This is a genomic window from Rhizobium sp. SL42, from assembly GCF_021729845.1.
GTDB lineage: Bacteria > Pseudomonadota > Alphaproteobacteria > Rhizobiales > Rhizobiaceae > Allorhizobium.
The window spans coordinates 256,741-369,285 of the sequence record NZ_CP063397.1 but is presented as its reverse complement, the minus strand read 5'-3'; the positions used below and the strand labels follow the sequence as shown (position 1 = coordinate 369,285).

Genomic DNA, 112,545 nt, shown 5'->3' with positions numbered 1-112,545 from the left:
TCGTCGACACCCCCGGCCACGCCGACTTCGGCGGCGAAGTCGAGCGTATCCTGTCGATGGTGGACGGCGCGATCGTTCTGGTCGACTCGTCTGAAGGCCCGATGCCACAGACCAAGTTCGTCGTTTCCAAGGCGCTCAAGGTAGGCCTGCGCCCGATCGTTGCGATCAACAAGATCGACCGTCCGGATGGCCGCCACGAAGAAGTCATCAACGAAGTCTTCGACCTGTTTGCCAATCTCGACGCCACCGACGAACAGCTCGACTTCCCGATCCTCTACGGTTCGGGTCGCGATGGCTGGATGAACGTCAACCCGGAAGGTCCGAAAGACCAGGGCCTGGCTCCGCTGCTCGACCTGGTTCTGGAACACGTTCCCGAGCCGAATGTCGGCGAAGGCCCGTTCCGCATGATCGGCACGCTGCTGGAAGCCAACCCGTTCCTCGGCCGTATCATCACCGGCCGTATTGCTTCCGGCTCGATCAAGCCGAACCAGTCCGTCAAGGTTCTCAGCCAGGACGGCAAGACGGTTGAAACCGGTCGTATCTCGAAGATCCTCGCGTTCCGCGGCATTGAGCGTCAGCCGATCGAAGAAGCGCATGCCGGCGACATCGTTGCCATCGCAGGTCTGTCCAAGGGCACGGTTGCCGACACATTCTGTGATCCGTCCGTCACCGAAGCGATGCAGGCCCAGCCGATCGATCCGCCGACCGTTACCATGTCCTTCATCGTCAACGACAGTCCGCTTGCCGGCACCGAAGGCGACAAGGTTACCTCGCGCGTCATTCGCGACCGTCTGTTCAAGGAAGCCGAAGGCAATGTTGCGCTGAAGATCGAAGAGTCTGACGGCAAGGATTCGTTCTTTGTATCGGGCCGCGGCGAATTGCAGCTGGCCGTTCTGATCGAAACCATGCGTCGCGAAGGCTTCGAGCTGGCCGTGTCGCGTCCGCGCGTCGTCATGCACAAGGACGAAGACGGCAACGTTCTGGAGCCGATCGAAGAAGTCGTCATCGACGTCGATGAAGAGCATTCGGGTATCGTTGTCCAGAAGATGTCAGAGCGCAAAGCCGAAATGGCCGAGCTTCGTCCGTCGGGCGGCAGCCGCGTTCGCCTCAAGTTCTTTGCACCGACCCGTGGTCTGATCGGTTATCAGTCGGAATTGCTGACCGACACCCGCGGCACCGCGATCATGAACCGTCTGTTCCATGATTATCAGCCGTTCAAGGGTGAAATCGGTGGCCGTACCAACGGCGTTCTGCTGTCGAACCAGTCCGGTGAAGCCGTGGCCTATGCCATGTTCAACCTGGAAGACCGTGGCCCGATGATCATCGAGCCAGGCGATAAGGTCTATATGGGCATGATCATCGGTATCCACAGCCGCGATAACGACCTCGAGGTCAACGTGTTGAAGGGCAAGCAGCTCACCAACATCCGTTCGGCCGGCAAGGACGAAGCCGTGCGCCTCACTCCGCCGATCCGCATGACGCTCGACCGCGCCCTGTCGTGGATCCAGGACGATGAACTGATGGAAGTCACGCCGAAGAACATTCGCCTTCGCAAGACTTATCTCGATGCCAACGACCGCAAGCGTTTCGGCAAGGCGAAGATCGCCTGATCGCCGAATTCCGGTCCTGACTGTTTTGAACCCCGGCAGAAATTGCCGGGGTTTTTGTTTGTGCATGGGATGTGTCAACGCTTGCGAGATGGGTTAAAAAAGCGTTAAATTTCGGTCTGTGTTCCGGATGTTGGGACCGGAAATCGACTGACGGATGAGCCGTTGCGTGATTTCCGCGAGGACGAGAGTAACGTTATGAAGACGTTGTCGATTGATATGCGCCTTGCCGGTCCGCAGGATGGTGCGGCGATTGCCGAAGCCCATCGCAGCTCCTGGCAGCATGCCTATTCCGGCATTATTCCTCATCGTGCCCTGACCCGGATGATCGAACGGCGGGGGGAAGCCTGGTGGCGCAAGGCGACGCGCGGTCCAGCCACGATCCTGGTTGTCGAAGTAGCCGGCGTTGTCGCCGGATATGCCTCGCTCGGCCTCAATCGGGCCCGCTCCCTGCCCCATGAAGGCGAAATCTACGAGATCTACCTGCGCCCTGAATACCAGGGCATCGGACTTGGCCATGCGCTTTTCAACGAGGCGCGGCGGCTGCTGAAGTCGCTCGGCTGCGATGGCATGGTCGTCTGGTGCCTGGAAGACAGCGAGATTGCCGCCGATTTCTTTCGCTCGAATGGCGGGATCGACACGGTCGAAGGGATGGAAGATTTCGACGACGTGCATCTGAAGAAGCTGGGTTTCGTCTGGAACTGAGACTGAACCGGTCGCCCTGACGGTGTGTCAGGTGGCCCGCCGGCAGGGCGTTGTCGTCTGGCTCTTATCTGGCCGTTCAGCCTTTCCTGCCGGCTGACAAAGCGGCGTTTCGACGGTCGCTGCCCTTTACCATTCCGAAGCTTCGCCCAAAGCCGTGTTGCAATGCGCCATTTTTCGCTTTAGGAAACGCGGGATTTCAACACTCCCACGGGGTCCAAAAAATGCGCATCGATGCAATTGCCATTGGCAAGAATCCGCCAGAAGACATCAACGTCATCGTTGAGGTTCCGGTTGGCGGTCAACCGATCAAGTATGAAATGGACAAGGATGCCGGCACGCTGGTGGTCGACCGCTTCCTCTACACCCCGATGACCTATCCGGGTAACTATGGTTTCGTGCCGCATACGCTCTGCCTCGACGGCGATCCGCTGGACGTGCTGATCTGTAACACGCGCCCGCTGGTGCCGGGTTGCGTCATCAATGTCCGCCCGATCGGCGTCATGCTGATGGAAGACGATGGCGGCATGGACGAAAAGATCCTTGCCGTTCCGGTTCCGAAGCTGACCCGCCGTTATGACAAGATCACCAACTATACCGATCTTCCGGAAATCACGCTGAAGCAGATCCAGCACTTCTTCGAGCACTACAAGGATCTCGAGCCGGGCAAGTGGGTCAAGATCGGTGGCTGGCGCGACGTGGATGTCGCCAAGCAGCTGATCGTTGAATCGATCCAGCGCGCAGCCGACGAAAAGAAGTAAGGCGTCAGCGCGCCAGGACCGAGTCCACCTTTTCTGCCAAGTCCTCCGGGTTGCCATCGATCCGGAGGATTTTTTGTCTGGACGTATCGCCTGAGATGACCGCGATCGAGGATTTTGGGCAACGCAGCGCCTTGGCGACAAGCGCGATCAGGGCCTTGTTCGCCTTTCCCTTTTCGGGAACGGCTGTGACCCTGGCTTTCAGGTATACCTGTCCGTCAGCCGAGATATCGGCGCCCTCCAGCACGTCGCGCCCGCGATTCGGCGTCAGCCGTATGGCAAGCAGCAGATGGTCGGCGCCAAGCCGGTAGGGTTTGCTCACGCCACCAGCGGGTAGATCGTGTTCCACAGCAGCGAGCGGACGAAAAAGATCAGGACGAGGACGACGATCGGCGAGATGTCGATGCCGCCAAGATCGGGCATGAAGCGACGGATCGGACGCAGGACGGGCTCGGTGACGTTGTAGAAGAACGAGCCGAGAGAGGCGACGAAGCGATTGCTCGAATTGATGACGTTGAAGGCATAGAGCCACGAGAAGATCGCGCTGCCGATCAGAATCCAGGTGAAGATGCTGAGGACGAGATCGATGGTTTGAAATAGCGCAAGCATTCAGGTCTCCATTTCTTGGTTGACAGAGATGTAGACATTGGCGACTTAACGGACAAGTGGATGGGGCGCCCGCATTCGAAATCATGTTTAACGGGCTTGTTTGTCCCGCTGTTTCTGAAAGTTTGTGACATGACCCCTTCTTCCGCCGGCGACCGCTTTGCTGCGTTCCGGCACAAGTCTTACACGCGCTTCTTCTTTGCCCGTTTTCTTGGTGCCTTTGCCACCCAGATTCTCAGTGTCTCGGTTGGCTGGCAGATGTATGACCAGACGGGAAGCGCCTTCTATCTCGGCCTGATCGGCCTGGTGCAATTTCTTCCCGCCCTGCTGCTGATCCTCGTCACCGGCTCTGTCGCCGACCGCTACAATCGTCGTGCGATCGTTGCGGCCTGCATGGTGCTGAGCTCGCTTTGTGCGGCGGCGATGCTGGGACTGACGCTGACCGATGCCTTCGAGCCGACGATCGTCTTTGCCATTCTCGTCGTCTTCGGTGTCGAGCGGGCGTTTGCGGCGCCGGCTGTGCAGTCCCTTGCCCCCAATCTCGTGCCGACTGCGGATCTTGCCAACGCCGTCGCCTGGAATTCGTCGTCGTGGCAGACGGCATCGATCATCGGCCCCGTTGCCGGCGGTCTGCTCTATGGCGCAAGTCCCGTTCTTGCCTATTCGACGTCGCTGGCATTTTTCCTGGCAGCTGCCGTTCTGGTCTTCCTGGTAGAGCGACCCGCCCAGCGCATGTCGAACAAGGCCGTCACCAAGGATACATTGCTGGCCGGCTTCCGTTTCATCTTCGGCGAGAAGATCGTGCTCGGAGCGATTTCGCTCGATCTGTTTGCAGTTCTGCTTGGCGGTGCCGTGGCGCTCATGCCGGTATTTGCGCGGGACATCCTGACGCTCGGGCCATGGGGTCTCGGGTTGCTGCGTGCTGCGCCCGGCATCGGCGCCATTCTCGTTGCCATCGCGTTGGCAAGTTATCCCGTCCGCCACAATGCCGGTGTCTTCATGTTCATCGGCGTTGCCCTGTTCGGTGTCGGCACGATCATGTTCGGCCTGTCGCAAACCGCCTGGGTATCGATCCTGGCTCTGATGCTGATGGGCGCAGCCGACATGGCTTCTGTCTATGTCCGCGAGACACTGATTGCGCTCTGGACGCCGGATGAAGTGCGCGGCCGTGTCAACGCCGTCAACATGGTGTTTGTCGGGGCGTCGAACGAGCTTGGCGAGTTTCGCGCCGGCACGATGGCGCATTTCATCGGCCCGGTCGCGGCCGTGGTCGTCGGTGGTGTCGGCACGCTGGCTGTCGCAGGGCTCTGGGCCTTCGGCTTCCCGCAGTTGCGCAAGATCGACAGCCTTGAGGCGCCAGAGACTCAGGCGGGCAAATGAGCTCTTTCGAAAATCAGGTCGAGAAAATTCGATAGCCAGGCGCGAAGCGGCGCATCGAAGATCATCCGTCCGTCCAGATGATCGCGACCTTGCTGGGCGTTCGGCAGGACGAAACGGTGCGCTCCATGCACGACCCAACGGTGCATCATGGCCCGGGTCAGTTCGGCGTGGAACTGGACGCCCCAGGCATTCTGGCCATAGCGGAAGGCCTGGTTCGGATAGATGTCGCCTTCCGCCAGCAGCTTGGCGCCATGCGGCAGGCTGAAGCCTTCACGATGAAAGTGGTAGACCATCTGCGGCCAATGCATCAGCAGGCGACCATGTTCCGTCGGGCGGATCGGGTACCAGCCGATCTCGGTGCGTTGCTCCCGGTCGGCCTCAACTTTTCCGCCGAGCTGGCGGACCAGCATCTGGGCGCCGAGGCATATGCCGAGATAGGGCTTGTTTTCCTTCAGCGGTATCTCGAGCCAGTCGATCTCACGCTTGACGAAGTCGTCGGGATCATTGGCACTCATCGGACCGCCGAAGACGACGGCGCCGGCGTAGCTTTGCAGGGTGGCGGGCAGCTTTTCTCCGAGCACCGGCCGCCGGATATCCAAAGGATAGCCTTTTTCTTCTAGCATCTGTCCGACGCGGCCGGCACTGGAGCGTTCCTGGTGCAGGACGATCAGAACCGGTTGTTTGCGCTTTGCGCGTGCCGGGTCATGGAGCATCGCCGCTTGCTCCCAGTCCCGCGCGGGCTTCGGCCTCCTGGCGCTGGATCACGCGACCGCGCGACGATACACCCAGCAGATCGGCAACCCGCCAGATGGCGTGATCCTCCATTTCGCTGCGATTGCCATCGGCATAGACGATGTCCCAGAGGATGCCGATCAACTGTTCCCGCGCAGGTTCATCAAGATGACGCTTGAGGTCGGTGGTGAAGCGGTAGTAATCGACGGCTTCGCTCTCGGCTTCCTGGCCGGCGGCAATCAGGGCTTCTAGCTTGACCTCGTCAAGGTCATATTGCTCCTGCAGGATCGAGCGCAGTTTCGTCCGCTCGGCATCACGAACCACGCCATCGGCTTCCATGACCTGAAAACATAGCGCGGCGACGGCGATACGTGGATCATCAGGCGCGAAAACCGCCGGTGGGCGGTCTTGCGTGATCGATTGAAAAAAGGATTGCAGACGCTCGAGCATAGAGATCCTATCAGAAGAGTTTGAGCCGGGTCTTTGCCTCGGGAGCGGAGCGGCCGGGATCCTTGACGCCCGGATCATCGGGCGGGCGACCAAAGAACGGTTCGGAAATGGTGTCTTGCTGCGTCAGGGCAGCCGCCTCCGAAACCGGAATGGGCGTCTTGATTTCGTTTTTCACTGCCGGTTTTACGGCTTCGTCGACGACGACAAGCGGCTCTGCATCCAGGATCTTTGCGTCGGCCCGTGTCGACGGCGCCGGCTCCTTCGGCGCGATCGGCGGCAATGTGCCCAGGGCTTTTTCGGCACCCGAAAGATTGCCTTCCTCGATCGGCCCCTCAATCTGGTCGAAGGGAACCTTCCATTCGAACGCATCGAGGCGGCCGGTCACCGGCGAGATCGGCATCCAGCGTTCGGAGACATGGCCGTCTGCGACCCAGGCGGGATCACGGGCTGCCTTGACCGCCTGTCCCATCCAGTGACGGATACGGCCCTGGTCGCCTGTCTGTGCCTCTTCGATATCGGCGAGGAGAAGATAGACGCGCTCGCGTGATTCGATCCGGGCTGCGGCTTCCGCCTTGGCGCGCGCCTTGCCGAATTCCTGGGCTTCCAGGGCAGCCTCGGCGACGGCCAGCAGGGATTCGATATTGTTCGGCTTGAGGGCTTCGAGCTTTTCGGCCTTTTTCAGCCGGTCCACGGCACTGTCACCGCTTCGCGAGCGCACATAGGCCTGAGCGATTTCCGGATGGGGTGAAAGCCTCCACACCTGTTCCAGCGTGCCTGCTGCCTTGCGGAGATTGTCTTCGCGTTGATAGGCCTTTGCGGCGACGATGGCAGCCGGCACAAGATCCTTGGCAAGCTTCAGCGCCTTCAGGGCATGATCGCGAGCGGCCAACGGCTCACCTTCAAGCTGATCCTGCGCCTTTGCGGTCAGCAGGACAGCCTTGAGACGATCGGCCTCGTGCCGGTCGAGCACATGGGCAACCCGCTGCTGGTCGAGAAGGCGGATCGCGTCGTCCCAGTGGCCGGCGCGGCAGCGATATTCAAGTGTCGCCTTGGCCGCCCATGGCAAGTAGGGGGCACTCTCGGCTGCGGTTTCGGCATATTGGCGCGCAGCCTCATGGGCACCCAGGCGGCTTGCCTCGACATAGAGGCCGCGCAGGCCAAGCTCCCGGGTCTCGGCATCCTCCGACATCTGCTGGAACAGTTGCCGTGCCTCGTCGTGACGGCCTTCGATCAGCGACGCCTGGGCGTCGAGCACGAGGATCAGCGGTTCCTGGTCGGCGCGAAGCAGGCCGCGGGCACGGGCGCTCATCTTGCGGGCGAGGATGGCATTGCCGGCGCCGGCTGCAATCAGACCGGTCGAAAGAGCCTGATAGCCCCGATCGCGCGTGCGGGCGCGGAAGTAGCGTCGGACGGAATGGGGTGATGTCCAGAGCGTGCGAAACAGCCACCAGAAGGCCATCACGACTGCCACGATGCCGATAATGATCGTGGCGGCCACCATCAGGCTCATTTCGATCAACTGGCCTTCCCAGATGATCGACAGGGATCCGGGCCGATCGGCCAGCCAGGAGAAGCCAAAGCCGAGAACGAGGATGGTGATGAAAAAGAACAGGATCTTCAAGACAGTCGTCATCGCCTCAGCCCCCTGTTCCGCCGGTTGTTGCGGCAGATGCCCCGCCAACGGTGCTGGCAAGCGCTTCACCGATCGTGGCCTCGACCGCGACCCGTTTGTCCAGCGTTTCGGCAAAGTTCGCAGAAGCGGCCTTGCCGGCTTCCGGCAGCGTTTGCCATTCCAGGGAGGCGCCCTTCAGGTCGCCGTTCTGAAGCTTGTTCTCGATGCGTGCGACGATCGCTTCCGTCGTTTCTCCCGCGATATTGCCGACGGGGCGAACCTTGATGACAGACAGCGCCCCCGACAGCAGGCGGTCGGCAATACCCTGGTCCGGATCAGGCTGATGGATGGCGGCAAGGATCGCATCGGCCGTTTGGCCAAAACCGTTGGCGAGATCAGCGCGCGAGGGAATGCCGGTTGCAGCCATGGGTGAGAGTGACTGTACGGCCGGATCCTCCGGCGCGACGCTTCTCAATGCATCCAGTTCGGACATGAAGGGGCCGCCGCGATCGATGGCAGTCTTCAGGCCGGCCAGCGCAATGGCGCGCGCCATTTCCACGTCGTTGCGCGGTTCTTCGATCTTCTTCTCCGCCTCGGTCAGACGCGCCTGGCTCTGATTCAATGCCTCGGCATTGCGGGCGACGTCGCTGCGCAAGGCGGCGATGGCATCCCTGGAGAGGGTGATCTGGGCATTGAGTTCGTTCAGCGCTGCCGCATCGATTGGCGGCATGGCCGAACTGGCGGCCTGGAGGGAGGTCTCCAATGCCGCAACGCGGTCGGCCAGTTCGCTGTTTGCCAGCGTGTTGTCGACGCCCGGGGCAGACTGTGCCGATGCGAGGCGCGCCACTTCGGCCTTCAGGGCCTGGAGTTCGGCGTTGTCGGCCGGTGCTTCAGCGCTTGGCTGTTCGGGGCCAATTCCCGGGACAATGCCGGCATATTGCATGCTGCCGGCGAGTGCCAGGGCAACGAGACCGCCAAAGATGCCGGAGGCAATCAGCGTCGATGTCGCCGGTGACTGCCGGAGCTGTTCACGGGATGAGGCGGCTGGTTGTGCAACCGTCTCCTCATAGGTCGGATATGGCGTCGGTTCAGGCTCTGGCTTTGGTAATGGCTCTGCTTCCGGCTCGGGGCCCGGTGCCTCGGCCTGGATGCCAATCGGTTCAGCATCATCGACAGGTGTTACGGGGATATCGACAGAGGTCGGCTCGCCCTCTGCAGCAATGTCAGAGGCGACGACTGTGTCTGCATCGGTGGTTGGCGCGCCGGTTTCCTCTGCGGACAGGTCAATCGTGACCGGATCGTCCGAGGACTTCGATCGGCGGGGTGGCTTTCCGGAAACCATGGCAACCTCTTCATTTCCCAGCATCGAGCTAAACGTAGTCAGTCAGTCCGTCGAAGGAAAGGGAGAAGATCGATTTTGAGCCTGCGACCTTCAGATGAGATCGAGAAGCAGGTCCTCATTGGGTTCGGATGGCCAGGCGGTGCTTGCGCGAAGATCGGGCGGCAGGGTTTTGGCAATCTTTTTGCTCAGGCAAAGGATGCGCAGGTTCTTGATCCGCCCCTTGTGATCGTTCAACGGCGGCAGCGATACGAAAAGCCTTGCGGTTTCAGCCGAATATAGCAGGGCCACGTCAGGCCAGGGATCGAAAGCTGCTTGCAGTCTTGTCAGGTCATTGTTGACCGGTAGCATGCGATAACATTCCGCAACGGCGAGTTTCAGGCCGGCTCCCATCAATCGGGTTTCCAATCCGGGTGTCCTGGGAGTCCCTGCCAGATACAGGAGACCGTTGTCTCTGCCGGTATCCCATTCGGCAAGGATGCGATCGGCCAGCGCCTCGCCGTCTCCGCCACCGACAATGACATTTGTGAAACCAAGGTTTTTCGCCGCCTCGGCTGTCCTTATGCCGACGGCAAATACGGGAAGTGGCAGGAGGGGCGAAAGGTCCTGCCCGAGACTGGTCAAAACACGGACGGCTTCGCCGCTTGTGATTACAAGGGCACCCGGCACCTCGGCCAAGGCTGGGCGCAGTGTGTCGAGTTGGCGCTGCGCCTGCATCAGCGGCAGCAGCACTGGCTGGTGGCCACGATGCCGAAGCTGGTCAGCGGTTTTCTCCGCCGACGGTTCGGGTCGCGTCACCAGAACGCGCATGGGTTCAGCTCCAGCTGGTGAAGAAGCCGCTGCCGGCCTTGGCGCGGATCGCTTCGCCGGCTTCCCTGCCAAGCTTTGCGGCCTCGGAAACATGGCCTTCGGCCGCGATGTCGAAGGATTGGCTTCCGTCAGGCGTCAAGATCGTTCCGGCAAAACGAAGGTGATCGCCCTCGATCGTGGCCAATCCGGCGATCGGCGTGCGACAGGAGCCATCGAGTGCGCCGAGAAAGGCACGCTCGCAGGTGACGGCGTCGAATGTCGGGCGATCGTTGATGTCCGCCAGAAGCGCATTGATGTTGTTATCGCCGATCCGGCTCTCGATGCAGATCGCGCCCTGGGCCGGTGCCGGCGGGAATTCGGACGGGTCGAGCAATTGCGTCGGCACATCGGGCTTGCCGAGGCGCTTCAGGCCAGCGAAGGCGAGCAGTGTCGCATCGACTTCGCCGTCTGCCAGCTTGCGCAGACGGGTGTCGACGAGCCCGCGGAACGTGATGACGTTGATGTCGGGCCGGAGGCGGCGGATCAAGGCCTGCCGGCGCAGCGACGAAGAGCCGACGGTTGCGCCATGCGGGAGTTCCTGGAGGGTGGGGGCCGTGCGACCGACAACGGCATCACGCACATCCTCGCGTGGCAGAAAGGCGGAAAGATACAGGCCCTCCGGCAACTTCGTCGGCATGTCCTTGGAGGAATGCACGGCAAGATCCAGTTCGCCCGAGCTCAACTGCTGCTCCAGTTCCTCGGTGAAAAGCCCCTTGCCGCCGATCTCCGAGAGCGAACGATCGGTGATCCGGTCCCCCTTTGTCGAAAGCACGACGATTTCGAACATCTCTGCCGGCAGATTGTGGGCCAGCATCAGGCGATCGCGTGTCTCGTGCGCCTGGGCAAGCGCCAGCGGACTTCCGCGTGTGCCGATGCGAAAAGGTTTTGTTTGCATCCGATCAGATCCGTTGTTACCGACAGTCCTCGTAGACCGGTTTCCCGGTGACCGCAATCAATGAACAGGGTCCATGACGTCGCAACTCCGTATTCTCGGTCTCGAAACCAGCTGTGACGAAACGGCTGCCGCAGTGGTCACACGTCTTCCGGACGGGACCGCCGTCACGGAGGCCGACGTGGTTCTCAGCCAGCTGGACGAACACAGCGCCTATGGTGGCGTCGTGCCGGAAATTGCGGCGCGTGCGCATGTCGAAGCGCTCGATACGCTGATCGAGGAGGCGCTGACCCGGGCCGGGATCACGCTTGCCGACATCGATGCGATCGCGGCGACCTCCGGGCCCGGACTGATCGGCGGGCTGCTTGTCGGACTGATGACCGGCAAGGCGATGGCGCGGGCCTCCGGCAAGCCGCTCTATGCGATCAACCATCTGGAAGGTCATGCGCTGACGGCGCGGCTGACGGATGGGGTCGCTTTTCCCTATTTGATGCTGCTGGTCTCCGGCGGTCACACGCAGTTGGTGCTGGTCAAGGGCGTCGGCGACTACGAGCGCTGGGGCACGACGATCGACGATGCCCTGGGCGAGGCCTTCGACAAGACCGCCAAACTGCTTGGCCTGCCGTATCCGGGTGGCCCGGCCGTGGAGCGCGCGGCTGCCACAGGCAATGCAAAACGTTTTGCCTTTCCCCGGCCACTGGTCGGCGAAGCCAGGCTCGATTTTTCGTTTTCCGGACTAAAGACTGCCGTGCGGCAGGCGGCCGAAGGCATTGCGCCGGTCACCGATCAGGATATCGCCGATATCTGTGCCTCGTTCCAGCGGGCAATTTCGCGCACGCTGATGGATCGTATCGGTCGTGGGCTGCAGCGTTTCCGCGAGACTTATCCCGATGTCGCAGAGCCGGCACTGATCGTTGCCGGTGGCGTGGCCGCCAATCAGGAAGTGCGCCGCACCCTTGATGAATTGTGTGTCCAGCACCGCTTCCGCTTCGTCGCTCCGCCGCATCACCTGTGCACGGACAATGCGGTGATGATTGCCTGGGCCGGCCTTGAGCGCATGGCACTCGGAGTTGCGCCGGATGACCTGAATGTCGCGCCTCGTTCGCGCTGGCCGCTGGATGCCGGTGCCCAGGCGCTGCTCGCCTATGGCAAACGCGGGGCCAAGGCATGAGCGGGCACGATCGGATTGCCGTCGTTGGTGCCGGCGCCTTCGGTACGGCGCTCGCGGCGGTCATGGCTCAAGAGGGTCGGGCGGATGTGGTGCTTGTCGGGCGCGATGCCTCGCAGATGGTCGATTTGGCCAAGTCCGGACGTCACGACACCGCATTGCCAGGCATCCAGTTGCCGGCAGCCTTGCGCTATTCGGCCGAGCCCGCAGATTTGGCAGGAGCCGATATCGTGCTTTTTGCCATGCCTTCCCAGGCACAGGTCGATGCCGCGCGTGTCTATGGTCCCCATCTCGGCAAGCATGTGCCGGTCGTCATCTGTGCCAAGGGCATAGAGAAGCAGACGGCCCGACTTCTGACCGATGTGCTGGAAGAGGCTCTTCCCGATCATCCGATCGCGGTTCTGTCCGGTCCAGGCTTCGCTGCCGATATCGCCAAGGGTCTGCCAACTGCGATGGCGCTCGCTGCCCGTGATCTTGCCACCGCCGAACGGCTGGCAAAGGCGATCTCCGGCAAGACGTTCCGGCTCTATGCTTCCGATGACCGCGTCGGCGTGCAGCTCGGCGGCGCGCTCAAGAACGTTTTGGCAATCGCCTGTGGCGTGGTCGAAGGCATGGGATTGGGCGATTCGGCCCGGGCTGCGCTGATCGCACGCGGTCTGGCGGAGATGTCGCGCCTGGTCGAGGCGATGGGCGGGCGCGGCGACACCGTGCGGGGTCTGTCGGGCCTTGGCGATCTAGTGCTGACGGCGACCAGTCATCAGTCACGCAACCTGCGCTTCGGGATCGGTCTCGGGCGTGGCGAGGACATGGCGGCCGGGAACGGTCCGCTGGTCGAGGGCGCCTTTGCCGCGACCGTTGCCGCTCGCCTCGCCGAAGGCTTCAATGTATCGATGCCGATCACCCAGGCGGTGGCGGCCATCATCGACGGACGTCTTGATATTCCAACCGTGATCACGCAGTTGATGTCACGTCCGATCACCACCGAATAAACCCATCCCGAAGGAGCGTTTCATGCTGTTTGCCGTCATCTGCGCCGACAAGCCCGGCCATCTCAATCTCAGAATGGAAACGCGCCCGCCGCATGTGGAGTGGTTGAACGGCCTGAATGCCGCCGGCACGCTGAAGATCGCCGGCCCGTTTCTCGACAGCGACGGCAAACCCTGCGGGTCGATGCTGCTGATTTCGGCTGACAGCCTCGAGGATGCCAAGGCGCTTGCCGCGCAGGATCCCTACGCCAAGGCCGGGCTGTTCGAGAGCGTCGAGATCAAGCCCTATAACTGGGTCTTCAACAACCCGGAGGCGTGAGCCATGGCATTCTGGCTCTACAAGTCCGAACCGTTCAAGTGGTCCTGGCAGATGCAGAAGGATGCGGGCGCCACGGGCACCGAATGGACCGGCGTGCGCAACTATCTGGCGCGCAACAACATGCGGTCGATGAAGATCGGCGACAAGGGCTTCTTCTATCATTCGAACGAGGGCCTCGAAATCGTCGGCATCGTCGAGGTCTGTGCCCTGTCGCATCCGGATTCCACGGCGGAAGGCGACGCTCGCTGGGACTGCGTCGATATCCGGGCCGTCTGCGACATGCCGAAACCGGTCAGGCTGAAAGACGTGAAGGCGAGTTCGGCTCTGGAGAAGATGGCGCTGGTCACCTCCATGCGGCTTTCCGTGCAGCCGGTGACGGATGAGGAATATTTCGAGGTCTGCCGCATGGGCGGGCTGGCAAACCCGCCGGTCTGAAACGCCTGTGAAAACCGATCCCGAGCGTTTCATCCTCGACAATACCAGCCTGCTTGCGCCGCCGCATGTGCCGGAAATCCGGCTCCATCTGGCAAGCGAGGTTCATGACCTCTGGCTGAAGACCGAGGCAGACCTCGAGGCGATCGGCCTTCCACCGCCGTTCTGGGCTTTCGCCTGGGCCGGCGGACAGGGGCTTGCGCGTTACATTCTCGACCACCCGGAGGTGGTCGCCGGTAAACGGGTTCTCGATTTCGCCAGCGGTTCCGGCCTGGTGGCCATTGCAGCGGCGATGGCCGGGGCTTCCGACGTGGTGGCCGCAGATATCGATCCGTGGGCGAAAAATGCCGTAAGATTGAATGCCGCTGCCAATGGCGTAACGCTCGATTTCACCAATGACGACCTCATCGGCATGTCGGTGGATGCGGATGTCGTTCTGGCCGGCGATGTGTTTTACGACGGGGATTTTGCCGCCGCGCTGAAGGGCTGGTTCGGGCGGCTGGCCGCCTCCGGCACGATGGTGCTCGTCGGGGATCCGGGCAGAAGCTACCGGCCGACCGAACATCTGGAGGCGCTTGCCACCTATCAGGTGCCGGTCACGCGGGTGCTGGAAGATAGCGAAGTGAAGAAGACAACCGTCTGGCGGTTTGTCTGAGATGATTTGATCGGGGCAGACAGGTTCCGGGCAGGTTCAGGGGCGAATCACGCAGACGCCGGCTTCAAACGAGCAGGCGGCGTCGGGGGCATCCTCCGAAATCTCGATGATCCTCGCCTTCGGTGCCTTGTAGGAAACGACGGTCGGGCTGGCTGTGCCATCGCGATAGAAATAGATGCCATTGCCCTTGATGCGGACAGCCGCGATATTGCCGGCGAAGGTGCCGACGCCCGGAACCACCGAGGGAAGGCCGTTTCCGCCGATCACGGCCTGCGACCGGTGATCCTGCGACCGGTGGTGGTGACGGTGGTGGCGATGGTCTCCGGCCATGGATGCCGTGGAGACTGCGATTGTGGCGATGGCTGCAAGGCTCGCCAGCGTGAACCGATAGACCGTCATGGGGGGCGCACTCCTCTGCAGCGTGGTTAACGTAACGTTAACGCACAATGCCGCATACAGTTGCTAAAGTCATCCGCCGACGTGGTTTTTTCGTAAGGGGGATATTGGGGGCGCTGACTAGGCTAAAGTTCTATCCACCCGAATCGATTAAATTGAAAACGTCAAGCGAATGTGCTTGTCGTCCGGGGTGTCGAGGATTAAAGCCGTGATGCAGTGCACCCGATCTGGGCTGCGAACACTGTAAATGGATCTCCGATAACTCGGACCGCATCGAAACGCCGCGAGGTTTAGATGGCGAATGTGACGAAAAGCCGGCCTCTGTCGCCGCATCTGCAAATTTACAAGCCAATCCCGACCATGATGGCGTCGATCATGCACCGCATTACCGGTGCTGCGCTGTATTTTGGTACCGTGCTTGTCGCCTGGTGGCTGATCGCCACGGCGTCGGGTGGCGTCTATTACGACTGGGTCCAGTGGGCGATGAGTTCGATCATCGGCAAGCTGATCCTGATAGGCTACACTTGGGCGCTGATGTATCACATGCTGAGTGGCCTTCGCCATTTTATGTGGGATCTCGGCTATGGCTTCGAGAAGCATTTTACCACCAAGCTGGTGAAGGTCTCCTTCGTCGTGTCGCTCTGTCTGACCGCGCTGATCTGGGTCATCGCCTTCATCGTGCGCTAAGGAGATAAATTCATGGATATGCGTACACCTCTCGGCAAGGTTCGCGGTCTTGGATCTGCCAAGGATGGCACCGAGCATTTCTGGCGCCAGCGCGTTACGGCCGTTGCCAACGTTCCGCTGCTGATCATTTTCGTGATCTTCCTCGTCATGTATGGCGGCGCGCCGTATGAAGACGTGACGGCTGCCCTGTCCAACCCGCTGGTGGCGGTGGTTATGGGCCTGGTGGTGATCTCCGGCATCATTCACATGAAGCTCGGCATGCAGGTCATCGTCGAAGACTACGTGCACGCGGAAATCCCGAAGCTCGTGCTCCTGATGCTCAACACATTCTTCGCAATCTTGATGGGCGCGCTCTGTCTTTTCGCCATCTTGAAGATCGCATTCGTAGGATAATTCAAAATGGCATCCATTCATAACACCGCCCCGAACGGCAAGGCCTATACCTACGTAGACCATTCCTACGACGTTGTTGTCGTCGGCGCCGGCGGCGCCGGTCTGCGCGCGACGCTCGGCATGGCCGAGCAGGGATTCAAGACCGCCTGCATCACCAAGGTTTTTCCGACCCGTTCGCATACGGTTGCGGCACAGGGCGGTATCGCCGCCTCGCTCAACAACATGACGCCGGACTCCTGGCAGTGGCATCTGTATGACACCGTCAAGGGTTCCGACTGGCTCGGCGACGTCGATGCCATGCAGTATCTCGCCATGGAAGCACCTAAAGCGGTCTATGAACTCGAGCATTACGGCGTGCCGTTCTCGCGTAACGAGGAAGGCAAGATCTATCAGCGCCCGTTCGGCGGTCACATGCAGAACTACGGCGAAGGCCCACCGGTGCAGCGCACATGTGCTGCGGCCGACCGTACCGGCCACGCCATCCTGCACACGCTGTACGGCCAGTCGCTGCGCAACAATGCCGAATTCTTCATCGAGTATTTTGCCCTCGACCTGATCATGTCGGATGACGGTAGCCGCTGTACCGGCGTTGTCGCCTGGAACCTGGACGACGGCACGATCCATCGCTTCTCCGCGAAGATGGTGGTGCTGGCGACCGGCGGTTATGGCCGCGCCTATTTCTCGGCGACGTCCGCCCATACCTGCACCGGCGACGGTGGCGGCATGGTGGCGCGCGCCGGCCTACCGCTGCAGGATATGGAATTCGTGCAGTTCCATCCGACCGGCATTTACGGCGCGGGTTGCCTGATCACGGAAGGCGCGCGCGGCGAAGGCGGCTATCTCGTCAATTCCGAAGGCGAGCGCTTCATGGAGCGTTACGCACCGTCGGCCAAGGACCTGGCCTCGCGTGACGTCGTCTCGCGCTGCATGACCATGGAAATCCGCGAGGGCCGTGGCGTCGGCAAGAACAAGGACCACATCTTCCTGCATCTCGACCATCTGGATCCGGCGGTGCTGAATGAGCGGCTGCCGGGCATTTCGGAATCGGCGAAGATCTTTGCCGGCGTCGATGTGACCCGCGAGCCGATCCCGGTCCTGCCGACCGTGCACTACAACATGGGTGGCATTCCGACCAATTACTGGGGTGAAGTGCTGAATGCCGACAGCAACAATCCGGAACGTGTGCTGCCCGGTCTGATGGCGGTCGGCGAAGCTGGCTGCGCTTCGGTGCATGGTGCAAACCGTCTCGGCTCGAACTCGCTGATCGACCTGGTCGTGTTCGGCCGTGCCGCTGCTATCCGCGCGGCGGAGGTCATCGATCGCACCACGCCGATCCCGGCTCTCAATATTGCCGCCTGTGACAAGATCATGGATCGCTTCGACAGCATCCGCAATGCCAACGGCTCGACCCCGACGGCCGTGCTGCGCGACAAGATGCAGCGCGCCATGCAGGAAGATGCCGCCGTGTTCCGGACCCAGGAAGCACTCGAAAGCGGTTGCCGCCGGATTTCGGCGATCTGGAAGGAAATGCCGGACATCAAGGTGACCGACCGTTCGATGATCTGGAACTCCGACCTCGTCGAAACGCTCGAGCTGCACAACCTGATGGCCAATGCGATCACCACGGTCTATGGCGCCGAGGCCCGCAAGGAAAGCCGCGGCAGTCACGCCCGCGAAGACTATGTCGACGGTCCTTTCGCCGGTCGTGACGACGTCAACTGGCGCAAGCATACGCTGGCCTGGGTCAACGAGGCCGGCGACGTGAAACTCGACTACCGCCCGGTTCACACTGAACTCATTGCCGAAGGCATCGATCCCTACAAGATCGCGCCCAAGGCACGTGTTTATTGATCTGCAGAGGAACTGGACATGGTTGAACTCGCTCTCCCGAAGAACTCGCAGATGACCGAAGGCAAGGTCTGGCCAAAGCCGACCGCTGCCAAGAATGTGCGGGAATACCGCGTCTATCGCTGGAACCCGGATGACGGCCAGAACCCGCGTATCGACACGTTCTATATCGATATCGACGATTGCGGCCCGATGGTTCTCGATGGTCTTCTTTACATCAAGAACAATATCGATCCGACGTTGACGCTGCGCCGTTCCTGTCGCGAAGGTATCTGCGGATCCTGCGCGATGAATATCGACGGCACGAACACGCTGGCCTGCACCAAGGGTATGGACGAGATCAACGGCACGGTGAAGGTCTATCCTCTGCCGCATATGCCGGTGGTCAAGGATCTGATCCCGGATCTGACCAACTTCTACGCGCAGCATCGGTCGATCGAACCCTGGCTGAAGACGGTTTCGCCGCCGCCGGCCAAGGAATGGAAGCAGAGCCATGAGGATCGCCTGAAGCTCGATGGCCTCTATGAGTGCATCCTGTGCGCGTGCTGCTCGACATCCTGTCCGAGCTACTGGTGGAATGGCGACCGCTATCTCGGTCCGGCCGTTCTGCTGCAGGCCTATCGCTGGCTGATCGACAGCCGCGACGAGGCGACCGGCGAACGCCTCGACAATCTCGAGGATCCCTTCCGTCTCTATCGCTGCCACACGATCATGAACTGCGCGCAGGCCTGCCCGAAGGGGCTGAACCCGGCCAAGGCGATTGCCGAGATCAAGAAGATGATGGTCGAGCGCCGCGTCTGATCGGTTGCATAGACGGTGAGGCAAATCAACACGGCCGCCCGGTTTCGACTTGGGCGGCCTTATTTTGTCCGCATATCAACGGCCTATCGTCAAATTGCCATATGGAACTTGATTAACCATATGCGCGTAACATATTTCTAACCCAGATATACGGCAGATTGCGGCGGATGTCGCTTGAGCGGGAGTGTGATGATGAAATTGAACCACGCGGTTACGGGAGTGGCCATCTTGTTGGCGCTCGCAGGTTGTCAGCGGACGTCCTACAACAGCGCGAGCGCTGCCAATACCGCTCTGCCGCCGCTGCAGGCTTCACCCGTGCCTTCGGTTCAATCCGGCCAGCTGCCGCCTCCGGGTGCAACCGACCCGTCGCAATTTCCGGTCGCCCCGGCCAATACCGCCGCGATGACACCGGGTGTCGGTGCGGGCGCACCCCCGGCCACGGCGCTGGATGTGACGAAGGAATCGATGGTTGGCAACTGGCGCGTCCAGAATGGCGGCTCCACCTGCGACATGTTCCTGACGCTGACCAATCTCGGCAGCGGCTCGCGTGGCGGTACCCGCGGTTGCGCTGGCGAACTAACGGCGATGGGTTCCTGGGAAGTTTCCGGCCGCCAGGTCCAGCTCAAGGACCGCAATGGCAACACGATCGGCAGCCTCTACAAGACCGCCGACGCGCGTTTCGATGGCACGACCAATTCCGGTCAGCCCGTCAGCCTCAGCCGCTAATCCTCTCTCATCCCTGCGGCAGCCCGGATGAGGCTGTCGCCCAGGCAGAGCTTGTTCATGCAGCCTATTCCTGATTATGCGCTCAGCGTCGTAGAACAGCTGCGGGCGATGACCGAAGCTGGCACGCTGAAGGCCGATGCGGCGCAAATGGGTGTTGCAGGCAGGCTTGACCGGATTCTCACGGAACTGAAAAGTCGCCGCCCGGCCGCCAAGAAAAGTGCGCTGGGCTGGATCTTCGCGCAGAAGCGGAAGCCGGAGCAACCGATCAGGGGGCTGTACGTGCACGGCAGTGTCGGTCGCGGCAAGACCATGCTGATGGACCTGTTTTTCAATCTGGCTCCGGTTGAGAAGAAGCGGCGGGCGCATTTTCATGAATTCATGGCCGATGTGCACGCACGCATCCACGCCCACCGGCAAAAGCTGAAGGCCGGCGAAACGAAACAGGCTGACCCGGTGCCGCCAGTCGCCGCAGCGCTGCGCGAAGAAGCCGAACTTCTGTGCTTCGATGAATTCACCGTCACCGATATCGCCGATGCGATGATCCTGGCACGGCTCTTCACCGAGCTGTTCGCGCGCGGTTGCACACTGGTTGCGACGTCCAATGTCGAGCCGACCAATCTCTACCGGGATGGTCTCAACCGCGGTCTCTTTCTGCCCTTTGTCGATCTGCTGAAGCGCTATGTGGAAGTGGCGACGCTTGATTCTCCGACGGACTACCGGATGGAGAAGATGGAGAGCCTGCCGGTCTATGTGGCGCCGCTGTCACCGGAAGCGCGCCGTCAGATCGACCTCGCCTGGCGTCATGTGACGGACGGGGCGCGGGAAGCTCCCATGTCGATCGAGATGAAGGGCAGGCAGATCGATATCCCCCGCGCCGTAGGGCGAGTGGCCCGGTTCACCTTTGACGAGCTTTGCAGCAGGCCGCTCGGCGCATCGGATTACCTCGCCATTGCGCAGCGGTTCGACGTGGTCTTCGTCGAAGACGTGCCGCATCTCGGGCCGGAAAAACGTAACGAAACGAAACGGTTCATCATACTCATCGATGCGCTTTATGACGCGAGCGTCCGGCTGTTTGTCTCCGCAGCGGCCATGCCAGAGGTTTTGCTTACCGAGAAAAAAGGCACGGAAGGCTTCGAGTTCGATCGTACCATTTCGCGCCTATTTGAGATGCGCAGCGCGGACTATCTTGAGCTTCATCAGGCAAATCGTCACGTTGCTGACATCTGATTGTCGCAAATTATTACGTTTACGTAAGAATTTGATGATCTAACCGATTGAAATTTATACACCGAAAATTATCGTTTGCGATTCTATGTGGTTGGGGCTATTCGGTCTGTCCACAAGGATGGACTAACACTCGTCTCGACCTTGGTTATGGATCTAAAAGGAAGCTCTTCAATGGCGCGCAATAAGATCGCTCTTATCGGTTCTGGAATGATTGGTGGAACGCTGGCGCATCTCGCCGGTCTGAAGGAACTGGGCGACATCGTCCTGTTCGACATTGCTGACGGCATCCCGCAGGGCAAGGGTCTCGACATTGCCCAGTCCTCGCCGGTCGAAGGCTTCAATGCGAAGATGACTGGCGCGAGCGACTATTCCGCCATCGAAGGCGCTGATGTTTGCATCGTCACCGCCGGCGTTGCCCGCAAGCCGGGCATGAGCCGAGACGATCTGCTCGGCATCAACCTCAAGGTCATGGAACAGGTCGGCGCCGGCATCAAGAAGTATGCTCCGAATGCCTTCGTCATCTGCATCACCAACCCGCTCGACGCGATGGTCTGGGCGCTGCAGAAGTTCTCCGGCCTGCCGGCCAACAAGGTCGTCGGCATGGCTGGCGTTCTCGACTCGTCGCGCTTCCGCCTCTTCCTGTCGGAAGAATTCAACGTGTCCGTCCAGGACGTCACGGCCTTCGTTCTCGGCGGCCATGGTGACACGATGGTGCCGCTCGCCCGTTACTCGACCGTCGGCGGCATTCCGCTCACCGATCTGGTCAAGATGGGCTGGGTCACCAAGGAACGTCTTGAAGAAATCATCCAGCGCACCCGCGATGGCGGCGCCGAAATCGTCGGCCTGCTGAAGACCGGTTCTGCCTACTATGCGCCTGCCGCTTCGGCTATCGAAATGGCCGAGTCCTACCTCAAGGACAAGAAGCGCGTGCTGCCTTGCGCCGCCTTCCTCTCGGGCCAGTACGGCGTCAAGGACATGTATGTCGGCGTTCCGGTCGTCATCGGTGCCGGCGGCGTCGAGCGCATCATCGAAATCGACCTGAACAAGGCTGAAGAAGAAGCCTTCCAGAAGTCGGTCGGCGCGGTTGCCGGTCTTTGCGAGGCCTGCATCAACATCGCCCCGGCTCTCAAGTAATTGCCATTCCGCCCAAGACAGGGACACGACAATGAACATTCATGAATACCAGGCCAAGGCTCTTCTGAAGAGCTTTGGTGCACCGGTCGCCGAAGGTGTGGCGATCTTCTCTGCAGAAGAAGCCGAAGCCGCAGCAAAGCAGCTTCCGGGCCCGCTCTACGTGGTCAAGAGCCAGATCCATGCTGGCGGTCGCGGCAAGGGCAAGTTCAAGGAACTTGGTCCGGACGCCAAGGGCGGCGTTCGCCTCGCTTTCTCGATCGACGAAGCCAAGAGCCACGCCAAGGAAATGTTTGGCAATACGCTGGTGACCGCCCAGACCGGCGACGCCGGCAAGCAGGTCAACCGCCTGTATATCGAAGATGGTGCCGACATCGCCCGCGAACTCTATTGCTCGCTGCTGGTCGACCGTTCGGTTGGTCAGGTGGCCTTCGTGGTTTCGACCGAAGGCGGCATGGACATCGAGGCTGTCGCGCATGACACGCCGGAAAAGATCCATACCATCGCGATCAATCCGGAAACCGGCGTGACGGATGCCGATGTTGCCGCCATCTCCAAGGCGCTTGAGCTTTCGGGTGCAGCTGCCGAAGATGCCAAGTCGCTGTTCCCGATCCTCTACAAGGCCTTTGTCGAAAAGGACATGGCGCTGCTCGAAGTGAACCCGCTGATCGTCATGAAGAATGACCATCTGCGTGTGCTCGACGCCAAGATGTCGTTCGACGGAAACGCCCTGTTCCGCCACGACGACGTCAAGGCGCTGCGCGACGAGACCGAGGAAGACGCCAAGGAAATCGAAGCCTCCAAGTGGGACCTCGCTTACGTGGCGCTCGACGGCAATATCGGCTGCATGGTCAACGGTGCCGGTCTCGCCATGGCGACGATGGACATCATCAAGCTCTACGGCAAGGAGCCGGCCAACTTCTGCGACGTCGGCGGTGGTGCCGGCAAGGAGAAGGTCGCGGCTGCGTTCAAGATCATCACGGCTGACCCGAAGGTCGAGGGCATCCTCGTCAACATCTTCGGCGGCATCATGAAGTGCGACGTCATCGCGGAAGGCGTTGTCGCCGCCGTGCAGGAAGTCGGCCTCAAGGTTCCGCTCGTTGTCCGTCTCGAAGGCACCAATGTCGAGCTCGGCAAGAAGATCCTCAACGAATCTGGTCTTGCGATCACCGCTGCCGACGACTTGGACGATGCTGCCAAGAAGATCGTCGCTGCGATCAACGCTTAATTTAAGGACCGGAAACAATGTCTATTCTCGTCAATAAAGACACCAAGGTCCTCGTTCAGGGCCTGACCGGCAAGACCGGTACCTTCCACACCGAACAGGCTCTTGCCTATTACGGCACGCAGATGGTCGGCGGTATCCACCCGAAGAAGGGCGGCGAAACCTGGACCGGCTCGAAGGGCGAAAGCCTGCCGATCTTCGCTTCGGTCGCCGAAGCCAAGGAACGCACAGGTGCCGACGCTTCGGTCATCTACGTTCCGCCAGCAGGGGCTGCCGATGCGATCATCGAGGCGATCGAAGCCGAGATCCCGTTCATCACCTGCATCACCGAAGGCATTCCGGTCATGGACATGGTTCGCGTCAAGGCGCGCCTCGACCGCTCCAAGTCACGCCTGCTCGGCCCGAACTGCCCGGGCATCATGACCCCGGAAGAATGCAAGATCGGCATCATGCCGGGCTCGATCTTCCGCAAGGGCTCGGTCGGTATCGTCTCGCGCTCCGGCACGCTGACTTATGAAGCCGTGTTCCAGACCTCGAACGAAGGCCTAGGCCAGACCACGGCTGTCGGCATCGGCGGCGACCCGGTCAAGGGCACCGAGTTCATCGACGTGCTCGAAATGTTCCTGGCCGACCCGGCCACGACCTCGATCATCATGATCGGCGAAATCGGCGGTTCGGCTGAAGAAGATGCGGCGCAGTTCCTCATCGACGAAGCCAAGAAGGGCCGCAAGAAGCCGATGGCAGGCTTCATCGCCGGTCGGACTGCTCCGAAGGGCCGCACGATGGGTCATGCCGGTGCTGTCGTTTCCGGCGGCAAGGGCGACGCAGAATCGAAGATCGAAGCCATGGAAGCGGCTGGCATCAAGGTTTCGCCTTCCCCGGCACGCCTCGGCAAGACGCTGGTCGAAGTCCTCAAGGGCTGAGCCCATATAAAGCAAGTGCCAGGCAAGGGGATCGGTTCATCATCTCTTTGCCTGGTTTCGGCATTTAAATCGAAGGCCCCGCTCGGACGCGGGAAAGCGGCAGACCGGATCCGGTCATCATCTCAATTCGGGAGGCGAGCCAGGGCGCTCGCGAAACACCATGAGTAGGCAAGAAGCCAACGAGCAGTTCCTGATCACGTCCTTCCTCGACGGATCGAACGCAGCCTATATCGAACAGCTTTACGCGCGCTATCAGGAAGATCCGTCGTCGCTATCGGGCGAATGGCAGTCTTTCTTCAAGGCGCTTGCGGACAACCCGGCCGATGTGAAAAAAGCCGCATCCGGCGCGTCATGGCAGCGGAAAAACTGGCCGATCGCCGCTAATGGCGAGCTTGTCTCGGCCCTCGATGGCAATTGGGGCACGATCGAGAAGGTCGTCGAGACCAAGGTGAAGGCCAAGGCGGAAGCAGTCGGCAAGCCGATCTCCGAAACCGAGGTTCTCCAGGCGACCCGCGACAGTGTGCGCGCCATCATGATGATCCGCGCCTATCGCATGCGCGGCCACCTGCATGCCAATCTCGATCCGCTCGGCCTTGCCGCACCGGTTGACGACTACAACGAGTTGTCGCCGGCGGCCTACGGTTTCACCGAAGCCGACTACAGCCGCAAGATCTTCATCGATAATGTGCTGGGTCTCGAATACGCGACCATTCCGCAGATGCTCGACATCCTCAAACGGACCTATTGTTCGACGCTCGGCGTCGAGTTCATGCATATCTCCGATCCGGAAGAAAAGGCATGGATCCAGGAGCGCATCGAAGGCCCGGGCAAGGGTGTCGAATTCACCCCGATCGGCAAGAAGGCGATCCTGCAGAAGTTGATCGAGGCGGAAGGCTTCGAGCAGTTCATCGACGTCAAGTACAAGGGCACCAAGCGCTTCGGTCTCGATGGCGGTGAATCGCTTATCCCGGCGCTGGAGCAGATCATCAAGCGTGGCGGCCAGGAAGGCCTTGAGGAGGTCGTTCTCGGCATGGCCCATCGTGGCCGCCTGAACGTTCTGACCAATGTCATGGCAAAGCCGCATCGCGCGGTGTTCCACGAGTTCAAGGGCGGTTCGTTCAAGCCCGATGAAGTCGAGGGCTCCGGTGACGTGAAGTACCATCTGGGTGCTTCCTCTGACCGCGAATTCGACGGCAACAAGGTTCACCTGTCGCTGACGGCAAACCCGTCGCATCTGGAAATCGTCAACCCGGTCGTCATGGGCAAGGCCCGCGCCAAGCAGGACCAGCTCGCCAAGACCTGGGACGGCGATGTCATTCCGCTCAAGGAACGCTCGAAGGTCCTGCCGCTGCTGCTGCATGGTGATGCGGCGTTTGCCGGCCAGGGCGTGGTTGCCGAAATCCTCGGCCTGTCTGGCCTGCGCGGTCACCGCGTTGCCGGAACGATGCATGTCATCATCAACAACCAGATAGGCTTCACCACCAATCCGGCCTTCTCGCGTTCGTCGCCTTATCCGTCGGACGTCGCGAAGATGATCGAAGCGCCGATCTTCCACGTCAACGGCGACGATCCGGAAGCGGTGACCTATGCCGCCAAGATCGCCACCGAATACCGGATGAAGTTCCACAAGCCTGTCGTCATCGACATGTTCTGCTATCGCCGCTTCGGCCATAACGAAGGCGACGAGCCTGCGTTCACGCAGCCGAAGATGTACAAGGTCATTCGGGGCCACAAGACGGTCGCGCAGATCTATGCTGAGCGCCTGATTTCCGAAGGCCTGATGACCGATGGCGAATTCGAGAAGATGAAGGCCGACTGGCGCGCCAATCTCGAGACCGAGTTCGAAGCCGGCCAGAGCTACAAGCCGAACAAGGCCGACTGGCTGGACGGCCAGTGGTCGGGCCTGCGCTCGGCTGACAACGCCGACGAACAGCGCCGTGGCAAGACTGCCGTGCCGATGAAGTCGCTCAAGGAAATCGGCCGCAAACTGTCGGCCATTCCGGAGGGCTTCAAGGCGCATCGCACGATCCAGCGCTTCATGGACAACCGTTCGCAGATGGTCGAGACCGGTGAAGGTATCGACTGGGCGATGGCCGAGGCGCTTGCCTTCGGGTCGCTGGTCCTCGACGGCCACAAGATCCGCCTGTCCGGCCAGGATTGTGAACGTGGCACGTTCAGCCAGCGCCATTCGGTTCTCTACGATCAGGAAACCGAAGATCGCTTCATCCCGTTGGCCAATCTTGCGCCGAACCAGGCCAAGTACGAAGTCATCAACTCGATGCTGTCCGAAGAGGCCGTTCTCGGCTTCGAATACGGCTATTCGCTGGCCCGCCCGAACGCGCTGACGCTCTGGGAAGCCCAGTTCGGCGACTTCGCCAACGGTGCGCAGGTCGTATTCGACCAGTTCATCTCGTCGGGTGAACGCAAGTGGCTGCGCATGTCCGGCCTCGTCTGCCTGCTGCCGCATGGCTATGAAGGCCAGGGGCCGGAACATTCCTCGGCCCGCCTCGAGCGTTGGCTGCAGATGTGCGCCGAAGACAATATGCAGGTTGCCTATTGCACGACGCCGGCCAACTATTTCCATATCCTTCGCCGTCAGATGAAGCGCGACTTCCGCAAGCCGCTGATCCTGATGACGCCGAAGTCGCTGCTGCGCCACAAGCGGGCCACGTCGAGCCTGGCCGAAATGGCGGGTGAATCATCCTTCCACCGCCTGCTGTGGGATGATGCCGAAGTGATCAAGGACGGTCCGATCAAGCTGCAGAAGGATGCCAAGATCCGTCGTGTCGTGATGTGCTCGGGCAAGGTCTACTACGATCTGCTCGAAGAACGCGAAAAGCGCGGCATCGACGACATCTACCTGCTGCGTATCGAACAGCTCTATCCGTTCCCGGCCAAGGCCCTGATCAACGAGCTGTCGCGCTTCCGCAATGCCGAGATGGTCTGGTGCCAGGAAGAGCCGAAGAACATGGGCGCATGGTCGTTCATCGACCCTTACCTCGAATGGGTTCTTGCTCATATCGACGCCAAGTATCAGCGTGTTCGCTACACCGGTCGTCCGGCTGCGGCATCGCCGGCAACGGGCCTGATGTCCAAGCATCTCGCCCAGCTCGAAGCCTTCCTGGAGGACGCACTGGGCGGTTGATCCGCCCAGTCACCATCTCCATCGACCGAAACGTTCTCTGATTAACGGAATTGAGATCATGGCCACTGAAATCCGCGTACCCACCCTCGGCGAATCCGTCAGCGAAGCCACCATCGGCACCTGGTTCAAGAAGGTCGGCGATGTCGTCAAGGCTGACGAGCCGCTCGTCGAACTGGAAACCGACAAGGTCACGGTCGAAGTGCCGTCGCCGGTTTCGGGTGTCCTGACCGAAATCGTTGCCCAGAACGGCGAAACCGTCGGTCTCGGCGCTCTGCTTGGCCAGATCAGCGAAGGCGCTGCTGGCGGTGTTTCGGCCGCTCCGGCCGCCGCACCTGCTCCAGCCGCTGCACCTGCTGCCGCAGCACCGGCTCCGGCTGCCGCCGCTATGCCGGCTGCACCAGCAGCCGCCAAGGTCGCTGCCGACAACAACATCTCTACTGCCGATGTCGATGGATCCGGCAAGCGTGGCCAGGTGCTGAAGGGCGACGTGCTCGCCGCTATCGCCAAGGGTTCTTCTGCTCCGGCCGCTGTTGCCGCACCGGCTGCACCGCGTCCGGCATCGGGCGCCAACGACGTCGTGCGTGAGGAACGCGTGAAGATGACGCGCCTGCGCCAGACGATCGCCAAGCGCCTCAAGGATGCCCAGAACACGGCGGCTATGCTGACCACCTATAACGAGGTGGACATGTCGGCCGTGATGAGCCTGCGCACCAAGTACAAGGACATCTTCGAGAAGAAGCATGGCGTGAAGCTCGGCTTCATGGGCTTCTTCACCAAGGCAATCACGCATGCGCTGAAGGAACTGCCGGCCGTCAACGCCGAAATCGATGGTACCGACATCATCTACAAGAACTACTGCCATGTCGGCATGGCCGTCGGCACCGACAAGGGCCTCGTCGTGCCGGTCATTCGCGATGCCGACCAGATGACGGTTGCGGAAATCGAGAAGGAACTCGGACGCCTTGCCAAGGCTGCCCGTGACGGCTCGCTGTCGATGGCCGACATGCAGGGCGGCACCTTCACGATCACCAATGGCGGCGTCTACGGCTCGCTGATGTCCTCGCCGATCCTGAATGCGCCGCAGTCGGGTATCCTCGGCATGCACAAGATCCAGGACCGTCCGGTTGCCATCGGCGGCCAGGTCGTCATCCGTCCGATGATGTATCTGGCATTGTCCTATGACCACCGTATCGTCGACGGCAAGGAAGCCGTGACCTTCCTGGTTCGCGTCAAGGAAAGCCTGGAAGATCCGGAACGTCTGGTTCTCGATCTCTAAGGAGCAGCCGCGATGGATCCGCTTGCCGTGTCGGCGTCTCCGCTCCTGCCCTTGATCGGCGGGAGCGTGATCCTTCTGGTTCTGCATGTTCTCATGCAGTCCATGATTGCCACTACGGAACTTGGCTCGGCCTGGAACGCGGGTCCACGCGACGAACAGAAAAGGCCGGCGGGCAAATTCGCCGGCCGGGCAGAACGGGCGTCTGCCAATTTCCGCGAGACCTATCCCGGCTTTCTGGCCCTTGCCTTCGGCCTGCTGCTTGCCGGCAAGGCTGCGGGGATCGGCCTTGCCGGTGCCGGCATCTGGATGGCGTGCCGGCTTGTCTACATCCCGCTCTATCTCTGCGGCATTCCCTATGTGCGGTCGCTGGTCTGGTTGGGTTCAATGGCGGGCATGGGACTGATGTTCCTCGCCCTGATGTTCTAGGACGATAGGCGATGTTGGGCTTTCGCGCGCTTTCCGGCTCAGCCATACTGACCCTTCTGGCTCAGCCGCTGATGGCGGCCGACTGCCCGATCGAACGGGCCATCTATGCCGAAGCTGAAGCCGGGGCCGAACTGCGCTTTCAGGCGGCAAGCGGCGAAAACACTCCGGTCAGCCATGGCTTTTCGCTGATCGCCAAGAGCGCAGCCAGGTCTCTGGATGGCCATGTGATCTACGATCCGGAGATCGAGCGGCCCGTCGCGATGATCATGAACAATTGCCCGGAAGGTGACGTTACGGGCGCGGATCTTGCTGCCTGCACCGTCTGGAAGGGCATCATCTATAGCGCAGACAAGGCCTCCGGCCACATCGACCTGTTGCCACCGGAAGGCACCGGCGCACCCGACAGCCTGTTGCTTCCGGGGTTTGGTCCCGCCTTCGCCCAGTCCTCGCTCGGCAAGGGGCTGGAAACGGCACCCTGGGATATCTTCGAATTCAAGGGTTGCGCATCATGAGCGACCGTCCCGTTCTTCTTGTCACCGGCAGCAGCCGCGGCATTGGTGCTGCAGTCGTGTTGAAGGCGGCGCGTGCCGGCTGGGACGTGCTGATCAACTACGTCTCGAATCGCGCAGCGGCGCAAGCGCTGGCCGCCGAAGTCGTTTTGCTGGGTGCGCGCGGCGAAATCGTACAGGGTGACACCGGGACGGAAGAGGGCATAGCCGCGATCTTTGCCGCCGTCGACCGTCAATTCGGCAGGCTCGATGGCCTGGTCAACAACGCCGGTGTCGTCGATCAGACGGCGCGGGTGGAAGACTATCGCCGCGAGCGGCTGGACCGGATGTTTGCCATCAATGTGATCGGCAAGATCCGCTGTGCTTCCGAGGCGGTCAAGCGCATGTCGACGGTCCATGGCGGTCGCGGCGGGCCGATCGTCAACATTTCATCCATGGCTGCCGTCCTTGGCAGTCCTGGCCAGTATGTCGACTATGCCGCCTCCAAAGGGGCCATTGATACGTTCACGATCGGGCTTGCGCGCGAAGTTGCCAACGAGGGCATCCGCGTGAATGCCATCCGGCCGGGCGTGATCGACACCGATATCCATGCCTCCGGCGGCCTGCCGGATCGTGCGGCGGCCTTGGCCCCGAGCATACCGATGCAACGGCCCGGCACGTCCGAGGAAGTTGCCGACGCCGTTCTCTATCTCATCTCCAGCCAGGCATCCTATGTGACTGGCGCCATCTTGAATGTCAGCGGCGGACGGTAGTCGCCGAAAACGAAGGAAGCATCCCATGTCTTACGATGTTGTCATTATCGGCTCCGGCCCCGGCGGTTATGTCTGCGCGGTCAAGGCTGCCCAGCTCGGTCTCAAGGTCGCGGTCGTCGAAAAGCGCGCCACCTATGGCGGTACCTGCCTGAATGTCGGCTGCATTCCGTCCAAGGCGCTGCTGCACGCCTCGGAAGTCTTCCACCATGCCGGCTATGGCATGGCCGATCTCGGTGTCGAAGTCGGCGCGCCGACACTCAACCTCGGCAAGATGATGGCGCACAAGGATGCGACCGTGAAATCGAATGTCGATGGCGTCTCCTTCCTGTTCAAGAAGAACAAGATCGACGGCTTCACCGGCACAGGCAAGATCGTTTCGGCCGGCAAGGTCTCGGTGACGGGCGACGACGGCAAGGTTCAGGAAATCGAAGCGAAGAACATCGTCATCGCCACCGGTTCCGACGTTGCGGGCATTCCGGGCGTGCCGGTCGAGATCGACGAGAAGGTGATCATCTCCTCGACCGGCGGCATCGCGCTGGACAAGGTGCCGGCCCATATGATCGTGGTCGGCGGCGGCGTCATCGGCCTTGAACTCGGCTCCGTCTGGATGCGTCTCGGCGCCAAGGTGACGGTCGTCGAATATCTCGACAAACTGCTCGGCGGCATGGACGGTGAAGTGTCCAAGCAGTTCCAGCGCATGATGGCCAAGCAGGGCATGGATATCCGCACCGATGCCAAGGTTACCGGCGTCGAGAAGACCGCTTCGGGCGCCAGGGTCACCTATGAGCCGGTCAAGGGCGGCGAAGCGCAGACGGTCGATGCCGATGTCGTGCTGATCGCCACCGGCCGCAAGCCCTACACCGCTGGCCTTGGCCTCGAAGAAGCCGGCGTTGCACTCGACAACCGTGGTCGCGTCGAGATCGACGGCCATTTCCGCACGAATATTGCCGGGATCTTCGCGATCGGCGACGTGGTCAAGGGACCGATGCTGGCGCACAAGGCAGAGGACGAGGGTGTGGCGCTTGCCGAAATCCTCGCAGGCCAGCACGGCCATGTGAACTACGATGTCATTCCGGGCGTCGTCTATACCCAGCCGGAAGTCGCGTCCGTCGGCAAGACCGAGGAAGAGCTGAAGGCTGCGGGCATCGCCTACAAGGTCGGCAAATTCCCGTTCACGGCGAACGGCCGCGCACGGGCGATGGTCGCTACGGACGGCTTCGTCAAGATCCTGGCCGACAAGGACACAGATCGGGTTCTCGGCGGCCATATCATCGGCTTCGGTGCCGGCGAGATGATCCACGAGATCGCCGTGCTGATGGAGTTCGGCGGTTCGTCGGAAGATCTCGGCCGGACCTGCCATGCGCATCCGACGATGTCGGAGGCGGTCAAGGAAGCGGCTCTCGCGACCTTCTTCAAGCCGATCCACATGTAATCGGCGGCTTCTCGAAAGAGGAGTGAAATCGGAAATTATTATATTTCCGTAATGTTCTAAGCCGCGGCTTGTGCATCAAGTCGCGGCTTTTATCATTCCGAGGCGATATTCCGTAAATGCTTGACAAAGGGCAAGAATATGACCTCCGCAATCCTGGCTTACTCCATTCCGCAACGCGTGCTTCACTGGCTGATGGCGGCTTTGATCATCTTCAACTTGCTGGTCGCGGAAGCGATGGAAGAGACGGTGGAGGCGTTCGAGGACGGGACCGTGCCGTCCGCCGATGATCTGGCCGGTGCCAATCTGCACGCCTATGTCGGCATCGCCGTGCTCTGTCTCGCCGTGGTCCGGCTGGTGCTGCGGATTGTGCAGGGCGCACCGGATGCGCCGGCCGGTGAGCCGCCAATCTTCAAGCTGGCCGCCAAGGTGGCGCATTGGAGCTTCTACGGGCTGTTCATCGCGATCCCCTTCAGTGGCATCGGCAAATATTATTTCGGCAATGACACGGCCGGCTTCCTGCATGGCGGGCCGCTCAAGTCGCTGATGTGGCTATTGATCACAGTGCATATCCTGGCGGTCCTGGTACACCAGTTCTACTGGAAAACCTCCCTGGCTCAGCGCATGACCAAGGGCTGACGGGCAACAGACAAGCGGGGCCTCAGATGGCATTGGCAAGAGCCGGTATCGTCACATTGCCGCATCCGGCCCTTCCGCGGCGGACTGGGCCGATTGTTATGTCGTGAGCGTCCCCGAACCGGACCTTCGAGCAATCGACGCGGCCCGGCGTGTCCTAGGCTCGGCCCCGGCATGGATCCGGTCGCTGCTTGCGCTGCGCAACCGGCTGGTTGCTGTGGCCGGGCTGAAATTGGCCGAACTGAAAATCGGTGCAGCCGAGACGGTCGGCGCCTTTCCGATCGTCAGCGAGAGCGACCGGCAGGTGGTGCTCGGCTTTGACGACAAACATCTCGATTTCCGCATCGTGGTGGATGTGCGGCAGGAGGACGGACGGGGGAGCGTCGTTGCGGTCACGACCGTGGTCGCGCGACATAACCTTGGCGGCCGGGCCTATATCGCGGTCGTCACGCCGTTCCACAAGGTGATCGTCAAATCGCTGCTCAATCGCCTTGCTGCGCGGACCTGATCAGCTTCCGACCGCCGTCACTGTATAGCCCTGCTTGCGCAGCAGTTCGACGAGACCTTCCTCGCCCGGCAGATGCAGGGCACCGACGGCGATGAAGGCATTGCCCTTTGCGAGATGCGGCTGGCTGCCTTTAGCCATCACAACGTTTCGGTCCTGGACAATGCGGCGCTCGAAGGCGGCATAGGCGCTGTCATCCGTGTCGGATCCACTCGGCGTGACCGCTTCGAGCATCGGCATGGTCATGCCGATGTCGCCCGAAAGGTAGATCTCGGTCATCGTCTCGATCACGTCTTCCATCTTGCCGCCGAGCGCCATGGTCTCGATCAGTGCCTTGAAATGGAAGTCGACGGGCAGGTCCGCCATGGCCTGCAATTGCTCGACCAGGGTCTCCAGTCCTGCCACCGGCTTGCCGGCCTTGATCGCATCCTCGGCGATCTGCTTGTCGAGGAAAGACGCGCCGGCCGCCTTGCGGGAAATCTCGCAGGCGGGCAGCGCCACGAAACTGGCCAGGATCCAGGGCTTCATCTTGGCCACTGTGGCCAGCGACAAACCGCGCTGTTTCAAGCCCTGGTCAAGCTCCTCCACCTGCTCGGGGTTGAGGTGATCCTTGACCGTTTTGCCATCGGTAAACATGGTCAGTTCGGGATGCATGAGGAGGGCCGCACCGGCCTTTTTCTCATCAAGGATCTCGTCCGATTCGATGACGATGATGTCGGCCTTCGCCGCAGCCTCGCGGGCGCCTGCCGGCATGGTCAGCACGCGCGGATCGGTGACATGCATGGTGCCGAGCAGCCACGAGGGCTTCAAGCCGTCTTTCTCGATCTTCCAGAAGATGCCCTTGCCGTTGGGCGTCTTGGCCGCCTCGTCACGGACCTTGTCCAGCAAGGCCGGATCGTCGCGCTCCATGGCGACAAGCAGGTTCTGGCCGGTGCATTTGATGGTATCGGCTTTCGCCGGCGAGAGGCTGAACAGAACCAGCACCAGCGACAGCAGCAAGGCCAGCGGCAGGGCGCCCGCCAGCCAAAGTGCCGCTTCTCCAAGCGACAGGCGCGACAGATAGGGGCGAAGATTTTGCAGCAATGGCGCGTTCATGACGGATCCCGTTTGATCGCGGCAGACTAGGCCGGTTGCTCCTCACGATCTGTTAAGGATCGTGGTTAATGCGGGCTCAGGCGCGCGGATGGGCGCGATCGTAGATGTCGAGAAGGCGGGCCGAATCGACTCCGGTGTAGATCTGCGTGGTCGACAGGCTGGCATGGCCCAGCAATTCCTGGATGGTGCGCAGATCGCCGCCGCCGCCCAGGAGATGGGTCGCGAAGGAGTGGCGCAACGCATGGGGCGTTGCGGAGTCCGGCAGGCCCAGCGCCGAGCGCAGGCGCTGCATCTCGCGCTGGATGATTGCCGGCTGCAGCCTTGCGCCGCGGGCGCCGCGAAAAATCGGCTCGTTGTCCGGCAGATGATAGGGGCAGAGTTTTGAATAGGTCGCAACCGCTTCGGCCACGACCGGCAACAGCGGCACAAGCCGCGTCTTGCCGCCCTTGCCGGTGACGCGCAGGCTGGTGACGTTTGCGCGGAACGCGGCCGGCGTCAGGTCGAGCGCTTCGGAAATCCGTAGGCCGCAGCCGTAAAGCAGCGACAGCACGGCGGCATCGCGGGCCGCGATCCAGGGTTCTTCGTTCATCTGCGTGTCGCGATCGACAACTTTCAGCGCCTGGCTTCCGGTCAAGGGTTTCGGCAGGGATTTCGGTTGCTTGGGCGAGCGGATCGCACCGGCCCCGGCCGCGTTGACGAGATCCTTGCGCTCCAGATAGCGGAGGAAGGATCGAAGGCCGGCGAGATGGCGACCAAGCGATCTGGCGCCGTCGCCGTCCTTGCGACGTGCCGCCAGAAATCCGCGCAGGTCTGCGGGCCGAAGGTTCTCGATGTCGCGGATCCTGACCGTGCCGCCGACGTAACCGGACATGAAGATGAGAAACTGCCGCGTGTCGCGCTCATAGGCTTCCAGCGTGTTGCCGGCCAACCGTCTTTCCGAGCCCAGGCTTTCCAGCCAGGCTGCGCGTTCGCCAAGGAGTTTTTCGTCTGCAGGGATCAAAGCGGACCTTTCAGCGTTTTTACCGATTGCTGGCGCATCGGTGATGCTGTCTGACGATGCCGCCAGCGGGTTAGGATAAGACTAACGAGGCGGGATTGTCATGCTCGGATCACACTCGACTGCGATAGAGGCTTTGTCCAACAGGCGAGGTAGATAATGTCGCGTCGTGATCCCGTGGCGACCTTCGGTCAAATCGCAGATACCGTGTCGCTGTTTTCCCATGGTCGCCCGGGCCATATCGTCGATACGCTGATCGCCGAGCGTGGGAAAAACATCGTCACGCATCCGCTGTGGCCGGCGATGCGACCGTTCATCTACAGTCTTCTGCGTTACGACAAAGCGATCGAGTTCGCCAATGACATTGCCAATATGCCGGGTTTCCAAGCGTTCGAATACCTGAGCGCCGTGCTCGACCTGACGATCAGGGTCAACGCGCCGGAGCGCATTCCGGCCAAGGGCGGCTTCATTCTCGTCAGCAATCATCCGACGGGTATTGCCGACGGGGTGGCGGTGTTCGATCTCCTCAAGGATCGCCGACCGGACATGATGTTTTATGCCAATCGCGACGCTGTGCGTGTCAATCCCCGCTTTGTCGAGATGATCATTCCGGTCGAATGGCGTGAAGAGCACAAGTCCAAGCTCAAGGCCCGCGAGACGCTGAAGCTCACCAACCACGCCGTCGAGCAGCAGAAGGCGACCATCCTGTTTCCCTCCGGCCGCATTGCGTATTGGGCGAATGGCCGGCTGAACGAGCGGCCATGGAAGACTTCAGCTGTCGGGCTTTCTCGCAAATACGACCTGCCGATCCTGCCGGTGCACATGAAGGCGCGCAATTCTGGCCTGTTCTACTGGCTCGCCAAATGGTCGACCGAACTGCGCGACATGACCGTGTTCCACGAATTGCTGAACAAGAAGGGCGACCTGTTCGATTTCACCATCGGCAACCTCATCCAGCCGGAGGAACTGGAGGGGGATCTCGCCGACGTCACGAGAGCGCTGGAGCGCCATACGGTGAATGATCTGGCGGCGGACGAAAACGCGCGCTTTGCCCGCCATTTCTAACCTGCTTGTTCTCACTTGCTGTCTTTGGCTAAAGTGCCGCGATGCAGCTAAGGTCCATGTCCGCCCAGAACTACCGATCCCTGCGCAAGATCCGCATGGATCTCGCCGGCGTCAATCTGTTCATCGGCGCGAACGGCGTCGGAAAATCCAATCTCTATCGTTCACTGCAACTCGTGCAGGCGGCGGTCCGTGGCAGGCTTACCCATGAGATTGCGGCCGAGGGCGGCATGGCGTCGGCGCTGTGGTCCGGTCAGAGACGGCTTGAAAAGAATTTCCGTATAAAGTTCGAAGTTGAGATCCTGGACCAGGAGCGTGCCGTCACCTTCATCTATAGTGTGGAAGCAGGGCTTCGTCCGCCGGAAGGCGCTGCCGGATTTGCCTTCGAGCCGCAGGTGAAGGCCGAGCATTTCGCGATCGAGACCGGTTCGCGACCGGTGACGATGATGAAGCGGGACGGCCCGGGCATCATGGTCCGCGACGAACGCGGGCGGATGGAGGCATATCCCGAGCAGGCGATGACCTCTGAGACGGCAATCGCGCTGCTCGGCGATGCTGGGCACTATCCGGAAGTCGGTACCTTTCGACGCATGGTCGATGGCTGGCGTTTCTTCCATGGCTTTCGCACCGATCGCGATTCGCCGCTGCGTCGCCCGTGCCTTGCCGTGACGGCGCCGATGCTGGATGAAGACGGGGGCAATCTGGCAGCGGTGCTGGCAACATTGGTCCATACCCGGCAGGACACGGTCGAGCTCGATGCCGCGATCTCATCGGCCTTCGGCGGTGCGCGACTGAAGGTGCCGGAGCCCGGCGAACATGCCGAATTCGGTGTCGTGTTTCCGGATTTCCCGCAACGGGTATTCCATCCGCGCGAATTGTCGGATGGCCAGATCCGCTTTCTGGGTCTGGCGACAGCGCTGATGTCCTATCGTCTGCCGCCGCTGATCGCCCTGAATGAGCCTGAATCGAGCCTGCATCCCGATATGCTGGATCCGTTAGCCGATATGATCGCCGAGGCCTCTCGGTACAGCCAGATTTGGATCGTCACCCATTCAGAACATCTGGCGGCCGCCGTGTTTGCCCGTTGCGGGGCTCGGCCAAAGCGGGTCATTCGCCAGGACGGGGCGACCTGGATCGACGGTATGCGCCTGACCGGCATGGCCAACGAAGAGGACGACTAGTCTTTCGGGTTCACTTTTGTTCTGTCTCGGGGCATGGTCCGCGCCCATGAACGAAGATTCGTCCAATCTTTTCGGCAAGCTTTTCGATGCGCCCGTCCGGCGCGTCGTGCCGGTGCTTGTGCCGATGCCGGCACCCACTGCCTATAGCTATGCCGTGCCGGATGGCGTCACGGTGACGCCGGGGTCGATCGTGCAGGTGCCGCTCGGCCCCCGCCAGGTGATCGGCGTCGTCTGGGACGGCGAGGACCAGACCTCCGTCGATCCGAAAAAACTGCGCGAGATCACCAAGGTTTTCGACACTCCGCCGTTCGACCCGGATATGCGGACCTTTCTTGACTGGGTTGCCAATTACACCCTTTCTCCGCCGGGCTATGTTGCGCGCATGGCGCTGAGAGCGCCGGCGGCCCTTGATCCGGAACCGATGATCGAGGGACTGCGGTTCAACGGCTACCAGCCGGAGCGGATGACGCCGGCGCGGCGCAAGGTGCTGGAGCTTGCCGGAGATGGTCTCTCCTGGACAAAGAGTGGCCTTGCGCATGCCTGTGGTGTGTCGAGCAGCGTGATCGACGGCCTCCTGTCGCAAGGGGTTTTCGAACAGGTCTTCCTGCCTCCTCCGCCGATCGTCGCCCTTCCGGATCCCGACTATGCGGAGCATCGGCTCGCGGGGCCGCAGAAAGAGGCGGCCGAGGAGATCCTTGAGGCTCTGAAGTCTGGTGGCTTTTCTGTCGCCCTAATCGACGGCGTGACCGGGTCGGGCAAGACGGAAGTCTATTTCGAGGCGATTGCCGAGACGCTGCGCCAGGGCAAGCAGGTCCTGATCCTGTTGCCGGAAATTGCGCTGACGGCCAATTTTCTCGACCGCTTCCATGACCGGTTCGGCGCGAAGCCCGGCGAGTGGCATTCCGACCTTGCGACGCGGACGCGGGAAAAAGTCTGGCGACAGGCCGCCACCGGTGAGATACGCGTCGTGGCCGGTGCCCGGTCGGCCCTTTTCCTGCCGTTCGAAAATCTCGGCCTGATCATTGTCGACGAAGAGCATGATCCGGCCTTCAAGCAGGAAGACCGCGTCTTCTACAATGCCCGCGACATGGCGGTGGTCCGGGCAAGGATCGCAGGCTTTCCCGTCGTGCTGGTCTCGGCGACGCCTTCGGTCGAGAGCCAGGTGAACTGCCTTGCCGGCCGCTACAAGCGTATCCACCTGCCGACGCGATTCGCCGATGCGGCGATGCCGGATCTGCATCTGATCGACATGCGGCGTCATCCGCCGGAGCGCGGCGGCTTCCTCTCGCCTTTGTTGCTGCGTTCCGTCGGCAAGGCCGTGGAGCGCGGCGAACAGGCGCTGCTCTTCCTCAACCGGCGTGGTTATGCGCCGCTGACGCTTTGCCGCGTCTGCGGCCATCGTTTCCAGTGCCCGCAATGTTCGAGTTGGCTGGTGGAGCACAGGTTTCGTGGCCAGATCCAGTGCCATCAATGCGGCTATCATGAGCCGACGCCGAATGCCTGCCCGGAATGCGGCACACTCGACCATCTGGTTGCCTGCGGCCCAGGTGTGGAACGAATTGCCGAAGAGGTCGAGAAACACTTCCCCGAAGCGCGCACGCTCGTGCTGTCTTCGGACCTTGGCGGGGTCAAGCGCCTGCGGCTGGAACTGGAGGCGATCGCCAATGGCGAGGCCGATATCGTCATCGGCACGCAGCTGGTGGCCAAGGGCCACAATTTTCCGCTGATGACGCTGGTTGGCATCATCGATGCGGATATCGGCCTGTCGAATGGCGACCCGCGTGCAGCCGAGCGCACTTTCCAGCTGCTGTCGCAGGTCACCGGCCGTGCCGGACGGACGGGTCGCAAGAGCCTTGGCCTGCTGCAGACGTTCCAGCCGCAGCATCCGGTGATGCAGGCGCTGGTGTCCGGCGATGCGACTGCATTTTATGAACGCGAGATCACCGAGCGTGAACGGGCGCAACTGCCGCCTTATGGCCGTTTGGTGTCGATCATCGTGTCGGCCGACAGTCGGGGCGAGGCCGAAGGGCACGCAAGAGCGCTCCGACAATCGGCGCCCAACGAGCCGGGTATAGCCATTCTGGGGCCGGCCGAGGCGCCGCTGGCGCTGATCCGTGGCCGGCATCGCTTCCGCCTGCTTGTCCATGGCAAGCGCAGCAGCGACATGCAGTCCTTCGTCAAGACCACGCTGGCTCGCGGACCTAAGGAAAGGAAATCGATCCAGGTGCAGGTGGATGTCGATCCGCAGAGCTTCCTGTAGCCACAGGCAATGCCGCGGCTGTCGAAGAAATGTCGCTGAATGCGATACCGCATCGAGAGTGATTGTGGCATAAGCCGCGGCGAACATTCTCTCAGGCAGGACGCTACCATGGAATTCTATTTTCCGACCGAGTTCGGCGAGCAATTGGCCTTTCTCTCCGCGGCGGCAACGACGCTGATCGGCTGTTTCATTCTGTTTGCACCGGGCATCACGCTGCATATCCTCGGTCTGGTGCGCCGTGACGAACGCCCTGAGGGGCTGGGAGCGGCGCGCTCCGTCGGGGGGCTGATCATCGGCTTTTCGGCCACACCTATCCTGGTTGCACAAGAGGCAGTCTATCTGGCCTTCGGTTCGGCGCTGGCGCTGGCTGCCTTCGGCCGCGTGCTGTCGATCATGTCCGATCGGGGCAGCACCTGGCGCAATATGCTATTCCTGGTTGTGGAGGCCATGCTTGCTGCTCTTCCGCTCGCCTATGTCTTCGGTTTGATCTGAACGTGCGGAAACCCTTTCCGGGCACGGGCGCCGCCAATTCGACGCAGATTCGGACAAATTTCGGCGCGAGGCCTTGCTCTAAAGGAGTAAACCGTTAATACGCGTGTTGCGAGTCTAGACCTGCTATGCTAGACGAACCGCGAAATTCGGAAAACGCAAGTGCAGAGCGCTTGTGTTTTCGGGGGAAAACAAAACGATATCAGGATCTTGCTGAACCATCTCGGGGATGCGAGGGAGCCTGGATCAAGATCAGGGAATTTTTTGCCCGTGGCAGACACATCCCAAGTGATTTCTGGCGTAGCAGAGCGTTACGCATCGTCGCTTTTCGAGCTTGCGCTCGAAGCTGGCGCTGTGGATGCCGTTGCTGCCGATCTCAACCGTTTCCAGGCCATGATCGACGAAAGCGCCGATCTGAAGCGCCTGGTGCTGTCGCCCGTGTTTACAGCCGAAGATCAGGTAAATGCGATTACCGCAATTGCCCAGAAGGCTAAGCTCGGTGCGCTGGTACTGAATTTTCTGAAGGTCGTTGCCGGCAATCGCCGCCTGTTTGCCGTTTCCGGCATGGTGGCTGCCTATCGTCAGATCGCTGCCCAGCACAAGGGTGAGATCACGGCGGACGTGACCTCCGCTCATGCCCTGACGGCAGAGCAGGAAAAAGAACTGAAGGCGGCGCTGAAGAGCGTTACCGGCAAGGAAGTGTCGATCAACGCAACGGTTGATGCTTCTCTTCTTGGCGGCCTGATCGTCAAGGTCGGATCCCGCCAGATCGATACGTCTCTTCGCACCAAACTTTCCACCCTTAAGCTTGCACTGAAAGAGGTTGGCTGATGGATATCCGCGCCGCGGAAATTTCCGCAATTCTTAAAGATCAAATCAAAAACTTCGGCAAAGAGGCGGAAGTCTCCGAAGTTGGCCAGGTGCTTTCCGTCGGTGACGGTATTGCCCGCGTCTACGGCCTCGACAACGTCCAGGCCGGTGAAATGGTCGAATTCCCGGGCGGCATCCGTGGCATGGCGCTGAACCTTGAAGCCGACAATGTCGGTGTGGTTATCTTCGGTTCCGACCGTTCGATCAAGGAAGGCGACACCGTCAAGCGGACCGGCGCCATCGTCGACGTTCCGGTTGGTCCGGAACTGCTCGGCCGCGTCGTTGACGCGCTCGGCAACCCGATCGACGGCAAGGGCCCGATCAATGCGACGCGTCGTTCGCGCGTTGACGTCAAGGCTCCGGGCATCATCCCGCGCAAGTCGGTTCATGAGCCGATGTCGACAGGCCTCAAGGCCATCGACGCCCTGATCCCGGTTGGCCGCGGCCAGCGCGAACTGGTCATCGGCGACCGCCAGACCGGCAAGACCGCCATCATTTTGGACTCGATCCTGAACCAGAAGGCTATCCACGACAACGGCCCGGAAGCTGAAAAGCTCTATTGCGTCTATGTCGCCATCGGCCAGAAGCGTTCGACCGTTGCGCAGTTCGTCAAGGTTCTCGAAGAGCGTGGCGCCCTGCAGTATTCGATCATCATCGCCGCTACCGCGTCCGATCCGGCTCCGATGCAGTATCTCGCACCGTTCGCCGGCTGCGCGATGGGCGAATATTTCCGCGATAACGGCATGCATGCCCTGATCGCCTATGACGACCTGTCCAAGCAGGCTGTCGCTTACCGTCAGATGTCGCTTCTGCTGCGCCGTCCGCCGGGCCGCGAAGCTTATCCGGGCGACGTCTTCTACCTGCATTCGCGTCTGCTCGAACGCGCCGCCAAGATGGGCGACGCTGCCGGTGCCGGCTCGCTGACCGCTCTGCCGGTCATCGAAACCCAGGGTAACGACGTTTCGGCGTTCATCCCGACCAACGTGATCTCGATCACCGACGGCCAGATCTTCCTTGAAACCGACCTGTTCTATCAGGGCATTCGTCCGGCTGTTAACGTCGGTCTGTCGGTTTCGCGCGTTGGTTCGGCCGCTCAGGTCAAGGCGATGAAGCAGGTTGCCGGCTCGATCAAGGGCGAACTCGCCCAGTATCGTGAAATGGCCGCCTTCGCCCAGTTCGGCTCCGACCTCGATGCCTCGACGCAGCGCCTGCTGAACCGTGGTGCACGCCTGACCGAACTCCTGAAGCAGCCGCAGTTCTCGCCGCTGAAGACGGAAGAACAGGTCGCCGTGATCTTCGCTGGTGTGAATGGCTATCTCGATAAGGTTGCTGTCAACCAGGTCGGCAAGTTCGAACAGGGCCTGCTCTCCTACCTGCGTTCGGAAGGCAAGGCTATCCTTGATGCCATCCGCACCGAGAAGGCGATCAGCGACGACACCAAGAGCAAGCTCAAGGCGGCTCTCGACACGTTCGCCAAGAACTTCGCCTGATCAGGGCTCAAGCCAAGGACGGATAACGGATGCCTTCACTTAAGGATCTGAAAAACCGGATCGCCTCCGTCAAGGCGACGCAGAAAATCACCAAGGCGATGAAAATGGTCGCCGCGGCGAAACTGCGTCGTGCGCAGGAGGCGGCCGAGGCTGCCCGGCCGTATTCGCAGCGCATGGGTATCGTTCTTGCCAATATCGCTCAGGCGGTCGGCACGGACGATAGTGTGCCGCGTCTGATGGCCGGCACCGGCAAGGACGATGTGCATCTGCTCGTCGTCTGCACTGCCGAGCGTGGCCTTTGCGGCGGTTTCAATTCGCAGATCGCCCGTTTCGCCCGTGACCATGCGCGCAAGCTGCTGGCCGCCGGTAAGACGGTCAAGATCTTCTGCGTCGGCAAGAAGGGCTTCGACAGCCTTCGCCGCGAATTCGGTTCGATCATCGTCGAACGTACGGATCTGCGCGAAGTCAAGCGTATCGGCTTTGCCGATGCGGATGCCATCGGTCGCAAGATCATCGGCATGTTCGAGCGCGGCGAATTCGACGTCTGCACGCTGTTCTATTCCGAATTCAAGTCGGTCATCAGCCAGATCCCGACTGCGATGCAGCTCATTCCGGCTGCCGCACCTGACGTTGATGCACAAGACGGTGCTTCGGCGTTGTATGAATACGAGCCGGATGCGGCTGCGATCCTCACGGATCTCATCCCGCGCAACATCTCGGTTCAGGTCTTCCGGGCCCTGCTCGAAAATGTCGCTGGTGAAATGGGCGCCAAGATGAGCGCCATGGACAATGCGACACGCAACGCCGGTGAAATGATCAACAAGCTGACGCTGAGCTACAACCGCCAGCGCCAGGCTCAGATCACCACCGAGCTCATCGAAATCATTGCGGGCGCGGAAGCGCTCTGAGGTTAAGGAAAGAGGGTAAGAATTATGGCTAAGGCAGCTACCCCCAAATCTACCGCAGCTGGCAAGGTGACGCAGGTCATCGGCGCTGTCGTCGACGTATCGTTCGAAGGTGAACTGCCCTCGATCCTGAATGCGCTGGAAACCACCAATGGCGGCAACCGCCTGGTTCTGGAAGTGGCTCAGCACCTCGGTGAAAACCAGGTTCGCACGATCGCCATGGACTCGACCGAAGGTCTGGTTCGCGGTCAGCCGGTTTCCGATACCGGTGCTCCGATCACCGTTCCGGTCGGTCCGGAAACGCTCGGCCGTATCATGAACGTTATCGGCGAGCCGGTTGACGAAGCCGGTCCGCTGGTCACTTCGGGCAAGCGCGCCATCCACCAGGAAGCGCCGTCCTACGTCGAGCAGTCGACCGACGCGCAGATCCTCGTCACCGGCATCAAGGTCGTTGACCTTCTGGCACCTTACGCCAAGGGCGGCAAGATCGGCCTGTTCGGCGGCGCCGGCGTTGGCAAGACCGTTCTGATCATGGAACTGATCAACAACGTCGCCAAGGCGCATGGTGGTTACTCGGTGTTTGCAGGCGTGGGTGAACGTACCCGCGAAGGCAACGACCTCTATCACGAAATGATCGAGTCGGGCGTGAACAAGCTCGGCGGCGGCGAAGGCTCCAAGGCAGCCCTCGTTTACGGTCAGATGAACGAACCGCCGGGCGCCCGCGCTCGCGTCGCTCTCACCGGTCTGACGATCGCTGAAGACTTCCGCGACAAGGGCCAGGACGTTCTGTTCTTCGTCGACAACATCTTCCGCTTCACCCAGGCAGGTTCCGAAGTGTCGGCTCTGCTCGGCCGTATTCCGTCGGCCGTTGGTTATCAGCCGACGCTGGCGACCGACATGGGTCAGATGCAGGAACGCATCACCACCACGACCAAGGGTTCGATCACCTCGGTTCAGGCCATCTATGTTCCCGCCGACGACTTGACCGACCCGGCGCCTGCAACCTCGTTCGCCCACCTGGACGCAACGACCGTTCTGTCGCGCTCGATCGCCGAGAAGGGTATCTACCCGGCCGTTGACCCGCTCGACTCCACCTCGCGCATGCTCGACCCGATGATTGTCGGCGAAGAGCATTACGAAGTCGCCCGTAAGGTTCAGTCGACCCTGCAGCGCTACAAGGCTCTCCAGGACATCATCGCCATCCTCGGCATGGACGAACTGTCGGAAGAAGACCGTCTGGCTGTTGCCCGCGCCCGCAAGATCGAGCGCTTCCTGTCGCAGCCGTTCTTCGTCGCCGAAGTCTTCACCGGCTCGCCGGGCAAGCTGGTTGCTCTCGAAGACACGATCAAGGGCTTCAAGGGCCTGGTCAACGGTGACTATGACCACCTGCCGGAAGCTGCCTTCTACATGGTCGGCTCGATGGAAGAAGCCATCGAAAAGGCCAAGAAGCTGGCTGCCGAAGCTGCCTAAGTTAGGATCAACGGCGCGCGGGTCATCCCGCGTGCCGTGCCTCTTTCCATCAGAGAAGTGAACGACCATGGCCGACAATTTCAGTTTTGAACTCGTTTCGCCCGAGCGCCTTTTGTTGTCCGAGATGGTCAGCGAAGTCGTGATCCCGGCTACCGAAGGCGAAATGACCGTCATGGCGAACCATGCCCCGACGATGACCACGATCAAGCCGGGCGTCGTCACCGTGAAGCTCGCTTCGGGTCAGGTGACCAAGTATGTGGTCTTCGGCGGCTTTGCAGACGTTTTGCCGACAGGCTGCACGCTGCTGGCCGAATCTGCCGTTCCGCTTGCCGAAGTCACTCCGGACACGCTGAGCAAGCGTATCGATGAAGCCCGCAAGGAGCTGGATTCGGTTGACCATCACGAACATCGCAGCCGCCTCGAGCATTACCTCGGCGAACTGACCAACCTGAACGGTGTTCTGGTCGCCGCCTGAAAGGCTGAGGCCGAGGGCGAATCGCGGCCCTCCAGACCAATTGCCAGGAAATGAATGATGAAAGCCGAGCGTCGCGAGACACTCGGCTTTTTCTTTGGTCAGATCCGTGATCTTACCGCGCATCCTCGAGGATCATCGCAGCGCCCTTTTCGGCAACCATCATCGTCGGTGCGTTGATATTGCCAGCGGTGACATTGGGAAAAATCGAGGCATCGACGATCCTGAGGCCCGGTATGCCGTGGACACGCAGCCTTGAGTCCACGACAGCCGTCCGGTCGTCCGGCCCCATCGCGCAGCTGCCGCAGAGATGATAAATCGAGCCGCTGTTCTGGCGAAAATAGTCGAGCAGGCTTTCATCGGTGTCGGCTGACTGCGACGGCGAAATCTCCTCTTCGATCAGCGCAGCCAGCGCTGGCGCAGACGCAATGCGCCTGACCAGCCGGCTACCCTGAATGACTTCCGCAACATCCCGTTCGGTGGAGAGATAGTTGGGCCTGATCAGCGGCGGCGCATCAGCGTCCGGCGAACCGATGGTGATTGTGCCTCGGCTGGTGGGCCGGCAGGAATTGAAGGCGATCAGGAAGCCGGGATAGGGCTCCGGCGTCAGTCCGGCTCCGGGATTGGCAGGAATGCGATAGGACAGCGGGTTGAAATACAGCTGGATGTTGGGCCGGGTTTCGTCCGGTCCGCCGCGAAAGAAGCCGCCCGCCTGGTTGACGCTCATCGCAAACGGCCCGCTTCGGGTCAGGAGATACTGCAGGCCGAGTGCGGCCTGGCCGAACAGGCTGGCAAATGTGCCGTTCAATGTCGGACAATTGGCGCGATAATAGAAACTGGCGCAGAGATGGTCCTGCAGGTTCGAACCGATAGCCGGCAGATGTCGACGTGTCTTGATGCCTTGCGAAAAGAGATGCGCCCCGTCGCCAATGCCCGAAAGCTGCATCAGCTTTGGCGTATCGACCGCACCAGCCGCGAGGATGACTTCGCGCCGTGCGTTGAACCGCTTGATGGCGCCGTTCTGGCGAACTTCGACGGCTTGCGCACGCCCGTCCTCTGACAGGATCAACCGCTGGGCGACCGCATGCCGCTCGATTGCCAGATTGGGCCGCTTCAGCGCCGGTCGCAGATATTCTGCGCTGGAATGCGATCTCTGGCCATTGCGGGTGTTGATGTCATAAACGCCGGCGCCCTCGATGTCGCGGCCGTTGAAATCGTCATTGGCGGGCAGGCCGAGTTCGCCGCAGGCCTCCAGAAACGCATCGCTGACGGCATGGGTACCGCCGCGCATCGGCGTGACATGGATGGGGCCCCGGTCGCCGTGGTAGTCGGATGCGCCGTGGCGATGCGTTTCCAGCGCCTTGAAATAGGGGAGCACGTCAGTCGCGGCCCAGCCGGGATTGCCTGCCGCCGCCCAGTCGTCGAAATCGGCATTTGCGCCGCGGACATAGACCATGGCGTTGATGGAACCGGACCCGCCCTGGACCTTGCCGCGCGGTACGTAGATCCGCCGGTCAGCCAGTGCCGCCTCCGGCTCCGTCGAATACATCCAGTTGACCTTGGGATTGTAGTAGCTCTTGGCATAGCCCACCGGGATCTTGAACCAGAAGCTGTCATCCTTGCCGCCGGCCTCGATGAGAAGCACACTGTAGCGTCCGTTTTCGCTGAGCCGGCTGGCAAGGATGCAGCCGGCGGAGCCGGCGCCGACAATGACAAAATCGTAGATCATGACCGCTGCTCAGCCCTTGGCCGGAGCGAAGGCTTTGACGTCGGCTGGTTCTGCCGCCATCTGCAGGTGCAGGCGATTGCCGTCATAGGGTGAATGCCGTTTCACCACGTCCAGATCGAGTTCGATGCCGAGGCCCGGCTCGCGCGATGGAATCAGGTATCCGTCGTCAAAGGCCAGCTTCGTCTTAAGCACCTCGGCATGGAAGCCGCCGAAGTCCATGATCGCCTCGTGGATGAGAAAGTTCGGGCTCGCTGCGGACAGCTGGATCGAAGCGGCAGCCCCGACGGGACCGTTGTAGAGATGCGGCGCGATCTGGGCATAAAAGGACTCGGCCATGCCGGCGATCTTCTTCGCTTCCAGCAGGCCGCCGACGCGCGCGACATTCATCTGCAGGATGGAGGCGGCACCCAGTTGCAGCACACGCTGGAATTCATACTTGGTCGTCAGCCGTTCCCCGGTCGAGACCGGGATCGAGGTGGCGCGGGCCACTTCCGCCATGGCGGCTTCCTGTCCGGGGGGCACAGGTTCTTCGAACCACATCGGATCGTATTTCTCGAGCCGCTTTGCCAATCGGATTGCCGAAGACGGTACCATTTGGCCATGGGTGCCGAACAGAATGTCGGCGCGGCTGCCGACAGCCTCGCGGATCCGCGCGCAGAACTGTTCGCAGCGATCCATGACGCCGAGCGAGAGCTGGTGGCCGGAATAGTCGGTATAGGGGCCGGCCGGATCGAATTTCAGCGCGGTAAAGCCCATTTCGACCATGCGGACCGCCTCTTCGGCGGCAAGGTCAATATCGTTGTAGTCGTAATCGCCAGCCGCGTTCTTCGGATAGATATAGGTATAGGCGCGCAGCTTTTCGTGCACCGTGCCGCCGAGCAGATCGGCAACCGGGCGACCGGCGGCCTTGCCGATGATGTCCCAGCAGGCGATTTCGAGGCCGGAAACGATCCCCATCATCGTCGGATCGGGCCGCTGGGTGAAGCCGCTCGAATAGGCGGCGCGCCAGAAGCGCTCGATCCGGTGTGGGTCATGGCCTTCCAGATACCGCTGGAAGACGTCGCCGATCAAAGGAACCAGGGCGGAAGGATGGAACGCGGTCGCGTAGATTTCACCAATGCCCTTGATGCCGCAGGCCGTTTCCAGTTCGACAAAGATCCAGTACATGCCGCCGACATGCGGCGGGGGGACGGCGACGACATAGGTGTTCAGCGACGCAATTTTCATGGGTGTTCCCGGGGGCTTCGATGTTGGCAGTGGGCGGTGGTCGAGGTGCTGTGCTTGTGGGTCTCGCCTAGTGTTTCAGGATCACGAGGCGTGTCTGGGTGAATTCCAGCATGCCGTGCTTGCCATCGTCGCCGCCGAGGCCCGATCGTTTCCAGCCTGCGTGGTAGCCCTGGTAGGGATCGGCGGGGAAGCGGTTGATGTAGAGCTCGCCGGCCTCGATCTCGTTCGCGGCCTTCATTACCTTGCGATAGTTTTCCGAAAACAGCACCGAGGCGAGGCCGAACTGGTGATCGCTGGCCATGGCAAGGGCGTCATCGAATTCGTCATAGGGAATGACGGCGAGAACCGGGCCGAAGACCTCCTCCCGAACGATTTCCATGTCGTGGCGACAATGGGAGAGCAGGGTCGGCGGATAGAAATAACCCTCACCGGCGGGTACGAAGCCGCCCGTCTCGATGATCGCGCCGTCCGCTCTTGCCCGCTCGACCATGTGATGGACGCGCAGGCGGGCAGCCGCATTGGCAAGCGGTCCCATCGCATCCGGGCTTTTACCGCGATCGCCATACCGGCGCTCATGGAATGCGATGCGCAATCTGACAAGCAGATCCTCGTGCACTGACTGATACACATACAGACGTTCGACGGAGGTGCAGACCTGGCCGCAATGGGCGGTCTTGGCCGCCAGCACCATGCGGGTCACCGCATCCAGGTCGGCATCGGGCTCGACGATCACCGGCGTCTTGCCGCCGAGTTCCAGCGATGGCTTGGCGATATTCGTCTTGCAGTATTTCAACACGGTCTGGCCGGCGACGACGCTGCCCGTCAGCGTGATCATGCCGATCTGTGGCCGTGTGCACATCACCTCCGCAACGTCGTGGCTCATGGTCATGATGTTGACGAGCCCGGCCGGCAATTCGGCATCAAGCAATGCCTGGGCAAAAACGAAGGCGGATGTCGGCGTGTTGTTGCTCGGGCGCACGACCACGGCATTGCCGGTGATCAGCGCCGGGGCAATCTTGCGCACGAGCGTGTAGATCGGGAAATTGAAGGGGATCAGGCAGGCGACTACGCCGATCGGCGCACGCTTCAGCATCAGCGTCTCATCCGGCGTGTCGCTCTCGATCACTTCACCCTCGATGCGGCGCGCCCATTCGGCATGGTAGCGCATCAGCTCGACGCCATAGATTGCTTCGGCGGTCGCATCGGCGAGGCTCTTGCCGCTCTCGCGGGCAAGCGCTTCGCCGATTTTCGCTGCGTTGCGCTCGATTACATCCGCGAGCCGGCGCATGGCATTGCCGCGCTCGATCGCGGGCAGTTTGGCCCAGCTTTTCTGTGCTTCGGCGGCGTGACTGACTGCGGCGATGACATCCGCTTCGGTTGCGGCAGGAACCGAGGCGAAAACATCGCCAGTGGCCGGATTGCGAACCTCTATCGTCGCGCGGGTTTCGGATTCGATGAAACGGCCACCAATGAAATTGCGATACTCTGTCATGGCCACCTCCTGCGGAAAAATCCCGACAAGTAGGGGCCGCGGACGCCGGCTTCGCAAGCGAGTTATTTTCGGGCCGATCATTCCAAAATGGAATGTTTCAATCCGTGCCGAGCTCTTTCGTCAACCACTGGCGGAATGCCGATGCATTCGCGCTCTCGGGTTGCTCGGCACGCGTGACCAGCCAATAAGACTCATGGCCTTCGACCTCGACATCCAGGACCTGCGTCAGCTGGCCGGATCGGATCAGCGGCTCCACCATGAAACGGTCGGCGACAGCGACGCCAAGACCATTGCATGCGGCTTCGACGGCCATGTCGAGCAGGTCGAATTCCAGGCCGCCACGGATGTTGGTGTGACTGAGGTCGGCGGCATCCAGCCATCGCTGCCAGGTCAGGTAGCGCTGGTCCGCCGAGGCCAGAACATGCAGAAATGTCAAGTTGGACAGATCGGTCGACTGGCCTGTCGGATTTGCGCGCAACAGGCGCGGCGCGCAGACGGCGATGTGGCGTTCCGTTATCAGCAGTTGCGATTTCAGCATCGGCCATTCGCCGTCGCCGAAGCGGATGGCGCAATCGAGAATGCTGCGCTCGGCGAGACTGTCCTGCAACTCGGTGGTTATGCTGATCTCGATGTCGGGCATGAAAGCGCGCAGGCTGGCCAATCTCGGCATAAGCCAACGCTTGGCAAAGGTCGGCGGCACGTTGATGCGCAAGCGACGCTGGTTGCTCTTTTCCATGATGCCGCGCACGGCCAGTTCGACATTGTGGAAGGCCTGCTGCAGCGTCGCCAGAAGTTCGACGCCGGACGGTGTCAGTTCAAGATGATGATGCTTGCGGATCACCAGCGTTTCACCAAGCTGCTCTTCAAGATTGCGAACCTGGCGGCTGACGGCGCTCTGGGTCAGGTTCAGGCGGTCTGCCGCGCGGGTAAAGCTGCGGGTCTGTCCGACCACCTCGAACACTTTCATGGCCGAAAGCGCCGGCAATTTTCGCATGATGTTTCCTGTCTTCCTGCGCCTGAGGCGGATTTTTGCATGCCATATAAGCAGACACGGAGCGCGCCCGTCACGTTGTTTCTGCGGTGGCATTTTTCGTCTCTGTTGGACGGAATGCGATTGAATGTGTCGGCCACTCGGTGAGATAGTCCCCGGGTCGTCATCCGGCGACACATGGGAGGGTACGGCATGAAGGTCGGAATCGTCGGGGCCGGCATGGTCGGCAGTTCGGCAGGTTATGCTCTGGCGCTGATGGGCATTGCCAGCGAGATCGTGCTGATCGATCAGAATGCAGCGCTTGCGCTTGCCCAGGCGGAGGATATCTCGCATGCCGTCCCGTTCATGTCATCGACGACTGTCAATGCCGGCGGCTACAAGGATCTGGAGGGGGCCGGTGTCGTCATTCTCGCCGCCGGTGTCAGCCAGAAGCCGGGCGAGACCCGTCTGGAACTGCTGGAGCGCAATGCTGCCGTGTTTCGCGCTGTCTTGAGCGAGGTGCTGCCGGTGGTTCCCGAGGCGATCCTTTTGATCGCGTCCAACCCCGTCGACATCATGACGCAGATCACCACGCGCATTTCCGGGCTGGCGCCTCAGCGCATCATCGGCTCTGGCACGATCCTCGACACGGCGCGCTTTCGCAGCCTGATCGGCCGGCATCTCGGCATTTCGCCGCAATCGGTGCATGCCTATGTGCTGGGCGAACACGGCGACAGCGAAGTGCTGGCCTGGTCGAGCGCCATGGCGGGGTCGATTTCGCTCCATTCGTTTGCCGAGCAGGTCGATCATCCGCTGACCGAGACCGTTCGGGCAGCGATCGATGATGGCGTGCGAAATGCCGCCTACAAGATCATCAACGGCAAGGGCTCCACCTATTATGGCATCGGTGCGGGCCTTGCCCGGATCGTCAAGGCAATTGCCCAAGACCACCGTGATGTGCTGTCAGTCTCGATCGTCACCCCGGAAGTCACCGGCGTACGCGACGTGGCCCTGTCCATTCCGCGGGTCATCGGGGCCGCCGGTGTGATAACCGATCTGTTCCCGGATCTCGACGAACAGGAACATGGTGCGCTCAACCGCAGCGCGTCGCTCCTGAAGGCGCTGGCGGATTCCGTTCGGCTATAGTGGGCTGGCTTCTGCCGCCAGGTATTTGCCTTGCGCTGTCCTGCGGTTTTGATCCGCCAGCATTTGCCCTATAGTAATTTTTCAATGTGTGGACGAGCATGACGATGGATGCAGAGGTAGTCGGGAACGGTGAACTGGCCGACTTCAGGTCGAAGGCGCGCGCAGCGAGCAGCTTGCTCAAGGCCTTGTCACACGAGACCCGCCTGTTGATCCTTTGCATGGTCAGCCGCGAGGAAAAGACCGTCAGCGAAATCGAAAAGCTGCTCGGGCTTCAGCAAGCCGTCGTCTCGCAACAGCTCGCCCGGCTTCGCGCCGACAATATTCTCGAGACACGCCGCGACGGGCGCCAGATCTACTATCGCATCGCAGACCCGCAGCTTAACGACCTGATCTCCGTTCTCTACAAGATGTATTGTGAGCCCGGCCCAGCCGTGATCGCCGCCGATGCAGCCGGCATCGCGTGAGCGCCCGGCATGGAAACCTGATGGGGGCTCGCCGTGATGATCGACAAGCTTGAATTCTTCATTGCACTCGCCCGCGAGCAGCATTTCGGACGGGCAGCCGAAGAATGCGGCGTGACGCAACCGACGTTGTCGGCTGCGATCCGCCAGCTTGAGGATCAACTCGGCGTGATGCTGGTCCAGCGCGGTTCACGTTATCAGGGTCTGACGCCGGAGGGGCAGCGGGTGCTCGAATGGGCGCGACGAATCGTCGGCGACGCGCGCACCCTGCGCGAGGAAATGCGTGCCACGCGCCATGGCCTTGCCGGACATATCCGCTTGGCGGTCATTCCGACAGCCCTGGCAATGGTGCAGCGGTTGACGGAACCCTTTCAGCAGCGGCATCCCAATGTCACCTTCTCCGTGCTGTCGCGCACGTCACTGCAGGTGCTCAGCCTGCTTGAAAATCTCGAGATCGATGCCGGCATTACCTATCTCGACAATGAGCCCCTAGGGCGGGTTACGAGCGTGCCGCTTTACTCCGAGCGTTATCATCTGATTACCGCTGCCGGAACGCCGCTTGCCGATCGGGACACGGTGTCCTGGAGCGAAGTGGCCGATCTTCGGCTTTGTCTGCTGACCGCGGACATGCAGAACCGGCGGATCATCAACCAGCATATGGCCGAGGCGGGCGTGACCCCGAAGCCGACGCTCGAATCCAACTCGATGATCGTGCTCTTCTCTCATATCCGCACCGGAAAATTGGCTTCGATCATGCCACGCAACGTGGCCGAATCCTTCGGTTTCACGGAGGCGATCCGGATGATCCCGATCACCGACCCGGATGCCCAACATCTGGTCGGGCTCGTCGCGACGCATCGCGAGCCGCATACGCCGCTGGTGTCTGGACTGCTGCACGAAGCCCGATTGCTGGTCGCCGCGCAGGCCTTCGATAGATTTTTTCTATCGACCGACGAAACAGCTGCATTGACCTGATCCTCCCAACACGATCATCCTTGAGAAAGGCATCGCTGGCGATTTCGCTGCGGGAGGCTTCAAGCACAATTCGAGGCGGCAAGCCCCGCGCATGGCGATCTGGACGGCTTGTCGGTTTGGGAGGACTGGCACATGAATATTCGGGCGATTGCCGAGGATGAGGCAAGCCGCATCTCTGCGATCATTGAAGACTTGAAGCATCTGGAAGGTCCGATGCTGCCGATCCTTCACGAGATCCAGGCTGTGTTCGGCTTTGTCCCGGAAAGCGCCAAGCAGATCATCGCCACGGCGTTGAACCTGTCGCGTGCCGAGGTGCATGGCGTCATTACCTTCTATCACGATTTCCGTGACCATCCGTCCGGTCGACATGTGCTGAAGCTCTGTCGCGCCGAGGCTTGCCAGTCCATGGGTGGCGAGCCTCTTGCTGAAAAACTGCTGTCCCGACTTGGAATCGACTGGCACGGTACCACGGCCGATGGGGCGATCACGGTCGAACCGGTGTTCTGTCTCGGGCTCTGTGCCCAGGCGCCGGCTGCCATGTTTGACGGCGAACTGCATGCCAGGCTTTCCGAACACTGTCTCAGCGACATCGTTGCGGAGGCACGCCGATGAGCGTTACCGTATTCGTACCGCGTGATTCAGCAGCGCTTGCCGTGGGTGCCAACAGGGTCGCTGCGGTCATCGAGCGGGAAGCCAAGGCGCGCGGGCTCGATGTGACGATCGTTCGCAACGGTTCGCGCGGCCTGCTATGGCTTGAAGTTCTGGTCGAGGTTCGGACAGTAGCGGGCCGTATCGCTTACGGTCCGGTCACGCCGTCGGACGTGCCGGCGCTGTTCGATGCCGATTTTCTCGCCGGTGGTGCGCATCCGCTCTGTCATGGCGAAACGAAAGAAATTCCGTTCCTCAAGAGTCAGACACGGCTTACGTTCTCGCGTTGTGGCGTCACGGATCCGTTGTCGCTGGATGACTATCGGCGCTATCAGGGCCTGAAGGGTCTGGAAAAGGCGATTGCGCTTCCACCGGCAGAGATTGTCAGCCAGGTGACAAACAGCGGTCTGCGCGGTCGTGGCGGGGCGGGCTTTCCGACCGGGATCAAATGGAAGACGGTGGCTGACGCGAAGGCGGACCAGAAATATATCGTCTGCAACGCCGACGAGGGCGACAGCGGCACGTTTGCGGATCGGATGATCATGGAGGGGGATCCCTTCGTGCTGATCGAAGGCATGGTCATCGCCGGCATCGCCACCGGTGCCACCAAGGGCTATGTCTACACCCGGTCGGAATATCCTTACGCGATCGCGATGATGGACGAGGCGATCGCGGTCGCCCGCCGCGCCGGAATTCTCGGGCCGTCCGTTATGGGTTCGACTTACGCTTTCGACATGGAAGTGCGCGAAGGCGCCGGTGCCTATGTCTGTGGCGAGGAGACCTCGCTGCTCAACAGTCTTGAGGGCAAGCGCGGCATCGTTCGCGCCAAGCCGCCGTTGCCGGCGCTGCAGGGCCTGTTCGGCAAGCCGACTGTGGTCAACAACGTCATGTCGCTTGCCTCCATTCCGGTCATCATGGACCAGGGCGCACAGTTCTACCGCGATTTCGGCGTGGGCCGGTCGCATGGCACGATCCCGATCCAGATCGCCGGCAATATCAAGCATGGCGGTCTATACGAGACGGCATTCGGCCTGACACTCGGCCAGCTGATCGATGAGATTGGCGGAGGCACGCTGTCTGGCCGTCCGGTCAAGGCCGTGCAGGTCGGTGGCCCGCTCGGCGCCTATTTTCCGCGCGCTCTTTTCGATACCGTCTTCGATTATGAAGCCTTCGCCGCGCGGGACGGCCTGATCGGCCATGCTGGCATCGTCGTGTTCGACGATACCGCCGACATGCTGAAGCAGGCGCGGTTCGCCATGGAATTCTGCGCCATAGAAAGCTGCGGCAAGTGCACCCCCTGTCGCATCGGTTCGACCCGCGGCGTCGAGACGGCCGACAGGATTGCCAAGGGCATCGAGCCGGAAAAGAACCGCGAACTGCTGGCAGACCTCTGCAACACGATGAAATTCGGTTCGCTTTGCGCGCTGGGCGGCTTCACGCCCTATCCCGTGCTGAGTGCGATGACGCATTTCCCGGCTGATTTCGCGCCGGCACCGATGGTGGAGGCGGCCGAATGAACGAAGCGAACAAGGTCAAAGGTCCCGCGTCCTACTTTCCGTCGATCGAAAAGACCTATGGCCAGCCGATAGACCACTGGGTCGCGCTGATCCGTGGTCAGGCCGGGTTGACGCATATGCAGATCGTCAACTGGCTCAAGCAGACACACGGCCTGGGGCATGGTCATGCCAACGCGCTTGTGGCGCATACGCTGGCCGAAACGAAACAAGCGGGAGGGATCTGAAACATGCGCAATCCTTCCTTCGATTTCAAAGGAGCCTTCTGATGGGTCTCGTTCCGGAAATTGACTTTGGCACGCCTGCGTCCCTGGCGACCGAGACCGTCACGCTGACCATTGACGGTCGCGAGATCACCGTCGCCGCCGGCACCTCGATCATGCGCGCTTCGATGGAGGCCGGCATCCAGGTGCCGAAACTCTGCGCCACCGACATGGTCGATGCCTTCGGCTCCTGCCGGCTCTGTCTGGTGGAGGTCGAGGGCCGCAATGGCACGCCCGCATCCTGCACGACCCCGGTTGCGGCCGGGCTTGTCGTGCACACCCAGACGGAGCGACTGAAGCAGATCCGCAAGGGTGTGATGGAGCTCTACATTTCCGACCACCCGCTCGACTGTCTGACATGCGCCGCCAATGGCGACTGCGAGCTGCAGGACATGGCGGGCGCTGTCGGCCTGCGCGACGTGCGCTACGGCTACGAGGGTGACAATCACGTCAAGGCGCGCTCGGGTGCTGGCGAAAGCAATGCCCGCTACATGCCGAAGGACGAAAGCAATCCGTATTTCACCTATGACCCGGCCAAATGCATCGTCTGTTCGCGTTGCGTGAGGGCTTGCGAGGAAGTGCAGGGTACGTTCGCGCTGACCATCGAGGGACGTGGTTTCGGCAGCCGTGTGTCACCTGGTGCGCACGAAGACTTCCTCTCCTCCGAATGTGTCTCCTGCGGCGCCTGCGTGCAGGCCTGTCCGACCGCCACGCTGACCGAAAAGTCGGTGATTGCCATCGGCCAGCCGGAGCATTCTGTCGTTACGACCTGCGCCTATTGCGGCGTCGGCTGTTCGTTCAAGGCGGAAATGCGAGGCGAAGAGCTGGTGCGGATGGTTCCGTGGAAGGACGGCAAGGCCAATCGCGGCCATTCCTGCGTCAAGGGACGGTTCGCCTATGGTTACGCAAGCCATAAGGACCGCATCCTCAATCCGATGGTGCGCGAGAATATCAGCGATCCCTGGCGTGAGGTAACCTGGGACGAGGCCTTTGCCCATATCGCGGCTGAATTCAAGCGGATCCAGTATCAGTACGGGCGCGAGGCGATTGGCGGCATCACTTCGTCGCGTTGCACGAACGAAGAAACCTATCTGGTGCAGAAGCTGATCCGCGCCGGCTTCGGCAACAACAATGTCGATACCTGCGCCCGCGTCTGCCATTCGCCGACAGGCTATGGCCTGGGCCAGGCCTTCGGTACGTCGGCGGGAACGCAGGATTTCGACAGCGTCGAGCATTCCGATGTGGTCGTGGTCATCGGTGCCAACCCGACGGACGGTCATCCGGTCTTCGGGTCGCGGCTGAAGAAGCGGTTGCGCCAGGGCGCGAAACTGATCGTCATCGATCCGCGCCGGACCGATATCGTCCGCAGCCCGCATATCGAGGCAGCCTTCCACCTGCCGCTGAAGCCTGGCACCAATGTCGCCGTGATGACTGCCATGGCGCATGTCATCGTGACCGAAGGTCTGTTCGCCGAGGCTTTCATTCGCGAACGCTGCGACTGGTCGGAATTCGAGGATTGGGCGGCGTTTGTCGCCGAGCCGCAGCACAGCCCTGAGGCGACCGAGGCATTCACCGGCGTCCCGGCTGCCGACCTGCGCGGCGCTGCACGTCTCTATGCCACCGGCGGCAATGGCGCGATCTACTACGGTCTGGGCGTGACGGAACACAGTCAGGGTTCGACGACCGTCATGGCAATCGCCAACCTCTCCATGGTGACCGGAAATATCGGTCGTCCCGGTGTGGGCGTGAACCCATTGCGTGGGCAGAACAATGTGCAGGGTTCCTGCGACATGGGCTCTTTCCCGCACGAGTTTCCAGGCTACCGTCATGTTTCGGACGACGCCACGCGCGACACCTTTGAAAAACTCTGGGGCGTGACGCTTAGCGATGAGCCGGGCCTTCGCATCCCCAACATGCTCGATGCGGCCGTCGACGGCACGTTCAAGGGCATCTATATCCAGGGCGAGGACATTCTCCAGTCCGACCCGGACACCAAACATGTGTCGGCCGGTCTGGCCGCGATGGAATGCGTCGTGGTGCACGACCTCTTCCTCAACGAGACGGCCAACTATGCCCATGTCTTCCTGCCGGGTTCGACTTTCCTGGAGAAGGATGGCACCTTCACCAATGCCGAACGCCGGATCAACCGCGTGCGCAAGGTGATGAGCCCGAAGAACGGCTATGGCGACTGGGAAGTGACACAGAAGCTTGCCCAGGCGATGGGGCTGAACTGGACCTATAGTCATCCGTCCGAAATCATGGACGAGATTGCCGCGACCACGCCGAGCTTTGCCAAGGTTTCCTATGCCTATCTCGAGACGATGGGATCGGTTCAGTGGCCTTGCAACGAAGCACATCCAGATGGCTCGCCAATCATGCATACCGACGGATTCGTGCGCGGAAGGGGTAAGTTCATCCGCACCGAATATGTCGCGACGGACGAACGCACAGGGCCGCGTTTCCCGCTGCTACTGACCACCGGCCGCATTCTGTCGCAGTACAATGTCGGCGCACAGACCCGGCGCACCGAAAACACGGTTTGGCACGGCGAGGACCGGCTGGAGGTGCATCCGCACGATGCCGAGCAGCGGGGGATCAAGGATGGCGACTGGATCAAGTTGACCAGCCGCGCGGGGGACACGACGCTGCGCGCGTTGCTGACCGACCGGGTATCTCCGGGCGTCGTCTATACCACCTTCCATCATCCCGATACGCAGGCCAACGTGATCACCACGGACTTCTCCGACTGGGCGACAAACTGCCCGGAATACAAGGTGACCGCGGTGCAGGTCTCGCCGTCGAACGGCCCGACCGAATGGCAGGAAGACTATGAAGAACTGTCCCGTCGCTCGCGTCGCATCGTCGGCAAGCTAGAGGCTGCGGAGTGAGGCATGGCGCTGTCGTCTGGCTCTTTGACACTGGCCGTGACGCGACCTGCGCAACGCATCCGCCGGCGCGGGCGCAACGCTAGGAAGGGACCGACAGCGTGACCCGCCGAAACGTGACCCTTGCCGTTCGGGAAATCCGCAGTCGTCGGGGACTGATGACGGACGGAAGTCGGCTGGTGCCGGAGGAAGTGCCGATCGCCTTTTCCTATGGCGGCAGCACCCATGCCGTGATGATGGCGACGCCCGACGATCTCGAGGATTTTGCCGTTGGGTTTTCCCTGGCCGAAGGCATTATCGGACATGCGCGCGAAATCGTCGATATCGAGGCGGTTGAGGCGGGTGACGGGATCGATGTGCAGGTGGTGCTGGTGGACGGGACTGCGCAGGCCCTGACCTCGCGGCGCAGGCGCATGGCCGGCCCGGTCGGATGTGGTCTTTGCGGCATCGAATCGATCGAGCAGGCGACGCGAGAGGTGCCGGTCGTTGCCGGCAGTGATTTCGCCCTTACTCCAGCGCAGGTCGCCGAGGCCGTGCGTCTGCTGGGCGAGGGGCAAAAGCTCAATCGCGAAACGCGGGCGGTGCATGGAGCCGGTTTCTACATGCCCGGCCGTGGAGTCGTGGCGATCCGGGAAGATGTCGGGCGCCACAATGCGCTCGACAAGCTTGCCGGTGCCGTCCTCATCGGTGGATGGTCGCCGACCGAAGGGGCGGTGGTGGTCACCAGCCGGCTATCGGTCGAGATGGTGCAGAAGACGGCGGCGCTCGGTTCCCCGATGCTGATCGCGATTTCCGCGCCGACGGCCCTGGCCATTCGCACCGCGGAAAAGGCGGGCATGACCCTGATCGGAATTGCCCGCGACGATGATTTCGAAATTTTTACCGGGTCTGAAAAAGTGATCCAGGGAGTGTTCCACCATGTCTCATAGCGGCACTGACGAAAAGCTCGTGCGGATGGCCAACCAGATCGCCACCTTTTTCCTGTCCCAGCCGGCGGACGTGCGGGTGGATGGCGTTGCCTTACATATCAACAAATTCTGGGAGAAGCGCATGCGCCGCCGCTTCTTCGAGATGATCGATGCACATCAAGACGGTTTCCTGCCGCTGGTTGTCGAGGCGGCTGCAAAGATCGAGCGCCCCGATCCGGTGGCAGCACACAGCCCGTCTCAGATGTCGCCGTCCTGAGCGACTGGCGGCCAACGCAGCGTTCCATGGTCTCGCCGGGTAATTCTGAACGCAAAAAAAGCGGCCACAGGCCGCTTTTTGTCATCTTGGACCGCAATAGGCCGACAATTACGCGGCCAGATCTTCCAGGTCGCTGCCCTTGAACATCTTCGCGAGGTTGAGGAAGCAGATCATGCCGTTTTCGTTGGCAATGATGCCCTCGGAGAAGGTCTTGTCGAAGGAGGCGGAGATTTCCGGCACCGGCTGAACCTGGCTGGACGGGATGGTCAGGATGTCCGAAACACGGTCGACCAGCATACCGATGACCATATTGTGCACTTCTGCAACCACGATGGCAGAGCGTTCATTGGCAACCGTAGACTTCATGCCCAGCTTGTAGGCAAGGTCGATGATCGGGATCACCGAGCCGCGGAGGTTCATCACGCCGATGACGTCGGCCGGTGCGTGCGGGATCGGCGTCGACGGAGCCCAGCCGCGGATTTCGCGGATCGTGGTCGTCTTGACGCAAAATTCCTGATCATGAAGCCGGAACGCGATGATCTCGAGGGTTTCCCCGCTGAAGCTAGTCGAACTGATCGTGGTTGCCATTAGAAATCTTCCCAACCTTCCTGTGCCTTGGCCGATGCACCTACGCCTGCGGCGCGAGCGACCTGAGCCATGAGTTTGCGTGCCGGCGATGCAACAGGAGGGGCATCAGGACGCGCTTGGTGTATAATATGCGAAGAGTGTTGCCCAATTCTAAACTGCGCAACAAGACTGCGAAGGGTGGCCGCTTCGCGCGCGAGGCTGTGGCTGGCGGCGGTGGATTCCTCGACCATGGCGGCGTTCTGCTGGGTGTTCTGGTCCAGTGCGTTGACCGCCCGGTTGATTTCCAGAAGCGCGGTCGACTGTTCCTTTGATGCCTCGACGATGGCGATGACATTCAGGTTGATGTCCTGGACTTCCGAGACGATCTGTTCCAGCGCCTTGCCGGTTTCACCGACGAGATCGACGCCGTTCTTAACCTGGCCGGACGATGTGGTGATGAGGGCCTTGATTTCCTTGGCCGCGTTGGCCGATCGTTGCGCCAGTTCGCGGACCTCCTGTGCGACGACGGCAAAGCCCTTGCCGGCTTCGCCCGCACGGGCTGCTTCCACGCCTGCGTTCAAGGCGAGCAGATTGGTCTGGAAGGCAATATCGTCGATCACGCCGATGATGTTGGAAATCTCGCGCGACGAATTTTCAATCTGGTCCATCGCACCGACCGCTCTCTTGACGACATCGCCGGATCGCTCCGCCGCAGACTTGGTCCGGCCCACCATCTGCCCGGCCTCGATGGCGCGCTGGGAGCTGTTGGACACGGTCTGGGTGATCTGCTCCAGTGCTGTCGCGGTCTCCTCGATCGCGGCGGCCTGCTGTTCGGTGCGCTTCGACAGGCTGTCGGAGGCGGTGCGGATCTCGGAGGAGCCGGCCGCGATGGCCTCGGTATTGCCGTTGACCGTGCGGATCGCCTGATGAAGCTTTTCGATCGAGGCATTGAAATCCGTGCGGGTCTTCTCAAGCGCCGGAATGAAGGGCTTCTCGATGCGGGCCGTCAGGTCGCCATTGGCAAGCGCGGTCAGCCCATGAGCCAATTCATCGACGGCGCGGACACGCTCGGTCACGTCGGTCGCATATTTGACAACCTTGAAGACGCGGCCGCTTGCATCGAAAATCGGATTGTAGGAGGCCTGGATCCAGACGACCTTGCCGCCCTTGCCGATGCGCTTGAATTCCTCGGCGACATATTGCCCGGACGCCAGCGTCTGCCAGAACTTGCGATAGTCTTCCGTGCGTGTGTAATCCGCCTCACAGAAGATCGCGTGATTCTGACCGACGATTTCGGTCAGGCTGTAGCCGAGCGTCTTGAGGAAGTTTGCATTGGCGGTGAGGATTTCGCCGGTGGGGGTGAACTCGATGGTCGCCTGGACGCGGGAAATGGCTTCCAGCTTGCCGCTGTCTTCCGCCGACTTCTGCTTTCTCGCCGTGATATCCGTAGCGAACTTGACGATCTTGTATGGCTTTCCGCCGCGCATGACCGGATTGTAGGAGGCCTGGATCCAGATCTCCGAGCCGTCCTTGGCAATGCGCTTGTATTCGCGGCTGTCGAATTGGCCCCGCCCAAGGCTTGCCCAGAATTCGCGATATTCCGGGCTGGCCACATAGGCCGGCTCGCAGAACATACGGTGATGCTTGCCTTTGATCTCGCTCAGGCTGTAGCCCAGCGTGCGACAGAAATTTTCGTTTGCCGTCAGGATCGTCCCGTCGAGGTTGAATTCGATGATCGCCTGGGATCGACCCAATGCCGTCAGGATCGATTTTGAATCGCCTGCATTTGCCAATAGAAATGCCATATTGCCCTCCGGGTCGACCGCGGTTCGATACAGATTGGCGGCCTCCATTGAGGGAAGCCGCCAATTTCTAGGGGTCAATTATGGCTATCAAGTCTTAAGAGAGGCTCAAATATATCAGAGCTTTCGCGCAACGGTTGATCATTTGCCCGTCATTTTATACAAATTTTACAACCGGCTTGACGATCAGGACGACCGAAGTCACGTAAAAAGAAGCGTATTAGTGATGTGCTAAATTAAGCTTTAAGGATTTATCCGGCTCGTGTCGGGCGGTCGAGAATACGCTTGCCGAACAGGCTTGCGGCCAGATCAACCATCACATGGGCGCTGCGGCCGCGGTCGTCGAGGAAAGGGTTCAGTTCGACGAGATCGAGCGACGACACCAGGCCGCTGTCGTGCAGAAGCTCCATGATCAGATGGGCTTCACGAAAGGTTGCGCCGCCGGGCACGGTCGTGCCGACGCCGGGTGCGATGCCCGGATCGAGGAAATCGACGTCGAGACTGACATGCAGAAGCGCATTCGCCTCGCGGACGTCCTTCAGGATCTGCTTCAGGATCCCTGCCATGCCTTCTTCATCGATCGCGCGCATGTCGTAGACGTTGACCGCATTTTCGGAGATCAGTCGGCGTTCCTCGTCATCGACGGACCTTATGCCGACCTGGTAGACATGGCTCGGGTTGACCAGCGGACGGGCCGGATCAAGGATCGGTGCGAATTCGGCCTTGCCGCAGAAAAATGCGACAGGCATGCCGTGAATATTGCCGGACGGAGAAGTCGCCGGCGCATTGAAGTCGGAATGGGCATCGAGCCAGAGGACGAAGAGCGGGCGGCCGGCATCGTGTGCGTATCGCGCCATGCCGGAGACACTGCCCATCGAAAGGCTGTGGTCGCCGCCAAGCAGGACAGGCACCGAGCCCTTGGTTGCGGCCTCATAGGTGGCAGCCTCGAGCGCGCGGGCAAAGGCCCCGACGATGGCCAGATGCTTGGCCTTGTCCATGACCGGCAGATCAGCGGCCGGCGCCGGGCGCAGGTCGCCCGCGTCATCGACGGTGTAGCCGAGATCGACGAGCGCCGGGGCAATGCCGGCAATGCGCAGTGCGGCCGGGCCCATGGCGCAACCACCGCGTCCGGATCCTTCTTCGAGCGGCACGCCGATCAGGGTGACGTTTCTGGTTTGCTTGGCCATGGGTGATCCTTGGAAATGGTTGAGACCGGATGATGCGCCATGTCTGCGTTGGCAAAAAGCTGGAACATCGCCATAAAGCACTATAGTTTGCACAAATCGCAACCATATGATGACGAAGTGTAACGATGGATGATCTGGACCGTGATATTCTGAGCGCTCTTCGGCAAAACGCCCGGATACCCGTTGCTTCCCTTGCCGCAATGACCGGCGCATCGCGGGCGACAATCTCGGCCCGGATCGATCGCTTGGTCGCCAATGGCACCATTGCCGCTTTCACAATCCTCACCGGACGGGAAATCCAGCCGACCGGGGTGCGGGCAATCATCATGATCGAAGTCGTCGGCAAGTTTGCCGATCGGGTCGCGCAGCAGTTGCGCGGCATTCCGCAGGTCAAGTCGCTGCACAGCACCAATGGCCGCTGGGACTTCATTGCTGAACTCGAAGACCGTGATCTGGCTGGCTTCGACGAAACGCTGCGTCGCATTCGTCTGGTCGAGGGGATCAACAGCACCGAATCGAGCATTCTGTTGAAGACCAGCAAGGTCGCCTGACCCGTCAATATTCCTTCTCGTAGTAGATGCCGCCTCCGGCGCCCGAACCGCCGGCTTCACCTTTCAGCTTCACGCCGCGGCCGATGTCGAGATTGATCACCGCCTTGCCGCCGCCGCTGCCGCTTTGCTGCAGTTCGATATAGGTTCGGTCGTTCAGGTATTTTCCGGCGCTGATGCTGGTCTGGCCGGTGGAGTCGGTGGAGATGTCGAGATCGTCGATTCCGAGTGTCGAGCGCAAGGTCTGGAACAGCGAGGTCGAATTGCCGCCCGCCAGCTGGGCGGCGGCATCGGCGAGCTGGGCGATCTGCAGCGCCGAGAGCCGCGACATCGACTGGCCGAAGATCAGCTGCGCCAGAATTTCGTCCTGTGGTAGGGTGGGTGATGAACTGAAGGTCACTTCCGGGTCGCTGGCAAAGCCGTAAAGCTTGATCGTCACGGTCGAGGTGCCGGATGTGGTGGTCGCCTCAAGGTCGATGATCGGAATGAGATCGCCGCCGAAGGTAATCTCGGCCCGGGTGATATCCAGACGTTTGGTGAGGATCTGCATGCGCCCCCGGCGCAGCTCGAAGCCGCCGGAGACATTGGGTGCGGACGCCGATCCGGTCAATGTCAGGGTGCCGCCGAGCTCGGCATCGATGCCGCGGCCGCGAATGAAGGTCTGCGACGGCGAAGATATGCGAAGGTCGAGCAGGATCGGTGAACTGGAGCTTCGGCCGGCGGCCGGGGTGATGGTACGCAACTGCTGGGTGACTGCCTTTGGTGCGTTCCGATGCTGGATGTCGAGCTGTGAAAGGCTGGTGGGGCGGCGCTCCGACAGGGTGATCGAGGTGCGCGACAGATCCACTGTCCCGGCCAGCGTCGGGCCGGCCATCAGAGGGCCGCGCAATGTCAGCCGCGCATCGGCAGTCGCGGTCACCGTGTTGCCGTCGACATAGACGGCCTTGTCGAGATTGATCGACAGATCGGCGGGCATGCCCTGGCCGAGAATGTCGATCGACCCGCTCGCCGAAAGGCGACCGCCCGAGGCAAAGTTTCCGGTCAGGCTGGCGATCTGGGCGCGGTTGTCACGCAGATTGATCGTCGCTGTGATCTGTTCGATCGCAAGATTTCGGCGCACGTCAACCACGCGCGCGCCGCTGGTTGTGATCGATCCGGCAATCGCCGGGGCCGTCGCGGTTCCCTGGATGGTGACGTTCACGTTGGCATTGCCCTGTGCCACGAGTCCCTGCCGTCCGAGGATGGTATTGGCGGCGGCCAGCGGCAGGCTGCCCTGGAAACGCATGTCCAGGCCCATGCCGGACAGGTTGAGCCGGCCGCCGCCATTGAGAGTGATGCCACCGCCACCGGACAGCCGGGTATCGAGCGAAAGCATGTTGCTCTGGAAGCGGCCATTGGCGCTGATGGCGAGTGGCGCCAGTCCGGCCGTCCGCGTCTGGGTCAGCTCAGCATCGCGCCAATCGAGTTGGTAGGTCACGTCGGGTGCCGATGGCGTGCCCTTGACCTCGACGAGACCGGAAATCGTGCCGGCAGGTGCAAGCGCGGGAGCTACCGCAGCGGCAAGCGAAGCGGGTAGGGCTGCAATGTCTGCCCTGACGGCGAGGTTCTGGCCGGCGCTGCCGGTGACGGTGACGTTGCCGGAGCCGGCATTGATCACCGTCTTGCCGATCTGAACGGTGCCGTCAGTCACAGTGAGGCGCGTGGGTGATGCCAGCGCCAGTGAGATACCGCGCGGCTTGGCGGAAAACCGGTCCAGCGCGATAGCCAGTCCCTGGGCTTGCTGCTCAATGCTGCCGGCTGCCTCGAGCGGTGCTGCGTCATATCGTGCGCTTGCCTGGAAATCGGTGCGATTTCCCGCCCGGGCGAAGGTCACCTCGGGGGCTTCGAGGCGGTTGGCGCCGCTGACCAAAACTGCCGCCCGCACAGTGCCTTCGACCGCCAGCGCGGCCATGTCGCTGACGGCGAGGTTGATGACCGGGTTTTCGATCTTCAGGGTGTCTCGGCTGAGCGACTTGCCCGTCGCGTCAATCCTGGCAGCAATACGACTGTTGGCCGACGTGATCGCGATCTTGCCGGCCAGATCGCCGCTTGCGCTTTGCCCGCCAAGCGCTGCCAGAAGCGAAAGCTGCGGGAAGTCGAAGTCGAGGTCGCCGGTGGGTTGGAAGGCCTCGTCCAACGCCAGGGTGCCTGAGAGGCGGTTGGGGCCGACATTGAGTGTCAGGGCCGGGATTTTCGTGTCGCCGTTTTCCGACACGATGTCGGCGGAGATATCTACAGGTTGGGCATCGATCTGCCCGGTCATCCGCAACTGGCCTCGCGGCGCCTTCCGATCGGCAAGCCCCTCGATCTGCAGCGCCAGGTCACGCAGTTCGTAACCGGCTGCCTTGCCCTGCTCGATGACGACGTTCACATTGCCTTCGATCGCGTCCAGCGGACCGGATGCCGAGACGTCGAAGGCGGCAGCACCGCTGATGCGCGGCTGGAGGCTCGCGGTGTCATTCAATCGACCGGTGAGGTCGGCGGCCAGAATACCATCGGGTGCGAGCGAGATCGCCCCTTCCGCCGAACCGAGGTCGGTCTGGAGTTGAATGTCGCGCAGGCTGATGGCCTTGGGGGCGGCAAAATCGATCCGTGCCGATATGGCGGCCGGCTTCGCCAGCTTTTGCGACAGTGCCGGCGGCAGCAGGTCGGGCAGGACAAAGGCCTTCAGCGCGCCGGCAAAGGTCTGTGCCGAGATCACGTAACGTCCGTTCAACTCCCCACCGATACCGGCGCTCTCGAGTGTGAGCTTGTCGGTCGCGACCTGATCCTCTTCAAGGGTGAGCGGTGCCACGATCTTCAGCGGTGCACGGATATAGTTGGCCAATTGCGCGTCGAAGAATTCGGCGCGCTGCACGGCAAGCTGCAGATCGACCGGTCCCTGGCGATTGGCGATATCGAAAGCCGAACTTTCGGCTGTCAGGTCGATGTCCGACAAGGTGCCCTGCGGGGCCGACAGGGTTGCCAGATCGATGGTTGCCTTCAGCGCTGCCGTTTGCGCATTGCCGCTTAGCGTCAGGTTGGCGCTGCGCATCGCCACGCCATAGATCGCCTTGTCCTGCTGCCATTGCAACCGGACGGGTGTCGCATTGGCCTCGGCGACAAGGGCGAGATCGTTGATGCCCTTTGGATCATAGTGACCGGATGCCGAGATCCGGGCCGCGGCGGTAGAAAGATCGCCCTTGCTGATCTCGATTGCGCCGTCGGGGCCAATGCGGGCTGCCAGATCGATTGCCGTTTCGCCGGCAAACAGGTCGCGCAATTGCGGCGGCATCAGGCTGGCAAAATTACCGCCACCAATAAGGGTGATGTCGCGCTGGTCTTCTGCTGCCAGCCGGTGCGTTGCATCGACAGAGATCGTCTGCGTGCCATCCAGGGCGGCGGTGATCTTGCCGGCCCAGTTGCTGATGGCGCCGTCGCCATCGATGCTGAGCGCAAGAGCCGGCTGATTTGGAAGCTGTAGGAGATTTCCGGCAACCCCGCCCTTGGGCTCGGCATACTCGAGCTTGAGGCGCAGCCGGTCGTCGTTCGGCGCATAGAGCACGTCGGCAATCAATTTGGCGGACGGTTCTCCGAGCAGGGTGGCTGCCAACTGGCTGGTGATATTGCTGCCGATGATCTGGGCGGCGCCTTTTGCTGCGATTTCCACGTCGCGGCGGGCAAGAGCGGCCCCCACCTTGATCGAAGGCAGGTCGATCGCGGCAATGTCGATGCCGACCGGCAGCGAGAACGGCTCATCCGATTTGACCTCAGGCGTCGCACTCGGCTCCGGTGCACGCTCGATGCGGATGGATCGGGCGCTCAGCTTTTCCGCGGTGAAGCGGCGCGACAGAAGATCCAACGGCGTCCAGTCGAGTGCCAGTCCCTCGATCGTTGCGTAAGGTCCCTTGGTGTCGGCGACGGTGATGCGTTCGACGGTCAATGTCCGGCTGAGCAAGGGACTTGGCGCAACGATGGTGACCTGCTGGTTGTCCTTCGAGATCAGGGCGGCAATCTGGTTTGCCAGGAACTGGCTGCCGCTTGCCGACAGGCCGCCGATCACGATGGCGAGGATGGTCAGCGTCACGAGGGTCGCGACCAGCCCGGCAAAAATCCGGAGCGTCCATCCGATGATGCGTTTCAGCCAGATCATTGTCTTTATGGTCCTCGTCCTGCCGGATCTGCCCGGATCTGCGCAGATCAGAAGCTCTGACCTATGCCGGCATAAATGCCATAACGGCTACCGTCGTCATATCGTTGCAACGGAACGGCAACATCGAGCCTGAGCGGCCCGAAAGGTGTCATGTAGCGCAGTCCGACGCCGGCGCCCATGCGCAGGTCGGAAAAATCGGGGACATTGTTTCTCGATACGCTGCCGACATCGAGAAACGGCACGATGCCGATCGTTTCCGTGACCTGCATGCGGACCTCGAACGAGGCGGTTGCATAGGACCGACCGCCGGTGGCGTCGCCCGCGTCATTATAGGGCGAGATCGCCTGATAGGCATAACCGCGCACCGAGCCGCCGCCGCCGGCAAAGAAACGCCGGGTGGCGGGGATCGATGCCAGACCGCTGCCGCCGAACAGGCTGCCGGCCGAGAGCTTGCCGGCGAGCACGATGCGATCCTCTGCGCCCAGGCCAAGATAGCCGGAAGCCGAGCCCTCGATAGAGGCAAAGACGGTGCGGCCGTTGATCTCGTAGCTCGGTGTGGTCGAGATCGATGCAAGATAGCCTTCGGTCGGGTTCAGCTTGTTGTTGCGGGTGTCGCGCGTATAGCCGAGAGGGACGCCGAAGGTCAGATATTCGTTGTCGCCGAAGGCGTCCTCGATGCTGTCATAGGTCAGCGAAACGCCGCCGCTTACCGTGTCGATATCGCTCAGCTCATAGGCGAGCGCGACTTTTCCGGTGATGGAGGCCGCATCATAATGTTCGCTGTCCAGCGTGCTCGCCTTGATGCTCGCCTCTAGCGTTGCCGAAGGAAAGAAGGCGCCGGGTTTGATGAAGGTGATGCCGGCGGAATAATCGAGATCCGAGAGGTTGCTGACATCGCTGATTTCGCCAAGGCCACGCACAGCGCCTTCGAGCTTGAGGGATTCTGCGTTGCCGAACAGGTTGCGGTGGCCCCAATAGCCTTCGATCCCGCCGCCGTCGATCGAGGAATAGCTGGCGCCGAAGCCGAAATAGCGATGCTTGCCTTCTGAGACAGTGATGGCGAGCGGCCAGGAACCATCGGGTGCAAGCGCCTCCGGCTCGTTGATGGTCACGGAGGAAAACACCCCGAGCGTGCGCAGCCGCTCGCCAGCCTTGCGCAACTGCTCAGGTGAATAGGGCTGGCCCGGTCGTAGTCGCGAATAGCGCTCGATGAATTCCGCATTGACCTGCCGCGCACCCTTGACGGTCACGTTGCCAAGCGGGGCAACAGGGCCAGCCTCGACGGCGATTGTCACGTCAACGGTGTTGGTGTCGTGGTCGGCGACGACCTCGCGCTTTGTCAGTTCAGCCAGCGGCCGGCCTTCCGCTTTCAATGTGTCGGCGATCTGTGCTGCGGCTTTCAGAATTGTCAGCGAGCCGGCGGCGCCGCCTGGCGTCAGGTCGAACTCTGCCGGATCCAGCCGTGCCGCATCGCCCTCGAGGGTGACGTCGCCAAGCGCGAAAACGGGCCCCGTTTCGACGGTGATCGCGACCGGGATCGGTCTTGACCTGTCGAAGGTCGGATTGGGCGGCAGGCTGTCTATGTTGCGTCCATCGACCAGGACGGTGACGATCGCGCCATAGCGGGCATTCTCGTAAAGGGTGGCCAGAAGACGGTCGCGATCGTCCTTGGCCTTGATAACCAGCCCGAGATCGCCGGAGACCGGCGTCTCTTCGTCGGCCAGCAGAAGCGAGGTTCGTCGCAGGGACTTGGTCAGGGCCCGGTCGGCGTTCCCGGTCGTCAGGGCAATGGTATAGGAGACGGGATCGATGACATCATTGGGCTCATCGTCCTTGCCGAAGAGCCGAATCCCAAAAAGCTCGAAGGCTGCTGCTTTTGAAGCAAGAGCAGGCCCGAGCAGCAAGGGGCTCACGGTCAACAGAGCCATACCGAGCCGGAACGCGACACTCATTTTCGGCAATACAAATCCACTCGGCATACGCATTTTCGCTCATCGCGACCTGGCTGGTGCACCCCCGCCATGGGGCAACTTAGGAGAAAATGCTAAAAAAGGCATACCCTTTTCTTAAAATTCTATAAAAAAGGGACGCGCTCATCGCGCGCCCCTGTCGTCTGCTCAGTAGCCGCGCGGGCAGCTGTCGATGTAGCGGCGGCCGTAACGGTCGCGGTAGTAGCATTGGCCCGGCTGGTCCGAAACATTGCCGATAATCGCACCGGAAACGCCGCCGATGGCTGCGCCGACTGCTGCGCCACGCACGTCGCCGGTGATGGCACCGCCGATGATTGCGCCGCCGACAGCGCCGATACCGGCGCCCTTTTCGGTCTGGGTGCAGCCAGCGACCGACAGGCCGACCAATAGAAGCACGAGAGCTTTTTTCATCTTGTTTTCTCCACTGTTACGCATCCGGTCCAGCCGGTCTTGATCGAGAACACCCATCCGCATTCAGGTTTTTCTAATATGGCGGTGGCAAGCCGCAGAATAGCGGTCAATTCGCGAATGTCCATGCGCTGCGCGTTCTGCAATAGGTCCAAATTTCAGTCCATTAGCCAAATAAGCGGGAAGCCTGAATTACAAGGCTTCAATGCTGCGTTGCGGCAAACAATTATTTCAATTCGGCTGGTTTGAACTGTTGATCGTACCGGAGAAAAGACACACGATGCCTTGGTGTCAGGGAGAGACACGAGGAGGAACAACATGGCAAAAGTGACGCTGACGGTGAATGGCCGGACGGTGAGCGGCGAATGCGAGGACCGCACGCTGCTTGTGCATTTTATTCGCGAGACACTGGGATTGACCGGCACGCATGTCGGTTGCGACACGACACAATGCGGAACCTGCGTTGTGCATATGGACGGCAAGTCGATCAAGAGCTGTTCGATCCTCGCCGTGCAGGCGAGCGGATCGACGATCACGACCATAGAGGGCGTGGCAGTCAACGGCGAATTGCATCCGGTCCAGGCGGCCTTCAAGGAGCATCACGGCCTGCAATGCGGTTTCTGCACGCCGGGCATGGTGATGACTTCGATCGATATCATCGGTCGCCACGACGGGACCCTCGACGAGGCGACCGTGCGCCACGAGCTGGAAGGCAATATCTGTCGATGCACGGGTTACCACAACATCGTGAAGGCGGTCCTTGCTGCCAATGCGGAGATGCACGCCGGCCGCCAGGCCGCCGAGTGACCAACGGGCAGCAGACAATCGAAGGGTGTCGGCCATCGCTGCCGTGACACCACCCCTGCCTGCTGCCACTGCCTGAGTGCCTTTATCCTGATCTCTGGAGGAGATGAAAATGGGTGTTGAAGGGATTGGCGCGCGCGTGGCGCGCAAGGAAGACAAGCGCTTTCTCACCGGCAAGGGCCGGTATACGGACGACATGGTCGTTCCCGGAATGAAATATGCCTACTTCGTCCGTTCGCCTTATGCGCATGCCCGCATCGCAAGCATCGATGCCTCTGCGGCGAAGGCCATGTCGGGCGTGATCGATGTGCTCGACGGAAAGCAGCTGCTGGCGGATGGCATCGGCAATCTGATCTGCGGCTGGATGATCCATTCGAAAGACGGGTCGCCGATGAAGATGGGCGCCTGGCGGCCCTTGGCCCATGAAACCGTGCGTTATGTCGGTGATGCCGTGGCGATCGTTGTCGCCGACAGCATCGGCGCGGCGCGCGATGCCGCCGAAGCGGTATCGGTTGCCTATGATGAACTGCCGGTGGTGACCGTTGCCGTCGATGCGCTGAAACCGGGTGCGCCCGAACTGCATCCCGAAGCGCCGGGCAATCTCATCTTCGACTGGGAGATCGGCGATGGTGCCGCTGCCGATGCGGCGATTGCGCAGGCCGCGCATGTCACCGAGATCGACATCTTCAACAACCGCCTTTCGCCAAACCCGATGGAGCCGCGCGCGACGCTCGGCATCTATGACGGCGCGGAGGATCACTACACCTGCTACACGACCTCGCAGAACCCGCATGTTGCACGTCTGGTGATGAGCGCCTTCTACAATGTCGCGCCGGAAAACAAGCTGCGCGTCATCGCACCTGATGTCGGGGGCGGATTCGGATCGAAGATCTACATCTACCCGGAAGAAATCGTCTGTCTGTGGGCGTCGAAGAAGACCGGCGTTCCGGTCAAGTGGACATCGGATCGCACTGAGGCCTTCCTCACGGATGCGCATGGCCGCGACCATGTCTCCAAGGTCAAGATGGCCTTCGACAAGGACCACCGGATCATCGGCCTGAAGGTCGATACGGTCGCCAATCTCGGCGCCTATATGTCGCTGTTTTCGTCTGCGGTGCCGACCTATCTTTATGCGACGCTGCTGTCGGGCCAGTATGACATCCCGGCAATCCACTGCAATGTCCGAACCGTCTATACCAATACGGTTCCGGTTGACGCCTATCGCGGCGCCGGTCGGCCGGAGGCCACCTATCTGCTGGAGCGGACCGTCGAGACGGCGGCACGCGAACTCGGGATTTCGCCGGTCGAACTGCGCCGGAAGAACTTCATCCGCAGCTTCCCGCACCAGACGCCGGTGATCATGAACTATGACGCGGGCAATTACGATGCATCGCTGGATGTGGCTTTACAGGCGTCCGACTGGAACGGCTTTGCCGCTCGCAAGGCAGAGGCCGGCAAACGCGGCAAGCTGCGCGGCATCGGCATGAGCTGCTATATCGAGGCCTGCGGCATCGCGCCCTCGGCGGCGGTCGGTTCGCTCGGCGCTGGCGTAGGCTTGTGGGAATCCGCCGAGGTGCGGGTCAACGCTGTCGGAACCGTCGAGGTCCTGACCGGTTCGCACAGCCACGGACAGGGTCACGAGACGACCTTCGCCCAGCTCGTGTCGGAGCGGCTCGGCGTGCCGCTCGACAATATATCCATCGTGCATGGCGACACCGACAAGGTGCAGATGGGCATGGGCACCTATGGCTCGCGCTCCGGCGCCGTCGGCATGTCGGCGATCGTCAAGGCTCTGGACAAGGTCGAGGCCAAGGCAAAGAAGATCGCTGCCCATCTTATGGAGGCCGACGAAAGCGACATCGTCATCGACAATGGCGAGCTGAAAGTCGCCGGTACCGACAAGAGCGTGCCGTGGTTCCAGGTGACGCTGGCGGCCTATACGGGGCACAACCTGCCGTCGGGCATGGAGCCGGGCCTCAAGGAGGGCGCGTTCTACGATCCGTCCAACTTCACCTTCCCGGCAGGCTGTTACATCGCCGAGGTGGAGGTCGATCCGGAAACCGGCAAGACCGAGATCGTCCAGTTCGTCGCGGCCGACGACTTCGGCAATATCATCAACCCGATGATCGTCGAGGGTCAGGTCCATGGCGGCATTGCGCAGGGCATCGGCCAGGCGCTGCTGGAGGGCGTGCACTACGATCCGGCCAATGGCCAGCTTCTGACCGCCAGCTACATGGATTACGCCATGCCGCGCGCCGATGATCTGCCATCATTCAGCGTCTCGCACCAGAATACGCCTTGTCCGGGCAATCCGCTCGGCATCAAGGGTTGTGGCGAGGCAGGCGCCATCGGTTCGCCACCGGCGCTGATCAATGCGATCACCGATGCGATTGGCAACAACATGCTCAACATGCCGGCAACCCCGCTCGCCGTCTGGTCCGCGCTGCAGGCGCGCCAGGTCCGGCACGCGGCCGAATAAGGGAGGAATGATCATGCATCTCTATTCCACCAACTATCACCGCGCTACTTCGGTCGAGGATGCCGGCAAGCTCCTGTCCGGCGCCGACGATGGCAAATTCATTGCCGGTGGCCAGACCCTGATCGCCACCCTGAAGCAAAGGCTGGCGCAGCCGTCGGATCTTGTCGACCTGCGCCATGTCGCTGCGTTGAAGGGCATTGCCGTCGAGGGCCGCAAGGTGACGATCGGTGCCGGCGTGACCCATGCGGAGGTCGCTGCGTCAGCGTCCATCCGGTCGGTCTGTCCTGCCCTGGCGCATCTGGCGTCCCTGATCGGCGATCCGCATGTGCGCCATATGGGCACGATCGGCGGCTCGATTGCCAATGACGATCCGGCGGCCGACTATCCGGCGGCCGTGCTCGGGCTCGGCGCCACGGTTGTCACAAGCCGGCGCGAGATCGCGGCCGACGCCTTTTTCGTCAGCCTGTTCGAAACGGCCCTTGCCGATGACGAGATCATCACGGCCGTGCGTTTCCAGGCGCCGGAAAAGGCGGGCTATGCCAAGTTCGCCAACCCTGCGTCGCGATTTGCGATGACCGGCGTCTTCGTCTCGAAGGGCGAGGGCGGTGTGCGGGTCGCTGTGACCGGCGCCGGATCGTCCGGGGTTTTCCGCCATGGCGGACTTGAACGGGCGTTTGCGACCGATTGGTCGCCGCAAGCCGTATCCGGTGTCGAGATCGATTCGTCCGAACTGATGTCGGACCTGCATTGCACGGCTGAATACCGGGCCAATCTCATCCGGGTCATGGCAAAACGCGCTGTTCAGGCGGCATAACCGCCGCTCCTGTCGTGAAAAACCTGAAAAGGGCGGTTTCGGCCGTCCTTTTTGTTGCAGCTTGACGCAGATCAAGTTTCACAGAGGACGATCCTTTAGTATTTATATGCGATGATTCTAAAACTCGCGCCATTTGTCGCAGTTTAGAATGAATTTACAAAACCGGGGTTGACCGCAACGCCGGAGGCTCGCAAAAGAGAGTCAAAAAGCTGGAGTTTAGGCATGGATTTCGAGGCGTTTTTCAAGAACGAGCTTGAAGGGCTTCACGAGGAAGGGCGCTATCGTGTCTTTGCTGATCTGGAACGTCAGCAGGGCAATTTCCCGCGCGCCACCCGCTACACCGAAAATGGCACCCAGGACGTCACCGTCTGGTGTTCGAACGACTATCTCGGCATGGGCCAGAATCCGAAGGTGATCGAGGCCATGAAAGGCGCGATCGACCACTGTGGCGCGGGTGCTGGAGGCACCCGGAATATCTCTGGCACCAATCACTACCATGTTCTGCTCGAGCGCGAACTTGCCGACCTGCATGGCAAGGAATCGGCGCTGATCTTTACCTCCGGCTATGTCTCGAACTGGGCCGCCCTCGGCACGCTCGGCGCCAAGATCCCCGGCCTGATCATTTTCTCCGATGCGCTCAATCACGCATCGATGATCGAAGGCATTCGCCACTCCAAGGCGGAACGCGTCATCTGGAAGCACAACGACGTCAAGGATCTCGAAGCCAAGCTGGCTGCGGCGGATCCGAAGGCGCCGAAGATGATCGCATTCGAATCCGTCTATTCGATGGATGGCGATATCGCGCCGATCAAGGAAATCTGTGATCTCGCCGACAAATACGGTGCGATGACCTATCTCGACGAAGTGCATGCTGTCGGCATGTACGGCGCCCATGGTGGCGGCATTGCCGAACGCGAAGGCCTGATGGATCGCCTGACGGTCATCGAAGGCACGCTCGGCAAGGCCTTCGGCGTGATGGGCGGTTATATCGCGGCCTCGAACGCACTGTGCGACTTCGTCCGTTCGTTTGCCTCGGGCTTCATCTTCACCACCGCGCTGCCGCCGGCACTGGCCGCCGGCGCGGTTGCCTCGATCCGCCACCTGAAGACCAGCCAGATCGAGCGTTTTGCCCATCAGGAGCGCGTGCGCCGCCTGCGCAACATGCTGGATGCGGCCGGCATTCCGCACATGAACAATCCGAGCCATATCGTGCCGGTCATGGTCGGCGATGCCGCCAAGTGCAAGTGGATCTCCGATCTGCTGCTCGACAACTGTGGCATCTATGTCCAGCCGATCAACTATCCGACCGTGCCGAAGAAGACCGAGCGCCTGCGCATCACGCCGACGCCTTTGCATTCGGACGCCGATCTCGAGCATCTGGTGCATTCGCTGCACCAGCTCTGGTCGCGCTGCGCGCTTGCCCGCGCAGTCGCTTGATCGCAGTATAAATCCTTCGCATAACGATGCGGGCCATGGTGACATGGTCCGCATTTTTCATCCGAGGGATATTGCCGATGACCATTGCCGAGCGCGTCAACCGTATCATCGATCAGAGCATCGGCAGCGAACGCATCACCGGCGCGGTGGTGCTAGTTTATCAGGATGGAAAGCCGCTGCTTGAACGCGCTGCCGGGCTGGCGGACCGCGAAGCCGGTCTTCCCACCCGGGTCGATACGATCTTCCGCTATGCATCCGTCACCAAACCGATCGTTGCGACCACGGCGCTCGCCATGATCGATGCAGGACGGCTCGGGCTCGACGATCTGGTGGTTGATCATCTTCCCTGGTTTCGACCCAAGACGGCTGACGGCACTCAGGCGCCAATCACCATCCGGCATCTGCTGACCCACACATCCGGCCTGCTCTACGATCCGGCGCTGGAAGTGCTGGCCAAGGACAAGGCGCTGACGCTCGGGCTTGGCAATACGGATCTAAGCCTGGAGGAGAATTTCTCCCGTCACAACGACATTCCCCTGGCTTTCGAGCCGGGCACGCGCTGGGGCTATTCCTTTGCCACGGATATCTTAGGTGCGGTCATCGCCGCGGTCCATGGCGCTACGCTGGAGGAGGCGGTCGTGCACTATGTCACTGGCCCACTCGGCATGCGCGATGCGCGTTTCCATGTCACGGATCCCAGCCGCCTTGCCGTGCCATATGTGGATGGCGAGACACTGCCACAGCGCATGCCGGATCCGTGGGTGGCGGGCGAGGACGCGGCTTGGCGCACGGTCTTTTCGCCGTCACGGATCGTCAATACGAAGGCATTCCAGTCCGGTGGAGCCGGGATGGCAGGAACGGCCCATGATCTGCTGAAGCTTCTTGAAGTGCTGCGGACCGGCGGTGCTCCGCTGTTGAAGCCGGAGACGGCCGTGGCCGCCCTGGCGAACCAGATTGGGGATCTGGAGGGCGAACCCGGGGCGCGTTTCGGATTCATGGGGGCGTTGATCGTCGATCCGGAGGCCGCCGCGACGGCGCTGCCCAGGGGAGCGATCCAGTGGGGTGGGGTCTGTGGCAATACCTGGCTCATCGATCCGGCCGAAAAGCTCACGGTGGTCAGCCTGACCAACAATGCGGTCGAAGGCTGCACCGGCGCCTATCCGGAAATTCTGAGAGCCGCGGTTTACGGGCGGGGCTGAGCGTCAGCTGTTTGCGATAAATCCAACCGCCCGCCGGCGTGCCTCGTGGTCGGCGGCGAAGATATCGGCGATGACGGATGCCTCGCCAAAATCCGTCATGTCATCCATCACCCGCTCCACCACGTCTGCCATGTCGAGGAAGCCGATGCGTTCCTCGACGAAGGCGTCGAAGGCGGTTTCCTCCGCGGCATTCAGGATCGCGCCCTGCAGACCGCCGCGTTCCAGCGCGGTGCGGGCGAGCCGGATCGCCGGAAAGCGGGTCTCGTCCGGGGCTTCGAAGTCGAGGCGGGCGAGCTTGGCGAAATCGAGCCGATCGACGTTGAGCGTGCAGCGTTTCGGATAGGTCAGCGCATAGCCGATCGCGGTGCGCATGTCGGGAACGCCGAGCTGGGCGATGACCGAACCATCGGCATAACCGACCATCGAATGGATGATCGACTGCGGATGCACGATCACCTCGATCTGGTCAGGCCGGACATCGAAGAGGTATTTCGCCTCAATCATTTCCAGGGCCTTGTTGAACATCGAGGCGCTGCCGACGGAGATCTTCAGGCCCATCGACCAGTTCGGGTGGCTGCGGGCCGTCTGGACCGTGACATTGGCCATCTGCTCCCGCGTATGGGTGCGGAAGGGTCCTCCGGACGCCGTCAGCACGATGCGCTCCAGCGCATGGCGCTGGTCGTTGTCGAGGCACTGGAAGATGGCCGAATGTTCGCTGTCGACCGGGATCAGCCGGCCGCCGGCCTGGCGCACGGCATCGACAAACAGCGCGCCGGCCGAGACCAGGCATTCCTTGTTGGCGAGGGCAATATCCGCGCCGCGGGCCGCTGCGCGCAGTGTCGGCGCAAGGCCTGCAGTGCCGACGATCGCTGCCATGACCCAGCCGGCATCCATGTCGGCGGCTTCGTCAAGGCCGGAGGTTCCAGCCGCGACATCGACGCCGGAACCGGACAATGCGGATTTCAGCGCGGAATACTGGCTTTCGTCGGCGGTGACGGCCAGCCTGGCGCCGGTGCGCCGCGCCTGTTCCGCCAGAAGTTCGATATTGCCGTTGCCGGTCACGGCCATGATGTCATAGCGTTCGCGGCCACCCAATTGCTCGATCACGTCGAGTGTATTGACACCGATCGACCCGGTGGAGCCGAGAACGGTGATACGGCGATGCCGCTCGCTATCGATCATGCTGCTTATGTCCGAATTGCTTCATTCAGAGATGGCTCTACAAGGGAACGCAGGGACCAGCAAGGGCCGGGCCGTTCAACCGATCGGGTGAATGATGGTCCACGCCGAGACAGGATGTGACGATGCTGCGTTTGCGTGAATTGATGCCCGCCCTGCTGGCCGGCTTCGCCCTCTTCGGATTGGCCCTCGGCGGCCTGTCCTATGCGCTCGGCCGATCCGACCTGGCATCGACAGCCTGGCTGGTCAGCGGGCTGGTCGTGCTGATTGCGCTGTTGACCGAAATTGTCCGCTCCGTCCTGTCCGGCAAGGTTGGCGTCGATGCGATTGCCGCCCTGTCGATCGGCGTTGCCCTTCTGTTGGGAGAAACGCTGGCCGCAGCGATCGTTGCGATGATGTATGCCGGTGGGCAGCAGCTGGAGAGTTTCGCGGAGGGGCGGGCGCGGCGCGACATGACCGCCCTCCTGGGTCGTGTGGCGCGGACTGCCATGGTCTATCGCGGCGCCGATCTGGCCTCTGTGCCGATCGAGGCCCTCAAGCCCGGCGATCGTGCCTTGATGCGCAGTGGCGAGGTCATCCCGGTCGATGGCCGGGTGCTTGCCGGTGCCATCGAACTCGATCTTTCGGCACTGACGGGAGAACCGCTGCCGGTCCGTTTTCTGCAGGGCGCCGAAGTGCCGAGCGGCGCGACGGTTGTCGGTGCGCCCTTCGATCTGCTGGTGCTGCGCGATTCCGCGGCGAGCACCTATGCGAACATCGTCCGGCTGGTGGAGAATGCGCAGAAAAGCCGTGCGCCGATGGTGCGGCTGGCGGATCGCTACGCGCTGGCATTCCTTGCCCTGACCCTTGTGCTCGCGGGCCTCGCCTACGGGTTCAGCCAGGATGCCACCCGCGCGCTAGCCGTGCTGGTGGTTGCGACGCCCTGTCCCTTGATCCTCGCGGTTCCGGTGGCGGTGATTTCCGGCATGTCGCGGGCGGCGGCTCATGGCGTGCTGATCAAGGGTGGCGGTGGACTGGAAGCCCTGGCCGCGGTGAAGGTCGTCGTGCTGGACAAGACCGGCACCCTGACTGCAGGCCGGCCGGAGGTTGGCGAAATCCGCTGCTGCCCGGGCTTTGGTCCCGATGACATCCTGCGGCTTGCCGCGTCGCTTGACCAGGCATCGGGTCATATCACCGCCGAAGCACTGGTGCGTGCCGCCGTCGGGCGCGGTCTGCATCTCGATCTGCCCGAAGACATCCGCGAGAGTGCGGGGTCCGGTATCGAAGGTCTGGTGGACGGCCGTCGTGTCACGGTCGGCGGCGGAGGATTCGTCGCATCCCGTCTGGCGCCGGGCGAGCTTCTGCCACGCCAGACGGTGCCGGTCGAAACCGCAGTGGTCGCCGTTGCCATCGACGGACGCGGCGCCGGCCATATCCTGCTGTCCGATCAGGTACGGGAGGATGCCGGGCAGACGGTCGATGCATTCCGCGCGGTCGGCATCATGCGGCTCGTCATGGCATCGGGGGACCGAAGCGATATCGTCGTCGAGGCCGCGGCCCGTCTTGGCCTGGATGCGGCCCATGGCGATCTGACGCCTGAACGAAAGGTCGCGGTGATCGAAGCCGAAAGGCTGCATGGACCGGTGATGATGGTTGGCGATGGCGTCAACGACGCGCCGGCGTTGGCGGTTGCCGATGTCGGGATCGCGATCGGCGCGCGCGGATCTGCGGCCTCTTCCGAGACCGCCGATGTTGTGCTGCTGGTAGACGATCTGTCACGCCTGCCACAGGCGGTCGCGATTGCAAAACGTGCCCGCTTCATCGCGGTGCAGAGTGCCGTTGCCGGGCTGGTCCTGTCCGGTGGCGCGATGGTCGCGGCGGCCTTCGGCTATCTCACGCCCGTGCGGGGAGCACTGCTTCAGGAAGTCATCGATGTCGCGGTGATCCTCAATGCACTGCGCGCGCTGCGGCGTGCCGGCTGATTTTTTCGGTTGCGTTTTCTTCTTTTTTCGCCGGCGCCAGAAGCGGGCATAGCGGGCGGGCCGTGGGGCGTCGCATCGGGACGCTTTGTCGCGAAAGCTGCGGTGTTCCAGGAACAATCGGCGTTGAGCGCCGTTCGAGTCGTGTCATTTCAAACACTGAGGAGAACCCCAATGGCCGACAAGACCCTCGAAGACCTGTTCTACGAAACGCTCAAGGACATCTACTACGCCGAACGCAAGATCCTGAAAACCCTGCCGAAGATGGCACGGGGTGCGCAGAGCGAGAAGCTCAAGGCAGCCTTCCAGCAGCACAAGGACGAAACCGAAGGCCAGATTGAGCGCCTGCAGCAGGTGTTCGAAATCATCGGCAAGCGTCCGCGTGCCAAGACCTGTGCCGCCATCGATGGCATTATCGAGGAAGGCGAGGAAATCATGGAGGAGTTCAAGGCCTCCCCGGCGCTCGATGCCGGCCTTCTTGCCGCAGCGCAGGCCGTCGAGCACTACGAGATCAGCCGCTACGGCACGCTTCGCGCCTGGGCCAAGCAGCTCGGCTATGCCGAGGCGGTGAAGCTTCTGGATGCAACGCTTGCAGAAGAATCGAAGACCGACGACGCGCTGACCAAGCTGGCGGAGACCGCCGTCAATTCCGCGGCGCAGAAGAAGGCAGCGTAACCTTTGTCGCCAGGGCGTTCCCGTGTTTCGTCGAAGCGCGGTAACGCTCGATCGCGCCAGAGATGGATCAGCATCGCCAGGCCTTGGCGCCGGTTTTGCTCTCCAGGACACAACAAGCCGGCAAGTCACCTTGCCGGCTTGTTGTTGTGTCCTGTCTAGTTCCTACACTCGTCTTCGCGAACGCTCCCTGCGTGCTCCACCTACCTGGCCAGCGTTGTGTCAGTCAGCAATCGCGGTCGCATACAACCGCCGCTGACATACCGCCCCCGCATACAAGGCACGGCGCTTTCGCAATGGCAGGTAGGCGACTATGTGATCCGCATCCGGATCACCTGTCCTGGTCGGTCTCTCCGAGTTCCCGTCTCAGTTGTTCGCGGGCGCGGTTGAGGCGGCTCTTGATCGTGCCGACGGCGCAGCCGCAAATGACGGCAGCATCCTCGTAGCGCTCGCCAAGCATGACGATCAGCACCAGGATCTCGCGGTGGTGCGCGGGAAGGCGTTCGAGGGCCCGGCGGACCTCATCGGCTTGCACGACCCAATCCTGGCTTGCCTCGGTCACCAGACCTGCGGCAATCGCGTCCGGCAGGCCGATGCTCTCGCGGCTGCTTTTCTTGATGCGGGTGCAAAAGGTGTTTCGCATGATGGTGAAGATCCACGACTTGAGCCTGGTGCCGGGCTCGAACTTGTCGAGATTGGCCAGGGCCTTCATCAATGTCTCCTGCACCAGGTCGTCAGCTTCCTCGGGCTTCTGGCAAAAGGTGCGGGCAAAGGCACGCAATGCCGGAATGAGGTCGACAACGTCGGACTGTGCGGCAAGCTCGGCTCTACGGATCGACAAGTTCGCCATCCTCCACGGTAACTATCAGATGCAATGGATCGGAAACGCATCGCCATACGCATAGTTCCCCACGTGGCCCACAGCGCACCCACGTCCGGTTGCGGCCGCAATCGTAAAGGGCTGCCTCGGGCTGTCCCGCACCGCGCCGGGACAGCCCGAGGCGGCCACCATTCACCGTCGTTCCGTACTCCGATCGACGGGTTGCCGGGTCTATCACCTCGCGCGCTGACACTGCCGGTTTGCCGCAGCGGCATTCACCCTCCGCCGCGGGTTGACCGCCCTGGCGGAACGGTTGGCGGGAACAACTGCCAGCGGGAAGTGTTCTTTCCACATGACCTCATCGTGCAATGACGGATACCGGCACGGGCAACGAGAAGGAGCGAGCGATGGCCAGACACCTCGAAAACGCCGACGGACAGGGGCAGATCCTGATTGGGGAGCGGCTTTCACCGGTGGCCTACCAGGTGGCCGCGGAAGAGGTCGACGGGCGATACCAGGCAAGCGTCAGTCTGCATGTGCCGCGTGACTGGTTGCTCAAGCAAGGGTTCAAATCACGCGCGACCCTCATTCTTGCCAATGGTGATCGGACCGATGTCTCACATGACACGCCGGTTGGAACCGACGACAATGTCAGCGTCATTCTCAGTGGCGCATCGCAGCCCTTTCGCGACTATGTATCGCTTGTTGCAAAATTCCCGGAACTGAAGCTTGGCGAGGCATGACGAAGCCGCATGACGATCGCATGTTCATCGCCCGAAGGGCGCTTATCTTTGATGAACCGCACTCGCCCCTGTTTCGTAAAAGGCTTGACTGGCAGATAGTAAAGAGAGAGCAGCGCGTGAAGACATCAGTATCGGAGGACCGAATGGTAAAGACAACGGGGGCGTCCGGGGCAGGACGCCGCAATCGTACCGGAGGCATTGTTCGGGAAAAGCTCGATCTGTTGATGTGCGAGCACACGCGCGAACCGATACCGGACCGCCTGATCGAGCTTGCTCTGGAGCTGCAGTCGGCCATCGAAGAGAAGTCTGCCCGTGAAAAAGATGCCTGACCGGCGGTTTTTAGAGACTCTTGCATTGGGATTTGGTAAGTAAGAAGAAGCTGAAATATTCGCTTGGGAGGAGAGCGGATGTCCAACTTTCTCTGGTTTCTGGTGCTTCTGCTTGGCCCTGTCGTCGTCGGTGCCGTCATTGCCTATGGAATGATGCAGATGCGTCTCTACACGAGCGCTCGCTATCGCCGGGATGCGTTGACCGGCGAAATCTATGGCAAGGATGACCGATAGTCGGGATGAAGCGTGAGCTGGATGACCCGATAGGTCATCCCAAAAACGGCGCACTCCAAAGAGTGCGACGCCCTTTCAGGTGAAGCTGCCGTCAGCGGGGTCGTACCGCTTTCCCTTGGCAAGCGAGGCGAATTCTACCAGTTCGTCCTCATCCTGAACGCCGCTTTCGACCAGATAGATCAGTAAGGCGGTGGCATTGTCGGCCTGTTTTGTATCGAGGATCAAATTTTCCTGGCGACTGATCCGTCTTACCGCACGTTCGACGATGTCGGCTTTTTCATGAGCCGAAGAGCCGAGGGATACAGATGCCATGATTGGCCTCCTCCCGTTCAAGGCTGACGCGTTTGGAACACAAAACGTCGGCGTTGCGTAAGTTGCCATCATGACTGTTTCCAGCCCGAATACAACCCTTCAATGTCTACAGACGAAAATTGGTCAAATGGTGATCCCGACGCGATTCGAACGCGTGACCCTCAGATTAGGAATCTGATGCTCTATCCTGCTGAGCTACGGGACCACTATCTTCTCCATACAAAAGCAAAGCCGGCAAGCCAAGTGATTTTGCTTGTCCGGCCGTGCTTGCATCGACCAAAGGCAACTATTCGGTTAGGCGTCGCTCGGCCAGGCGCACCCAGTAGGAAATGCCGTGGCCGATCACCTCGTCGTTGAAGTCATAGGCCGGGTTGTGAAGCCCTGCCGAATTGCCGTTGCCGATCATGATATAGGCGCCGGGCCGCGCCTGTAGCATGAAGGCGAAATCCTCGCCCGCCATGGAGGCGTCGACATCGGTATCGACATTCTGCGTGCCGACGATGTCGATGGCCGCCTGTGCGGCATGGTTGGTCTCGGATGGGTGATTGACGGTCACCGGGCAGGCGCGTTCATATTCGAATTCCGCCTTTGCGCTGTTTGCCGCAGCGATCCCGTGCGCCAGTTCGGCGATGCGTCTTTCGGCGAGGTCGCGCACGGTTTCGTCCAGAGAGCGCACAGTGCCGGTCAGAAAGGCCTCTTCCGGGATGATGTTGTGGGTCGTGCCGGCGTGGAACTGGGTAACGGAGACCACCACCGAGCGAAGCGGATTGGCGTTGCGGGCGGCGATCGTCTGCAGCGCGCCGACGATCTGTGCGCCGACGACGATGGTATCGACGGTGTTGTGCGGTTCGGCGGCATGGCCGCCGCGGCCGGTGATCTTGATGGCGAACTTGTCGGGTGCGGCCATGATACCGCCCTTGCGTATGGCAAAGCTGCCGGCCGCCATGCCGGGCATATTGTGCATGCCATAGACTTCCTCGATGCCGAAGCGCTCCATCAGGCCATCTTCGACCATGGCCAGCGCTCCGCGTCCGCCTTCTTCCGCAGGCTGGAAGATCACCACGACGTTGCCGTGGAAATTGCGGGTTTCGGCCAGGTATTTCGCCGCGCCGAGAAGCATGGCGGTGTGGCCGTCATGGCCGCAGGCATGCATCCGGCCTTCGGTCGTCGATGCCCAGGGCTTGCCGGTGATCTCGGTGAGCGGCAGGGCATCCATGTCGGCGCGCAGCCCGATCGCGCGATCGCCCTGGCCGCGCCCCTTGATCACGCCGACGACACCGGTACGACCAATTCCCGTTACCACCTCGTCGACACCAAATTCCTTGAGCTTCTGCTCGACGAAGCTGGCCGTATTTTCAACGTCATAGAGGATTTCGGGATGGGCGTGCAGATGGCGGCGCCATTCGGTGGCCTCCGATTGGAGTTCGGCGGCGCGGTTCAGAATTGGCATGTGGCTGTCCTGGTCGGTGCATTGCGGATCACGTGATTGTCGGCGCGGAATGTGCGCCTCCTGATTGACGTATTCAATAGGCTTTGCCATTGCTTGCGTTGCTACGGCAAACAGATGCCGAATGCGAGATATCCCCAATGTGAGAGGATTGAAGTCGTGTCCACGAAGTTTCCAAGCATATTGTCCTCAGCAGGAGCGTTGCGCCGCGTTGCGGTCGTTGCCTGTCTGTCGGCGATTGCCGTGCCGAATTTCGCCGTGGCCAATCCGATGATCGTCGTCGATGTCAAGAGCGGCCGCGTGATCGAACATCAGGAAGCCTTCCGCAAGTGGTATCCCGCCTCGCTGACCAAGCTGATGACGGCCTATACCGCCTTCAAGGCGATCCGGGCGGGTGAACTGTCGCTGCAGAGCATCGTGACGATGAGCCCTCATGCGGCTGCCGAACCGGCCAGCAAGACCTATTTCAAGCCAGGCTCGAAACTGACGCTCGACAGCGCGTTCAAGCTCCTCATCGTCAAGTCGGCCAATGACATCGCTGTTGCGATCGCCGAGACGGTGAGCGGCAGCGAGGAGCGCTTCGTCGCGCGGATGAATGCCGATGCCATGGCGCTCGGCATGACCTCGTCGCGCTTCGTCAATCCGAACGGCTTGCCGGGCAAGGGGCAGTATACCACGGCGCGCGACCTTGCCCTGCTGGCTGCCGCCATCCGTCGCGATTTCCCCGAATATGCCAGCTATTTCGCGCTCGAAGGCGTGACGACCGGCAAGAAGAACTATGCCGCCTACAATCTGCTGGTCGGCCGGTTCGACGGTGCTGACGGCATGAAGACCGGCTATATCTGCGCCTCCGGATTCAATCAGGTCTCGTCGGCGACCCGCAACGGGCGTACCGTCATTTCGGTCGTGCTCGGCGCCGACAGCCTCGGCGCGCGTGCCGACCAGTCCGCGGACCTTTTGCAGAAGGGGCTGACGACGTCCAAGGCCGGCGGGCGCCTGGAGAGCCTTCAGCCCTATGGGGAAGGTCTCGATCAGGTGGTGGATATCAGCAGCGAGATCTGCAACCCGAAGGCCCGCCAGGTTCGCAGCGAGGGACGCGACGAGGTCGGGCGGATGAAGCTGCTGTCGCCCTATATCCATGAAATGGATCACGAACCGAGCTTCAGCTATGCCGGCCTTATTTCCGGCGGAGAGCCGGCGGAGAAGGGCAAGGACAAGACCAAGGGCGGGGCGCAGATGAGCGAAATCGCCAATGTGCCGATCCCGCGGCCGCGGCCGACCTTCTGATCTGCCGCGATCGGCGGGATCTTCTGAGTGAAAGTGAAAGACATGAGCATCGGACGTATCCCGGTATCGATCCTGACCGGATTCCTCGGCGCCGGGAAATCGACGCTGCTGAACAGGATCCTCAAGGATCCGGCGATGAAGGACGCAGCCGTCATCATCAATGAATTCGGCGAAGTCGGCATCGACCACCTGCTGGTCGAATCCTCCAGCGACACCGTGGTCGAACTGTCCGATGGCTGCCTGTGCTGCACCGTGCGCGGCGAACTGGTCGATACGCTGGCCGAACTGGTCGACGGCATGCAGACCGGCAAGATCAAGCCGCTGTCGCGCATCGTCATCGAGACCACCGGCCTCGCCGATCCGGCGCCGGTGATGCAGTCGGTGATGGGCCATCCGGCGATCGCGCAGCATTTCGATCTGGACGGCGTGATTACCGTCGTCGACGCCGTCAACGGATTGTCGAACATCGATGGCTTCACCGAGGCCTACAAGCAGATTGCCGTTGCCGACCGGCTGATCCTGACAAAGACCACCCTACCGGAAGCCGGCGATACGAAGGCGCTGGTCGCGCGGCTGAGGGTGCTCAATCCGCGTGCGCCGATCACCGATGGCGATACCGACGAGGCCGGCAGCGCTTCTATCCTGGTCAACGGTCTCTATGACCCGGCGACCAAGATCGCCGATGTCGATCGCTGGCTGAAGGACGAGGTGGCGCATGAGCACCATGCTCATGCTGATGGTCACGGGCATGACCACGACCATGAACATGACCATGACCATCATGACCATCATGACCATCACCACCATGAGCATGCTGATGTGCACCATCACGGCCATGACGGGCATCATGACGTCAACCGGCACGGTGATTCCATTCGCTCCTATTCGATCATCCACGATCAGCCGATCGATCCGATGGCGCTCAACATGTTCATCGACCTGCTGCGGTCGACGCATGGTGAAAAGCTGTTGCGGATGAAGGCGATTGTCGCCCTGACCGACCGGCCTGACAGGCCGCTGGTCCTGCACGGGGTGCAGTCGATCTTCCATATGCCGGTGCGTCTGCCGGCCTGGCCCGAGGGGTCCGACCGCAAGACGCGGCTGGTGCTGATCACCCGGGATCTGTCGGAGGACTATGTGCGGGACCTGTTCGGCGCCTTCACCGGCCGGGTCGGCATCGACCGGCCGGATCGTGCGGCGATGGTCGACAATCCGCTGGCGATCCCGGGCTACCGGCTCTAAGTCTTTGTTTTTCCGCATTGTCCGACGCGAAGCGATCACGCGTCGGCTGGAAATGCTCTAGTCGCCATCGTTCCTGGCGCTTCTATTCGCCGCCCTTGCGGATCTGAAACCGGTGGCCGCTGTCGAGCGGCTGCGTTTCCAGCAGGGCGTGTCCGTCTTCACGGCAGAAATGGGCGATATCGATGACGGCCAGCGGGTCGGTGGTCTCGATGACCAACAGTGCGCCCGGCGGCATGTGGGCGAGGCGCCGCCGTGTTTTCAGGACCGGCAAGGGGCATTTCAGCCCCTTGAGGTCGTAGAGCACGGGTTCGGTCATGCCGACTACCAGAGTTTCCAGAACGGCTTCTTCTTCACCGGTGCTTCCGCGACCGTCGTTTCCGCCGTCTGCGGATTGGGTTGCGGGACCGGAACGACGGACTGTCCGGCCTGCGTCGTTACCGTCGTCTGTGCAGGTGCTGCAGTCGGGGCAGTCGGCGTGACGGGAGCAGCTGATGCGGTCGCGGTTGCTGTCGCCGCTGCCGGGGCGGTTGCGACCGGTGCAGTTGTCTGTGCCGTGCCTGCCACCGTTGCGCCCGCGGTTGCGGTCGTGCCGGCAGCCGGCGGCTTGGCGGTCAACTGGCTGATCGCCGCTGGAGCCGAAGTCGCACTTGCAAGCGCGGTCGGATTGACGTCATCGATGTCGAGCAGCTTGCCGGCTGCGAGCGCCGAACCGGTCGGTGCAAAGGCGAGATCGTGCGACCGCGACTTGCGCAGGTCAGCGACAAGCGCCTTGCGCTCGGCTTCGCTCGGATCATACCAGATCTTGCCGTCGAACTTGTTCAACGCCTTGGCGTAGTTGCGATCGTATTCCTTGTTGTAGCTTGCCAGTGCCATCTCGAGCGCCGGCGGCGTCGACATCGGCGGGCAGGCGGCCTGGGCGTTGAAGCCCTTGCCATCGGTCGTCTGCTGATTGAAGACATATTTCTTTTCGCAGACATTGACGTCCGGCGGGCGCTTGGTGACTTCGAAATTGTCGTAGCCGACCTTCAGCGTCTTCCAGAAATCATAGTGCTGGCTGTGGCGATGACGGGCCATGTTTTCGGCCGTCATGCGGAACGGGAATGCCTGCAGCTGAATGCTCTGCTGGCCGCCCTTGAAGGCGTCGCGGGCAAAGGCATAGATCTCGAGGATCTGCGCGTCGGTCATCGAATAGCAGCCCGATGACGAGCAGGCGCCGTGGATCATCAGGTTGGAGCCACTGCGGCCGTTAGCCTGGTCGAAGCGATTGGGGAACCCGGTATTGATCGCGAGGTAATATTTCGAGTTCGGATTGAGGTGGTAAGGCGTCAGCGGATAGAAGCCTTCCGGCGCCTGCCGGTCGCCCTCCTTGACCTTGGGGCCGAGACGGCCAGACCAGGCACAGATGTCGTATTCGACGACCTTGTCGAAGCGATTGTTGGTCTTGGCCTTCCAGACTTCCAGCACACCTTCTTCCTTGAAGATGCGCAGCATGATCGGCGCGTTGCGATCCATGCCCTTCTTCTGGATCTCCGCGACCAGGCGCGCCGGAAGCGGCTGCTGGATCTTGTTGGAGACCTTGGGGGAATCGTAGGTTGCACTTTCCAGCGTGTCATTGCAGCCGGCAAGCGCCGCGGCGAAGATCAATACAAGGGCTGTCGATTTCCAGCGCATTCGCAAAAGCTCTTTTCAAGAACAGATCAAGCGGCCTTGGCAGGTCAGGCCCCTTTTAGTTTATGACTGCTTTCTTCACAAATTATAAACCACGGAGCAATTCATTCCGGGGCAATTTTGCTGCGATACTGTTGCAAAGCGGCAGAGTGATGGCCGAGTACGGCCACCGCCCTAGAGATTACGGCCGATATCGAGGAATTTCTGACGGCGGTCGTTGCGCAGTTTTTCGCCCGACAGCGGCGTCAGGTCCGCCAGCGCGGACGCGATGACGTCGCCTGTCGACTTGATCACGGTTTCCGGGGCACGGTGGGCGCCGCCGACCGGTTCCTGGATGATGCCGTCGATAATGCCGAAGGATTTCAGGTCTTCGGCAGTGATCTTCATGTTGGTCGCCGCTTCCTTGGCGCGCGTCGAGTCGCGCCAGAGGATGGAGGCCGCACCTTCCGGCGAGATGACAGAATAGATCGCATGCTCCAGCATGTAGACCCGGTTGCCGGTGGCAATCGCGATCGCACCGCCGGAGCCGCCTTCGCCGATGACGACGGAAACCATCGGCACTTTCAGGCCGAGGCACATTTCGGTCGAGCGGGCGATGGCTTCCGCCTGGCCGCGTTCTTCCGCGCCGACGCCGGGATAGGCACCGGCCGTGTCGATCAGGGTGATCAGCGGCAGGCCGAAGCGATCGGCCATCTCCATGACGCGGATCGCCTTGCGATAGCCTTCGGGGCGAGGGCTGCCGAAATTGTGCTTCAGGCGCGACTTGGTGTCGTTGCCCTTTTCCTGGCCGATCACGGCCACCGGCTGGCCGCGGAAGCGGGCGAGGCCGGCTTGGATGGCGGCATCCTCGGCAAACTTGCGGTCGCCGGCCAGCGGTGTGAAGTCGGTGAACAGATGGCTGGCATAGTCGACGAAATGCGGGCGCTGCGGATGGCGCGCAACCTGCGTCTTCTGCCAGGCATTGAGCTTGGAATAGATCTCGGCCATCGCCTCGTCGACGCGGCCTTCGAGCCGGCTGATCTCTTCTGAGGTATCGATGCTCTCGTCCTCTTCCGCGATCTTCTTCAGTTCGCGGATCTTGGCTTCGAGGTCTGAAATTGGTTTTTCGAAGTCGAGATAATTATGCATGGAGTCAGTTCCGATCGTTTTGTCCCTGGCCTTGCGGCTGCCGGGAACCGGTATTGCCGGTCCTAATCGTGGTTTTTCGCCTGTTTTGCAAGGGGGTGATGCGTTTGGACCAATTGCTGCAGTCTCTCGTCCAGCACATGTGTATAGATTTGTGTCGTTGAAATGTCGCTATGGCCGAGCAATTCCTGCACGGCGCGAAGGTCCGCGCCGTTGCCGAGAAGGTGGCTTGCAAAGGCGTGGCGCAGGACATGCGGCGATACGCTTGCTGCCGGCAGGCCGCTGCGGATGGCCAGATCCTTCAGGTCGCGCGCAAAGACCTGGCGCGGCAGATGGCCTTCCTTGCTGGCGGATGGAAAGAGGAACGGGCTGTCGGCATGGCCGGGTGTCGCTGCCCGCGTTTCGCCGTAGCGGGCGAGCGCCTCGATGGCCGTGCGCGACAGGGGTACCAGCCGCTCCTTGTTGCCCTTGCCCTTGACGACGAGAAACCGTCCCTCCTGGGCCAGCACCTTGACCGGCAGCGAAACCAGTTCGCTGACGCGCATGCCCGTCGCATAGAGCAGTTCCAGCAGCACCAGCAGTCTGAGCCTGGCAGGCTGGTCCGGGCCGGGCAGGGCGGCTTCCTGTTCGGCAAGCGCCAGCATGTTGCCGACATCCTCGACGCTCAGGGTCTTTGGCAGCGAGCGTGCCTTTTTCGGTGCATCGAGGATGGCCGTCGGATCATCGCCCCTCAGGCCTTCAGCATAGAGAAACTTGTAGAACTGGCGCATCGCCGAAAGTCTGCGGGCCTGTGATGTCGCCTGAAAGCCGCGCTTTGCCAGATCCGACAGATAGGCCGACAGGTCGGTGCGGTCGGCGCTGCCCAGCGTCGCCTTCCGGGTCGTCAGAAACGAATGCAGGTCGTCCAGGTCGCGCTCGTAGGACGCGAGCGTATTGGCGGCGGCGCCGCGTTCGGCGCTCATCATTTCGAGGAAGGCCTCGACCCGTGCCTGGCTCAGATCCGCCACAGAATTGGGTGTCCTTGCTGTTGTCTAGCGTTACTGTTCGACCGGGTTCACGCGTTCCGAGGGGATCTTGATCGTGACATCCCGTTCCCTCGGCTCGACGAAGACCGTGAGCGACCACATGACGGCATAGATGATGCCGGCGATCGTTGCGCAGATGAAAAGAAAGCGAAACAATGTCGGCATGAACGGTCCTTGGCCTTCGACGCGTTGAACATAGGGAATAGGCGTTGTGACTTGCAAGGGTGCTGTGATCCTTGTGTCGATTTGCGTCAACGGCTTGACGCTTGCCCCGCATTTGTCAATACCGTGATGAAACAGTTGCGAACGGGCCGATGACCGATACGATCCTCAATCTTGCCTCCAGTCTGGGCGCGCGCGCCAGGGTAGCGCTCGGAAGACGCAACCTGGTTTTCGTCGGCCTGATGGGGGCCGGCAAGTCAGCGGTCGGCCGGATGGTGGCCAACCAGCTCGGCCTGCCATTCGTCGATACCGATGTCGAGATCGAACGCGTGTCGCGCATGTCGATCAGCGAGTTGTTCGCGGCCTATGGCGAGGAAGAATTCCGGGCCTTGGAAACGCGGGTGATCAAGCGCTTGCTGCGCTCGGGGCCGCGCGTCGTGTCCACTGGCGGCGGCGCTTTCATCAACGACAAGACACGCAAGCAGATCGAGCGGGGCGGTATCTCGTTGTGGCTTAAAGCCGATCTCGAGGTTCTCTGGGAACGGGTCAACAAGCGCGATCATCGGCCGTTGTTGAAGACGGAGAACCCCAAGCAGACCCTCAAGGATCTGATGGACAAGCGCTATCCGGTCTACGAACTGGCGGATCTGACAATCCAGTCGCGCGATGTGCGCAAGGAAGTGATCGCCAACGAGGTCCTGATGGCGATCATCGAGAAGACTGGCATCGAAAAGACTGGCATCGAAAAGAGCGGTAAGGGTGATACAGCATGAGCAAGGTCGAGAATTCGGAACGTCTGGTGCATGTGCCGCTCGGCGAACGCGCCTATGATATCCTGATCGGGCCCGGTCTGCTTGCGCGCGCTGGCGGCGAGATTTCCAGCCGCATCAAGGGCAGACGTGCGGCCATCGTCACCGACGAGAATGTCGGGGCCCGCTATCTCGACGGCCTGATGGACAGCCTTCAGACGGACGGTATCGAGGCGGTGTCGGTGACACTGCCTGCCGGCGAGAAGACCAAGAGCTTTGCCAGCCTGACCCAGGTCTGCGACGTGCTGCTTGAAGCGCGCATCGAGCGCAATGACGCGGTGATCGCGCTCGGCGGCGGGGTGATCGGCGATCTCACCGGCTTTGCCGCCGGCATCGTGCGTCGCGGCGTGCGTTTCGTGCAGATCCCGACCTCGCTTCTCTCGCAGGTCGACAGTTCCGTGGGCGGCAAGACCGGCATCAACGCCCGCCAGGGCAAGAACCTGATCGGCATCTTCAACCAGCCGGATCTCGTTCTCGCCGATACCGACGTGCTTGATACGTTGTCGGAGCGCGAATTCCGCGCCGGCTATGCGGAAGTGGCGAAATACGGCCTGATCGACAAGCCGGATTTCTTCGAATGGCTTGAAACCAACTGGCGTGACGTTTTTGCCGGCGGTCAGGCCCGGATCGAAGCGATTGCCGTCAGCTGTCAGGCCAAGGCTGATGTAGTGGTGGCCGACGAACGGGAAAACGGCCGCCGGGCGCTGCTCAATCTTGGCCATACCTTTGGTCATGCGCTCGAAGCCGCGACGCAATATGACAGCAAGCGGCTGGTGCATGGTGAAGGCGTGTCGATCGGCATGGTGCTGGCGCACCAGTTCTCCGCCCGGATGAACCTTGCCAGCCCCGATCTCGCAAGCCGTGTCGAGGCGCATCTGTGCGCCGTCGGGTTGCCGACCCGGATGGACGAGATCCCCGGCGAATTGCCGCCGACCGACGTGCTGATGGATGCGATCGCCCAGGACAAGAAGGTGAAGGGCGGCAAGCTGACCTTCATCCTGACGCGCGGCCTTGGCGAAGCCTTTGTCGCCGATGACGTGCCATCGTCCGAGGTCGTGTCCTTCCTCGAAGAGAAGCGGGCGAAATGACGGCCGCGGGGTCCCTGCTGACCCGCTTCGTCAACGCGCTGGTGCGCGGCCTGCTGCGCGGCTTCCGCGTGCAGCCGACGGCCGAGACCCTTGCCTTGTCCAGCCATGACCAGCTGCATGCGGCGCTCGATCTCATCAATCGCGATGGCCAGTTCGACAAGGAGCAGAAAGACCGGCTCAGCGGTCTCTTCGATCTCGAGGAGCTCGAGGTTTCCGATGTCATGATCCATCGCACGGCGATGCGGGCGATCAATGCCGATGATCTGCCGGATGTGGCGGTGCGGGCCGTGCTGGAAAGCCCCTACACGCGCATGCCGCTCTGGCGCGGCTCGACGGAAAACATCATCGGCGTCGTGCATGCGAAGGATCTCCTGCGGTCGCTGGCGGAACCCAATGTCGAGCCGGAAAATCTCGACATCATCAAGATCGCGCAGAAGCCGTGGTTCGTTCCCGATACCACGACGCTGAAGGAGCAGCTCAACGCCTTCCTGCGTCGCAAGCTGCATTTCGCCGTCGTCGTCGACGAGTATGGCGAGGTCCAGGGCGTCGTGACGCTGGAGGACATCCTGGAGGAAATTGTCGGCGATATTGCCGATGAGCATGACCTGGAACTGCAGGGCGTGCGGCAGGAATCCGACGGTTCGATGGTGGTCGATGGCGCCGTACCGATCCGCGATCTCAATCGCGCGCTCGACTGGGACCTGCCGGACGAGGAGGCGACGACGATTGCCGGTCTCGTCATCCACGAATCACGCTCGATTCCCGAAGAACGGCAGGCCTTCACCTTCTACGGCAAGCGGTTCATCGTGATGAAACGGGAAAAGAACCGCATCACCAAGCTGCGCATCCGGCCGATCGAAGCGGTAAAGACAGAGGCTTGACCAGACGGGTGTGACAAGGCAGGCCGTGACCGGCCTTTGTCCTACCAGCGCGTCGGTTCGCCCGGTGCCGCCGGCTCGATGGCCAGCGCATGCAGCCCGGCATCGAGTTCCGGCTTCAGGATGTCGGTCACCGCACGGTGGCGGGCGAGACGGCTAAGGCCGCTGAAACGTGCCGAGACGATGCGCACCCGCATATGGGTCTCGCCCGTGCCGGTGATATCCGGCTGATGTCCGGCGTGGTGGGCGCTTTCATCGATCACGTCCAGTCGTTCCGGGGCAAAGCTCTGGCGCAATTTTTCCTCGATGCGGTTGCGCACGGACATGTCTCGTTCCTCGTCGTCTGCCGGTCTGGTCTGGCTGGTGGTCTGGCTTGCGGAAAAAGCCCCACAAAGCGCGCAACATTCCGATTTGTCAATTCTTGTCGCGCCACGGTCTAGGCACCATAATTACCCGATGAAACTCGACTCGAAATACTTCGATCGGATCCGCACCAAACGCAAGCGCGCGGCGGAGCCCGAGCCATCCAATCCAACCTGTCAGTGGGACGGCTGCGACAAGCCGGGTGCCCATCGCGCTCCCGTGGGTCGCCACGCCGAGGGTCAGTTTTTCATGTTCTGCTTCGAGCATGTGAAGGATTACAACAAGGGCTACAATTATTTCTCCGGCCTGTCGGATACCGAGATCGCCCGCTACCAGAAGGAAGCGATCACCGGCCACCGGCCGACCTGGACGGTGGGCGTCAACAAGGCGGCCAAGACAAGCCCGCTGCATTCGACGGCCCGCTCCGGTTCGGCTGCGTCACAGGCGCGCATGAAGGATCCGTTCGGCTTCGTGCAGCAGGGCAGGACCGGCGGCGCACGCTTCCAGCCGCAGCTGCGCAAGCTGAAGACCATGGAGGCCAAGGCGCTGGATACGCTCGGTCTTTCGGGCAATTCGACGGCGACCGAGATCAAGACCCGCTACAAGGAGCTTGTAAAAAAACACCATCCCGATGCAAATGGCGGAGACAGGGGTTCGGAAGAGCGTTTTCGCGCTGTTATTCAAGCCTACCAATTGTTAAAGCAGGCGGGTTTCTGTTAATCCGAGAAGCAGCAGCGACGATATGCGGCCGGTCGGCAGCGCCTGGCATGGAGAAACGATGAGCAAAATTGATCTTGATATTTCCAATCTCCCCGACACAACCGTGTCGGTGCGCGAGGTTTTTGGAATAGACAGCGATATCCGCGTCCCGGCCTATAGCAAGGGCGACCCCTATGTGCCGGATCTCGACCCGGACTATCTGTTCGACCGCGACACGACGCTTGCGATCCTGGCCGGCTTTGCCCATAACCGCCGCGTCATGGTGTCCGGCTTCCACGGTACCGGCAAGTCCACCCATATCGAGCAGGTCGCAGCCCGCCTCAACTGGCCCTGCGTGCGTGTCAACCTCGACAGCCATGTCAGCCGTATCGACCTCGTCGGCAAGGACGCCATCGTGCTCAAGGACGGCAAGCAGGTCACCGAATTCAAGGACGGCATCCTGCCTTGGGCCTATCAGCACAATGTCGCGCTCGTGCTCGACGAATATGATGCTGGCCGCCCGGACGTAATGTTTGTCATCCAGCGCGTCCTGGAATCCTCGGGCCGCCTGACGCTGCTCGACCAGAGCCGTGTCATCCGCCCGCATCCCGCTTTCCGCATCTTTGCGACGGCCAATACCGTTGGCCTCGGCGACACGACCGGCCTCTACCACGGCACGCAGCAGATCAACCAGGCGCAGATGGACCGCTGGTCGATCGTTACCACGCTGAACTACCTGCCGCATGACAACGAAGTCGAAATCGTCGCGGCCAAGGTCAAGAGCTTCGGCGCAACCGCTGAGGGTCGCGACACGGTTTCGCGCATGGTTCGCCTTGCCGATCTCACCCGCGCCGCCTTCATCAACGGCGATCTTTCGACCGTGATGAGCCCGCGTACCGTGATCACCTGGGCCGAGAATGCCGAGATCTTCGGCGACGTGGCCTTTGCCTTCCGCGTGACCTTCCTCAACAAGTGCGACGAGCTGGAGCGGACGCTGGTCGCCGAACAGTATCAGCGCGCCTTCGGCGTCGAGCTGAAGGAAAGTGCCGCCAACATCGTGCTTGGCGCATAAGGGAAACGATCAGCATGGCAGGGCGCGGCGACAATAGCAGGGCCAAGGCGAACGGCGCGGTGGATACGGAGCCGTTGCGCCGTGCGATTACCGGCTGCGTCCGCTCGATCGCGGGCGACCCGCAGGTCGAGGTCGCCTTTGCCAACGAACGTCCGGGCCTTGCCGGCGAGCGCGTGCGCCTGCCGGAACTATCGAAGCGCCCGACCGCGCACGAACTCGCCGTGACCCGCGGTCTCGGCGATTCGATGGCGTTGCGCATTGCCTGCCATGACCAGAAGATCCATGCCTCGATGGCCCCGCAAGGCGCCGATGCCCGGATGATCTTCGACGCGGTCGAGCAGGCGCGCGTCGAGGCGATCGGCTCGCTGCGCATGCCGGGCGTCGCCTCCAACATCCAGTCGATGAATACAGAGAAATACGCCAAGGCGAATTTCTCGACCATCAGCCGCCAGGAAGATGCGCCGATCCAGGAGGCCGTCGCCATGCTGGTGCGCGAGAAGCTGACCGGCCAGAAGCCGCCGGAGACGGCCGGCAAGGTGCTCGATCTCTGGCGCTCGTTCATCGAGGACAAGGCCGGTGCCGATCTCGACAACCTGCCGAACACGATCGACGACCAGCAGAATTTCGCCCGGGTGATCCGCCACATGCTGTCGGCCATGGAGATGGCAGAGGATGTGGGCGACGACCAGGAGCAGGGTGAGGACGACGAAAGCACCGACGAGGACCAGCCGCGCAGCGGCGACGAGGACCAGGAAAGCGCCGAGGAAGAGGCAGGCTCCGAATCCGCGCCGGCCGACGAGAGCGAAGCCTCGCAGGAGCAGATGGACGACGGCGAGATGGACGGCGCGGAGATTTCCGACGACGACATGGCCGACGAGGGCGAGGACGACAGTGAGACGCCGGGCGAAATGCGCCGGCCGTCGACGCCGTTCGACGATTTCAACGAGAAGGTCGACTACAAGATCTTTACCGAGGAATTCGACGAGGAGATCACCGCGGAAGAGCTTTGCGACGAAGCCGAGCTTGATCGCCTGCGCGCATTCCTCGACAAGCAGCTGGCCCATCTGCAGGGTGCCGTCGGCCGCCTGGCCAACCGGCTGCAGCGCCGGCTGATGGCGCAGCAGAACCGCTCCTGGGAGTTCGATCTCGAGGAGGGTTACCTCGATCCGGCCCGTCTGGTTCGTCTGGTCATCGATCCGATGCAGCCGCTGTCCTTCAAGAAGGAAAAGGACACCAAGTTCCGCGATACCGTCGTGACGCTGGTGATCGACAATTCCGGCTCGATGCGCGGCCGTCCGATCACGGTTGCCGCGACCTGCGCCGATATCCTTGCCCGCACGCTCGAGCGCTGCGGCGTCAAGGTCGAGATCCTCGGCTTTACCACCAAGGCGTGGAAGGGCGGGCAGTCCAGAGAGAAATGGCTTGCCGGCGGCAAGCCGCCGACGCCCGGCCGTCTCAACGACCTGCGTCATATCATCTACAAGTCGGCCGATGCCCCCTGGCGCCGCGCACGGCGCAATCTCGGTCTGATGATGCGCGAAGGCCTGCTCAAGGAAAACATCGATGGCGAGGCGCTGATGTGGGCGCATAACCGGCTGATGGCGCGGCGCGAGCAGCGCAAGATCATGATGATGATCTCCGACGGCGCGCCGGTCGACGATTCGACGCTGTCGGTCAATCCGGGCAACTACCTCGAACGCCATCTGCGTGCGGTGATCGAGCAGATCGAGACGCGCTCGCCGGTCGAACTGCTGGCCATCGGCATCGGCCACGACGTGACGCGCTACTATCGCCGCGCGGTCACCATTGTCGATGCCGACGAACTGGCCGGTGCAATGACCGAGCAGCTGGCTTCGCTGTTCGAGGACAATAGCTCGGGCTCGGGTGGTGGACGCCGCCGTCGTGCCTAGGCCAGTTCCGGGTCGTCTGTCCGGCGCAAGCCTTTTGACGCTGGCCTCGGTGTTGCTGCTGGCCTCGTGCACCCCATCGGAATTGAAGCCGGGCGAAGCGCTGCCGATCGGGATACAATCGCGTGCGATCGCCTCATTGGGCGGAGCACCGCGCAGTGTCGAAGGGGTCAGCTTCGTCGGCGGCCTGGAGATTTCGTCCGAGGAGCCGCTGTTTGGCGCCTTTTCCTCCATTCGCATTGTTGACGATTCTCGTTTTGTCGGTGTGTTCGACACCGGATACTGGATCGAGGGCCGGATTGAGCGCGGTCCGGATGGCCTTCTGTCCGGTGTCACCGATGTCACGCTTTCCGCCATGCTCGATCGCGACGGTCACGAAAGCGTCAGCAAATATCAGGTGGATGCCGAAAGCCTTGCGCTTGTCGATGGCGCGGCCCTGGTCGGCTTTGAACAGCGCCACAGGGTTGTCGCCTATCAGCCGCTTGCGTCGCTGGCTACTGCGCGCCCGTCGACGCCTCTGGCTTTGCCCTTCCCGGTCTCGCGTCTGCGCGGCAATGGCGGCATAGAGGCGCTGGTGGTGGCTCCGGCCGACGGACCGCTCGAAGGAGCGGTGGTGGCTATCACGGAAAAGAGCGTCGATGAGGACGGCAACAATTTTGCCGGTATCCTTGGCGGGCCGCTTGCCGGGGAATTTCGTGTCCGCCCGCATGACGGTTTCGAGATCACCGATGGCGTCTTCCTCCCTTCCGGTGACCTTGTCCTGCTGGAACGCCGATTCTCGATTGCCTCGGGCGTCGCGATGCGGCTGCGTCGCATCGATGGTGCTCTGATCCGGTCTGGAGCGATCGTCGACGGCCCGGTCATCTTCGAAGCCGACCATGCATCCGAGATCGACAACATGGAGGGGATCGATGCCGTGGTTGCGAAAGATGGTTCAATTCACCTGATCGCCGTCTCGGACGACAATCATTCCATTCTGCAGCGCACTGTGATGCTGGAATTCCGTCTGGAGCCGTGAGCCGGGTCCAGACGGTTGCTGTATGCTATTCCTGCTCTCAGGAAGCCGTGCGCACCGGCATCGGCCGCACAACGCTCATCAGGGCGCCGTAGGGCAGCAGCATCACGATGCCGACGAGCATCTTCACGGCAAAGTCGCCGAGTGCCCATGAGATCCAGCGCGGTGCTTCTGCAGCCAGCACGCCGAAGATCGGTGCCGAGGCAATGGCAAAATCGTCATTCGGGCCGATGAAGCTGAAGATCGGCGCGAATGACAGGGAGAAGAAGATCACTGTGTCGAGAACCGATCCGAACAGCGAGCCCATCAGCGGCGCCTTCCACCAGGACAACTGACGCAGACGGTTGAACACCGAGATGTCGAGAAGCTGGCCGATCAGGAAGGCGGAGCCGGAGGCAATCGCGATCCGCGGGCTGGCGAGTGCGATCGACAACGCGACGCCGACGACAAAGCCGACAAAGACGACCTTGCGTGCGGTGCCCGGGCCAAACTGACGGTTGGTCAGGTCGGTGATCAGGAAGGAAATCGGATAGGTGAAGGCGCCGAAGGTCAGAAGATCGGCGAGATTGATGCCTGCCAGCGTGCCGCCCAGAGGGAATTGCACGAGGAAGTTGGAAGCGACGACAATCGCCGTCATGAGCAGGCTGTAGAGAACGAAATAGCGTGTCTTCAGCATTTTTTTATCCTGGGTGATGCCACCAGTTAGAGGGACAATGATGTTCAGGGTCGTTCGTGAAATTGGAGCGCAGACATTGGACCTGCCGCCGGATTCACGTCAAAGGAAAAGGCTTGCCCGGGTGTCCGGCCAAGCCTTTTAAGCTTGCGTCAGCGCTTGAAATTAAGCGGCTTCAGCGGTCTTCTTGACGATCTGGCGACGCAGCAGACGAGCGCGCATGCTCAGTTCGGTTTCAGAGGCCTTGATCAGGAACGCGTCGAGACCGCCGCGATGCTCGACCGTGCGCAGTGCTGCAGCCGAAACGCGCAGACGGTAACGCTGGTTGAGAGCATCCGAGATCAACGTGACGTCGCACAGGTTCGGCAGGAACCGACGCTTGGTCTTGTTGTTCGCGTGGCTAACATTGTTGCCCGACTGGACGCCCTTGCCGGTCAATTCGCAACTGCGGGACATGGTACACCTATTATTTTCTAGGCCATCGCATCGCTTCCGGCCAAATGCCGGGCAGGCAATCCAACAGCGCTTGATTGGAAAGTTGCGGTTCTATAGTCAGACAGAACCTGCGCGTCAAGCCAAACCTTGGATTTTCCGGCTCCGGTACCGTCATTGCGTTATTTTATTGCCATAGTCCACGGTAAGATGCCGATATCGGGTCGCCGGATTTTCGGCCCCCATGCCTGAGGGTCGATCATTGCGTACTGCCAGTCTGGTCATCGGTCTTGTTCTGTCCTCCCTCGGCTCTGCCGATGCAGCGGAGGTGCGCTACAACACGGAATACAGCGTTTCGCTGGGCGTGCTGCCGATTGCCCGTTTGTCCTTCGAGACGGAAGTGGATGGCGGGCGCTACACGATCGGCGGGCACTTCCGTTCGTCCGGGCTGGTCGACATCGTCAAGGAGATCTCCGCCCGGAGCAGCGTTTCCGGCCAGGTCGACGGCCAGCGTTTCCAGCCAGACCGGTATCAGCTCGAATACAAGGATGGTCGAAAGACCAGCACCTATGATGTGAAGTATCGCGGCGGGAGCGTTGTGGAAACATTGGTTGAACCGAAGCCGAAGCCGCGGCCGGATACATGGGTGCCCGTGGCCGACGGCGATCTGAAAGCGGTGCTCGATCCGATCGGTGCCTTCCTCATTCCCGGCGACGCCGATGTCTGTTCGCAGACGCTGCCGGTCTATGACGGCGAAAGCCGGATGGATCTCGTCCTGTCGCCGAAGCGTACCGAAGGTTATTCCGCCGGCAAACTCAAGGGCGAGGCGGTGGTCTGCGGGGTCAAGTACGTGCCCAGGTCCGGTTATCGCAAGGGGCGCAAGGATATCGAATACATGCGCTCGGTCGAGGGCATGGAGATCTGGTTTGCCAAGACCGCAACCCTCAAGCTATATGCTCCGGTCTATGCGCGCGTGCCGACACGCTACGGAACGATCTACGTCTCGGCGCAGAAATTCGACGGCTAGCAGGCACGGGTTTTCATCCCGCCTGGGGCCTGCACGGGGCCCGCACGGGGGCCCCTTATGGGGGATGAATGAAGACCAAGGCGACGTTGATCGGCTTTACCGCAATCTTGATGTGGTCCTTCCTGGCACTGATGACGGCCGCCTCAGGCACGATGCCGCCCTTCCAGTTGTCGGCCATCACCTTTGCCATCGGCAGCCTTCCGGGCCTGGCGATCTTTGTCCTGCGGCCCGAGCGGCTGAAGGAGTTGCGCCAGCCGGGCAAGGTCTGGCTTGTCGGCGTCGGCGGTCTGTTCGGCTATCATTTCCTGTATTTCACCGCACTCCGGAATGCACCGGCGGTCGAGGCGGGCCTGATCGCCTATCTCTGGCCGCTGCTGATCGTCGTTGGTTCGGCGCTGCTGCCGGGCGAACGGCTGGGCTGGCACCATATCGCAGGCTCGCTTGCCGGCCTGGCCGGCACGGTGCTGATCGTTGCCAAGAATGGCGTTGCCTTCGATCCGGCCTATGCGCTGGGCTATTTCGCGGCTTTCCTCTGCGCGTTTACCTGGGCAGGCTATTCCCTGCTCAGCCGGCGCTTCGAGGCGGTGTCCACCGATGTCGTCACCGGTTTTTGCCTGGCCACTTCCGTGCTGTCGCTCGTCTGCCATCTGATGCTTGAGACGACCGTCTGGCCGGACGACTGGACGCAATGGGCGGCTGTGGTCGGGCTTGGGCTACTGCCGGTGGGTGCTGCCTTCTATGTCTGGGACTACGGCGTCAAGAATGGCGATATCCAGATTCTCGGCGCCTCAAGCTACGCTGCCCCCCTGCTGTCGACCTTGATCCTGATCATTTTTGGGTTTGGCGAGGTTAGTGTCAGAATTGGCTTGGCCTGTGTGCTGATCACCGGTGGCGCTATGCTGGCTGCGCGCGATATGGTCTTCAAACGACGCAAGGTCCAGTCCTAGAGGGAGGCAGCATGGTCACGCCGGCGACCGGGGTTCTGATGCTCTCGGTCGCGCTGGGCCTTGGCTATTTCCGGGTGCTGCCGCGACAGAAGACCTATCCGCGGGCCGCGTGGAAAACCTTGCCGATCCTGCTGCTTGCACTTTACGGCTTGCTGGTCGGCGCGCCGGCGCTGCTGATCCTTTCCCTTCTTCTGGGCGCGGCCGGCGATGGCTTCCTGGCCTTTGACGGCGCCCGCGCTTTTGTCGGCGGGCTCGTCGCCTTTCTCCTGTCGCATCTCGCCTATGCTGTCGTGATGGCGCCGCTCGGCGTGCCTGGACTGATGTTTGCCGACGCATGGCGTCCGGTTGCGGGCGCACTGATCCTTGTGGCTACGCTCGCCGTTGTCTGCCTGATCCGGCGGCAGGCGGGCCGCCTTCTGCCGGCGATCCTTGCCTATGTGGCGGTCTTTCTCCTGGTTGCCTGGATGGCGCTGAGGATCCCCGGTCCCTGGGTGATCCTGGGCACGGCGATATTCATCCTATCGGACACGCTGCTTGCGCTGCGGCGGTTCCGCTGGGGCCCCGATCACCGGTTCGACAATCCGGCCGGCTACGCCGTGTGGGCGACCTATTATGCCGCGCAGCTGATCCTGACCGTCACGCTTTCATCGGACCGGGCGATCTAACGGCTGTCATCCGGCGTCCAGCCGGCCGGCGCCATCTCGAAGGCGGAAAAGTCGAAGCCGGGCGCGACGGTGCAGCCAACCAGCGTATAGGCGCCAAGGCTTTCGGCCGCCTGCCAGTCATTGGCGGCAATGATTGCCTGCGGGCGCTCGCCCTCAAGCAGGTCTGTGCCGAGAATGATCGTGTCGACCGTGCGCCCGTCGCTGGACCAGCTCAGCGCCAGGGGTGCCCCGGCATAGTAGTGCCAGACCTCTGCGGCGTCCCGGACCCTGACCCTGTGCCAATGGGAGCGCTCGCCGGCCTCGAGCAGATAGTAGATCGCCGTGGAATGGCCGCGTGCGCCGCCATGGTCGTCCTTGAAGGTCTGCACATACCAGCCGCCCTCGGGATGGCGCTCCATGCCGAGGGTCTCGATGATCTCCGCGGCCGTCATCAGAAATTGTCCTTGCGCTTGCGGATCTCGGCAAACACATCCTCGTCGCTTTCTGTCGGCATGCCCAGCGTCCGGCGGATGTCCGGATCGTTGGCCCGCAGGAAGGGGTTGGTTTCCTTCTCCAGCGCAATCGTCGTCGGCACGGTGAAATCGCCCCGCGCCCGCATGATCTCGATATCCTCGGCGCGTGATTTCAGCCGGCTGTTGTCCGGATCGATGGTGAGGGCAAAGCGGGCGTTCGACAGTGTGTATTCGTGGCCGAAATAGACGATCGTTTCGTCCGGCAATTCGGCCAGCTTCTGCAGCGAATGCCACATGTCTATTGCCGAGCGTTCGAACAGGCGGCCGCATCCGAGCGCAAACAGGGTGTCGGCCGAAAACAGCAGCTTGTCTTCCGGCAGGTGGTAGCAGACATGGCCCGCCGTATGGCCCGGGGTTTCGATTACCCTGACCAGATGCTTGCCGAAGGCGAATTCGTCGCCGTCGCCGACGGTGCGATCAATGCCGGGTATGGCCACCGCCTCGTTGCGCGGCCCGATGATCTCGCAGTTGAAGCGCTCTTTCAGCGCAAGATTGGCTTCCACATGGTCGCCGTGATGATGGGTTGTGAAAATATGGGTGATCGTCCAGTCGCGGCGCTCGGCCGCGGCCAGGATCGGTTCGAGTTCGGGTGCGTCGATGCATGCCGTGAGGCCTGAATCCGGGCAATGCAGAAGAACGCCGAAGTTGTCGCTGCGGCAGAGAAACACATCGATTTCAAGGGATTTCATTGTCCAGCCATCCGTTCCCATATTGTTGGCGCGAATGTAGCTTGGAAACTCTTGAAGTCCAATCGCTGGCTGCTAACAATGGCGTCATGCATGTCGATATCGTTGACCTTCGCCAGTTCTACTACACCATGCTTGGCCGCGTGGCCGAACAGTCTATCGCCCTGGCGCTCTCTTCGCTCTGGGCACGGCTGCCGCAGGAGCGACTGGTGGGGCTCGGCTATTGCACCCCGTTTCTCGATCGTTTCCGCGCCGATACCGAACGGACGCTCGCCTTCATGCCGGCCGGGCAGGGCGCGGTGAACTGGCCGGTCGGCGAGCCCTCGGCGACCGCGCTCGTCTTCGAGGAGGAACTGCCTCTGTCGGATTCGTCCGTCGATCGAGTGCTGATGGTGCATTCGCTGGAATTTGCCGAAAACCCACGCGAGACGCTGAAGGAAATCTGGCGGGTGCTGGCGCCGGGCGGGCGGCTGGTCATCGTCGTGCCCAATCGTCGCGGCGTCTGGGCGCGCATGGAGCACACGCCGTTCGGTTCTGGCCGGCCCTATTCGCGCGGGCAGCTGACGGCCTTGCTGCGCGAGACGAATTTCACCCCCGGCGCCAGCGCCGAAGCGCTGTTCTTTCCGCCATCTAAGATCCGCGCTGTTCTGCGCCTGCGCAGCGGTTTCGAAAAGCTGGGTGGCCTGCTGTGGCCGGCATTTTCCGGCGTTATCGTCGTCGAGGCGCAGAAACGGCTCTACCAGGGCCTGCCGGTCGCAGCCCGCGCCTCCCGGCGCGTCTTTGCGCCAGTGCTTGCGCCGCATGGCGTTCCGACCACACGGACTGCCACCGACCACGGCTGAGGATTGCCGGCGGGCTTGTGTCTTGCCTTCCGGCCCAATCCGGCACAGTGCCGGCGAGCCTCGACAATCGACGATTTCCATTTTATTGCATGCGCTTATCAAGGGTGCCGTTACCGCACCGTTTTCACGACAGAAAGCAGTCGCATGAGTGTCGCCATGACGAAGCCGATGCCCCGGCCGGGGATCCTGGATATCGCCGCCTATGTGCCCGGCAAGGAACATGCGCCGGGTGTCGCGCGCGTCTTCAAGCTGTCGTCGAACGAGACGCCGTTCGGACCGAGCCCCAAGGCAATCGAGGCCTTCGCCGCCGCGGCCACCAGCCTGGAAAAATATCCCGACGGCCAGGCCCGGGCCTTGCGCGAGGCGATAGCCGAGGTGCACGGGCTGAACGCGGCCAACATCCTTTGCGGCAATGGCTCGGACGAATTGCTCGGCCTGCTCTGCCATGTCTATCTCGGCCCTGGCGACGAGGGCATCGTCACCGAGCACGGCTTCCTGGTCTACAAGATCCAGATCCTGGCAGCGGGTGCCACACCGGTGGCGGTGAAGGAGACCGACTGCCGCGTCGACGTCGACGCGATCCTTGCGGCCGTCACGGACAAGACCAAGATCGTCTTCCTCGCAAATCCGGGCAATCCGACCGGTACCTATGTGCCGCTGAGCGAGGTGCGCCGGCTGCATGCCGGCCTGCCGCCGCATGTGATCCTGGTTCTCGATGCCGCCTATGCCGAATATGTCCGCCGCAACGACTACGAGGCCGGTATCGAACTGGTCTCCGGCAACCGCAATGTCGTGATGACGCGGACCTTTTCCAAGGTCTACGGGTTGGCGGCGTTGCGCATCGGCTGGGCCTATGCGCCAGCCGAGATCATCGATGCGCTCGACCGGGTGCGTGGGCCGTTCAACATCAATGCGCCGGCGATGGCGGCCGGTGCGGCGGCGATCCGCGACCAGGCCTTCACCGCCCGGTCGGTCGCGCATAACCTCGACTGGCTTGCCCGGGTGTCGGAGGCACTGACCGCGCTTGGCCTGACGGTCACGCCATCGGTTGCCAATTTCATCCTCATTCATTTTCCGGACGCCGATGGCAAGCGCGCCACCGATGCGGATGATTTCCTTACCAGTCGTGGCTTCATCCTGCGCGCCGTGCGGGCCTACGGTTTTGCCAATGCGCTGCGCATGACGATCGGTAGCGAAGAAGCCAATAACGGCGTCGTCAAGGCGCTCACGGAATTCATGGGACGTGGCTGATGTCTGAAATCCTGTTCAATCGCATTGCCCTGATCGGTATCGGCCTCATCGGTTCGTCGATCGCGCGCGACATCCAGAAACTGGGACTGGCACGGGAGGTGGTGATCTCGACGCGCAGCGCCGAGACACTGAAACGGGCCGAAGAACTCGGGCTCGGAACGTCATATACGACGTCGGCCGCCGAGGCGGTCGGGGATGCCGACCTGATTATCGTCTCGGTGCCTGTCGGTGCATCGGGAGCTGTGGCACAACAGATCGCGTCCAGCCTGAAACCCGGCGCGATCGTCACCGATGTCGGTTCGACTAAGGCTTCGGTGATTGCGCAGATGGCGCCGCATTTGCCGGAAGGCGTGCATTTCATTCCGGGTCATCCGCTGGCCGGCACTGAAAAATCGGGTCCGGATGCCGGCTTTTCCGGCCTGTTCAAGGGCCGCTGGTGCATCTTCACGCCGCTGCCCGGCACCGATGCGGATGCGCTGGCGCGTCTGGGGGGCTTCTGGCAGGCGCTCGGATCGCGTATCGACGAGATGGACCCGCAGCATCACGACAAGGTTCTGGCGATCGTGTCGCATCTGCCGCATATCATCGCCTATAACATCGTCGGTACCGCGGATGATCTGGAAGCCGTAACGGAGTCCGAAGTCATCAAGTATTCGGCCTCCGGTTTCCGTGACTTCACCCGCCTCGCGGCGTCCGATCCGACCATGTGGCGCGATGTCTGCCTGCACAACAAGGATGCGATCCTGGAAATGCTGGCGCGGTTTTCCGAGGATCTTGCCTACCTGCAGCGGGCGATCCGCTGGGGCGAGGGCGACAAGCTGATCGAGCTGTTCACCCGGACGCGCGCCGTGCGCCGCTCGATCATCGAGGCCGGCCAGGATGTCGACGTGCCGGACTTCGGCCGTCATACGCTCGACAAGTAGCGTTTTTCGCCTTGCCGCCTTGCCCTTGCCGCTCCTGTCTCAAAGGGGCGGTATCGTGCCGAGCGGGATGAACCCGAGCGATGCGACCCCGTCTTGGATGGTGATTTCGGCAGAGCCCCTGTCCTGGCCGAAGGAGACGACGGCAAGCACCCTGGCCACGTCGTCGAATGTATCCTTCATGTCGGGATAGGCGACACCAAGCGCCTGGTTCCAGGCTTTGATACCTTCAATTTCGGCGCGGATCTGACCGGAAATCAGCCCGTCATCGCCGACCGAAAACGGGCCGCTCAGGGTCAGCACACGGCCTTCGCCCAGATCCGTGACAAAGCGTCGGATCTCGCCCTTGGTGCCGTAAAGTCTCTGGCTATGCGCCAGGGCCGGCTGCAGCAGGCCGCCGCGTTCGGCAAATGTCACGTCGATGCTGGCGGATGCAGGCGGCAGGCCGACCGGGTTGCCGCCAATTGCCAGCACCGCGTCGCGGACCAGGGCCGCGTAGTCAAGATCGCCAGCATTGCCCCTGATGTGGCTTTCCGCATGCGGAGCCGTCAGCTCGAGCTTCAGCGGGCTGACCGTCGAGATCAGTTGCGCCTTCAGGTCACGGATTTCGAGGGAACTGCGCTGCAGGCCGGACAGTGTCGCGTTGAAGCTCGAACGCAGGTCTTCCCATTCGATCGTGGAATGGAACCCCAGGGCCGAGCGGATTTCGGCAGGACCGTCCAGTTCCCAGACGACATGGCCGGGCGCATAGATCTGGGCTGCGGCCCGCACGGCGCCGAATGAGGCGGAGATGCCCTGGTAGTTGTCGTCGAGCGACAGACGGTCGCAGTTCAGCCGGAAGCGGAAGGGATAGCCACCGATCCGCGGCTGCTCGCAATTGGCGGTGATGGCGGCCGGATTGCCGCCTTCGAAGAAGGCAACGATCTGTCGGCGCAGGTATTCGGCGGCAAAATACCAGGCGACGCTATAGACAGCGATGAACAGGACGATAAAAACGCCGAGACGAAACACCTTGCGGCTTGTGGCGCTTGCGGGCGCTGTGGACGGCGTTGCCATAAGTTGCTCCTGAGTGACGATCAAATCCTGAGTAAGTGGATTGGCCTGCGATATGGACGAATTTTGGGTCTTTGGCTACGGATCCTTGATGTGGAACCCCGGCTTTGCTTTCGAAGAACGGGTTCAGGCTCGCCTGACCGGCTATCGGCGGTCCCTCTGCGTGCGTTCTTGGGTACATCGCGGGACCGAGGCGCGCCCAGGCCTAGTGCTGGGCCTCGATCGCGGCGGCTCCTGCCGCGGCATTGCCTTTCGCATCGATCCCCGGGCGTGGCCGGACACGCTTGCCTATCTGCGCGAACGGGAACTTGTCACCAATGTCTATCTCGAACGCACCGTCCGGCTGCGCTTCGATGACGGACGCCAGGTGACCGGCCTGACCTATGTGGTCGACCGGGCGCATCCGCAATATGGCGGGGCCGTCACGGTCGAAGAGGCGGCACAGATCGTTGCCAGCGCGGTTGGCCAGTCTGGTCCGAACCCGGCCTATGTGGCGAACACCGCCGCCCATCTGCGCGAAATGGGCATTCGCGACCACTGGCTGGAAGGTGTGGTCGCGGCGATCGAGGCGATCGGTCAGCCGGGCTGACGTCCAGCCCGCGCTCTCGTCTTTCGGTGTTTCAGCTTGTCTGCAGTTCCGCCAGGCGCTTCACCGCCGTCGGCGGCAGCGGCACATGCGGGTTGTCACGCGCGGTTTCGATCAGCAGCTCGTCGCTGGCGGCCTCGAGGCGTTCCATCAGTGTGTCGAAGAACATGTCCGGATCGAGACCCGGCTCGATGGCCGGCAGGATGCGCACCTTGAAATGACCGGGATAACGCTGGAACTTGCGACGTGGCCAGAACAGGCCGGGATGCATGGCGACCGGTACGACGGGTACGCCGAGATCGCGATAGAGGCGGGCAATGCCGTATTTATATTCCGGCGTCGCCCCGGGCGACCGCCGTGTGCCCTCCGGGTAGATGATCAGCTGGCGGCCGTTGCGCATCTCGCTCTTGGTGCGCTCGATCACTTCGGCCATCACCTTGCCCTTGGCGCCGCGGTTGACCGGGATCATCCGCTGTTTGGCGACATACCAGCCGAAGACCGGGATCCACATCAGTTCGCGCTTGAGGATGTAGACCGGATCGTCGAGCCAGGGCAGCAGGGCGAATGTATCCCAGAAAGACTGGTGCTTCGGGGCCAGGATATAGCCGCCCTTCGGAATGTTCTCGAGCCCCTCGACGGTGAAGGTCGTGCCGACGATCGTCTTCAGCAGCCAATGCGAGGAACTTGCCCAGCCCTTCGGCACCCAGAACGCAGTCTTGCGTGGCGCGAGAAAATAGAAGGGCGACAACAGGATCATGCGAAGGATCATGTTGGTGTAGAAGGCCGTATTGAACAGGATGGAACGCAGGGTGATCATCAGGTCGTTTCCGTGGACAGGCGAAACGTCCCTATCGTAAAACACGGCCGAGCAAAAGCCGGTCGGCGGGGAATTACTCAGCTCTCGTCGGCCGGGTCGGCGATTTCTCCCGACGAGCGCAAGCCGGGGCCGACACTCCAGCCGATGATACCCCGGGCATAGGCAATGACGCTCTTTGCATATTCGGCCAGCATGGTTCTCAGCGCATCCGGCTCGCGGTACCAGGCCCGCGTCTTCAGGTCGGCATTGACCACGGGATAGCCGATGAACTCGGTCACCTTGTCCGAACGGCGCAGCTCCATCAGGCTGCGGGCCATGTGATAGTTACTGGTTACCACCAGAACCGACTTGTAGCCGCGATCGCGGATCCAGTTTGCCGTCTCGTTGGCATTGCCGATCGTGTCGATCGCGGCGTAGCCGATATCGATGCAGCAGGCGAACAGTTCGGGTGACGTGCGCGTGGCACGGCGGATCTGGCCGGCCGTGGTCGAGGGGTTGACGCCGGAAATCAGCAACCGTCCGCCATATCCACGTTTCAGGAGATCAATCGCCTGGTCGATCCGCTGGTAGCCGCCGGTCAGCACGACGATCGCGTCGGCCTTGACGTTTTCCGGCGGGCGCAGCGTGGTGACGCTGTCGGCAAAATGCAGGAAGCCTGCGACGAGAAGGGCTGCACAGAGCAGGACGAGCAATCCGCTGTAGCGGAGGAACCGGCGCAGGAGACCACGACGCGCAAACAGGCCGCGGCCCGACGTGTCGGGCCGATCCCCTTGAGACGGTTGGTTTCGGGTCATCCGGTCCATGCTCATTGTCCGTGAATAGCGCGGATTCTCCACACGGAACAGGCGGCTTTAAGGCAAGTCAACAAGCTTCCTTGACGATTAATCGTCCATAAGTCCATCGGTTCGCGCCGGATCGGAACGAATGAGGTCGATCTCGTAGATGGTGCGCATCACGGTCAGGCGGGCGGTGATGGTGGTCAGCAGCGCAATCACGATCATCGTGGCAAAGATGCCGAGATAGCCGGTCCAGCCGATGGTGAAGGTGCCGAACAGTGCCGTTGCCTGATCGCTTTCCGGCGTGGCCATCGACCGGGTCTGCCAGAAATTGGCTGCGGCGAACAGGCCGGCCGCGAGCAGGCCGCCGGCGGCCGCACCCTTCAGACTGATCTTGAGGAAGTGCTTCTGGAACTCCTGGGCGACGAAGGTGCTCTCGGCGCCGACGAAATGCAGCACCTCGATAATGTGGCGATTGCCCGATAGTGCGCCGCGGGTGGCAAAGACCACCGTCAGCACCATGGCGGTAAACACCAGGATCAGCACGCCGGAACCGATCAGCACGGTGGTGCGTGCCATCTGCACGAGGCGGTCGACCCAGGTGCGGTGATCGTCGAGAAAGGCTTGCGGCACTTCGACCTTCAGCAGGTCGCGCATCGAGGCGAAATCGGGCGGGTTGCTTTCGTCGATGGTGATGACGATCAGGCGCGGAACCGGCAGGTCTTCGAGATTGAGGCCGGTGCCGAGCCAGGGCTCGAGCAGGCGGGCCGTCGCATCATCATCCATGATCCGGCCGTCGCGCGTGCCGACGAAGGTCAGCGCAAGATCGCGCGCCTTGACCAGGGCAGCCCCCATGTCGAGCCCGTCCTCCGGCTTGATCTGGATGGTGACCTCGCGGGAAATCTGGCTCTGCCAGCCAGCCGCCGTTGCCCGCACCATCGACACGGCACCCAGCGTCAGGCAGGCCAGAAAGGCCATGATGGCAATGACCACCATCAGCGCATTGCCCTGGATGTTGGAGGGCGGCAGGATCGGCCCGGTCGGCCTGACGGTCATTTCGACCCGGCGCTTCTGTGTCTTGTCCGGCTGCTGCGGGGTGTTGGTTCCTGTCTCACTCATAGATGTCGAGCCGCCCGTCGGTGAGGATCATGCGGCGCGCATCGACCTGGTCCATCAGGGCCAGATCGTGGGTGGCGATGACGACGGCCGTGCCGAGCCGGTTGAGTTCGAGAAACAGGCTCAGGAGCCGGCGGGCCATTGGCGGATCGACATTGCCGGTCGGTTCGTCGGCGAGCAGGATTTCCGGCCGGTCGATCAGGGCACGGGCGATGGCGACGCGCTGTTTCTCGCCGCCCGACAGCACGGCCGGCAGCACGTTGATGCGCTCGCCGAGGCCGACCCATTTCAACAGTTCGATGACGTCGCGCCGGTAGCTGCCCTCTTCCTTGCCGCGCACGCGGAGCGGCAGCGCGACGTTTTCGTAGGTGGTCAAATGGTCGAGCAGGCGGAAATCCTGGAAGACGATGCCGACGCGGCGGCGCAGCATCGGCAGTTCACTGCGGGGAATGCGGGTGATGTCGCGGCCGAAGCTCTGGATGATGCCGCGCGTCGGCTGCAGCGACATGAACAGCAGGCGCAGCAATGTCGTCTTGCCCGCACCGGACGGGCCGGTCAGGAACTGGAAGGAACTCTTGGGAATGTCGAAGGTCAGGTCGCGGAGGATCTCCGGTCCCATTCCATACCGAAGGCCGACATTTTCAAAGTGGATCAACGGCTGGGCCCAGTCTGACGTGTCCGAGGTCTGGGGCTCGTAAACGAAGATCGTCAACGGCCGGTAAACATGCCCGCAAAACGGCAGCCGGATGGCCGATATTTTCGAAGCATTAACCATTTGAATTTACGTCTGGAGTGGATTCGTTTCAACTGCCGAGTTTCGGGTATCCGGAATTGGCTGTGCGAAAGGTACGGCTGAGATGAACGCCTTCCGTTTCCAAAAGCAGGCAGCAGCCCCGGACCAGGATCTGCTGCCGCCAGACCGGGCGCGCCGCCGCATCGAGCGCCAGCATTTCCAGACGACCCATGAGGTCGTCGATGCCCATTTCGTCGTGGTGCGCGATCCGCCGCAGAGAGCCAAATTCCAGGCGGCTTCGGCGACGAGCGCTCCTGTTGCCCAGGACTTCCTCGCCGGCCTGAAGACGGTGCTGCGCAGCGCCGAGCACCATCTGCAGCGGCTGTCCGATGTCAGCTTCGCCCTTCTGGTCGCCGGCTGCTTTGCCAGCATCTTCGGCATCGCGGGACAGCTCTATTCAGGTTCGGGCTCGACCGATGCCGTGGCCAACCCGCTCGACATCACCCATGTCAGCCTGACCCCGCAATTCAGCAACGGCATGCAGGTCCTGTTGCTCAATGCCATCGTCGAAAACCGGTCGGACGATACCGTCAGCCTGCCGAAACTGAGGGCCGATCTGCTGATCGGCGGACAGGTCATCGCCAGCACCTATATCGACGCGCCGGTCACCGATCTCGATGGCGGCCACAGCCGCGGGGTTGCCGCAAGGCTCCAGCATCCTGGTGGAAAAATGCCGGAACTGCGGCTTTCCTTCGAGGATCCGGGTGTCTCACCTTCGTGA

The 112,545-nt window shown here is 61.7% G+C and carries 111 protein-coding genes, 1 tRNA gene and 1 pseudogene (1 of these 113 only partly in view); 72 read left to right on the top strand and 41 right to left on the bottom strand.

All coding sequences use genetic code 11. From position 1 onward, the window contains the following. The 3 genes from typA to ppa form a co-directional block, all read left to right on the top strand. Positions 1-1,610: the 3' portion of a translational GTPase TypA gene (typA, locus tag IM739_RS01645; protein WP_237369537.1), read on the top strand. The gene continues 208 nt to the left of window position 1, outside the view; 1,610 of the gene's 1,818 nt are visible here — the last part of the coding sequence; its start codon lies off the left edge, out of view; it ends in the stop codon at positions 1,608-1,610. Positions 1,611-1,805: 195 nt separating this feature from the next. Further along, positions 1,806-2,312, top strand: a complete 507-nt coding sequence (locus IM739_RS01640; RefSeq protein WP_237370936.1) for a GNAT family N-acetyltransferase — start codon at positions 1,806-1,808, stop codon at positions 2,310-2,312. 221 nt (positions 2,313-2,533) lie between these two features. Beyond that, positions 2,534-3,070 (top strand): inorganic diphosphatase, encoded by a 537-nt coding sequence (ppa, locus tag IM739_RS01635; RefSeq protein ID WP_237369536.1) that lies wholly within the window; start codon positions 2,534-2,536, stop codon positions 3,068-3,070. Positions 3,071-3,074: 4 nt separating this feature from the next. Here the strand turns inward: ppa and IM739_RS01630 are convergent, their stop codons facing one another. Together IM739_RS01630 and IM739_RS01625 are read right to left on the bottom strand one after the other, a co-directional pair. Then, on the bottom strand, positions 3,075-3,389 hold the full coding sequence (locus IM739_RS01630) for a DUF167 domain-containing protein (RefSeq protein ID WP_237369535.1): 315 nt from the start codon (positions 3,387-3,389) through the stop codon (positions 3,075-3,077). Further along, positions 3,386-3,676: a YggT family protein gene (locus tag IM739_RS01625; RefSeq protein ID WP_237369534.1), complete on the bottom strand. Its 291-nt coding sequence runs from the start codon at positions 3,674-3,676 to the stop codon at positions 3,386-3,388. Before IM739_RS01625 ends, IM739_RS01630 begins: the two co-directional genes overlap by 4 nt. 129 nt (positions 3,677-3,805) lie before the next feature. Between IM739_RS01625 and IM739_RS01620 the strand changes: the two genes are divergently transcribed. Then, entirely contained in the window at positions 3,806-5,053 is a 1,248-nt protein-coding gene (locus tag IM739_RS01620) for an MFS transporter (RefSeq protein WP_237369533.1), read from the top strand. Here the strand turns inward: IM739_RS01620 and IM739_RS01615 are convergent. The 6 genes from IM739_RS01615 to hemC form a co-directional block, all read right to left on the bottom strand. Beyond that, positions 5,038-5,766 carry a glutamine amidotransferase gene (locus tag IM739_RS01615; RefSeq protein ID WP_237369532.1) on the bottom strand — a complete coding sequence of 243 codons (729 nt, stop codon included), beginning with the start codon at positions 5,764-5,766 and terminating at the stop codon, positions 5,038-5,040. The two genes, IM739_RS01620 and IM739_RS01615, sit on opposite strands and share 16 nt — an antisense overlap. Beyond that, positions 5,756-6,235 (bottom strand): tellurite resistance TerB family protein, encoded by a 480-nt coding sequence (locus IM739_RS01610; protein WP_237369531.1) that lies wholly within the window; start codon positions 6,233-6,235, stop codon positions 5,756-5,758. Before IM739_RS01610 ends, IM739_RS01615 begins: the two co-directional genes overlap by 11 nt. A 10-nt stretch (positions 6,236-6,245) precedes the next feature. Then, entirely contained in the window at positions 6,246-7,868 is a 1,623-nt protein-coding gene (locus tag IM739_RS01605; protein WP_237369530.1) for a heme biosynthesis protein HemY, read from the bottom strand. A 4-nt stretch (positions 7,869-7,872) separates the two neighbouring features. Next, positions 7,873-9,189 (bottom strand): COG4223 family protein, encoded by a 1,317-nt coding sequence (locus IM739_RS01600; protein WP_237369529.1) that lies wholly within the window; start codon positions 9,187-9,189, stop codon positions 7,873-7,875. 90 nt (positions 9,190-9,279) lie between these two features. Continuing rightward, a complete protein-coding gene (locus IM739_RS01595; RefSeq protein ID WP_237369528.1) occupies positions 9,280-9,996 on the bottom strand; it encodes a uroporphyrinogen-III synthase in 717 nt (238 codons plus the stop codon). Between the two features lie 4 nt (positions 9,997-10,000). Then, positions 10,001-10,930, bottom strand: a complete 930-nt coding sequence (gene hemC / locus IM739_RS01590) for a hydroxymethylbilane synthase (RefSeq protein WP_237369527.1) — start codon at positions 10,928-10,930, stop codon at positions 10,001-10,003. A 73-nt stretch (positions 10,931-11,003) separates the two neighbouring features. Here hemC and tsaD point away from each other — a divergent pair, with 73 nt between their 5' ends. The 5 genes from tsaD to IM739_RS01565 are packed head-to-tail and all read left to right on the top strand — an operon-like array spanning position 11,004 to position 14,487. Continuing rightward, positions 11,004-12,098: a tRNA (adenosine(37)-N6)-threonylcarbamoyltransferase complex transferase subunit TsaD gene (tsaD, locus tag IM739_RS01585; protein ID WP_237369526.1), complete on the top strand. Its 1,095-nt coding sequence runs from the start codon at positions 11,004-11,006 to the stop codon at positions 12,096-12,098. Beyond that, positions 12,095-13,084, top strand: a complete 990-nt coding sequence (locus IM739_RS01580) for an NAD(P)H-dependent glycerol-3-phosphate dehydrogenase (RefSeq protein ID WP_237369525.1) — start codon at positions 12,095-12,097, stop codon at positions 13,082-13,084. Before tsaD ends, IM739_RS01580 begins: the two co-directional genes overlap by 4 nt. Before the next feature lie 22 nt (positions 13,085-13,106). After that, complete coding sequence (locus tag IM739_RS01575; RefSeq protein WP_237369524.1) at positions 13,107-13,400, top strand: YciI-like protein; 294 nt, start codon at positions 13,107-13,109, stop codon at positions 13,398-13,400. Positions 13,401-13,403: 3 nt separating this feature from the next. Further along, positions 13,404-13,835 carry an EVE domain-containing protein gene (locus tag IM739_RS01570; RefSeq protein WP_237369523.1) on the top strand — a complete coding sequence of 144 codons (432 nt, stop codon included), beginning with the start codon at positions 13,404-13,406 and terminating at the stop codon, positions 13,833-13,835. Positions 13,836-13,842: 7 nt separating this feature from the next. Beyond that, positions 13,843-14,487: a class I SAM-dependent methyltransferase gene (locus tag IM739_RS01565; protein ID WP_237369522.1), complete on the top strand. Its 645-nt coding sequence runs from the start codon at positions 13,843-13,845 to the stop codon at positions 14,485-14,487. Positions 14,488-14,523: 36 nt separating this feature from the next. Here IM739_RS01565 and IM739_RS01560 read toward each other — a convergent pair whose 3' ends face one another. Continuing rightward, the gene (locus IM739_RS01560) at positions 14,524-14,886 is read right to left on the bottom strand and encodes a hypothetical protein (RefSeq protein WP_237369521.1); all 363 of its coding nucleotides are present in this window, start codon (positions 14,884-14,886) and stop codon (positions 14,524-14,526) included. A gap of 291 nt (positions 14,887-15,177) precedes the next feature. Here IM739_RS01560 and sdhC point away from each other — a divergent pair, with 291 nt between their 5' ends. The 17 genes from sdhC (at position 15,178) to IM739_RS01475 (ending at position 32,525) form a co-directional block, all read left to right on the top strand. Continuing rightward, positions 15,178-15,570 carry a succinate dehydrogenase, cytochrome b556 subunit gene (sdhC, locus tag IM739_RS01555; RefSeq protein ID WP_237369520.1) on the top strand — a complete coding sequence of 131 codons (393 nt, stop codon included), beginning with the start codon at positions 15,178-15,180 and terminating at the stop codon, positions 15,568-15,570. Between the two features lie 12 nt (positions 15,571-15,582). Continuing rightward, positions 15,583-15,963, top strand: coding sequence for a succinate dehydrogenase, hydrophobic membrane anchor protein (gene sdhD / locus IM739_RS01550; protein WP_237369519.1), 381 nt, complete (start codon positions 15,583-15,585; stop codon positions 15,961-15,963). Positions 15,964-15,969: 6 nt separating this feature from the next. Next, positions 15,970-17,814 (top strand): succinate dehydrogenase flavoprotein subunit, encoded by a 1,845-nt coding sequence (gene sdhA / locus IM739_RS01545; RefSeq protein ID WP_237369518.1) that lies wholly within the window; start codon positions 15,970-15,972, stop codon positions 17,812-17,814. A gap of 18 nt (positions 17,815-17,832) precedes the next feature. Next, entirely contained in the window at positions 17,833-18,612 is a 780-nt protein-coding gene (locus IM739_RS01540) for a succinate dehydrogenase iron-sulfur subunit (protein ID WP_237369517.1), read from the top strand. A 192-nt stretch (positions 18,613-18,804) separates the two neighbouring features. Then, on the top strand, positions 18,805-19,338 hold the full coding sequence (locus tag IM739_RS01535; protein WP_237370935.1) for a protease inhibitor Inh/omp19 family protein: 534 nt from the start codon (positions 18,805-18,807) through the stop codon (positions 19,336-19,338). A gap of 57 nt (positions 19,339-19,395) precedes the next feature. Then, positions 19,396-20,565 carry a cell division protein ZapE gene (gene zapE, locus IM739_RS01530; RefSeq protein ID WP_237369516.1) on the top strand — a complete coding sequence of 390 codons (1,170 nt, stop codon included), beginning with the start codon at positions 19,396-19,398 and terminating at the stop codon, positions 20,563-20,565. 171 nt (positions 20,566-20,736) lie between these two features. Beyond that, entirely contained in the window at positions 20,737-21,699 is a 963-nt protein-coding gene (gene mdh, locus IM739_RS01525; protein WP_237369515.1) for a malate dehydrogenase, read from the top strand. A gap of 31 nt (positions 21,700-21,730) precedes the next feature. Further along, positions 21,731-22,924, top strand: a complete 1,194-nt coding sequence (gene sucC / locus IM739_RS01520; RefSeq protein ID WP_237369514.1) for an ADP-forming succinate--CoA ligase subunit beta — start codon at positions 21,731-21,733, stop codon at positions 22,922-22,924. Between the two features lie 17 nt (positions 22,925-22,941). After that, a complete protein-coding gene (sucD, locus tag IM739_RS01515; protein ID WP_237369513.1) occupies positions 22,942-23,844 on the top strand; it encodes a succinate--CoA ligase subunit alpha in 903 nt (300 codons plus the stop codon). A gap of 160 nt (positions 23,845-24,004) precedes the next feature. Continuing rightward, positions 24,005-26,989, top strand: a complete 2,985-nt coding sequence (locus tag IM739_RS01510) for a 2-oxoglutarate dehydrogenase E1 component (RefSeq protein WP_237369512.1) — start codon at positions 24,005-24,007, stop codon at positions 26,987-26,989. 58 nt (positions 26,990-27,047) lie between these two features. Further along, the gene (gene odhB / locus IM739_RS01505) at positions 27,048-28,265 is read left to right on the top strand and encodes a 2-oxoglutarate dehydrogenase complex dihydrolipoyllysine-residue succinyltransferase (RefSeq protein WP_237369511.1); all 1,218 of its coding nucleotides are present in this window, start codon (positions 27,048-27,050) and stop codon (positions 28,263-28,265) included. 12 nt (positions 28,266-28,277) lie between these two features. Further along, positions 28,278-28,691, top strand: coding sequence for an MAPEG family protein (locus tag IM739_RS01500; protein WP_237369510.1), 414 nt, complete (start codon positions 28,278-28,280; stop codon positions 28,689-28,691). Positions 28,692-28,702: 11 nt separating this feature from the next. Next, on the top strand, positions 28,703-29,203 hold the full coding sequence (locus IM739_RS01495) for a hypothetical protein (protein ID WP_237369509.1): 501 nt from the start codon (positions 28,703-28,705) through the stop codon (positions 29,201-29,203). Continuing rightward, positions 29,200-29,952, top strand: a complete 753-nt coding sequence (locus tag IM739_RS01490; protein WP_237369508.1) for an SDR family oxidoreductase — start codon at positions 29,200-29,202, stop codon at positions 29,950-29,952. The genes IM739_RS01495 and IM739_RS01490 overlap by 4 nt, the downstream gene beginning before the upstream one ends. A 25-nt stretch (positions 29,953-29,977) precedes the next feature. After that, complete coding sequence (lpdA, locus tag IM739_RS01485) at positions 29,978-31,384, top strand: dihydrolipoyl dehydrogenase (RefSeq protein WP_237369507.1); 1,407 nt, start codon at positions 29,978-29,980, stop codon at positions 31,382-31,384. 138 nt (positions 31,385-31,522) lie between these two features. After that, positions 31,523-32,020 carry a cytochrome b gene (locus IM739_RS01480; protein ID WP_237369506.1) on the top strand — a complete coding sequence of 166 codons (498 nt, stop codon included), beginning with the start codon at positions 31,523-31,525 and terminating at the stop codon, positions 32,018-32,020. Positions 32,021-32,123: 103 nt separating this feature from the next. Continuing rightward, a complete protein-coding gene (locus tag IM739_RS01475) occupies positions 32,124-32,525 on the top strand; it encodes a DUF2867 domain-containing protein (RefSeq protein WP_336886404.1) in 402 nt (133 codons plus the stop codon). Here the strand turns inward: IM739_RS01475 and IM739_RS01470 are convergent, their stop codons facing one another. Beyond that, entirely contained in the window at positions 32,526-33,617 is a 1,092-nt protein-coding gene (locus IM739_RS01470) for a TraB/GumN family protein (RefSeq protein ID WP_237369505.1), read from the bottom strand. Between the two features lie 76 nt (positions 33,618-33,693). After that, positions 33,694-34,617, bottom strand: a complete 924-nt coding sequence (locus IM739_RS01465) for a tyrosine recombinase XerC (protein WP_237369504.1) — start codon at positions 34,615-34,617, stop codon at positions 33,694-33,696. A 156-nt stretch (positions 34,618-34,773) separates the two neighbouring features. On the opposite strand from IM739_RS01465, the gene IM739_RS01460 reads away from it, so the two are divergent. From IM739_RS01460 to IM739_RS01420, 9 genes are all read left to right on the top strand, one after another. Further along, positions 34,774-35,679 carry a GNAT family N-acetyltransferase gene (locus IM739_RS01460; protein WP_237369503.1) on the top strand — a complete coding sequence of 302 codons (906 nt, stop codon included), beginning with the start codon at positions 34,774-34,776 and terminating at the stop codon, positions 35,677-35,679. A 41-nt stretch (positions 35,680-35,720) separates the two neighbouring features. Next, a complete protein-coding gene (locus IM739_RS01455) occupies positions 35,721-36,857 on the top strand; it encodes an AAA family ATPase (RefSeq protein ID WP_237369502.1) in 1,137 nt (378 codons plus the stop codon). A 46-nt stretch (positions 36,858-36,903) separates the two neighbouring features. After that, positions 36,904-39,117 (top strand): primosomal protein N', encoded by a 2,214-nt coding sequence (locus IM739_RS01450; RefSeq protein WP_237369501.1) that lies wholly within the window; start codon positions 36,904-36,906, stop codon positions 39,115-39,117. 108 nt (positions 39,118-39,225) lie between these two features. Next, the gene (locus IM739_RS01445) at positions 39,226-39,609 is read left to right on the top strand and encodes an AGROH133_08824 family phage infection protein (protein WP_237369500.1); all 384 of its coding nucleotides are present in this window, start codon (positions 39,226-39,228) and stop codon (positions 39,607-39,609) included. A 261-nt stretch (positions 39,610-39,870) separates the two neighbouring features. Then, entirely contained in the window at positions 39,871-40,437 is a 567-nt protein-coding gene (locus IM739_RS01440; RefSeq protein ID WP_237369499.1) for a F0F1 ATP synthase subunit delta, read from the top strand. After that, positions 40,437-41,966, top strand: coding sequence for a F0F1 ATP synthase subunit alpha (atpA, locus tag IM739_RS01435; protein WP_237369498.1), 1,530 nt, complete (start codon positions 40,437-40,439; stop codon positions 41,964-41,966). Before IM739_RS01440 ends, atpA begins: the two co-directional genes overlap by 1 nt. A 29-nt stretch (positions 41,967-41,995) precedes the next feature. After that, entirely contained in the window at positions 41,996-42,874 is an 879-nt protein-coding gene (locus tag IM739_RS01430; RefSeq protein ID WP_007605202.1) for a F0F1 ATP synthase subunit gamma, read from the top strand. 24 nt (positions 42,875-42,898) lie between these two features. Next, positions 42,899-44,341 (top strand): F0F1 ATP synthase subunit beta, encoded by a 1,443-nt coding sequence (atpD, locus tag IM739_RS01425; RefSeq protein ID WP_007605203.1) that lies wholly within the window; start codon positions 42,899-42,901, stop codon positions 44,339-44,341. A gap of 67 nt (positions 44,342-44,408) precedes the next feature. Continuing rightward, entirely contained in the window at positions 44,409-44,816 is a 408-nt protein-coding gene (locus IM739_RS01420; RefSeq protein WP_237369497.1) for a F0F1 ATP synthase subunit epsilon, read from the top strand. A 112-nt stretch (positions 44,817-44,928) separates the two neighbouring features. Here the strand turns inward: IM739_RS01420 and IM739_RS01415 are convergent, their stop codons facing one another. From IM739_RS01415 to IM739_RS01400, 4 genes are all read right to left on the bottom strand, one after another. Beyond that, on the bottom strand, positions 44,929-46,542 hold the full coding sequence (locus IM739_RS01415) for a GMC family oxidoreductase (protein ID WP_237369496.1): 1,614 nt from the start codon (positions 46,540-46,542) through the stop codon (positions 44,929-44,931). 9 nt (positions 46,543-46,551) lie between these two features. Then, positions 46,552-47,769, bottom strand: a complete 1,218-nt coding sequence (locus tag IM739_RS01410) for a mandelate racemase/muconate lactonizing enzyme family protein (protein ID WP_237369495.1) — start codon at positions 47,767-47,769, stop codon at positions 46,552-46,554. 67 nt (positions 47,770-47,836) lie between these two features. Beyond that, positions 47,837-49,261 (bottom strand): aldehyde dehydrogenase family protein, encoded by a 1,425-nt coding sequence (locus IM739_RS01405; protein ID WP_237369494.1) that lies wholly within the window; start codon positions 49,259-49,261, stop codon positions 47,837-47,839. 97 nt (positions 49,262-49,358) lie between these two features. Beyond that, entirely contained in the window at positions 49,359-50,255 is an 897-nt protein-coding gene (locus IM739_RS01400; RefSeq protein WP_237369493.1) for a LysR substrate-binding domain-containing protein, read from the bottom strand. Between the two features lie 189 nt (positions 50,256-50,444). Between IM739_RS01400 and IM739_RS01395 the strand changes: the two genes are divergently transcribed. The 9 genes from IM739_RS01395 to IM739_RS01355 all read left to right on the top strand — a co-directional run bounded on the left by IM739_RS01395 (position 50,445) and on the right by IM739_RS01355 (position 59,308). Next, positions 50,445-51,377: an L-lactate dehydrogenase gene (locus IM739_RS01395; protein WP_237369492.1), complete on the top strand. Its 933-nt coding sequence runs from the start codon at positions 50,445-50,447 to the stop codon at positions 51,375-51,377. 104 nt (positions 51,378-51,481) lie between these two features. After that, entirely contained in the window at positions 51,482-51,841 is a 360-nt protein-coding gene (locus IM739_RS01390) for an ArsR/SmtB family transcription factor (RefSeq protein ID WP_442981080.1), read from the top strand. 36 nt (positions 51,842-51,877) lie between these two features. After that, the gene (locus IM739_RS01385; protein ID WP_237369490.1) at positions 51,878-52,813 is read left to right on the top strand and encodes a LysR family transcriptional regulator; all 936 of its coding nucleotides are present in this window, start codon (positions 51,878-51,880) and stop codon (positions 52,811-52,813) included. A 132-nt stretch (positions 52,814-52,945) separates the two neighbouring features. After that, on the top strand, positions 52,946-53,425 hold the full coding sequence (locus IM739_RS01380; RefSeq protein ID WP_237369489.1) for a formate dehydrogenase subunit gamma: 480 nt from the start codon (positions 52,946-52,948) through the stop codon (positions 53,423-53,425). Continuing rightward, the gene (locus IM739_RS01375; protein WP_237369488.1) at positions 53,422-54,978 is read left to right on the top strand and encodes a formate dehydrogenase beta subunit; all 1,557 of its coding nucleotides are present in this window, start codon (positions 53,422-53,424) and stop codon (positions 54,976-54,978) included. The genes IM739_RS01380 and IM739_RS01375 overlap by 4 nt, the downstream gene beginning before the upstream one ends. Further along, the gene (locus IM739_RS01370) at positions 54,975-55,202 is read left to right on the top strand and encodes a DUF4287 domain-containing protein (protein WP_007601294.1); all 228 of its coding nucleotides are present in this window, start codon (positions 54,975-54,977) and stop codon (positions 55,200-55,202) included. The genes IM739_RS01375 and IM739_RS01370 overlap by 4 nt, the downstream gene beginning before the upstream one ends. Before the next feature lie 41 nt (positions 55,203-55,243). Beyond that, positions 55,244-58,126, top strand: a complete 2,883-nt coding sequence (gene fdhF / locus IM739_RS01365) for a formate dehydrogenase subunit alpha (protein ID WP_237369487.1) — start codon at positions 55,244-55,246, stop codon at positions 58,124-58,126. Between the two features lie 155 nt (positions 58,127-58,281). Next, on the top strand, positions 58,282-59,052 hold the full coding sequence (gene fdhD / locus IM739_RS01360; RefSeq protein ID WP_237370934.1) for a formate dehydrogenase accessory sulfurtransferase FdhD: 771 nt from the start codon (positions 58,282-58,284) through the stop codon (positions 59,050-59,052). Then, a complete protein-coding gene (locus tag IM739_RS01355; RefSeq protein WP_237369486.1) occupies positions 59,042-59,308 on the top strand; it encodes a formate dehydrogenase subunit delta in 267 nt (88 codons plus the stop codon). Before fdhD ends, IM739_RS01355 begins: the two co-directional genes overlap by 11 nt. Positions 59,309-59,416: 108 nt before the next feature. On the opposite strand, the gene IM739_RS01350 is transcribed toward IM739_RS01355, so the two are convergent. From IM739_RS01350 to rocF, 3 genes are all read right to left on the bottom strand, one after another. Then, positions 59,417-59,896, bottom strand: coding sequence for a chemotaxis protein CheW (locus IM739_RS01350; protein WP_007601301.1), 480 nt, complete (start codon positions 59,894-59,896; stop codon positions 59,417-59,419). Continuing rightward, positions 59,896-61,680, bottom strand: a complete 1,785-nt coding sequence (locus tag IM739_RS01345; protein ID WP_237369485.1) for a methyl-accepting chemotaxis protein — start codon at positions 61,678-61,680, stop codon at positions 59,896-59,898. The genes IM739_RS01350 and IM739_RS01345 overlap by 1 nt, the downstream gene beginning before the upstream one ends. Before the next feature lie 248 nt (positions 61,681-61,928). Beyond that, positions 61,929-62,864: an arginase gene (rocF, locus tag IM739_RS01340; protein ID WP_237369484.1), complete on the bottom strand. Its 936-nt coding sequence runs from the start codon at positions 62,862-62,864 to the stop codon at positions 61,929-61,931. Positions 62,865-62,989: 125 nt separating this feature from the next. Between rocF and IM739_RS01335 the strand changes: the two genes are divergently transcribed. Beyond that, on the top strand, positions 62,990-63,415 hold the full coding sequence (locus IM739_RS01335; protein WP_159951739.1) for an Lrp/AsnC family transcriptional regulator: 426 nt from the start codon (positions 62,990-62,992) through the stop codon (positions 63,413-63,415). A 4-nt stretch (positions 63,416-63,419) separates the two neighbouring features. Here the strand turns inward: IM739_RS01335 and IM739_RS01330 are convergent, their stop codons facing one another. From IM739_RS01330 to IM739_RS01320, 3 genes are all read right to left on the bottom strand, one after another. Next, the gene (locus IM739_RS01330) at positions 63,420-67,583 is read right to left on the bottom strand and encodes a translocation/assembly module TamB domain-containing protein (protein ID WP_237369483.1); all 4,164 of its coding nucleotides are present in this window, start codon (positions 67,581-67,583) and stop codon (positions 63,420-63,422) included. Between the two features lie 47 nt (positions 67,584-67,630). Further along, positions 67,631-69,568 (bottom strand): autotransporter assembly complex protein TamA, encoded by a 1,938-nt coding sequence (locus IM739_RS01325; RefSeq protein WP_442981079.1) that lies wholly within the window; start codon positions 69,566-69,568, stop codon positions 67,631-67,633. A 132-nt stretch (positions 69,569-69,700) separates the two neighbouring features. Beyond that, entirely contained in the window at positions 69,701-69,964 is a 264-nt protein-coding gene (locus IM739_RS01320; RefSeq protein WP_237369481.1) for a glycine zipper domain-containing protein, read from the bottom strand. Between the two features lie 315 nt (positions 69,965-70,279). Here IM739_RS01320 and IM739_RS01315 point away from each other — a divergent pair, with 315 nt between their 5' ends. The 5 genes from IM739_RS01315 (at position 70,280) to IM739_RS01295 (ending at position 76,694) form a co-directional block, all read left to right on the top strand. After that, positions 70,280-70,768 (top strand): (2Fe-2S)-binding protein, encoded by a 489-nt coding sequence (locus IM739_RS01315; RefSeq protein ID WP_237369480.1) that lies wholly within the window; start codon positions 70,280-70,282, stop codon positions 70,766-70,768. A gap of 109 nt (positions 70,769-70,877) precedes the next feature. Then, positions 70,878-73,244: a xanthine dehydrogenase family protein molybdopterin-binding subunit gene (locus tag IM739_RS01310; protein ID WP_237369479.1), complete on the top strand. Its 2,367-nt coding sequence runs from the start codon at positions 70,878-70,880 to the stop codon at positions 73,242-73,244. Between the two features lie 13 nt (positions 73,245-73,257). Continuing rightward, positions 73,258-74,058 carry an FAD binding domain-containing protein gene (locus IM739_RS01305; RefSeq protein ID WP_237369478.1) on the top strand — a complete coding sequence of 267 codons (801 nt, stop codon included), beginning with the start codon at positions 73,258-73,260 and terminating at the stop codon, positions 74,056-74,058. Positions 74,059-74,280: 222 nt separating this feature from the next. Beyond that, entirely contained in the window at positions 74,281-75,495 is a 1,215-nt protein-coding gene (hemA, locus tag IM739_RS01300) for a 5-aminolevulinate synthase (RefSeq protein WP_237369477.1), read from the top strand. A gap of 77 nt (positions 75,496-75,572) precedes the next feature. After that, the gene (locus IM739_RS01295; RefSeq protein WP_237369476.1) at positions 75,573-76,694 is read left to right on the top strand and encodes a serine hydrolase domain-containing protein; all 1,122 of its coding nucleotides are present in this window, start codon (positions 75,573-75,575) and stop codon (positions 76,692-76,694) included. A 3-nt stretch (positions 76,695-76,697) separates the two neighbouring features. Here the strand turns inward: IM739_RS01295 and dxr are convergent, their stop codons facing one another. Beyond that, entirely contained in the window at positions 76,698-77,876 is a 1,179-nt protein-coding gene (dxr, locus tag IM739_RS01290; RefSeq protein ID WP_237369475.1) for a 1-deoxy-D-xylulose-5-phosphate reductoisomerase, read from the bottom strand. 122 nt (positions 77,877-77,998) lie between these two features. On the opposite strand from dxr, the gene IM739_RS01285 reads away from it, so the two are divergent. Both IM739_RS01285 and IM739_RS01280 read left to right on the top strand, forming a co-directional pair. Then, on the top strand, positions 77,999-79,834 hold the full coding sequence (locus tag IM739_RS01285; RefSeq protein WP_237369474.1) for a heavy metal translocating P-type ATPase: 1,836 nt from the start codon (positions 77,999-78,001) through the stop codon (positions 79,832-79,834). Between the two features lie 171 nt (positions 79,835-80,005). After that, entirely contained in the window at positions 80,006-80,506 is a 501-nt protein-coding gene (locus IM739_RS01280) for a YciE/YciF ferroxidase family protein (protein WP_237369473.1), read from the top strand. A 328-nt stretch (positions 80,507-80,834) separates the two neighbouring features. Here IM739_RS01280 and IM739_RS01275 read toward each other — a convergent pair whose 3' ends face one another. Continuing rightward, positions 80,835-81,353 carry a sigma-70 family RNA polymerase sigma factor gene (locus IM739_RS01275; RefSeq protein ID WP_237369472.1) on the bottom strand — a complete coding sequence of 173 codons (519 nt, stop codon included), beginning with the start codon at positions 81,351-81,353 and terminating at the stop codon, positions 80,835-80,837. A 377-nt stretch (positions 81,354-81,730) separates the two neighbouring features. Here IM739_RS01275 and IM739_RS01270 point away from each other — a divergent pair, with 377 nt between their 5' ends. From IM739_RS01270 to IM739_RS01260, 3 genes are all read left to right on the top strand, one after another. Next, complete coding sequence (locus IM739_RS01270; RefSeq protein ID WP_237369471.1) at positions 81,731-82,066, top strand: hypothetical protein; 336 nt, start codon at positions 81,731-81,733, stop codon at positions 82,064-82,066. Next, on the top strand, positions 82,063-82,395 hold the full coding sequence (locus IM739_RS01265; RefSeq protein WP_237369470.1) for a hypothetical protein: 333 nt from the start codon (positions 82,063-82,065) through the stop codon (positions 82,393-82,395). Before IM739_RS01270 ends, IM739_RS01265 begins: the two co-directional genes overlap by 4 nt. Positions 82,396-82,473: 78 nt before the next feature. Next, on the top strand, positions 82,474-82,629 hold the full coding sequence (locus tag IM739_RS01260) for a hypothetical protein (RefSeq protein ID WP_237369469.1): 156 nt from the start codon (positions 82,474-82,476) through the stop codon (positions 82,627-82,629). A gap of 75 nt (positions 82,630-82,704) precedes the next feature. On the opposite strand, the gene IM739_RS01255 is transcribed toward IM739_RS01260, so the two are convergent. From IM739_RS01255 to IM739_RS01245, 3 genes are all read right to left on the bottom strand, one after another. After that, positions 82,705-82,941: a hypothetical protein gene (locus tag IM739_RS01255; RefSeq protein WP_237369468.1), complete on the bottom strand. Its 237-nt coding sequence runs from the start codon at positions 82,939-82,941 to the stop codon at positions 82,705-82,707. Between the two features lie 128 nt (positions 82,942-83,069). Then, a tRNA-Arg gene (locus tag IM739_RS01250) sits at positions 83,070-83,146 on the bottom strand. 81 nt (positions 83,147-83,227) lie between these two features. Further along, the gene (locus IM739_RS01245) at positions 83,228-84,391 is read right to left on the bottom strand and encodes a M20 aminoacylase family protein (RefSeq protein ID WP_237369467.1); all 1,164 of its coding nucleotides are present in this window, start codon (positions 84,389-84,391) and stop codon (positions 83,228-83,230) included. A gap of 156 nt (positions 84,392-84,547) precedes the next feature. Here IM739_RS01245 and IM739_RS01240 point away from each other — a divergent pair, with 156 nt between their 5' ends. Next, entirely contained in the window at positions 84,548-85,675 is a 1,128-nt protein-coding gene (locus IM739_RS01240) for a D-alanyl-D-alanine carboxypeptidase family protein (RefSeq protein WP_442981078.1), read from the top strand. Positions 85,676-85,717: 42 nt separating this feature from the next. Continuing rightward, positions 85,718-86,917, top strand: a complete 1,200-nt coding sequence (locus IM739_RS01235) for a CobW family GTP-binding protein (RefSeq protein ID WP_237369466.1) — start codon at positions 85,718-85,720, stop codon at positions 86,915-86,917. 82 nt (positions 86,918-86,999) lie between these two features. Here IM739_RS01235 and IM739_RS01230 read toward each other — a convergent pair whose 3' ends face one another. From IM739_RS01230 to IM739_RS01210, 5 genes are all read right to left on the bottom strand, one after another. Beyond that, positions 87,000-87,233 (bottom strand): sulfurtransferase TusA family protein, encoded by a 234-nt coding sequence (locus tag IM739_RS01230; RefSeq protein ID WP_237369465.1) that lies wholly within the window; start codon positions 87,231-87,233, stop codon positions 87,000-87,002. 5 nt (positions 87,234-87,238) lie between these two features. Then, entirely contained in the window at positions 87,239-88,588 is a 1,350-nt protein-coding gene (locus IM739_RS01225) for a L,D-transpeptidase family protein (RefSeq protein ID WP_237369464.1), read from the bottom strand. A gap of 171 nt (positions 88,589-88,759) precedes the next feature. Continuing rightward, positions 88,760-89,713, bottom strand: coding sequence for an acetyl-CoA carboxylase carboxyltransferase subunit alpha (locus IM739_RS01220; RefSeq protein WP_237369463.1), 954 nt, complete (start codon positions 89,711-89,713; stop codon positions 88,760-88,762). Between the two features lie 62 nt (positions 89,714-89,775). Next, a complete protein-coding gene (gene xerD, locus IM739_RS01215; RefSeq protein WP_237369462.1) occupies positions 89,776-90,717 on the bottom strand; it encodes a site-specific tyrosine recombinase XerD in 942 nt (313 codons plus the stop codon). 30 nt (positions 90,718-90,747) lie between these two features. Then, a complete protein-coding gene (locus IM739_RS01210) occupies positions 90,748-90,900 on the bottom strand; it encodes a hypothetical protein (RefSeq protein ID WP_237369461.1) in 153 nt (50 codons plus the stop codon). 149 nt (positions 90,901-91,049) lie between these two features. Between IM739_RS01210 and IM739_RS01205 the strand changes: the two genes are divergently transcribed. The 3 genes and pseudogenes from IM739_RS01205 to IM739_RS01195 all read left to right on the top strand — a co-directional run. Then, complete coding sequence (locus IM739_RS01205) at positions 91,050-91,670, top strand: shikimate kinase (protein WP_237369460.1); 621 nt, start codon at positions 91,050-91,052, stop codon at positions 91,668-91,670. Next, entirely contained in the window at positions 91,667-92,794 is a 1,128-nt protein-coding gene (gene aroB / locus IM739_RS01200; protein WP_237369459.1) for a 3-dehydroquinate synthase, read from the top strand. Before IM739_RS01205 ends, aroB begins: the two co-directional genes overlap by 4 nt. Before the next feature lie 17 nt (positions 92,795-92,811). Then, a pseudogene (locus IM739_RS01195) lies at positions 92,812-93,675 on the top strand (HlyC/CorC family transporter); the annotation flags it as partial. Positions 93,676-93,716: 41 nt separating this feature from the next. On the opposite strand, the gene IM739_RS01190 reads toward IM739_RS01195, so the two are convergent. Next, on the bottom strand, positions 93,717-93,998 hold the full coding sequence (locus tag IM739_RS01190; protein WP_237369458.1) for a BolA family protein: 282 nt from the start codon (positions 93,996-93,998) through the stop codon (positions 93,717-93,719). 130 nt (positions 93,999-94,128) lie between these two features. On the opposite strand from IM739_RS01190, the gene IM739_RS01185 reads away from it, so the two are divergent. Genes IM739_RS01185 through IM739_RS01170 form a run of 4 tightly spaced genes read left to right on the top strand, consistent with a single transcriptional unit; the run spans position 94,129 to position 98,731 of the window. Continuing rightward, positions 94,129-94,755, top strand: a complete 627-nt coding sequence (locus IM739_RS01185; RefSeq protein ID WP_237369457.1) for a J domain-containing protein — start codon at positions 94,129-94,131, stop codon at positions 94,753-94,755. 58 nt (positions 94,756-94,813) lie between these two features. Beyond that, positions 94,814-95,806 carry a cobaltochelatase subunit CobS gene (gene cobS / locus IM739_RS01180; protein WP_237369456.1) on the top strand — a complete coding sequence of 331 codons (993 nt, stop codon included), beginning with the start codon at positions 94,814-94,816 and terminating at the stop codon, positions 95,804-95,806. 14 nt (positions 95,807-95,820) lie between these two features. Beyond that, the gene (cobT, locus tag IM739_RS01175; RefSeq protein WP_237369455.1) at positions 95,821-97,716 is read left to right on the top strand and encodes a cobaltochelatase subunit CobT; all 1,896 of its coding nucleotides are present in this window, start codon (positions 95,821-95,823) and stop codon (positions 97,714-97,716) included. Next, positions 97,709-98,731: an esterase-like activity of phytase family protein gene (locus IM739_RS01170; protein WP_237369454.1), complete on the top strand. Its 1,023-nt coding sequence runs from the start codon at positions 97,709-97,711 to the stop codon at positions 98,729-98,731. The genes cobT and IM739_RS01170 overlap by 8 nt, the downstream gene beginning before the upstream one ends. 37 nt (positions 98,732-98,768) lie before the next feature. On the opposite strand, the gene IM739_RS01165 is transcribed toward IM739_RS01170, so the two are convergent. Both IM739_RS01165 and rpmB read right to left on the bottom strand, forming a co-directional pair. Then, on the bottom strand, positions 98,769-99,404 hold the full coding sequence (locus tag IM739_RS01165) for a VUT family protein (protein WP_237369453.1): 636 nt from the start codon (positions 99,402-99,404) through the stop codon (positions 98,769-98,771). 162 nt (positions 99,405-99,566) lie between these two features. Next, positions 99,567-99,857, bottom strand: coding sequence for a 50S ribosomal protein L28 (gene rpmB, locus IM739_RS01160; RefSeq protein WP_237369452.1), 291 nt, complete (start codon positions 99,855-99,857; stop codon positions 99,567-99,569). 238 nt (positions 99,858-100,095) lie between these two features. On the opposite strand from rpmB, the gene IM739_RS01155 reads away from it, so the two are divergent. The 3 genes from IM739_RS01155 to IM739_RS01145 all read left to right on the top strand — a co-directional run bounded on the left by IM739_RS01155 (position 100,096) and on the right by IM739_RS01145 (position 102,472). Next, a complete protein-coding gene (locus IM739_RS01155) occupies positions 100,096-100,860 on the top strand; it encodes a DUF3108 domain-containing protein (RefSeq protein WP_237369451.1) in 765 nt (254 codons plus the stop codon). Between the two features lie 68 nt (positions 100,861-100,928). Beyond that, positions 100,929-101,807 (top strand): aromatic amino acid exporter YddG, encoded by an 879-nt coding sequence (gene yddG, locus IM739_RS01150; RefSeq protein ID WP_237369450.1) that lies wholly within the window; start codon positions 100,929-100,931, stop codon positions 101,805-101,807. 11 nt (positions 101,808-101,818) lie between these two features. Further along, a complete protein-coding gene (locus tag IM739_RS01145; RefSeq protein WP_237369449.1) occupies positions 101,819-102,472 on the top strand; it encodes a lysoplasmalogenase in 654 nt (217 codons plus the stop codon). Here IM739_RS01145 and IM739_RS01140 read toward each other — a convergent pair. Together IM739_RS01140 and gloB are read right to left on the bottom strand one after the other, a co-directional pair. Next, positions 102,469-102,903, bottom strand: coding sequence for a cupin domain-containing protein (locus IM739_RS01140; protein ID WP_237369448.1), 435 nt, complete (start codon positions 102,901-102,903; stop codon positions 102,469-102,471). The genes IM739_RS01145 and IM739_RS01140 overlap by 4 nt on opposite strands. Further along, complete coding sequence (gene gloB, locus IM739_RS01135) at positions 102,903-103,673, bottom strand: hydroxyacylglutathione hydrolase (protein WP_237369447.1); 771 nt, start codon at positions 103,671-103,673, stop codon at positions 102,903-102,905. The genes IM739_RS01140 and gloB overlap by 1 nt, the downstream gene beginning before the upstream one ends. Before the next feature lie 86 nt (positions 103,674-103,759). On the opposite strand from gloB, the gene IM739_RS01130 reads away from it, so the two are divergent. The 3 genes from IM739_RS01130 to IM739_RS01120 all read left to right on the top strand — a co-directional run bounded on the left by IM739_RS01130 (position 103,760) and on the right by IM739_RS01120 (position 106,686). Further along, complete coding sequence (locus IM739_RS01130) at positions 103,760-104,512, top strand: class I SAM-dependent methyltransferase (protein WP_237370932.1); 753 nt, start codon at positions 103,760-103,762, stop codon at positions 104,510-104,512. A gap of 144 nt (positions 104,513-104,656) precedes the next feature. Beyond that, on the top strand, positions 104,657-105,763 hold the full coding sequence (gene hisC, locus IM739_RS01125; protein WP_237369446.1) for a histidinol-phosphate transaminase: 1,107 nt from the start codon (positions 104,657-104,659) through the stop codon (positions 105,761-105,763). Then, the gene (locus tag IM739_RS01120) at positions 105,763-106,686 is read left to right on the top strand and encodes a prephenate/arogenate dehydrogenase family protein (RefSeq protein WP_237369445.1); all 924 of its coding nucleotides are present in this window, start codon (positions 105,763-105,765) and stop codon (positions 106,684-106,686) included. Before hisC ends, IM739_RS01120 begins: the two co-directional genes overlap by 1 nt. A 39-nt stretch (positions 106,687-106,725) precedes the next feature. On the opposite strand, the gene IM739_RS01115 is transcribed toward IM739_RS01120, so the two are convergent. After that, on the bottom strand, positions 106,726-107,739 hold the full coding sequence (locus IM739_RS01115; RefSeq protein ID WP_237369444.1) for a DUF2125 domain-containing protein: 1,014 nt from the start codon (positions 107,737-107,739) through the stop codon (positions 106,726-106,728). A gap of 52 nt (positions 107,740-107,791) precedes the next feature. Here IM739_RS01115 and IM739_RS01110 point away from each other — a divergent pair, with 52 nt between their 5' ends. After that, a complete protein-coding gene (locus IM739_RS01110) occupies positions 107,792-108,325 on the top strand; it encodes a gamma-glutamylcyclotransferase (protein ID WP_237369443.1) in 534 nt (177 codons plus the stop codon). Between the two features lie 31 nt (positions 108,326-108,356). Here IM739_RS01110 and IM739_RS01105 read toward each other — a convergent pair whose 3' ends face one another. The 4 genes from IM739_RS01105 to ftsE form a co-directional block, all read right to left on the bottom strand. Beyond that, the gene (locus IM739_RS01105) at positions 108,357-109,139 is read right to left on the bottom strand and encodes a lysophospholipid acyltransferase family protein (RefSeq protein WP_237369442.1); all 783 of its coding nucleotides are present in this window, start codon (positions 109,137-109,139) and stop codon (positions 108,357-108,359) included. A 77-nt stretch (positions 109,140-109,216) separates the two neighbouring features. Then, positions 109,217-109,942 (bottom strand): YdcF family protein, encoded by a 726-nt coding sequence (locus IM739_RS01100; RefSeq protein WP_442981077.1) that lies wholly within the window; start codon positions 109,940-109,942, stop codon positions 109,217-109,219. Between the two features lie 78 nt (positions 109,943-110,020). Further along, positions 110,021-110,971, bottom strand: coding sequence for a cell division protein FtsX (locus IM739_RS01095; protein ID WP_442981113.1), 951 nt, complete (start codon positions 110,969-110,971; stop codon positions 110,021-110,023). A 55-nt stretch (positions 110,972-111,026) separates the two neighbouring features. Then, entirely contained in the window at positions 111,027-111,686 is a 660-nt protein-coding gene (ftsE, locus tag IM739_RS01090) for a cell division ATP-binding protein FtsE (protein ID WP_037075196.1), read from the bottom strand. A gap of 202 nt (positions 111,687-111,888) precedes the next feature. On the opposite strand from ftsE, the gene IM739_RS01085 reads away from it, so the two are divergent. Next, positions 111,889-112,545 carry a hypothetical protein gene (locus IM739_RS01085; RefSeq protein ID WP_237369440.1) on the top strand — a complete coding sequence of 219 codons (657 nt, stop codon included), beginning with the start codon at positions 111,889-111,891 and terminating at the stop codon, positions 112,543-112,545.

Excerpts from the sequence above, each read along its gene's own strand:
- IM739_RS01640 (WP_237370936.1), top strand. The coding sequence starts at position 1,806 with ATGAAGACGTTGTCGATTGATATGCGCCTTGCCGGTCCGCAGGATGGT.
- ppa (WP_237369536.1), top strand. The coding sequence starts at position 2,534 with ATGCGCATCGATGCAATTGCCATTGGCAAGAATCCGCCAGAAGACATC.
- IM739_RS01625 (WP_237369534.1), bottom strand. The coding sequence starts at position 3,676 with ATGCTTGCGCTATTTCAAACCATCGATCTCGTCCTCAGCATCTTCACC.
- IM739_RS01620 (WP_237369533.1), top strand. The coding sequence starts at position 3,806 with ATGACCCCTTCTTCCGCCGGCGACCGCTTTGCTGCGTTCCGGCACAAG.
- IM739_RS01615 (WP_237369532.1), bottom strand. The coding sequence starts at position 5,766 with ATGCTCCATGACCCGGCACGCGCAAAGCGCAAACAACCGGTTCTGATC.
- IM739_RS01610 (WP_237369531.1), bottom strand. The coding sequence starts at position 6,235 with ATGCTCGAGCGTCTGCAATCCTTTTTTCAATCGATCACGCAAGACCGC.
- IM739_RS01605 (WP_237369530.1), bottom strand. The coding sequence starts at position 7,868 with ATGACGACTGTCTTGAAGATCCTGTTCTTTTTCATCACCATCCTCGTT.
- IM739_RS01600 (WP_237369529.1), bottom strand. The coding sequence starts at position 9,189 with ATGGTTTCCGGAAAGCCACCCCGCCGATCGAAGTCCTCGGACGATCCG.
- IM739_RS01595 (WP_237369528.1), bottom strand. The coding sequence starts at position 9,996 with ATGCGCGTTCTGGTGACGCGACCCGAACCGTCGGCGGAGAAAACCGCT.
- hemC (WP_237369527.1), bottom strand. The coding sequence starts at position 10,930 with ATGCAAACAAAACCTTTTCGCATCGGCACACGCGGAAGTCCGCTGGCG.
- tsaD (WP_237369526.1), top strand. The coding sequence starts at position 11,004 with ATGACGTCGCAACTCCGTATTCTCGGTCTCGAAACCAGCTGTGACGAA.
- IM739_RS01580 (WP_237369525.1), top strand. The coding sequence starts at position 12,095 with ATGAGCGGGCACGATCGGATTGCCGTCGTTGGTGCCGGCGCCTTCGGT.
- IM739_RS01575 (WP_237369524.1), top strand. The coding sequence starts at position 13,107 with ATGCTGTTTGCCGTCATCTGCGCCGACAAGCCCGGCCATCTCAATCTC.
- IM739_RS01570 (WP_237369523.1), top strand. The coding sequence starts at position 13,404 with ATGGCATTCTGGCTCTACAAGTCCGAACCGTTCAAGTGGTCCTGGCAG.
- IM739_RS01560 (WP_237369521.1), bottom strand. The coding sequence starts at position 14,886 with ATGACGGTCTATCGGTTCACGCTGGCGAGCCTTGCAGCCATCGCCACA.
- sdhC (WP_237369520.1), top strand. The coding sequence starts at position 15,178 with ATGGCGAATGTGACGAAAAGCCGGCCTCTGTCGCCGCATCTGCAAATT.
- sdhD (WP_237369519.1), top strand. The coding sequence starts at position 15,583 with ATGGATATGCGTACACCTCTCGGCAAGGTTCGCGGTCTTGGATCTGCC.
- sdhA (WP_237369518.1), top strand. The coding sequence starts at position 15,970 with ATGGCATCCATTCATAACACCGCCCCGAACGGCAAGGCCTATACCTAC.
- IM739_RS01540 (WP_237369517.1), top strand. The coding sequence starts at position 17,833 with ATGGTTGAACTCGCTCTCCCGAAGAACTCGCAGATGACCGAAGGCAAG.
- IM739_RS01535 (WP_237370935.1), top strand. The coding sequence starts at position 18,805 with ATGAAATTGAACCACGCGGTTACGGGAGTGGCCATCTTGTTGGCGCTC.
- zapE (WP_237369516.1), top strand. The coding sequence starts at position 19,396 with ATGCAGCCTATTCCTGATTATGCGCTCAGCGTCGTAGAACAGCTGCGG.
- mdh (WP_237369515.1), top strand. The coding sequence starts at position 20,737 with ATGGCGCGCAATAAGATCGCTCTTATCGGTTCTGGAATGATTGGTGGA.
- sucC (WP_237369514.1), top strand. The coding sequence starts at position 21,731 with ATGAACATTCATGAATACCAGGCCAAGGCTCTTCTGAAGAGCTTTGGT.
- sucD (WP_237369513.1), top strand. The coding sequence starts at position 22,942 with ATGTCTATTCTCGTCAATAAAGACACCAAGGTCCTCGTTCAGGGCCTG.
- IM739_RS01510 (WP_237369512.1), top strand. The coding sequence starts at position 24,005 with ATGAGTAGGCAAGAAGCCAACGAGCAGTTCCTGATCACGTCCTTCCTC.
- odhB (WP_237369511.1), top strand. The coding sequence starts at position 27,048 with ATGGCCACTGAAATCCGCGTACCCACCCTCGGCGAATCCGTCAGCGAA.
- IM739_RS01500 (WP_237369510.1), top strand. The coding sequence starts at position 28,278 with ATGGATCCGCTTGCCGTGTCGGCGTCTCCGCTCCTGCCCTTGATCGGC.
- IM739_RS01495 (WP_237369509.1), top strand. The coding sequence starts at position 28,703 with ATGTTGGGCTTTCGCGCGCTTTCCGGCTCAGCCATACTGACCCTTCTG.
- IM739_RS01490 (WP_237369508.1), top strand. The coding sequence starts at position 29,200 with ATGAGCGACCGTCCCGTTCTTCTTGTCACCGGCAGCAGCCGCGGCATT.
- lpdA (WP_237369507.1), top strand. The coding sequence starts at position 29,978 with ATGTCTTACGATGTTGTCATTATCGGCTCCGGCCCCGGCGGTTATGTC.
- IM739_RS01480 (WP_237369506.1), top strand. The coding sequence starts at position 31,523 with ATGACCTCCGCAATCCTGGCTTACTCCATTCCGCAACGCGTGCTTCAC.
- IM739_RS01470 (WP_237369505.1), bottom strand. The coding sequence starts at position 33,617 with ATGAACGCGCCATTGCTGCAAAATCTTCGCCCCTATCTGTCGCGCCTG.
- IM739_RS01460 (WP_237369503.1), top strand. The coding sequence starts at position 34,774 with ATGTCGCGTCGTGATCCCGTGGCGACCTTCGGTCAAATCGCAGATACC.
- IM739_RS01455 (WP_237369502.1), top strand. The coding sequence starts at position 35,721 with ATGCAGCTAAGGTCCATGTCCGCCCAGAACTACCGATCCCTGCGCAAG.
- IM739_RS01450 (WP_237369501.1), top strand. The coding sequence starts at position 36,904 with ATGAACGAAGATTCGTCCAATCTTTTCGGCAAGCTTTTCGATGCGCCC.
- IM739_RS01445 (WP_237369500.1), top strand. The coding sequence starts at position 39,226 with ATGGAATTCTATTTTCCGACCGAGTTCGGCGAGCAATTGGCCTTTCTC.
- atpA (WP_237369498.1), top strand. The coding sequence starts at position 40,437 with ATGGATATCCGCGCCGCGGAAATTTCCGCAATTCTTAAAGATCAAATC.
- IM739_RS01430 (WP_007605202.1), top strand. The coding sequence starts at position 41,996 with ATGCCTTCACTTAAGGATCTGAAAAACCGGATCGCCTCCGTCAAGGCG.
- atpD (WP_007605203.1), top strand. The coding sequence starts at position 42,899 with ATGGCTAAGGCAGCTACCCCCAAATCTACCGCAGCTGGCAAGGTGACG.
- IM739_RS01420 (WP_237369497.1), top strand. The coding sequence starts at position 44,409 with ATGGCCGACAATTTCAGTTTTGAACTCGTTTCGCCCGAGCGCCTTTTG.
- IM739_RS01415 (WP_237369496.1), bottom strand. The coding sequence starts at position 46,542 with ATGATCTACGATTTTGTCATTGTCGGCGCCGGCTCCGCCGGCTGCATC.
- IM739_RS01410 (WP_237369495.1), bottom strand. The coding sequence starts at position 47,769 with ATGAAAATTGCGTCGCTGAACACCTATGTCGTCGCCGTCCCCCCGCCG.
- IM739_RS01405 (WP_237369494.1), bottom strand. The coding sequence starts at position 49,261 with ATGACAGAGTATCGCAATTTCATTGGTGGCCGTTTCATCGAATCCGAA.
- IM739_RS01400 (WP_237369493.1), bottom strand. The coding sequence starts at position 50,255 with ATGCGAAAATTGCCGGCGCTTTCGGCCATGAAAGTGTTCGAGGTGGTC.
- IM739_RS01395 (WP_237369492.1), top strand. The coding sequence starts at position 50,445 with ATGAAGGTCGGAATCGTCGGGGCCGGCATGGTCGGCAGTTCGGCAGGT.
- IM739_RS01390 (WP_442981080.1), top strand. The coding sequence starts at position 51,482 with ATGGATGCAGAGGTAGTCGGGAACGGTGAACTGGCCGACTTCAGGTCG.
- IM739_RS01385 (WP_237369490.1), top strand. The coding sequence starts at position 51,878 with ATGATCGACAAGCTTGAATTCTTCATTGCACTCGCCCGCGAGCAGCAT.
- IM739_RS01380 (WP_237369489.1), top strand. The coding sequence starts at position 52,946 with ATGAATATTCGGGCGATTGCCGAGGATGAGGCAAGCCGCATCTCTGCG.
- IM739_RS01375 (WP_237369488.1), top strand. The coding sequence starts at position 53,422 with ATGAGCGTTACCGTATTCGTACCGCGTGATTCAGCAGCGCTTGCCGTG.
- IM739_RS01370 (WP_007601294.1), top strand. The coding sequence starts at position 54,975 with ATGAACGAAGCGAACAAGGTCAAAGGTCCCGCGTCCTACTTTCCGTCG.
- fdhF (WP_237369487.1), top strand. The coding sequence starts at position 55,244 with ATGGGTCTCGTTCCGGAAATTGACTTTGGCACGCCTGCGTCCCTGGCG.
- fdhD (WP_237370934.1), top strand. The coding sequence starts at position 58,282 with ATGACGGACGGAAGTCGGCTGGTGCCGGAGGAAGTGCCGATCGCCTTT.
- IM739_RS01355 (WP_237369486.1), top strand. The coding sequence starts at position 59,042 with ATGTCTCATAGCGGCACTGACGAAAAGCTCGTGCGGATGGCCAACCAG.
- IM739_RS01350 (WP_007601301.1), bottom strand. The coding sequence starts at position 59,896 with ATGGCAACCACGATCAGTTCGACTAGCTTCAGCGGGGAAACCCTCGAG.
- IM739_RS01345 (WP_237369485.1), bottom strand. The coding sequence starts at position 61,680 with ATGGCATTTCTATTGGCAAATGCAGGCGATTCAAAATCGATCCTGACG.
- rocF (WP_237369484.1), bottom strand. The coding sequence starts at position 62,864 with ATGGCCAAGCAAACCAGAAACGTCACCCTGATCGGCGTGCCGCTCGAA.
- IM739_RS01335 (WP_159951739.1), top strand. The coding sequence starts at position 62,990 with ATGGATGATCTGGACCGTGATATTCTGAGCGCTCTTCGGCAAAACGCC.
- IM739_RS01330 (WP_237369483.1), bottom strand. The coding sequence starts at position 67,583 with ATGATCTGGCTGAAACGCATCATCGGATGGACGCTCCGGATTTTTGCC.
- IM739_RS01325 (WP_442981079.1), bottom strand. The coding sequence starts at position 69,568 with ATGCGTATGCCGAGTGGATTTGTATTGCCGAAAATGAGTGTCGCGTTC.
- IM739_RS01320 (WP_237369481.1), bottom strand. The coding sequence starts at position 69,964 with ATGAAAAAAGCTCTCGTGCTTCTATTGGTCGGCCTGTCGGTCGCTGGC.
- IM739_RS01315 (WP_237369480.1), top strand. The coding sequence starts at position 70,280 with ATGGCAAAAGTGACGCTGACGGTGAATGGCCGGACGGTGAGCGGCGAA.
- IM739_RS01310 (WP_237369479.1), top strand. The coding sequence starts at position 70,878 with ATGGGTGTTGAAGGGATTGGCGCGCGCGTGGCGCGCAAGGAAGACAAG.
- IM739_RS01305 (WP_237369478.1), top strand. The coding sequence starts at position 73,258 with ATGCATCTCTATTCCACCAACTATCACCGCGCTACTTCGGTCGAGGAT.
- hemA (WP_237369477.1), top strand. The coding sequence starts at position 74,281 with ATGGATTTCGAGGCGTTTTTCAAGAACGAGCTTGAAGGGCTTCACGAG.
- IM739_RS01295 (WP_237369476.1), top strand. The coding sequence starts at position 75,573 with ATGACCATTGCCGAGCGCGTCAACCGTATCATCGATCAGAGCATCGGC.
- dxr (WP_237369475.1), bottom strand. The coding sequence starts at position 77,876 with ATGATCGATAGCGAGCGGCATCGCCGTATCACCGTTCTCGGCTCCACC.
- IM739_RS01285 (WP_237369474.1), top strand. The coding sequence starts at position 77,999 with ATGCTGCGTTTGCGTGAATTGATGCCCGCCCTGCTGGCCGGCTTCGCC.
- IM739_RS01280 (WP_237369473.1), top strand. The coding sequence starts at position 80,006 with ATGGCCGACAAGACCCTCGAAGACCTGTTCTACGAAACGCTCAAGGAC.
- IM739_RS01275 (WP_237369472.1), bottom strand. The coding sequence starts at position 81,353 with ATGGCGAACTTGTCGATCCGTAGAGCCGAGCTTGCCGCACAGTCCGAC.
- IM739_RS01270 (WP_237369471.1), top strand. The coding sequence starts at position 81,731 with ATGGCCAGACACCTCGAAAACGCCGACGGACAGGGGCAGATCCTGATT.
- IM739_RS01265 (WP_237369470.1), top strand. The coding sequence starts at position 82,063 with ATGACGAAGCCGCATGACGATCGCATGTTCATCGCCCGAAGGGCGCTT.
- IM739_RS01260 (WP_237369469.1), top strand. The coding sequence starts at position 82,474 with ATGTCCAACTTTCTCTGGTTTCTGGTGCTTCTGCTTGGCCCTGTCGTC.
- IM739_RS01255 (WP_237369468.1), bottom strand. The coding sequence starts at position 82,941 with ATGGCATCTGTATCCCTCGGCTCTTCGGCTCATGAAAAAGCCGACATC.
- IM739_RS01245 (WP_237369467.1), bottom strand. The coding sequence starts at position 84,391 with ATGCCAATTCTGAACCGCGCCGCCGAACTCCAATCGGAGGCCACCGAA.
- IM739_RS01235 (WP_237369466.1), top strand. The coding sequence starts at position 85,718 with ATGAGCATCGGACGTATCCCGGTATCGATCCTGACCGGATTCCTCGGC.
- IM739_RS01230 (WP_237369465.1), bottom strand. The coding sequence starts at position 87,233 with ATGACCGAACCCGTGCTCTACGACCTCAAGGGGCTGAAATGCCCCTTG.
- IM739_RS01225 (WP_237369464.1), bottom strand. The coding sequence starts at position 88,588 with ATGCGCTGGAAATCGACAGCCCTTGTATTGATCTTCGCCGCGGCGCTT.
- IM739_RS01220 (WP_237369463.1), bottom strand. The coding sequence starts at position 89,713 with ATGCATAATTATCTCGACTTCGAAAAACCAATTTCAGACCTCGAAGCC.
- IM739_RS01210 (WP_237369461.1), bottom strand. The coding sequence starts at position 90,900 with ATGCCGACATTGTTTCGCTTTCTTTTCATCTGCGCAACGATCGCCGGC.
- IM739_RS01205 (WP_237369460.1), top strand. The coding sequence starts at position 91,050 with ATGACCGATACGATCCTCAATCTTGCCTCCAGTCTGGGCGCGCGCGCC.
- aroB (WP_237369459.1), top strand. The coding sequence starts at position 91,667 with ATGAGCAAGGTCGAGAATTCGGAACGTCTGGTGCATGTGCCGCTCGGC.
- IM739_RS01190 (WP_237369458.1), bottom strand. The coding sequence starts at position 93,998 with ATGTCCGTGCGCAACCGCATCGAGGAAAAATTGCGCCAGAGCTTTGCC.
- IM739_RS01185 (WP_237369457.1), top strand. The coding sequence starts at position 94,129 with ATGAAACTCGACTCGAAATACTTCGATCGGATCCGCACCAAACGCAAG.
- cobS (WP_237369456.1), top strand. The coding sequence starts at position 94,814 with ATGAGCAAAATTGATCTTGATATTTCCAATCTCCCCGACACAACCGTG.
- cobT (WP_237369455.1), top strand. The coding sequence starts at position 95,821 with ATGGCAGGGCGCGGCGACAATAGCAGGGCCAAGGCGAACGGCGCGGTG.
- IM739_RS01165 (WP_237369453.1), bottom strand. The coding sequence starts at position 99,404 with ATGCTGAAGACACGCTATTTCGTTCTCTACAGCCTGCTCATGACGGCG.
- rpmB (WP_237369452.1), bottom strand. The coding sequence starts at position 99,857 with ATGTCCCGCAGTTGCGAATTGACCGGCAAGGGCGTCCAGTCGGGCAAC.
- yddG (WP_237369450.1), top strand. The coding sequence starts at position 100,929 with ATGAAGACCAAGGCGACGTTGATCGGCTTTACCGCAATCTTGATGTGG.
- IM739_RS01145 (WP_237369449.1), top strand. The coding sequence starts at position 101,819 with ATGGTCACGCCGGCGACCGGGGTTCTGATGCTCTCGGTCGCGCTGGGC.
- IM739_RS01140 (WP_237369448.1), bottom strand. The coding sequence starts at position 102,903 with ATGACGGCCGCGGAGATCATCGAGACCCTCGGCATGGAGCGCCATCCC.
- gloB (WP_237369447.1), bottom strand. The coding sequence starts at position 103,673 with ATGAAATCCCTTGAAATCGATGTGTTTCTCTGCCGCAGCGACAACTTC.
- IM739_RS01130 (WP_237370932.1), top strand. The coding sequence starts at position 103,760 with ATGCATGTCGATATCGTTGACCTTCGCCAGTTCTACTACACCATGCTT.
- hisC (WP_237369446.1), top strand. The coding sequence starts at position 104,657 with ATGAGTGTCGCCATGACGAAGCCGATGCCCCGGCCGGGGATCCTGGAT.
- IM739_RS01120 (WP_237369445.1), top strand. The coding sequence starts at position 105,763 with ATGTCTGAAATCCTGTTCAATCGCATTGCCCTGATCGGTATCGGCCTC.
- IM739_RS01115 (WP_237369444.1), bottom strand. The coding sequence starts at position 107,739 with ATGGCAACGCCGTCCACAGCGCCCGCAAGCGCCACAAGCCGCAAGGTG.
- IM739_RS01110 (WP_237369443.1), top strand. The coding sequence starts at position 107,792 with ATGGACGAATTTTGGGTCTTTGGCTACGGATCCTTGATGTGGAACCCC.
- IM739_RS01105 (WP_237369442.1), bottom strand. The coding sequence starts at position 109,139 with ATGATCACCCTGCGTTCCATCCTGTTCAATACGGCCTTCTACACCAAC.
- IM739_RS01100 (WP_442981077.1), bottom strand. The coding sequence starts at position 109,942 with ATGGACCGGATGACCCGAAACCAACCGTCTCAAGGGGATCGGCCCGAC.
- IM739_RS01095 (WP_442981113.1), bottom strand. The coding sequence starts at position 110,971 with ATGACCGTCAGGCCGACCGGGCCGATCCTGCCGCCCTCCAACATCCAG.
- IM739_RS01085 (WP_237369440.1), top strand. The coding sequence starts at position 111,889 with ATGAACGCCTTCCGTTTCCAAAAGCAGGCAGCAGCCCCGGACCAGGAT.